A 108,870-nucleotide genomic window follows, 5' to 3' on the forward strand; every position below is an offset into this window, starting at 1 on the left:
TGACGTTGCATAACCGGGTTCGCAGCCTTTCCGTCCTTCTGGCGGCCTCGGCCGTTTTCGCCTTCTCTTCGCCGGCGTTTTCGCAGGATGTCACGGATTCGCACCTGAAGGCCGCCCGCGCGGCGGTCGCTGCGATCCACGCGACCGACCCGTTCGACAACATCCTGCCGCAGGCAGCCGCGGCGCTCGAATCGCAGCTGATCCAGAAGAACCCGGACATGCAGGAACTGATCGGCAAGACGATCAGCGAGAAGGCGCTGGCGCTGGCCTCGCGCCGCGCCGACCTCGAGAAGGAAGCAGCACTCGCCTACGCGAAAGTGTTCTCCGAAAAGGAACTGGCCGACATCGCCGCCTTCTACAATTCCGATTCGGGCAAGAAGCTGCTCGATAGCGGCCCGACGGTGACCCGCGAACTGGTCAAGGCAGCCGACATCTGGCAGAACGGCCTCGGCCGCGATCTCGCCCAGCAGGTTGGCGAAACGCTGGCCGCCGCCGCCAAGGCAAAGGCGCAGGCAGCACCTGCCGCGCCCGCCGACGGAGCCGCCGCTCCGGCCGATGGCGCAGCGCCCGCCGATGGCGCGGCCCCCGCGGACAATAACTGATCCCGCATTTCAAATGGCCTTGCGGCCTCCCGCGAAAGCCCGGCCTGTCCGGGCTTTTCTTTTGACGGTTTGCGGCCTACCTGTCTGACACATTTCTGAAGCTTGGGAGCCGCGTCATGGCCGGTTACGACTACGATCTTTTCGTCATCGGCGGCGGTTCGGGCGGGGTCAGGGCGGCGCGTGTCGCCGCGGCTCTCGGCAAGCGTGTCGGCATCGCCGAGGAATACCGCTATGGGGGCACCTGCGTCATCCGCGGCTGCGTGCCGAAAAAGCTCTATGTCTATGCCTCGCAATTTCCCGAGCACTTTGCCGACGCCGCCGGCTATGGCTGGACGGTGCCGGAAGCCAGTTTCGACTGGCAGACGCTGGTCGCCAACAAGGATCGCGAGATCAGCCGGCTGGAGGCGATCTACGTCAGGAACGTCGAGGGCGCCGGCGGCGAGACCTTCCACTCGCGCGCCATGATCGTCGATCCGCATGTCGTGCATCTCCTGGGTGAGGATCGCACCGTCACAGCAGACCAGATCCTGATTGCCACGGGCGGCCGCCCGGCGCCGCATCCGGCGCTGCCCGGCCATGAACATTGCATCTTTTCCAACGAGGCTTTCGACCTCAAGGAATTGCCCAAGGCGATCATGATCGAGGGCGGCGGCTACATCGCTGTCGAGTTCGCCAACATTTTTCACGGTCTCGGCGTCGACACCACGCTGGTCTATCGCGGCAAGGAGATCCTCAGCCGGTTCGACATGGACCTGCGGCGCATGCTGCACGAAACGATGGAAAAGAAGGGGATAAGAATCCTCTGCCATTCCGTGTCCGAATGGATCCGCAAGCGGCCGGACGGCCGGCTCGACGCGCTCGTCAGCGGCGGCGAGGTGCTGACCGTCGACCAGGTGATGCTGGCCATCGGCCGCATTCCCAACACCGAGAATATGGGCCTGGAAGGAATCGGACTGGAGATGACCAAGACCGGCGCCATCGCCGTCGACCAATATTCCCGCACCAACATCGACAGCATCTGGGCGATCGGCGACGTCACCAACCGCGTGCAACTGACGCCGGTGGCGATCCACGAGGCGATGTGTTTTATTGAAACCGCCTTCAAGGGAAATCCAACCGCGCCCGATCACGAGACGATCGCGACCGCCGTCTTTTCACAGCCGGAGATCGGCACTGTCGGCGTGTCGGAGGACGACGCCGTCAAACGCTTCCCCGACATCGAGATCTACCGCGCGACATTCCGGCCGATGCGGCACACCCTGTCCGGGCGGGATGAGAAGATGCTGATAAAGCTGGTGGTCAACGGCGCGTCGAAGAAAGTGCTTGGCGCCCACATATTGGGGCCGGACGCCGGCGAGATGGCGCAGCTTCTCGGCATCCCGGTGAAGGCAGGCCTGACCAAGGACGATTTCGACCGCACGATGGCCGTGCATCCGACAGCGGCGGAAGAACTGGTCACCATGTACAAGCCGACCTACCGCGTGAAGGACGGCGCGCGGGTGGATTGACGGCAAAGCCGGACTGCGGGACTCCGCCGCAGCAAGGTATTTGCCACGGCGGAGATAAGGAAGCGGCTACAGCAGCGTGCCGCGCAGGATCACCAGCGCCACCGAGAAGTAGATCACCAGCCCGGTGACATCGACCAGCGTGGCGACGAACGGCGCCGATGCGCTGGCAGGGTCGAAGCCGATACGTTTCAAGGCGAACGGCAGCATCGACCCCGACAGCGAACCGAAGGTGACGATGCCGACGAGGGCCGCGCCCACCGTCGTGGCGATCAGCGGCCAGTGCGGGCCATAGTCGTAGAAGCCCATATATTGCCACAGCGCAATGCGGCAGACGCCGACCACGCCGAGCATGGCGCCCAGCACGAGACCGGTGGGCAGCTCGCGCAGCGCCACCCGCCACCAGTCGCCAAGACCGATCTCGCGCAGCGCCAGCGCACGGATGACCAGCGAGGTCGCCTGCGAGCCGGAATTGCCGCCCGAGCTCATGATCAGCGGGATGAACAGCGTCAGCACGATCGCCTTCTCCAGCTCGCCCTCATAGCTCTGCATCGCGTTGGCCGTCAGCATCTCCGAGATGAACAGCGCGCACAGCCAGCCGCCACGTTTCTTGATCATGGCGAGGAAGCTCATCTTCATGTACGGCTCGTCCAGCGCCTCCATGCCGCCGAAACGGTGCACATCCTCGGTCGTCTCCGCGATCATCGTGTCGATGATGTCGTCGATGGTGACGATACCGAGGATCTTGCCATGGTCGACGACCGGAACGGCGAGCAGATCGTATTTGGAGATCGTCTGCGCCAGGGTTTCGCGATCGGTCAGCGGTCCGACCGTCACCGGAAGATGATCCGGCGCCACCGTTATGATCGAATCGCCGGGCTCCCCGGTGATCAGCCGGCGCAGACCCGTCGAGCGTACAAGCAGGTGCGTCTGCGGATCGACGATATAGATCGCATAAACGGTCTCGCGCGTCCGCTCCACCTTGCGGATGTAGTCTAGCGTTTGCCCGACGGTCCAGTCCGAGGGCACGCTGACGAACTCCGTCGTCATGATCGATGCGGCGCTGCCTTCGGGATAGCCGAGGATGGAGAGCAGCGTTGCGCGCAGCGGCGGCGCAAGCCCGCCAAGCAGCTCGGAACGGGCGGGCTCTTCCAGCTCGCGCAGGATGTCGGCGGCACGGTCGACCGACATCGCGGTGAGCAGCTTGCCCGCCTTGGCGCGCGGCAGCGCCTCCATGAGTTCGGACGCGCCGTCGAGTTCCGGCTGGTCGAAGATCTCGACCAGACGCTCGAACGTCACTTCACAAAGCAGTTCCGTCGCGGTCTCTCGAGGCTCCCTGTTCAGGGCCTCGACAATGTCGGCGACGTGATCGTTGGCTAGGATACGGGCAATCGCGACGGCCTCGTCGCTGGCTACGGCGGTAAATTCGTTCATGGCTCACTCCTTGCCGTCCGGCAGGACATGAACCATGTGAGGTCACGTCAGGGCGGACGGCTGTTGCGTTCGACTGTGACTGTCGCCAGGCATGGCGCGGTGACCTTTCCGCTTGCGGGTTCGCGTTTTTACTGTCTGCAAGCGGGCGCAACATAGGAGCGCGCCTTGCCGTGTCAATCGCGATGAGGAGGGAAAACGCCGGCGCGCGGCCAAGATCGCGAGACTGTGATCGCCGGCCGCCGTGCGACTACGCAGACCGGGGTGGAATAACCGTTATTTCTGCTTCAGCCGGCGCGAGAAGCGCAGCCACTTGTCCTCGACCGGCCTTGGGGCCGGCCTTGGCTGCACGAGAATGGTGGTGAGCTCGACGGGCAAGGTCGGAACCAGCGGCTTCTTGGTGGCGACGCCGTCGGCGATCGCGACGATGCTGTGATAGAATTCGCTGCCCGTCATCGATCTTGGCGCAACCGCCTCGTGCATGACGCTGATCACCGTGACATCGGGGCAGTTGTCCTTGATGGCCTGGTGGAAGGCTACCTTGCCGTCGGGGTCGAGCGCGCCGGTCGCCTCGTCGAGGAACAGCAGCCCCGGCTGCTGCAGCACGATGCGGGCCACCACCAGCTTCTGTTTCTGGCCGCCCGACAGCACCTGGTCCCAGCTTTTGCCTTCGCGGCTTTCGTCAGCCATGTGCTCGATAAAGTCGCCGAGCCCCGCCTTGTGCAGCGCCGACGCGACCTGCGCGTCGCCATGGTCGCGCTCGGAGCCCGGAAGGCAGACCAGTTGCTTCAGCGTCACTTGCTGCAGCTTGACCTCCTGGGCGGCATAGAAACTCTTGACGCCCTCGGGGAAGACGATGGTGCCGCGGCCATAGGGCCACAGGCCGTTGATCGCCTTGATCAGCGAAGTCTTGCCGCAGCCGGACTCGCCTTTCAGGAAAGTCCATTCGCCGCGCCGGAAGCGCAGATTGGCGGCGCTGAGGAACGGCGTCGCATCCTCGCCTTGATGCGCCAGTTCGAGCTTCTGGATGGTCAGGCCAAAAACCGGGTTCTGGCTGGTGTAGTGGAAATCGGAGCGGCCGGTCTGGCTGTAGAATTCCTGCGGATGCTGGACATTCTCGATCGCCTGCGCCAATTCGATGACGCGCTGGCTGTTGGCGCGCAACGTTGCGATGTTCGGCATGACGTGGATGAACCAGGAGCATTGACTGATCAGCGAATTGACCAGCTCGGAGCCGGTTATGTAGCCCTTGAGATCGAAACCGTTGTGGATGAACGGCACCAGGCCAGGTCCATAGGCGACAATGCGGGCGCCAATGAAATTGTAGATCAGCTCGAACGAATTGTAGCCTGTGTTGACGATATTCAGCCGCGCCCAAGTGCGGTCGATGTCGACATAAAGTCGATTGTGCATCGTCTTCTGCACATCCTCGCCTTGCGAGGCCGCGACATGGAAGCTGCGACGCAGGAAAGTGGTCAACTCGCCGCGATAGCTGCCTTCGGATTGCTGCATCCTGACGTTGAGCCGTTCCAGCAGACGACCCAGTTTGACCGCGATCCAAGTGTTCAGCGGCACGTAGGTGGCGACCGCCAGGAAAGCCAAAACCGCGCTGCCGTAGCTGCCGAGAAATTCCAGCCCTTTCACTTCCGCTGAGTTTTCAAGCAATTTCTGGCCGACGAAATAAAGCGATGTGGCAACACCCAGGACGCCCATGGCGAGGCCGATGGCTCCGCCGGTCATGTCCTTGATCGATTCCTGGACGCGCTGATCGATGTTGTCGGGAGCGGCATTGCCGGACGAACCATGCTGGGCGTGGAAATGCGTATGATTGGTGTCGAGCAGCGCTTCGTTGAAGCGGCTGTCCAGCCAGCCGCGCCATTTGCGGTGCAATGTCGCTGACACGAGGCTGCGGATGCCGGTGAAGCCGGCGTCCTTGAGCACGACCAGCAGCACCAGGACGCCGGCATTGACCAGCAGCGAGCGAAGCGGCGTGGTGTTGGCGGCGTCATGGAAGAAGGCGATCGAGTTGACCAGTTCGCCGGAGGCTTCGGCGAACCAAACACCGGCCTTGCTGGACAGCGCCGTGAGCAGTGCGATCACCAGCGTCAGCGTCCAGGCTTCCTTCCAGCGGTCGGAAACCCAGTAGGCCCGCATCAGGCCCCAGAAGCTGCGCATCGACGACACCGGCGTCAGAAGCGATCGCCCTGCGGCATCGCGAGGTGTTTTTTCCGGTACTGACTCTTGCGATGGTCTACCGACCCGAATCACGATCCCGCCCAAACCTTTTTTCTTTTGTTACGGATGGTAACACCAATTGATCATTTTCCATTAATTTAAAACCCGGCCGACCGGATTGCCCCGGCAGCCGTTGCCGTGAGGCAACAGATTACATGCTGTAATATAGCGACAACGGTCGACAAAAATCACGATATCGCTTTTGATTTCAAATGTTTGAGTTGGAGAAACGCAACGTTGGAACGGCTTCCCTTAGGGAAGTGTTTCACACGGTTTTGTGAACTCAAAATCGTCCAGACCGAGCGCTTTTCTCAAAGCGGGTTGACCCGAACACCCGAGAATTGCCGTTCGCGATCTCGCCGGGTTTGCCGTTGTCGTCCTTGCCGGAGGCAGGACGTGACCGGAGAATCGGCCGAGCGGCGCTTCCTTGTCGGATCGGCTGATGAACTGCGTTTGACAATTCATCCGCTTGGGATTGAACCTTGCCTGGCATCGTCGACACTCATGCATGTTCGGTTCTCCAACAAGGAAGCTCCCAATGCTTGCACGCGCGGCCGCAATCCTGTCCCTCTTCGCCTGGCTGCCCCTCGTACCTTTGGCGCATGCCGGCGAACAGAGCATCCCGGCCAGCGCCGAAGGCCAGATCGAGTTCAACACGCCGTCCGGCAACATCGGCTGCATCTACACGCCCAAAGGCGGCACCGGCACCTATGAACCAAGGGATGGTGGCCCGGAGCTGAGCTGCTCGCGCGTCGAGCCAAGCTACGTCACGATTATCCTGGGTCCGAAGGGGCCAGCCACGCTGATCAAGAACCCAGGCGAGCAGGGCTGCTGCAGCGATGTCGACAAGCTTGGCTACGGCAACAGCTGGAGCGCCGGGCCGTTCTCGTGCCAGTCGTCAAGCAAGGGACTGACCTGCACGGCCACGAACGGCCATGGATTTTTCATCAGCAAGGCCAAGGCGACGGTGAAGTAACGCTTGCTGTTGTCGTGGAGAGGAGAGGGCGTCGGCCTCAGCCGGCCTTTTCCAGTTCGCCACGCGCCTTGGCGGCCGCCACCTGGCGAATGGCATCGGCCAGCGTATCGGCATCCTGTGCGCCCATGACCGCGTATTTTTCCTCGAGCAGGAAGCACGGTACGCCAGAAATGCCCATGCGCGACGCGGTGGCGATCTCGGTGCGCACCGCCTCGACATCGGCCTCGGTTGGCAAAAGCGTGGCGACCACGGATGCATCCATGCCGGCCTCGCGTGCCGCCTCGACCAGGACGGCATGATCGCCAATGTTGGCGCCTTCCTCGAAATTCAGTTGGAACAGCCGGCGTACAAGCCTGTTCTGAATGGCTTCGCCGGCGGCACCTGCCCAGCGGATCAGCCGGTGCGCATCCAGCGTGTTCGGCGCCACCTTGATGGCGTCGAAGGCGAACGAGATGCCTTCGACTTCGCCCAGCGGCTCGATGCGGGCGTGAATCTCGCGGATGCGCTCGTCGCTGCCGAATTTTGCCAGCATGTATTCGCGGCGGTCCTTGCCTTCAGGCGGAATGGTCGGATCGAGCTGGAACGGCCGCCAGCGGACATGCACGTCGACATCGCTGACGGCGGCGATTGCCCTGTCGAGCCGCTTCTGGCCGATGAAGCACCAGGGGCAGACGACATCGGATACCACATCGACGGTGATGGCGTTCAATTCGCTCATCTCGATCTCCCTGATCCCTCAGTTGGGTTTGCGCCACCATGTTGGCAGTTGATACCCGAATATGGGCGTCTTTTGCGGATGTTCCAGGTAGTTCCAGTAGGCGATCCATTGCTGCGTGTTGTGCTGCATCGGCACCATGTAGTTGCCGGAGATCAGCAGCCGGTCGAGAACGCGAACGGCGGCAACATAATCCTCCTTGGAGCGGGCGCGCAGCATCGCCTCGATCGCCGCGTCCACAGCCGGATCGGCGACGCCGGCGAGATTGAACGAGCCTTCCGTCCTGGCCGCGGCGGAACTCCAGCGCCCGCTCTGCTCGATGCCGGGCGACAACGAATTGTTGAAGCCGCTCGATCCGACCAGGACCTCGAAGTCGAAGCGCTGCTTGCGCGACTGGATCTGATCGCCGTCGAGGCTGCGAATGGTGAGATCGATGCCGATCTTCTCCAGCGTGCGCTGGTAGATGCCGGCAAGGCGCTCCTCGTCCTGCGACGCGGTCAGGATTTCGAAGCTGAAGGGTTTGCCTTCGGGATCGAGCATCGTTCCATTCTGCACGTGGTAGCCGACACTTTTCAAAAGATCGAAGGCTGCCTTCAGCACGCGGCGGTCCTGGCCCGATCCGTCGGTCACCGGCGGCCGCCATGTACCGTCCATGACATCGGCCGGCACGCGGCCGGGGTAGGGCGCCAGAAGCGCTTTCTCCTTGTCGTCCGCTGGATGGCCGAGCGCGGAAAGCTCGGAGTTTTGCCAATAGCTCATTGTCCGCGCGTACTTGCCGCCGAACAGGTTCTTGTTGGCCCATTCGAAGTCATAAAGCATACCGAGCGCGCGCCGCACGACCGGGTTGGCGAATTTCGGCAACCGCGTGTTGAACAGGAAACCAGTCACCACGGGCGGAATGCCGGTGTCGAAGGTCTGCGCGACCACATCGCCCTTGTGGAAGGCCGGAAAATCGAGATCGCGCTCGCGCTTCACCGGATCGCTATCGTCGTCGATGGCGCAAAGGCCTTTCTTGAACGCTTCGAGCTTGGCGTTAGCGTTGAGGAAATACTCGATGGTGATCTGGTCGTAATTGTCGAAACCGCGCTTGGCCGGGACGTCCTTGCCCCAGTAGTCCGGGTTGCGCTTGAACACGATGCGCTGGCCGGGCTGCACCTGCGCGATCGTATAGGGGCCGCTGCCGATCACCGGCTTGAGCGTCGTCCTGTCGAAAGTCTCCTTGTCGAAGGCATGCTTCGGGATGATCGGGGTCAGCGCGATGATCAGCGGGAATTCGCGATCGGCCTTGTCGTTGAAGGTGAAGCGCACGCTGTGATCGCCGGTCTTTTCGAGCTTGGCGACCCTGGCCATGCGGTCGCTGTAGGGCGGTCGCCCTTTCTCGGTGTAGACATCGTAGCTGAACAGCACATCTTCCGGCGTCACTGGCTGGCCGTCCGACCATTTGGCCTTCGGGTTGAGATGGAATTCGATGCTCTTGCGCTCCGGGTCCATGTCGGCGCTGTCGGCCAACAAACCGTAAAGCGTGAAAGCCTCGTCGGCATTGCGCTGCATCAACGGCTCGAAGACCAGATTGCCGAAGATCGTATCCATCATGCCGCGCGCCGTCGTGCGCAGGCTCTTGAGGATGAAAGGGTTGAGGTTGTCGAAGCTGCCGACGACGCAATATGTGATCGAGCCACCCTTCGGCGCATCGGGATTGACGTAATCGAAATGCGTATAGCCGGGCGGCAGCGCGGGTTCGCCCTGCATGGCGATCGCGTGCTTCGGCTCCGATGCGGCCGGCTGATGCGAAAGTGCGAGAAACGACATCGCGGTGATCAGCCAAACAACAACGCGGCCCATGACCGTCTCCTTAACAGGTCGGCTTGATGATTCGGTGCGCACCCTAGCATGAGGCGGCTGCGCGCCGGCCAACCGCGCGCTCAACAATTGCTGACGCCGGGCTGGATTCGGCCTCGCTTGCAGTGTAACACGCCCTCCGAAGTCATTCTGTTGCCTCATTTCGGCAACAGGTAGCTGGACCACACGGCACGAAGAAGCCGGTCCTGGGATCATTTGAGAGGAAGTGCACCACATGACGAGCCTGAACAGCAACGCGTACCGCCTGTCGGTCATGGCCGCTGGCGTGGTCGGCTTTCTCGGCGCAGGACTTCCCGCTGCTTCCGCACAGCAGCAACAGCAGATTCCGCAAGGCTGGTTCAAGGCCTGCACCAAGCAGGAAGACGTCGACATCTGCAACGTCCAGAACATCACCACCGCCGGCAACGGCCAGCTGGTCACCGGCGTCAGCCTGATCGAGCTGAAGGGCAAGGTGAACCGCAAGGTGTTCCAGGTGACGGTGCCGACCGGCCGTCTGGTGCCTCCCGGAATCGGCCTGCAGATCGACACCGGCAAGGCGCAGAAGCTCGATTATGTGATCTGCTTCCCGGATCGTTGCGTGGCCGAAGTGCCGCTGACCGATCAACTCGTCGCGGCATTCAAGAAAGGCCAGGCGATCACGCTGACTTCCGTCAATTTCCAGAACCAGCCCAATCCGATCAAGATCGCCCTGCAGGGCTTCAGCGGCGCCTATGACGGCCCGGCGCTGCAGCAGTCGGACATCGAGGACCGGCAGAAGAAGCTTCAGGACTTCGTCGCCAAGAACAACCAGGATTTCGCCAAGAAGCTCAAGGAAGAGCAGGACAAGGCGAAGACCGCCAACTGATCGGCCGATATCGTCCGGCCAACAAAGAAGCGGGGTCATGCCCCGCTTTTTTTGTGCCCGTCTCTCCGCGGGTTAGTGCCTTGACTGCCGTTTCGGCTGGTAGCCGCCGTCCGGCCTCTTGTCGAACATCTCCTTGATCTGCGGATGCCGGACCGGCTCACCCGACTGATCCTCAAGCAGATTCTGCTCGGAGACGTAGGCGATGTATTCGGTCTCCGAATTCTCGGCGAGCAGATGATAGAAAGGCTGATCCTTGCGCGGCCGAACGTCGGCGGGGATGGCTTCGTACCATTCGTCGGTGTTGGCGAATTGCGGGTCGACGTCGAAAATAATGCCCCTGAATGGAAACAGCCGGTGGCGAACCACCTGTCCGATTGCGAATTTGGCTGTTTTCATCGTACTCACCACTGAATTCCTTGGGCTTATTTGGCGCAGACCGCGCATCAATTCAATCCCGAGGCGCTTGACGCCCTATCAAGCAACGGGCTAGCCCGGCGCCAGGGTTTCGGACCAGCATAAAAATGTCTGACGTCATGGGTCTTGTTCTTCCGTTCTTCGGCTTGATTTTTGTCGGGTTTCTGGTGGCGCGCATCACCAGGCAGCCGCTGGAGGCGCTCGGCTGGATGAACACGTTCATCGTCTATGTCGCGCTGCCGGCCCTTTTCTTCCAACTGCTCGCCAAGACGCCGTTCGAAGACCTGACGGAATGGCGCTTCATCTTCGGTTCGGTCGTCTCGACCTTCATGATATTTTCCTTGATGTTCATGGGGTCGGTGCTGACCTCGCGCGGCGAGATAGCGCAATCGACCATCAAGGCGCTCGCGGCCGCCTATGGCAATATCGGCTATATGGGGCCGGGCCTGGCATTGCTGGCCTTCGGCGAGGAGGCTGCCGTGCCGGTCGCCCTGATCTTCTGTTTCGAGAACATCATGCATTTCGCCGTCGCACCCATGATGATGGCGCTGTCGGGCGACGAGAAGACCACTCCTCTCCGGCTTGCGCTGGTGTCGTGCGCAAGATCGTGCTGCACCCGTTCATCATCGCAACCGCCTTGGGTGTCGGCGCCGCCTATATCGGCTTTCGACCGCCCGTGCCGGTGGAGCGACTTCTGGAATATCTTTCCCGGGCGGCCGCACCTTGCGCGCTGTTTGCCATGGGCGTCACCCTGGCGCTCAGGCCGCTGAATCGCGTCCCGCATGAGATGGTTCCGATTGCGGCGCTGAAACTGATCCTGCACCCGTTGCTCTGCTATGTCGTGCTGAGCTGGATCGGCAATTTTTCTGAGACATGGGTCTTCTCGGCGGTGCTTCTGGCGGCATTGCCGACCGCCACCAACGTCTTCGTCATCGCCCAGCAGTATGGCGTCTGGGTACAGCGCGCGTCGGCTAGTGTGCTGATCACAACCTGCCTGTCGGTCGTGACCGTCACCGGGCTGCTCTACCTGATCCGGCACAATATCCTAGCGCCGGACCGGTTTCCCTAACCCGCCAGCAAGCGCGGCAAAACCGCTGCCGGGACGAAGTCCCTCGCGCATGAAAAAAGCCCGAAGCGGCGCGAAGCCTCCGAGCACGCCGAGCCCGGCAACGCGGGCCATCTGCGCCGGCAGCATGTCGGAAAGCAGCGACATGTTGAGCAGGTTGACCGCGCTGCTGCGCGCCAGAATATCGGGGCGGCGCTTGAAATCGTAGGCTGCAAGCGCCTTGGCTGCACCTGGGTCGGCTCGATTTTCACGAGCGATTCCAATTAGATCGTCGACGTCCCTGATGCCTAGATTGAGGCCTTGCGCACCAATCGGGGGAAACACATGGGCGGCTTCGCCGACCAGCGCCACCCGATCTCGGGCGAAACGCAGTGGCGTCACCGCCGAAAGCGGATAGATCTGCCTGCCCGGCTCGACCGTCACCCGGCCCAGCATCGACTGCATCTGCTGTTCGACCCGCTGAGAAAGCGTCGCATCGTCCAGTGCGGCGAGGTCGGTCGCGGTCTCGGGCTTGACCACCCAGACCAGGCTGGAGCGATTGCCGGGCAGGGGGACCTGCGTGAACGGACCGGTCTCGGTGTGGAATTCGGTCGAGGTGAAGGCATGGTCGCCGCTATGGCCGAAATTGAGGACGAGAGCTGCCTGCGGGTAGGACCGGGCCGAGGTCGAGATGCCGGCCGCCTGGCGCGCCGGTGACAACCGCCCATCGGCGGCGACCGCCAGCGCTGCGTCGACCGTGCTGCCGTCGGTCAGGACGGCACGGGCGTGCTCGGCATCGAGACGCCAGTTCGCCACCATCGGCATCAGCCGGTCGATGCCGGCATGCGCGGCAACGGCGCTGGCGAGTGCCGGGTTGAGCACGCTGTTGGGAAGGTTCAGCCCGAACTGGTCCTCGTCGATCTCGCTGGCACGGAAGGTGACGACCGGGCTGCGGATCAGCCGGCTGGTGGCGTCGACGATGCGCATCACTTTCAGGGCCGCCGCCTTGGATTTGACGGCTTCGAGCACGCCAAGCCGGTCGAGCACTTTCAAGGCAGGGTTCATCAGGGCCGTCGTGCGGCCATCGGGGGCGGTGGCCTCCGGCCCGACCAGTGTCACCGGGAAACCCTCGGCGGCAAAACCGAGCGCCGCGATCAGTCCTGCCGGCCCCGTGCCGGCAACCAGTATCCGCGCAGTTTGCTGATGCTCCAAGATCGGCTTCCGGCTTGCAATGCGAGGCGGTCCACCCGACCTGCCGTTCGATGAGCATATAGGTCAGATCATGCCGCTTGATCAACGCGGCGATTCGGCCCATTCGGATGTCATGACCGGCCAGCAGGACGACTTCAGGCATCTCGACCGCGCCGGCCGCGCCATGGCCGGCATCGCGCGCAGTCCTCGCGTCACGGTAAACGTCGTTGTCGGCGCTTGCATCCTGCTTGCCTGGCTGACCCTTGCCGCGATGGCAATCCGCGGCGCCGAAGGCGGGATTGCAGGCGTCAGCGCCCCCGGCGACACGATCCTGCGCAGCCTGCCGCAACTGCCGCTGCCCGATTTCCTGGAACGGTTCTTTGTGCTGTGCCTCTCACCGGTGCCTTTGGACACAAGTCTCGGCTTGCAGGCCGGCGCGCTCGTTTTCATGTGGTTCCTGATGGCGATCGCGACGATGCTGCCTTCGGCGGCGCCGATGATCCGCACCTATTGCGAAATCACTGACACGGCTCGCATCAAGGGCGAACCGGTCGTTCACCCGCTGGTGCTGGTCGCCGGCTACCTCAGCGTCTGGCTCGCCGCTTCAATGATGTTCGCGGCGCTGACCCTGGCCGCCCATGCATTCGCCTCGTCAGCCGGGATGCTGGATCCGGTCGTCGGCCTTGCCGGTGCGCTCGCTCTCCTGATCGCCGGCCTCTACCAGTTCAGCGGCCTGAAGGAAGCTTGCCTGAAGAAATGCAAGAACCCGTTCTCGATCCTTTTCGCGAACTGGAGCGCCAAGCCGGCCAGCGTCTTTCGGCTCGGTGTCGCGCAAGGTCTGTGGTGTCTCGGCTGCTGCTGGGCCTTGATGCTGGTGATGTTCGCCGTTGGCGTCATGAACATTTTCTGGATGGCGTTGATCGGGCTGTTCACCCTGATCGAAAAACAAACAGCCAGCAGGGTTCCAACCCGGCTGGCCGGTGCGATACTGCTTGTCTGGGCAGCCGCGCTGCTAGTAGTCTCGCTGTGAGTGGGGGAAATCGATGGCAGACCAGAGCTGGGCGATGAAGGGAGAGCTCGTACTCTCCTGCAATTGCACGGTTTTTTGCCCCTGCGTGCTATCGCTTGGCAATCATCCGCCGACCGAAGGCTATTGCCAGACCTGGGCAGGGTTTCGCATCGATGCCGGCCATTTCGGTGAGGTTGATCTGTCCGGCCTCAATCTCGGCCTGATCATGGAAATCCCCGGCTACATGAGCCGCGGCAACTGGACCGCGGGCCTGTTCATCGACAGCCGAGCCTCGGTCTACGCAGTCAAGGCGCTGACCAAGATCTTCACGGGCAAGGCAGGCGGAACCACATCGCTGCTCTCCATCCTGGTAGGCAAATTCCTCGGCGTCGAGCAGGTGCCGATCACCTATGAGACGCGTGACAAGACGCGTATCTTCCAGATACCCAGGATTATCGACGGAGCCGTGACACCCATCCAAGGCAAGGACCGCGACAAGGACACGGTGATCAGCAATTCGGAATACTGGATCGCGCCCGAGATCATCGTGGCAAGGTCCGACAAGAGCAAGATGCGGGCTTTCGGCCGCAACTGGAATTTCGCCGGCCGTTCGGCCGAAATCTGCAAGCTGGATTGGCGGGGCCCGTGAGCAAGAACACAATGGCCAGGAATACGGCGGCCCGAAAAGCCGCCAAAAAGATCACGGACCGGATCCCCAGGCCGAAGAAGAAGGTCACCTGGCCACAGGCGAGAGCGTTCTCCGTCCACCTCTTGACCGCCTCGGGGTCGTTCCTGGCCTTCCTGTCGCTGGTAGCAGCAAGCGAAGAGCGCTGGACGGCGATGTTCTGGTGGCTAGGGCTGGCATTGTTCGTCGACGGCATCGATGGACCGATCGCGCGGAAGCTCGAGGTCAAGGAAATCCTGCCGACCTGGTCGGGCGAACTGCTCGACAACATCATCGACTACGTGACCTACGTGCTGATCCCGGCCTTCGCGCTCTATCAACGCGGCTTCATGGGCGAGGGCCTGTCATTCCTGTCGGCGGCGATCATCGTCGTTTCCAGCGCCATCTACTATGCCGACACCGGCATGAAGACGAAGGAGAATTTCTTCAAGGGTTTCCCCGTGGTCTGGAACATGGTGGTGTTCACCCTGTTCGTCATCGAGCCCGGACAATGGGTTTCGTTCGCGGTGGTGGTGGTGGCCGGCGTCCTGACTTTCGTGCCGATCAACTTCATCCACCCGGTGCGGGTGGTGCGGCTGCGGCGCATCAACCTTGGGATGACTCTCTTGTGGTGCGCTTTCGGCGCGCTTGCCCTGGCCCAGGCGGCACTCGCTGCCTTCTACGATCAGATCGGCGTGCTGGGCGAGCAGGTCAGCACCTTCACCAAGATCGGCATCACCATCACCGGGCTTTACCTTGCCTGCATCGGTGGCATCATGCAGTTCTTTCCCAAACTCGGTGCCAAGAAGGCCTGATCAGCCACTCCCACAGGGAGCCTAGCCCCACAGGAAGCCCAGCAATGTCCAAAGCGATCCGCATTCACGCCAATGGCGGCCCGGAAGTTCTGACCTATGAGGACGCCGACCCCGGCCAGCCGGGAGCCGGGCAGATCCTGGTCCGGCACACCGCGATCGGCCTCAATTTCATCGATGTCTATCATCGCTCTGGCCTCTATCCGCCACCCGGCGGCTTCCCGCTCGTGCCAGGCAGCGAAGCCGCCGGCTTGGTGCTGGAGGTCGGCCATGGCGTCGACTCGCTCAAACCGGGCGATCGCATCGCCTATGCCGTGACGACGGGGGCTTACGCGCAACAGCGCGTCATCGATGCCAGCCGCGTCGTCAAGGTTCCGGATGGCATCAGCGACGAACAGGCCGCGGCGATGATGCTGAAGGGCATGACCGCGGAATATCTGCTGCGCCGGACGTTCAAGGTGAAGGCCGGCGACACGATCCTGTTCCATGCCGCGGCAGGCGGCGTCGGACTGATCCTCGGCCAATGGGCAAAACATCTCGGCGCCACCGTCATCGGCACCGCCAGCTCGTCCGACAAGATCGAGCTCGCCAGGGCGCATGGTTTCGATCATGTCATCAACTACAAGGAACAGGATTTCGTCGCCGGCGTCGCCGCCATCACGGGCGGCAAAAAATGCGATGTCGTCTATGATTCGGTCGGCAACGACACATTTCCGGCTTCGCTCGACTGCCTGCGGCCGCTTGGCATGTTCGTCAGCTTTGGCCAGTCCTCGGGACCCATACCGCCATTCAGCATGTCATTGCTGGCCCAGAAAGGCTCGCTGTTCGCAACAAGGCCGACACTGTTCGTCTACAACGCAAAACGCGAGGACCTCGACGCTTCTGCCGCCGCCCTGTTCGAGGTCGTGCTCAGCGGCGCGGTCGAGATCAAGATCAACCAGCGCTACGTGCTCAAGGACGCCGGCAAGGCGCATTCCGACCTCGAGGGCCGCAGGACCACAGGGACGACCATTCTCATCCCTTAGTTCGTTCTGCCTTGCTATCCCTTGAATTTCCGCTGAAATTCTTGAAGCTCTTTCAAGACGTGTGCCGCTTTCCGATGAGAGCCGGCCGCGCCTACCATGCCTGCGGGAACACAGAACATGTCTGGCTAACCAGATGGGAGGCACTGTGAGTGCAAATCAGAACGGCACGAACCTGCTTGAGGTGCGTGGCCTCACCAAGATATTCGGCACGCTGACGGCGTGCGATCACATCGATCTCGACATCGCCAGGGGTGAGATCCACGCCTTGCTCGGCGAAAACGGCGCCGGCAAGTCGACGCTGGTCAAGATGCTGTTCGGCTCGCTGGAGCCCAATTCCGGAGAGATCTTCTGGAACGGCCAGGCGGTCAGGATTTCCAGCCCCGGCGCCGCGAAAAAACTCGGCATCGGCATGGTGTTCCAGCATTTTTCGCTGTTCGAGGCGCTGACCGCGGCCGAAAACATCGCGCTGTCGCTGGACGACGGCTCGCCGATCAGCAGCATCGTTGCCAAGGCGAGGGCGCTTTCCTTCAGCTATGGCCTGCCGCTCGATCCTGACTCGCTGGTCGGCGACCTGTCGGTAGGCGAGCGCCAGCGCATCGAGATCATCCGCTGCCTGCTGCAGACGCCACAGCTCATCATCCTGGACGAACCGACCTCGGTGCTGACGCCGCAGGAAGCCGACAAGCTGTTCGAGACGCTGGAGCGCCTGCGCTCGGAAGGCAAATCCATCCTCTACATTTCGCACCGGCTCGAAGAGGTCAAACGCATCTGCGACCGCGCCACCGTGCTGCGCCACGGCAAAGTGGTCGGCCACTGCAATCCGCGTGAGGAAACTGCTTCTTCGCTGGCTCGCATGATGGTCGGCAACGAGGTGCAGGCGGTGGTGCGCGCGCCGGTCGAGGGCATCGACAAGGCGCAGCCGCTGCTCGAAATCCGCAATCTCAATCGCAAACCGGCAACGCCGTTCTCGATACCGCTCAAGGGCATCAACCTGAATGTCCGCGCCGGTGAGGTGATCGGCATCGCCGGCGTCGCCGGCAACGGCCAGGGCGAGTTCTTCGAATCCGTTTCAGGCGAAGTGCTGCAGCAGAATGCCGCCTCGGTGCGCATTCGTGGCAAGGATGCGGGAGGCCTTAGCATCACCGGACGCCGACTGCTGGGCGCCGCCTTCGTGCCGGAGGAGCGCCTCGGCCACGGTGCGGCACCGCGCATGAAGCTTTCTGAAAACCTGCTGCTGTCGCGCCATGCCACCGACGGCAAGGCGTTCGTCGGTTCCGGCGGAATGGTCAAGAGCGCCGCCATCCAGGCCGCCTCCCAGCGCATCATCGAGGCGATGGATGTGCGCAAGAGTGCGCCGGATCCGGAGGCTGCGGCCCTTTCGGGTGGCAATCTGCAGAAATTCATCGTCGGCCGTGAACTCGACCGCCGGCCAAGCGTCATGGTGGTGAACCAGCCGACCTGGGGCGTCGACGCGGGCGCTGCCGCCCACATCCGCCAGGCCTTGATCGAGCTGTCGCGCAGCGGATCGGCGGTGCTGGTGATCAGCCAGGATCTCGACGAGCTGTTCGAGATATCGGATGCGATCGCGGTCATGCACAATGGCGAGCTGTCGAAGCCGATGCCGATCGCCGAGGCAACCTTCGAAAAGGTAGGTTTGCTGATGGGCGGCGCCGAACCAGGCCACGCCGAACACTCGCTGGAGACGGCATGATGCGCCTCGAACTCGTCAAACGCCCGCAGCGTTCCATGCTGTTTTCGGCCCTGTCGCCGTTCATCGCCTTCGCGCTGACCATCATTGCCGGCGCCGTCATGTTCGCGCTGCTCGGCGTCAATCCGCTGACCGCGTTCAATATCTATTTCATCGAGCCGATCAGCCAGGTCTGGCAGTTGCATGAGCTGGCGATCAAGGCAGCGCCGCTCATCCTGATCGCTGTCGGCCTGTCGGTCTGCTACAAGGCCAACATTTGGAACATCGGCGCCGAAGGCCAGTTCATCCTCGGCGGCATTGCCGGTTCGATGATTCCGGTGCTGTTTCCGCAGTTCGAAGGTCCGCTGGTGCTGCCGCTGATGCTTTTGCTCGGCATGGTCGGCGGCGCGGCCTATGCCGCGATCCCGGCTCTGCTCAAGACGCGCTTCGGCACCAACGAGATCCTGACCAGCCTGATGCTGGTCTATGTCGCGCAGCTCTTCCTTGATTGGCTGGTGCGCGGACCCTGGCGCGATCCGCAGGGTCATGGTTTCCCGCAGACCATCCAGTTCAACGATTCGGCCGTGTTGCCGGAGCTGATGCCGGATGCCGGGCGGGCAAACTGGGGTTTTGTCTTCGCGCTGATCGCCGCGGTGCTGGTCTGGATCCTGATGAGCCGCATGCTGAAGGGTTTTGAGGTGCGCGTGCTGGGCTCAAGCCCGCGGGCAGGGCGCTTCGCCGGCTTCGGCCTCAACCGCATGGTGTTTTTCGCCTTCCTGCTGTCGGGTGCCCTGGCGGGTCTTGCCGGCATCTCCGAGGTCTCGGGCGCCATCGGGCAGTTGCAGCCTGTCATTTCGCCCGGCTATGGCTTCACCGCCATCATCGTGGCTTTCCTTGGCCGCCTCAACCCGCTCGGCATCGTTGCCGCCGGTCTGGTGCTGGCGCTGACCTATCTCGGCGGCGAAGCGGTGCAGAGCGCGCTCGGCATCTCCGACAAGGTGGCGCGGGTGTTCCAGGGCATGCTGCTGTTCTTCGTGCTCGGCTGCGACACGCTCATCCACTACCGCATTCGCCTGGTCGGCCTGGCGCTGACCAGACCGGAAGGTGCCGCGAAACGCGAAGCCGCACCGAAGCTGAAGGAAGCCCGTTGATGGACATCACCGTAAACATCCTTCTGACCATCGCCACCGCGGCGACGCCGCTGTTGATCGCGGCAATCGGCGAACTGGTGGTCGAGCGCTCCGGCGTGCTCAATCTCGGCGTCGAAGGCATGATGATCATGGGCGCCGTCGGCGGCTTCGGCGCAACCTATCTCACCGGATCACCCTGGATCGGCCTTCTGGCGGCCATCGCCATGGGCGCGGTGTTCTCGCTGCTGTTTGCCGTCATGACGCTGTCGCTGGCCACCAACCAGGTGGCGACCGGCCTGTCGCTGACGCTGCTCGGCCTCGGCCTGTCCGGCATGATGGGCACCAGCTTCGTCGGCCAGCCCGGCGAAAGGCTGCCCAACCTCTACATTCCCGGCCTGACGGAAATCCCTGTGGTCGGCAGGCTGCTGTTCGGGCAGGATCCGATCTTCTACATCTCGATTGCGCTCACCGCGGCCGTCATGTGGTTCCTGTTCAAGACAAGGACCGGACTGACGCTGCGTTCGATCGGCGACAGCCACACCTCGGCGCATGCGCTTGGCATCAAGGTGATCCGCTATCGCTACCTCGCGGTCATCTTCGGCGGCGCCTGTGCCGGTCTCGCCGGCGGCCATCTCTCACTGGTCTACACGCCGCAATGGGTGGAGAACATGAGTGCCGGCCGCGGTTGGATCGCGCTGGCGCTGGTGGTGTTCGCCTCCTGGCGGCCATGGCGGGTGCTGGCCGGCGCCTACATCTTCGGCGCGGTGTGGATCGGCCAGCTTCATGCACAGGCTTTTGGCATTCCAGTGCCCTCGCAGTTCCTTTCTTCGCTGCCCTATCTGGCAACCGTCGTGGTTCTCGTTCTAATCTCGCGCAACAAGCGTCTGACGATGATGAACACGCCGGCTTCCTTGGGGCAGCCATTCGTTCCGGATCGTTGACAATAAAAACAAACGGGAAGCTCCAAGGCTTAACTCAGAGAGGTAACACGATGAAAAAACTGCTTATTGCCCTGATGACCACGACCGCCGCCATGTCGCTGGCAGCGACGGCCGAGGCCGCGGACAAGCTGAAGGCCTGCTGGGTCTACACCGGCCCGATCGGCGACTTCGGCTACTCCTACCAGCACGACCAGGGCCGTCTCGAGGTGGAGAAGGCGCTCGGTGACAAGGTCGAGACCGCCTATCTCGAAAACGTCTCGGAAGGCCCCGATGCCGACCGTGCTTTCGAGCGCCTGGCACGCGAAGGCTGCAAGATCATCTTCGGCACCTCCTTCGGCTTCATGGACCCGGAAGTGAAGGTCGCCAAGAAATTCCCGAAAGTGATGTTCGAGCACGCCACCGGTTACAAGACCGCTGACAATCTCGGCATCTACAATGCGCGCTTCTACGAAGGCCGCTACATTCTTGGCCAGATCGCCGCCAAGGAATCGAAGGCAGGGGTCGCCGGCTATATCGTTTCCTTCCCGATCCCCGAAGTGGTGATGGGCATCAACTCCTTCATGCTCGGCGCGCAGTCGATCAACCCGAATTTCAAGGCCAAGATCGTCTGGGTGAACTCCTGGTTCGATCCGGGCAAGGAAGCCGACGCTGCCAAGGCGCTGTTCGACCAGGGCGCCGACATCATCGTCCAGCACACCGATTCCACCGCTGCCCTGCAGGTGGCCGAGGAGCGCAAGCTGAAAGGCTTCGGCCAGTCCTCCGACATGATCAAGTTCGCACCGAACGCGCAGTTGACCTCGCTCACCGACGAATGGGGTCCCTATTACATCAGCCGCGTCCAGGCCGCGCTCGACGGCACCTGGAAGCCGGACAATGTCTGGCTCGGCATCAAGGACGGCGCCGTCAAGATGTCGGCCTACACCAACATGCCCGACGACGTGAAGGCGATGGCCGAAGCCACCGAAAAGAAGATCGCCGGCGGCTGGAATCCCTTCACCGGACCGGTTGCCAAGCAGGACGGCACGCCGTGGCTGAAGGATGGTGAAGTCGCCGACGACGGCACGCTGCTCGGCATGAATTTTTATGTGAAAGGCGTCGACGACAAGCTGCCGAAATAAGCAGCGCGAGACATGAGACGGAGGGGCGCCGCGAGGCGCCCTTCTTCATTCGGCGGGCTGTGCGCCGGCAGAGGGGCGACGAAACCGCGTTCGTCCGGCATCGACCGCGCGGCCGAGCCAAAACCTGAGCAACCGCTGTACCGGTTGTTCGCAGGTGCGCCAGATCGCCCACGAAATGAAAAGCATGAGCACGACGCAACCAAGAGCGGCAATCCATTTGCCGACAAGGGGCGTTGCCGCATTGATGGCGAGATAGCCGATGTCCTGGTGCAGCAAATAGAGCGGATAGGTCAGCCCGCCCAGCGCCAGAGTGAGCCCCGATGCCCTGACACGGTCGCGCAGCAGCACCGCGCCGATCAAGGCCGCGTGCATGACGACGTTGGCGACGACGAGATTGGCCGAGGCAACGGCAATGCCGTAGTGGCCAAGCATCCAGTGCTGCGTCACCGATAGCGTTCCGCAGGAGATCAGGAACGCGGCGGCAAGCAGCAGCAGGGCCGGCACAGAACGGCCATGCGAATGGATTTGGTGGACCAGCACGCCGGCGGCGAAGAACGGGCCGAACTCGGTGAGGAACAGCAGCCTGGCTCCGCCGCTGCCGATGAAGAACTCGTTCAAGGCCGAGATCGCCAGCCAGATGAAGATCAGCTCCAGCTTGCGTTTCTGGAAGAGCCCGGTGAACAGGGCCAGCGTGATCCATCCGTAGAACACCAGTTCAAGCACGATCGACCAGTAGACGCCGTCCATGAAGGGCTGGCCGAAGGCCGGCGCGAACATCGACAGATTGGCGGCATACTGAACGAAAGAGGCCGAAAGCAGCGGCGACCCGACAAGGAAGACAATCGCGAAGGTGATCGTCATGCAGAACAGAAAACCCGGATAGAGGCGAACGAACCGCGCGATCGCAAACTGATCCCAGTTCCGGTTTTCCGCCGACCAGGCAATGACGAAACCGCTGATCAGGAAGAACAGGTTGACGCCGAGATAGCCGTAGAGGGCGAATGGTGCGGCAAGCGGATAGCCTTGCGCAAGGTAGCCTTCGGCGGCAGCGCCGCGAAAGAAATAGTGGAAGAACACGACGGCAAGTGCTGCCGCCAGCCTGAGCAGGTCCAGCGTCGCGATGTAATTTTGTTCCGCAGGTCTGGTGTTCATCCGCATTTCCCGCATCTACGGTCCACAAACCATAGAGCGGATCGCGGCTGCGCGGGTTAAGACGGCTGAATTATCGCCAGATGTAGTAAATACGGACCGTCAGACCGCCGAACCATAGAGGTCATAGGCATCGGCACGGTCGATCTTGACGGTGACGATGTCGCCTTGGCGCAGCGGGCGGCGCGACTGGATGTGCACCGAGCCGTCGATCTCGGGCGCATCGTATTTGGTGCGGCCCTTTGCCGATGTGCCGTGCGCCTCGTCGATCAGCACCGGTAGGCGCTTGCCGACCTTCCTGGCCAGCTGCGTCGCCGAAATCTTCTGTTGGCGCTGCATGAAGCGATGCCAGCGCGCCTCCTTGATTTCCTGCGGGACCTGTTCAAGGCCGAGATCGTTGGAGCGGGCGCCGCGGACCGGCTCATATTTGAAGCAGCCGGCGCGGTCGATCTTGGCTTCATCGAGCCAGTCGAGCAGCATCTCGAAATCGTCGTCCGTCTCGCCGGGGAAGCCGACGATGAAGGTGGAGCGGATGGCCAGATCAGGGCATACCTCGCGCCAGCCGCGAATGCGCTCGAGCGTCTTTTCGCCGTGTGCGGGCCGGCGCATGTTCTTCAACACCTGCGGCGAGGCATGCTGGAACGGAATATCCAGGTAAGGCAGGATCTTGCCCTCGGCCATCAGTGGGATGACGTCGGCGACATGCGGGTAGGGGTAGACATAGTGCATGCGCACCCAGATGCCGAGCTTGCCCAGTTCCTCCGAAAGGTCGAGGAATTTCGCGCGCACTTCACGGTCGCCGAACATCGACGTCTGGTACTTGATGTCGATGCCGTAGGCGCTGGTGTCCTGCGAGATGACCAGAAGTTCCTTGACGCCAGCCTTGGCCAGTTTCTCAGCCTCGCGCAGCACATCGGCCGCCGGCCGCGAGACGAGGTCGCCACGCAGTGCGGGAATGATGCAGAAGGTGCAGCGGTTGTTGCAGCCTTCGGAAATCTTGAGATAGGCGTAGTGGCGCGGCGTCAGCTTGACGCCCTGCGGTGGCAGGAGATCGATATAGGGGTCGTGCGAAGGCGGTGCGGCCTCATGGACCGCAGCCATCACGCTCTCATAGGCCTGCGGCCCGGTGATCGCCAGCACGTTAGGGTGCTTTTCACGAATGACGTCCGGCTCGGCGCCCAGGCAACCGGTGACGATCACTCGGCCATTTTCCGAAAGCGCGGAGCCGATGGCGTTGAGCGACTCGTCGCGGGCGGAATCGAGAAAGCCGCAGGTGTTGACGACGACGAGGTCGGCGCCGTCATGCTTGCGCGCGATTTCGTAACCTTCGGCGCGCAGGCGCGTGATGATGCGCTCCGAATCCACGAGGGCCTTCGGGCATCCAAGACTGACAAAACTCACGCGGGGAGCGGACATAAAGGTTTTCCGGGCTTTTCAGGATTGCCGGCGCAGTACCACACTTATTGCGGCATTGGTATGGGCAGGCCCGCGATGCGGCAAAACGCACGGCGGTCTTGCTCCCACTGAGTGAAGATGCCGATGTCCGCCAGCCTCAGCCGACCGCACCGTTTACATGCGGCCAGACCTCCACCGCGCCACGATAGACCATGTCCACAGCCACATAGAAAATGATCAGCAGGCCGACATAGGCAATCCAGCGGTGGCGATGCAGCAGCTTGGCAATGAAAGTCGCGGCCAGCCCCATCAGGGCGATCGACAACACAAGGCCGATGACCAGCACCGGAAAATGATCGCGCGCCGCTCCAGCCACCGCCAGCACGTTGTCGAGCGACATCGACACGTCGGCGACGACAATCTGCAAGGCAGCCTGGCCAAGGGTCTTGCGCTTCGTCTTGCCGGCGACCGCCTGGTCGCTGTTGAGGTCCGAATTCGACAGTGCCTCGGTCGCTTCCAACTCGTCGGCATGCGACGTGCGCAGCTCGCGATACATCTTCCAGCAGACCCACAGCAGCAGGATGCCGCCGGCCAGCAGCAGGCCGACGATCGCCAGCAGCTTGACGGTAATTGCGGCAAACCCGATGCGCAGCACCGTTGCCGCCACCACGCCGAGAAGAATCGCCTTCTTGCGTTGTTCGGCAGGCAGGCCGGCCGCGGCGAGGCCGATGACGATCGCATTGTCTCCGGCCAGCACGAGGTCGATGGCGATGACCTGCAGCAGGGCGGTCAGACTGGCAGCGCTGAAAAAAATGTCCATCGACAGGAAGCCCTTGCTGATTTTGCCGAGTGTTCGTCGATTATCCAGAGGCCCTAACTTGGTGGTCCCCTGGCGTCAAGGGATCACGCGTGGCTGCATCACCGAAGCATCGTCACGTCAAGCCGGATCCAAGGCTCGCGGCACTCGCCGACAGCCAGGCAAACCATGGCAGATCACAAATCAATCGTAGAGATTGTACTTTGCCCAGTCGGCTTCTGGAATCTCGTCCCCGATCCGGTAGCGGAGCTGCAAAACTTCCATATGGTCCGGCGCGGTCTGGCACTTGAATTTCAGCCGGTACCACTGCCCCTTGCTGCGAAACGCAGCACCTGGGCTCTTGATTGCATCGGCACCCATCTCGGGCGTGGCGAAGGCGTAGGCGACGACGCGATCGGCTTTGAACTTGCGATCGTCATGGGTGATGCGGTCGAGCACTTCGGCATCGCAACGCTGTTCAAGACGGGTTTGGGGATCGAGTTTCATCAGACCGGCGCGCAATGCATTGTCCATTGCGCTGGCTGGAAAACTCAGTGTCACTGACGCCAAGGCGGTCATGCAGAGCTTCTTCATGGGCGGGACAAGCAACATATTTTGTCGGAGAAATCAACCGAGAGGACCGCCGCGAGCGCCGCCGGAATCTTCAATCATATGGCCGGTGCGTTCAAAATTGCGTGTCGGGATTCGTCGTGCGACGCCTGCGGCCAACGGACCAAAGAGGCACGGCCGGCATCGGTGAGATCGTAAAGGCCGCGGTCGACGCGCGCGAACCAGCCATAAACATTGTGCTGCAGTATCTTGGGCGCGATCGGCGTCACCGCCTTGAGATCACGCGGTCGCCTGGGTCCGTCCACCATGGCGGCAGCGCAGGCGAGGGCGCTTTGACGATAGGCCGTCATGATCGGATTGCGCGATCCTCCTCCGGCAACGGGATCGCCGCGACGGCGCTGGTGCTCGTCAACCAGACGAGAGCGCCGGCGGGCATTCTTGCGCGGCGCCAGCGCGATCGGGCTGAGAAGCACCTCGACCCGGTCCGTCGCGGTCACACCGAGCAGGCCGAAGCCAAGACGGCGGCAGAGATTGCGAAATCTGGCGTCGCTTTCGCGGCCCTTGCCGCGGGCCGACATGCGCGCGGCCAGCCACACCTCGTCGCAGGCCGCCGCGCGATCGACACCTTGCAGCACCAGTTCAAGATTGAACTGCAGCTTCAACTCGCAGATGACGACAACCGGCGGCTCCCCCTCGCGCAATGCAACAACATCGCAGCCGTCGATCTCGCCTTTGACGACAAAGTCGAGGCTTTCGAGGAACCGCTTCACCGGCGCATAGAGAGACGTCTCGTTCATGCCGCAGGGTTTAGCCGATTCGACGCGAAAAGCCTTCCCGTGGTTCGGCGTTCTACGGCCCGAAAGCGGATCGGGGTGGATACCGCACCGTCGGGCCAGCTGTCAGGCTTCGGTGTTCGGCACCTGCCCGGTTCGGCAGCTTCCTACGGCGCAGGGGCGGATAGCCGATCTGACCGAAATAGGTGGAAGGGATCGGATCGTCGACGCCGTACTTGTCCGGCACCTTGTCACCGGTGGGATTGTAGGTGCCGAACAGCATGTCGAGGAAAGGCAACTGCCCGGCGAAGTTCTTGTCATAGGCTTCGCGCTGGTTGGCATGGCGCCAGCGATGGAACTGCGGGCTGGCGATCAGCCACTTCAAGGGGCCGAACGGAATCCGCACGTTTGAATGCACAAGCAGCGTATGTCCAAGGTAGATAGTCGAAAAGACGGCGATCGAGGCTTCCGAGAAGCCGAGGAAAAAGATCGGCGTCAGCGATATCGCCTTTGTGACGATGGCGACCGGACGTTCATCAACACCTGGGAAGACAGGAAGGTCGTGAACGCGGTCAAGGCGACCGGCCGCAGGCAGCTCATCATCGCCGGCCTGTGGACCGAGATCTGCGTCGCCATGCCGGTTATCCAGGCGTTGGGCGAAGGCTGGGACGTCACGGTCATCGCCGACGCCTCGGGCGGCACGTCGGTCGAAGCGCACGAGGTCGCCATCCAACGCATGATCGCGGCCGGCGCAAACATGATGACCTGGCTGGCGCTGGCATCGGAGTGGCAGCGCGACTGGGCGCGTACCGAGCACGTCGGCGAGCTGACGGAAGTGCTCAAGCAGCACGCCGCTGGCAGCGGCATCGCGTACCTCTGGGAGCAGCAACTGCTCAACACGCCTGTGCCGAGCACCGCCGGCTGAACTGGGCGGGGTGACGAAAGCGTTGAGCGATCCAGCGCCAACATGCTGAGCCGGGTCACCCCCGCCCACAAGACGAGCCGCCTGAATGCAGGGCGGCCGGCCGTCATCAACGATCACTTCCTCCATCCATTGGCCGCGACTACAGTCGGCGCAGCCTGGCTATCTATCGCCTCATTGAAAGGACCATGGAGATGTTCGGCGGAGCGCTTCCGAGAGGAAATGGACGTCATCTATCCGAACTTCAAAGTCAGCCTGACGCAACAGGGCGCTCGTGATCGATGACCTCGCAGTTCGGATATATCGACTTGGAACAGAGGACCTTGCAACCAATCGACAACCCGCTGGGCACGAGGTTGTCATCATGTCTTAGGTACAAACCGCTACCCATGTCTCCGGGCTGGACAATTCGACGTCTGGCGGAGGAAGTGGGATTCGATTCTTGCCTCCGATCCAAGCAAATCAAGAAATCTAAGAATCGATTGTTACACAGCATGTTACGCGCCAGTCAGACGGTGCGGACACGAGCGCGGCCCTTCCCGAAAATGCTAGTGGTGAATCTGTCTAGCGAGGCAACGGAGCAGTGCACGGTGCCGTTTGCGAAGGCCCTGAGGGAATGATCGTGGAGAAAGGCCGCCTTCAGGATCAGCTAGACGCGCTCAAGGCTCCGCTTCTCGGCAAGCGATATGGATGAGCAACGAACGAGTGCCGGTTCCAGCACCTAAGCTGATTTGCGGCTATTGGCCCTTGGCCGATCTTGGCCGAGCCCTTCCTTGGCGAGGCTCTTTCGAAGAACTGAGGCCAAGTCGACCACGTTCTCCTTGGGTTTCGGTACCGGTTTCGGGGGTTTTTTGCCCTTGCGCTTGGCGTCAATCATGGCAATCAACGCGTCCTCGTAGGTGTCCTCGAATTTCGAAGGATCGAACTTTGTCACCTTGTTGTCGATGAGAAGCCCCGCGATTTCGAGCAAATCCGAATCATATTTTGCGCTCTTCACATCGTCGAAGACGGTGTCTTCCGATGTCATCTCATTGTGGGTCCGTAGCTCGGTCAGCAACATGCCTTTTCCAAGGGGCTGTATCAACACTTCGCGCCCGCGCTGATAGAGTACGACGCAGGAGCGTGCCGCAACGCGTTTCTTGGCCATCGCATCGCGCAGGACGGCAAAGGCCTCCAGGGAGGCGCCGTCTGCCGGGATCAAGTAGTATGGTTTCTCGAGATAACGTGTGTCGATCTCGGCAACCGGAACGAAGGAATCGACGTCAAGTGTATGCTGTGACGTCAGCTTCAGTTTCTTTAACTCGTCCGGCTCGACGTGGATGAAATCATCCTTGTCCGCCTCATACCCTTTGATCTGATCCTCGGCTTTGACAACGTCGCCAGTCTCTTCATCGACATAGGCGCTTTTAACGGGTAAACCGTCCTTGCGGTTCAAAATCTTGAAGTCGATCTTGGTTGCCTCGCTTGTGGCACCCACTATCTTTACCCCGCATGACACGGAACCGACCCTCAGAAAGCCCTTCCAGACCGCGCGTGGCGCCACCATGCCGTTTCTCCTAGACGTCGATCCGGCACAACGTCAGGCACACGGTTCTGTTCCTCAACGTTGGCAGTACCCTCGCCAATGTTAGTTATTCTTCACGGTAGTCCAGCAGCTTTGCATGGCGCAGTTTTTCTTCGCCCTTCAGAAAAACTTGACCCGGCCGACCAAGCCTGGCTTGATTCTCTCGGCCTTGTCTTTCTTTAAGCCCTTCGGCACGGGACGCCGATCTTGCCCTGCACGCGCTCCGAAAGGCTGTTGAATATGCCCAGCAGCAGGTTGATAGGCCGGCTCGATGTAGGTCCAGTTTTGGGCTTATGCGAATGTCCGCAAAGCGCCCTCATTCCTGTCGTTTGGGTTGTGTGTTTGCCGGCCTGGAAGCGGACATCGATTTTGTCAGAAATGGCGGACGCGCCGAACCGCAAAGCAGGTCTTCTTTTGGTTGGCTCAAGCTACGTGGAAGGGGCGCCTTGTCGGCCTTGTGCCTGTCTCAAGATCCAATTCACTGGATTACAGTGGCCTCCATGCCGATGAAATGAAACGCCAACCCCAAAGTTCCATAAGGCGTTACTAATTTAAATTGTTGTTGTGGGCGGGTGGCGAGCTGTTCGTTCTGAACGGCTTCGGTCTGATTTGGGATGAGATATCGTTTCGCGCGCCGGCGGAGCAATGCGCTGTTTTTGTCATTTCGCAATCCATGTCGGGCAAGTGGCCGCCTTACCGGCTCTTGTCAGTGCGTAGGCGCGCGATAGTTTTTGTGGGGAAGGGACTTCGATCAAAAGGAGCCGACGATGGAACACCAAACTCTAAGTCAATTGCAGACAATTGCAGAAGTAGAACCCCTCTCGACATACCCGATCATGACCCGGCAACAGCGTATTGAGCGCTGGGCAGAGTTGCTGGCACAACATCCCGAGCGACGCCTGAGAGCCCTTACCGGCACTGAGTATCTGAAGCGGGAAGCCCGCGACGCAGCACGCGGTGAGGGCTCGCCAATTACAGTGGCCTTCGAGGACCCGCTACTGCGTGCGTTAGGCCTGAAGGATGACACCTATGGGGAAGCAAAGCGCTTCTTCGAACTGTCTGACGGTGAGTTGCATGACATCGTCTGCAGTTGCCATGTCGGAACCACGTTCAGAGGGCAGTGGGCTGCCGCTAGAGTCCGCCGGTCGATTGGAGGGAACAGGTTTCTTAAGTGGCTTAGAGAGAGAATGTGGCACTGAGATCGCCAAGGACGGCGATTGAAGCTCGTTTCAAGCGAGGTGGATGAACGATTGGGCGCCAGTGGCGCGCCGCCGGGGTGACGACGGGGGTCGGCGCCTGTCCCAAAGGTTGTGACGGCTGTGCAGACGGGTGGGGCGCTCCTCGGTCCGGTTTACTCGCGGTGCGTTCCAGGCAAGGCTGCAATACCCCAGGGGCAGGATTTCTGGATTCCTGTTTGCGGCTAGCATCACCACGTAAAGACGTCGATCGTTCGACCATCTGCTGCGCTAACCTCGGCGGCGCCGCCTGGCCTGTATGGCAGCAAAAGTGACTGGGCGAAAATCCCAGGCGTCTACGCCGACGTCGTGCTGGCGCGTCATCGGCTTCAGCCGGCCATGAGAATGGCCGTGCAGGTTTATCGATTTCTTGCCGATCTGGTTCCAGGTGCGGAACGGGTAGTGGCAAAGAACCAAGAAACGGCCCTCGACAGTCAGCTCCTTGTAGTGTTGCACGCTAGCCCAAGCCGAAGCGCGGAGCGTTACCACGCCGTCGTTGTTGCCGATGATGAGGTGCTTGGTGCCGTGGAGGCAGGACAGCAGCGAAGACACTGTCTCGGCCGATCCCCTGGCAAAGTCGCCGAGGTGCCAAACCTCGTCGTTTGGAGCAACAGTCTCGTTCCAAAGTTCAGTCAGTGCCTGGTCATGCGCCGCCAATGAACTGAAGGGGCGGGGGTCGAGCCGCAAAATGCGGGGATCGTTGAAATGCGTGTCGGAGGTGAAGAAGATCATGCGCCGCCGCTGGCTGAGACGAGCGCTCGACGAACGCTTCTAAGTTCGCTTGCCGGAGTGCCTTTTGGGTCCATCATCGATCCTGATTTGGGCTTCCCTGAACATCTTGAGTGCCTCTTCCTTGGTGAGGCCGCACTTGCGCGCAAAGTAGAGCGCTTCGATCGCTTTTTCACGATCCGCCGTGGCTTCTGTGTGCTGTTTGGGCTTTTTACCCATCGTTCTCTATCACCTTTGATGCCACCGAACCATCACCGTGCCGGGTTGTTCCCTCCATCGGATCTGCTGACCTGCCGAGCGCGGCAGCCTGATGTCGCCGATAAAACGAGATCCCGAGACCTTAGCAGGCATCAGCTTGGTCGTTTCTATATGGCTCTATATGGCCCATCTGGGAGGCACAGTCGGAGCTCTAAAGTTGCCGAACGCCTTGCAGACGGTTGCTTTTGGCTAGAGCGGGACGCGGCTGGCATCTTCTGCCGAAGGCGGCTCGCGCTCGCGGAGGAACCATGTAACGCGCTTGTTGAATCGTAGTCTGAAGACCAAACCTCGATCACCTCGTGCACCCGACGGTAGTGCCATGGCGATCCGGAACCTCGAGGCATGTGGAGAGTTGTCCAGCAGCCCAGCGGAGATCCAAGCCATGGCGCCACCAGATGCCAATCCCGGCGCCGCCGCGCAGCCAAAACGCTCTGGCAAGCGACAACCCCATCACCGGCACGGCACAAGGCCTCCGGAGCAGGATTATCTATCGACGGGCTTCCAACGATATGAAGGACATGGCCCATGAACGTCGCCAACCTGCAATTGGAAGGTTTGCTCATGGCGGTCGCGGCCGTCAATAACGCCTTGGTCCGCAGAGGCCTTCTCTCGGTCGATGATATCGACACGGCGTTGAAAAACGCCGAAGCCTCGTTCACGGTTGATGAGCGCCTCTTCGAGGATATGTCGCCTGCTAACCGCGACGCAGTGTGTTTCCCTTTGCGTCTTTTGCGGCTGGCTAACACCAAGCAGTTCGAAGCGAGTGTGCCACCGTTTTCCGAGCTGGCCAGGCAGGTGGGGATCACCAAGCAGCCTAACAACGACCAGATGTGAGGGAGGAAGGTCGACCTGCGCGGGTGGCCTCAAAAGACTTGATGAACGATGACCCTGTAGATTCGCTCGCCAACGCAATTCGCCATCGCAGCGCAATTCTGTTTGTTGGGGCAGGGGTGTCGATCAGTGTTGGACTACCCTCCTGGGAGAAGCTGATAGAGCGAATGGCAAAGGAGCTCGGCGTCGACGACGAATTTTCCACGCGACGCGATCGTTTTCAAACCCTGGCCGAGTACTATCGGATCAAGCATGGCAGCATCGGGCCACTTCGCAGTTGGATGGACAGAAACTGGTCCGTCCCCAAGGACCGGATCGAGAAATCCGAGTTGCATCGTCTCATCGTGAGGCTCGACTTCCCTGTCATCTACACAACTAATTATGACCGGAACCTAGAACTGGCTTATGAGATATACGGCCGGGACTACGTGAAAGTGGCCAATGCACGCGATGTAGCGCAGGCCCGCCAAGGCGTTACCCACATCGTCAAGTTCCATGGTGATTTCGACGAGGATTCGTCCCTCGTCCTCACCGAAACGGACTACCTCGATCGCCTCTCCTTCAATTCTCCGCTGGACGTGCGTTTTCGCTCGGATGCACTCGGCAGCACGATCCTCTTCATTGGCTATAGCCTTTCCGACCCAAATATTCGGTTGCTGTTGCACCGTCTCTGGCAGACGTGGCATCGGTCCGGCTATGAGAAAGATCGCCCGCCCTCGTTCATCCTCATGACCAGCCGAAACCCTGTGGAGGAGGCCGTTCTTGGGCGTTGGGGCATTTCGGTCGTCGTCGGCGAAATCGACGAGCCGCAAGCTGCTTTGGTGGACTTCCTCAGCCGGCTGGCGGAGATGGTTGGGGATGGGGAACTGTCGCCAAAAAGTGGGCGATAGCAACATCCGTATGATGGGCAGTTCGGCGGGCTCTCAAGGAGCGGCACATGGCAGAGAATTCCGTCCGGAATTTCAAGTTCAATTGGCGTCAAGGATACTATCGCGGCACGGAGAGCTAATCGGAAAACTTACTCACGCGCTGCCTACTTTGAAGTGCCTTTCACAGCGGTAACGGCTCAACCTCGATGCGCCTTGCGCCGAGCTTCAGCGCAAGGCGCGAGCTTGTTTAGCAATGACGCTACCGGCTGATCAACGCTTGGCGTTCTCACTCTCCGAGTCGGCCCGCGCCAGGAACTGCTCGGTTGTCGCTGGAATATGGCTTTTCAACCAGTCCGCCATTGCGACTTCCTCACGCAGGTTCTCTTCGCAGACCTGGGCGACCTCTGCTTCACCCAGAGATTTGGCAGCGGCGATAAGGATTGTGTAGGAGGCGATTTCCATGTGCTCGAACGTGTAGCTTGCAAGCGATCCTTTCATCACTTCGTCACCGGCGAAGACCCCGCTGAGCGACTGCGCCATCGCCGTCAGCTTGCCGCCGGCATCCTTCAGTGTGGAAGATCCTTGTCCGATGCGGTCGAGACAGGTTTCCAGCCGAGCAGCCTGCTGCCTGGTCTCCTGGACGTGCTGGCGAATCCGTTCGCTGAGCTCAGGATAGTTCTCAATTCGGTTCAACTGCCCATTCAACATGGTCTCGGCCTGCTCTTCCATGGCGTGAGCATCCCTGAGCCATTGGACAAGCCATTCGCGCGATTCTGACATTTCATATCTCCTTCATGGGTCGGCCAGAACTTTCAAAGGGAGATATTGTTCCTCATCGGTTGAACTGCGGCCTCGGCCTGTATCGCGAGCTTTTTGCTGGTCGGCGCTGGATTCAGGCTCCTGGACCTCGGGCGATGGGCATTGCCGCGGCGCTGGAAACGCATTCTGCAGAATGACCGAAGCTGCTGCCGTCACCGCGTTCGGCGATGGGTATCTCTACGAGTTTCGTGTTGGCTCGTATTCTGCTGCCACGCTGCCATGTGTCAGGCTAAGCTCTGTCTTGCCCGAGCTGGCCGGCATTTACCGTTTGTCTTGCGAAAACAGCCCGTCGGCTCAGCGAGGCCCCGGGTTCACCAGCGGAGTTCTTGTTTTCACGAACGAATTGCAATGGAACGTCACGGCGTTTCGCAGGTTGGTAATGGAATTTCGCAACCAAGGAAACGAGCCATGACTTCTTCAGACAATTCTTCAGTTGGCATATCACCCCGTCCCGAAAAATCGGGTGGCAGGAGCCCGCCAAAGCAGGCGACACCTTCACCGGCCGCAGAGAAAACCTCTGGAGCAGGTCCTGCGATGGCCGAGCATTCGAAAGACGCCAAGGCGCCCAAAGGCGGTCGTCAGCCTGGGGCTTATGTCAAGGATTAGACGGCCGAGCTGCGTTGAGTTTCGGCTGGCCGCCATAGTCGAAGCACGAGGAGGTTCTTATGCAGATGATGGAAATTGTCGTCAGCCGAGACCAGGCTCCGGTCGTGGAATTCCGCGGGGAGGGCGGCGAGTGGATTACAGTCACCCTGCAGGCCGGGCATAGTCTTCCCGACGACGAACTCATCGCAAAGGCCAAGGCTATGATGATTCAAGTCGCTCAGTTCGGGATGGACCAGACCAACAGTGCAGCGATGTCTGACCGGTTGTCGGCTGATGAGGTGATACAATCCGGAATGTCGGGATAGAATAGCGGGAAGGCGAACAACGACCGCCGGGGCAGCCTTGCGCAACGGAGCGGGCAATAGTTCCATGCAGACCGATCGAAGATGGGAGCATGCGGATCGACGAGCGCTCGGTGGGCGCAAACTGGCATCCGGCGGCCTTGCTCCGATACGCAGATGGGGATGGCTGGAGCCATTATCGCGATCATCAGCCAAGCCCACCATGAGCATATCCCCTTGCTGATTGGGAAAGTGACGACATTGCGGAACTTCGGATCGCCGCCGCGCTTAATCCGGCGGAGGAGTTATCCGATGAACGCGACCAAAGTGTTTTTTGAAACCTGGCTGCAGGAGAATGTCGGCACTCTTGCTGGCAAAGAGGAAGTGAGCTTCGCCGTGCTTGTCCAGCAATTCGAGCAGGATGCCGAAGCGGCCGGTTATGGTCGCGAGGTGCGTGAGGACGAGCTCGGTAACATTGAAGATGCGATCGAACAAGCGCTAAAGAACGCCCGAACTAGGGTGCATGGTGACGCCGATGGCGAACCCACCGATGTGGCAGCCCTCATGGATGCGCTGGAGGTCGAAGATGCCAAAAGCGGGCCGTAGGCCTTACCAGATTAGCTCTATTCGTTTGTCGAAGTTGCCGGGGTAGCCCTATGGAGCAGTTTCGCAAGGACATGGCCGCCTTGGCAGAGCCGGCTTTCTGGGTGACGATTGGTTTGCTTCTGGTCCCGTATGCGCTTGGAACGGTGCTGCTCGTTTGGACCTGCGGCTGCCTGTAGTTTGCTACTGACACACCCGTAGCGGTTCAATGGCTCTAACGCCCGAATTCCCTACAATACCGAGCTGATGCGCTTGCGGGGGCCCTGTGCTGCAGCAAAGTCTGAACGATCTCGTCGCGAGAAAAGTTCTCGTCGACACTAGGCTCCTTTGCTCCCGGTAACAATATCGCGTTGACAGCTTTTTGCGAGAGGGGGGAAGGCCGCCGTTCAGTTCAGGCGCCGACGCTATCTGCGCTCTCATAGTTCCAGCTACGGCCCCCAACACCATGCTCCGATCACGCGCCTGAGCATCCGCGCGTGTCCCTACATCGAAAATAGCCCTGCAGCTTGCGAGTTGCCTTGGAACACTTGTGTCATAGGAGAACCAAGATGGCCATCGCACAAGCCGCCAACGACAACCACCAGCCGGGCGAGAAACCGGAACATGCAACCGAAATCTCACTCAAAGCGGCGATAGACCAGTTTAGGGCGGGACGCAGGTGCAAAATGGCACCACGGGCAACGAGAATCGGGGCGAGGCACTGAGATGCCGCGGATCAATGATGACGGTCGCAACGAGAATACCACATCGGCTGCAGCACTCATTGTCGACAAGGAACGTGCTGAGCGCGCCGCCAAGACGGCGCGGTTGAAGGAGCCTCGCCTCGCACAAGCCATCACGCCCGGTCCCAGCCAACGCAAGCCGCGTGTCACCAAAAGGTTCGCAGGATTTTTGTTGCTGGCTAGGAGGTGTCCGTGACTCGCAATCACGACAAGGAAAGATACGACCGCGCCAAACGTATCAGCCAAGAGATGCTGGACGCTGAACGAGCGGAACGAGCCGAGAAGACGGCGCGGCTGAGACAAGCAAGGCTTGCACAGCATCTGGTGGAGACGTCGCCGGCGCAACCGCAAATTCATCGCAAATCCATCCAGGCTCTCAAAAAGAGAAGCCGTAAAGTGATTGAAGTATTTTAGGCTCTCCACATCCGTGCAGAACCACGGCGCGGCGTTTAAATTCGACCAAGAGCGTCTATCAATACCAATGGCGAGCAATCGCGGGGACTTTGCATCTCCGCACCTCGCCATTAAAGCTGCGAGCGAAGCCTGCTCGCAAAGTAGTCGGTGACCTTTTCGCTTAGCGGACGAGCTTGCCATTCTTCCACACTGACCTGCCTTGATCGTTTCAAGTCCTCGTTGAAAACGTCTATTTGCGTCCGCGCGAATTCCATGCCGTAGACATTCAGAGTGGCCTCATCGTTGAGGCGCAAGGAACGCTCATCCAAATTAGCCGAGCCAAAGCTCACCCAGACATCGTCGACGATCAAAAGCTTCGGATGGTACATTGTGGGTTGGAACTCAAAGATGCGCACACCGGCCTTGAGCAATTCGCCCCAGAAGTAACGTGAACCCTTTCGCACTATAGGCACGTCCGTCAGCCAATTGGGAACGATGACATCGACCGAGACGCCTCGCCTCCTTGCATCAAGAATCTGCTGCAGGGCTATGTCGTCCGGCACGAAGTAGGCCATGCCGATGCGCAGATGATCCTTGGCCGCGGCTATTGCCGCCAACATCATCAACTCCATGTTCTCCGAGCCGTTTGGCTGCGAAGAAAGTATTAGCTGGGCATCGAGCCCACCAGCGGGCGCAACTGCAGGGTAGAACTTCGCGCCCTGCAATGTCTCGCCGGTCGTCTCAAGCCAGTTTTCGGCGAACGCCGCCTGGAATGCGGCCACGGCGGGTCCTTCGATCCGGTAATGCGTGTCGCGCCATTCATTAGAGTTGCGTGCGTTCCCGCGCCAATTATCGGCAATGCCGACCCCGCCAGTGAAAGCGACCCGGCCATCGACGATCAGCAGCTTGCGATGAGTTCGGTTGTTTACACGGCCCAACGTATACCAGCGTAGCGGCCGATAGCGTTCGAACCTCACACCGGCCGTGGTCATGATGTGGATCAAGTCCTCGTCGAAGGGAAGGCTGCCAACCCCGTCGACGTTCACGCGGACTTCGACGCCTTCGCTGGCCTTGGTTGCCAATGCGATCGCGAACTCGTAGCCGATGGCTCCCGACCAATAAATATATGTCTCGATGTCGACGCTGGATCGAGCCGCCCCGATTGCTTGCAGCATTGACGGAAATATTTCGTCCCCGTTGATGAGAGTTTGGACCGCATTGGAACCGAACATCTGCCCTTGCGAATAGCTGCTCATCGTCTTGGAAAATTGGGGATCCGTAGCGTCAAACCGGTGGGGAACGATTGATCGTAAAACGCGCGACTCTGGAGTGAGATTTATGATCAACACCGTGAGCAGGCTGGCGATAGCGGCAATGGCCAGATAGATGAGCACCTTTCGCCAGAACTCAATGCCGGAGGTCTTCTTGCGGGCGCCTGACGCAACGGAACCGAAAGGCTGCACGTCAATCGCCCCGCTGCTGGCGATGGCGATGTTTCTCGATCTCCTCGGGCTCTTCATCGTCGATCCGCGTGATGTTTGAAGCCGCGTGATCTGACCGCAGAATCTCGTCAAGCTTGGCGTGGATCGCTTGAGTGTCGCGGTGCTCCGCGCGCTGGATGAACAGCGTCATCGCCCAAGTAAACAATGTAGCGGCTCCATGCCAATCTAAGCTCTGTCGCTCGAAAATCATCCAAAGGATTGCATAGGCCAGCAACACCAGGAACGCTGCGGGACGGGAAGTCAATGTGCCGATTGAGGTAAGGGCGCTCGTGACCGGATGATTTGCCATTCCACAGAACTCGGGGCAGTGCCCCTGGTTCCCGCGGGGCATTATATCGCCCCGCCATGAATCAACAAAAGGTACAGTTGGAGCAGCGCGCGCTTTCCAGGTGTCCTGCGTCGGCCTCCACATGCCATAGTCCGGCATCGAGAACGGTCTGGATTTGGATAGTCTCGCCAAGCGTTCGGGTTCAGCAATTCGCTCATGTCGGCGACGAGGCGATTTGGATTCAGCCGCTTCGGCACCCGCGGTTGCGCCTGGTAAATTCTGCTGCACGTTGTGCCCCATCAATCGCGCCGCGAAGAGTTATAGTCGCTGGAGTATAGGGCTTCGCCGTCTACACCTGCGCGAAGGTTAAGCGATGAATGGGCCGTGGAGCATCTTCACGCATGAACAACGGCCGACTGCGTCATAGTTTAATGACAGCTGGTGGGCTGTCCCGCATAAAGCCGTGGTCAGCGGCTGTGTAACGGGTTTCGCTGCTTGGGAGCGACTATCCCACTCTCGCCCATTTGGAGGAGCCTGATGCTTAACCGACCCATCCGCATGCACACAGAAGCTCTCTACCCCAGTGACCTGAACATCCTTCGCGCGGCATTTGACGCGCTGTGCCAGGAATTTGCTATTTTGCCTGACACGGCGGCGGCCTATGCCGTCGCAAGAGAGCTGATCAGGCTGTTCCAAACAGGAATGACGGAAGCGGCCACGCTGATGATTGCCGTGCGCGCACGTTGGCGGGACGATTGGGAGATGGGACGCAGCAACGCTGCCTGACGTTGGATGGTCATGCGAACACCACCCGCTGCATCCTTTTCGACACCGCCGCGTTGACCGTCAAACCTGCCAGAAATGGCCGATCCGCTGGCACACCGACTGGAGCAACCGATGCCGAAATTTCGCTTCGAGTTTATCGAAGGCATGTCGCAGCCTGCAATCTTCGCCGATATGGCTGATCGAGATGAGGCTGTCAGGGAGGCGAAGCGCGCTGCCAAAGAGGCCATGCTCGACGGAATTGTCGACGGCGTGGACCCGACCAGTTGGGTGACGAAGGTTTACGATGAGGCAGGCTATCTCGTCGCCACTCTCGGATTCCAGGATCTGGTCGCCGCGCCCAAGGATACGGAAGAGTTCAAGGAAACAGAGGAGCCTGGCGTCTTACGGTCGGGTTGAAGCCTGGTGTCTCTACGCTGTCGCCATCGAGCCAGATGTCCCGAAGACCGCCCTTGGAACATCGTACGAGCCAAATCGTTGGCCGGTGATGCGCCGAACCATGCACGATAGCCACGTCAGTCGACCGGCCGCCGAGACCGAAGATGTCCTGATCGTCGGAGGCGGGCCGGCAGGACTGACCGCCGCTCAATATCTTGCCCGTTTTCGCCATCGCGTGCTGGTGATCGATGCCGGCGATCCTCGTGCCGCTTTGATTCCAACGAGCCATAACTGTCCTGGCTTTCCCGAAGGGATAAGTGGAGCCGATATTCTGGATCGCCTTCGACGTCACGCCACCTTGTATGGAGCCACTCTGGTTGGAGGGCAGGTCTATTCCCTCGCCCCTGCCCATGGGGGGTTCGTCACTGAGACCTCGATTGGCGCAATCCGGACACGCAAGGTGTTTTTGGCGACAGGGATCACCGACACGACACCCGTCATTCCGCGTCTACGCGAGGCAATTGCCGCAGGTGTCGTTCGACTCTGCCCGGTATGCGACGGGTATGAGGCGATCGACCAGAAGATTGCGGTCGTCGGGCACGACGTGAGAGCCTTGAAAGAAGCCATTTTCCTCAGTCGGTTTACACCGCTCATAACGATGCTTGGGAGCGACGCATCCGACTTTTCGCCCAGCACTCGTCGTGCGGCGAGGGCAAGAGGCATAGTCATCAGTGACGCTCTCGACACGCTCTGCCCGGCAGCAGACGGCTGCGAGGCGATTTTGAAAGATGGGACGTCAGACCGCTTCGATGCCATTTATCTGGCACTGGGGTGCAAGGTACGTTCTCAACTCGCCGAGGCCGTTGGCGCAAGATGTTGTGAAGACGGCTATGTCACAGTCGACGAGCATCAGCAGACTTCCATCCACGGCATGTACGCCATCGGCGACGTTGTCAAAGCGTTGAACCAGATAGCCGTCGCTTTTGGACAGGCTGCCATTGCCGCGTCGCATGCCCATAAAGAGCTTGAGAGCGCCGAGCGGACTGGATTTGCAGATCAGCCTTCTCAACGAACATGAAACCACGCGGCTGATCGAGATGTCGGCCGCTTGACAGCGCGTCGGAACGTCTCGACCCCGGCCGACAAGAAGTTGCCGCGCCCTGCAATCGCAGCAGATGATCCCGCCAACAGTTACAGCCGCGGAACATCACTGCGGCACGAGGTTTTGGCTGCAGGCCTACAATCCTCCCTCAGTGTCTGGGCCTTGAGGCTGCCGAAGCAGCTTCGGCCCGTCTCGGCTTTGTCCGGGGCGGGCTTTCCATCTAAGAAAACACGTGGAACATTCTTTCTCGTCCAGCGTTAGCGCGCGCCGGACGACCTGTTCTGCGATCTCTTGCTGGCCGGCATCAGAGGTTGCAACCACAGCTTCAGCCCGCCTCGGCCCCTCTCGAGACGGGCGGCGCGCGGAGTTGAGATGCGATGCATAGAGACGCCTTCACGCCATCAGAACTTGCCCTACTCAGTCGCGTCTTCGCACGCAGCAAAATCAAAAACGAAACCGCAACCGAGAGGGAACGCCGGGCATCACGTATTCTGGCCTACTACCAGGCGGGGATCACGGACGAGGATGAGTTAGAACAGCTTTCTCGCCAACCGCTGGGAAGGTGACGATTAGTCTTCCTTCTTCAGAGCTTCCGCCTCGTCTTTGAGCTTCGGCCAATCGGCGCCGTGCTTGCGAAGCAGCGTTCGGGCCTGCTTGGGGTCAATGTCCGTGAGCTCGACCAGATGTTCGAACTCAAGTTCCTGGCCTTTCGCTACCCGGCTTGCCTCGTTCGCTTTTCGTTGCACTTCGACACCCACTGCTGAGACAACATGAACGAGCGCCGAGAGTGCGCGTTCCAGAACTTTATACAAAAAATACGCGACACCGGTTGGGCCGTATGGGACGGGCTATGCCCTTCTGGCTGTGCCTTGCCGATTTCTTCCATGTGGGCCCGCCCCGACTTGTCGTCGGTCGCAAATCGCGGCGGCATCTTCGTCCGACTGTCCGACCACGCGGCGTGTGCCGGCGCTCGGCAGCTTTTCGACGCAGCAAGTCCGGTGCGCACGTCACCTCATCAACTTGATCTGAAGCGAGATGCTCAGCCTCAGAATCCTGTCGCCGTTTTCGTTCCGCACTTCAACAAACACTTGCTGCCCGTCCACCTCAGTGAGTGCATCTCTCGTAAGGTCGATAAGGCCCTCGAAGCCCACGCGGCGCACCTCCTCCAAACCGGCACATTCGATGCCGATTTGGTCCTCGAAGACCAGATCGTGATCGCCACTATCAAAGAAAAATCGTGCCATGCGAGAGCATCCGTCACCACTAAACTGCAGGGTTTCTTTGGTGCAGGTAGGTCGTGTCGAAATCACCTGCATGAGTGAGGCCAAGCCAATCCAGAACATGCACTCTTGATCCTGTGGTGGCGATGAGGCCTCTACGTCGAAGTTCCTGAAGCATTCGGTTGACGTGGACTGTGGACAAGCCCAATGCATCGCCAAGGGCTGCCTGGGTAATGGGAAGATCCGCGACGTGATCCTGGATGCGTCCAACCGAGCGCAAGCGAAAAATCAATTCGCACAATATGTGAGCCATGCGCGTGTATGCCTCGCGTCTTCCCACATTAGTGACCCATTCCCTGTAAATCGCTGCATCGATCAGGGTCGACCGCCAAAAAGCCGTCGCGATTCGAGGATGCTGTTCGCAAACGGCGCGAAGAGCGTCATGTCGTATGAAGCCCAGTCTAGCTGCTGTGAGGGTCGTAAAATTGCAATCCATGACCGACAGATGCAGTCCGTGCAGATCCGGAATATCCCCAGCCACAAAGAAGGATGTAATCTGCCGTTTGCCGTCGCCGGTAAGTTTGGTGGAACCGAGCAGGCCATCCAAAACGACAAACGAACTGACAGGACGGTCCCCCTCACGCACCAGGTCGTAGTTGGGCAAAAAATCCTTCTCCTGGATCGGGATGCTCTTCAAAACGTCGATGTCGGTCTGTCGTACTTGCGAGATGATCAGGAGTTTGCGGATAAGTACATCCGAGGATGAGGTGGGAGACAAATTGGCTACCTAGCTTATGTTATTTATCGAACTTGCAATCGCGCTGAAAGTTCCGTGACATTACAGAGCGGCGGCGGAGAACGGGCCCGGTTCGGCGGGTGATTGGACCGCCGCACAATCGAGCCCGCAGTTATGCCGCCCATAGGGGAGCCTGCGGAGCCACGCATTAACCTATGACATGGGCTGTGTTCGAAATTGTCGCTGAGATAACCATTGGCGCCAATTCGGCAAGGCTTTGACGTCCGCAACGGAACATATGCCCCAACTGGCGCTACGAGGTTGTTCCGCCGAGACAATCTGCAAGCACCTTGGAGCGGCAATACAGCTCCTGGCGCTCCGCTAAGCTCCGCTATTTGAAACAGTGGCTGGCTCACGCACGAACTTCATCCGCGGCGGCACGGCGAATGCCGTGAACCGCTCAGCCAGTCTGTCGAGGGCTTGGCGCATGCCAACTCCCGCAGCTGGCGCTCCGTGTCCGCTGATCACCATCTGCGGCTTCAGCGCAGCCAGTTGTTTCACGGATTTTTCCGCCGCATCCCAATCCGGTGTGAAGTAGCGCGGTGGACCATGCATCTCCAAGTCCTGAACGGCGACTTCATAGACCGACTCCTGACCCGTGGTGATGAAGGCGTCCCCAGCGATCAGCGAGCGGTCTTCTTCGCGCCAGAGAGAGACATGCCCCGGCGCATGCCCGGGCGTGTGCAGCCAGCGCCATCCGGGCATGCCGGGGACCGATCCGTCGGCCGGCAAGAGTTGCAGGCGATCTCCGAGATCGATTGGGCCACGAGGAAAGAGTGGCGAAAGCAGCGCTATCAGGCCGCCCCCCACCCAAGGATCAGGCGGTGGATAGGACCCAGTTCCGTCCAAATAAGGACGCTCGAGCGGGTGCGCAAAAACGGGCGCATCCCATGTGCCGGCCAGATCCACAACCGCTCCCACATGGTCGAAATGGCCATGGGTCAAGATGATCGCGGCGGGCCGCGCGCCGGCTCCAAAGCGCTTTTCAGCGACCGCCAGGATGCTGCTTCGCGACGTCGGCAAACCCGTATCGATCAGGACCCAGTTTCGATCTCCGCTGCCGGGAGCGCCGAAGAACACGACATTCACGATTGTCAGCCGCAAATAGGCCAAATCCGGCGCGATGCTCCAGACGCCGTCGCCACGATCCTCGCGCCTGGCATGGTCGATGTCGGAAAGTCGAATCTGAACGGTCATGCTGTTCCCTGCCTCCGTTGTAACCGCTGGACAATCGATGACGGCTCGGTCCCGAACTTGCCTCGGCGCACCTTGTTCCCTGGCTCCTGTCTGCTCCACCGGCTCGGTGGGCTCGATCGGGGAACAAAGGCTCGACCATCCGGGTTTGGCCCTGAGTAATACACTGGACGATGGTGCAGCATGGCAAATGAGAAGGGGTTGCCGCATGAGCGAAGCAGCACAAAGCGATAGCGATGGCTTGACTTCGATTGCGGGCACGTCGGCGTTCGCCAGTTTTTTCATGGCTGGCTTTGAGTGCTCGTCGCACCGGCGCAAGGACGGCGTTCGCCTCGATCTTATCCGCGCGACGTCGCATTATTTGCATGCCCTGGGCGACTACCGCGGTTGCGCCGAACTCGGTCTTCGTACCATCCGCGACGGTTTGCGCTGGCACCTCATCGAAACCGCTCCTGGGACCTATGACTGGTCAAGCTGGACGCCGATGGTCGAAGCAGCGCAATCGGCAGGTGTCCAGGTCATCTGGGACATTTTCCACTACGGATCTCCAGACCACGTTGATCAGGGGTCGATGCATTTCATCGATGCCTATGCCTCGTTCGCCGCGGAAGCTGTGAGGGTTCATCGTTCAATCGCCGGTACAGCACCTCTGTTGTGCCCAATCAACGAAATTTCGTTTTTCGCCTGGGCTGTTGAGGTCGGGTATTTCCCGCGCGTCGGTCCGAAGAAGCGGGGATGGTTCAAGCGGCACCTCGTGAAAGCTGCAATAGCTGGCGTTCGCGCGATGCGGGAGGTCGATCCCGCTTGCAGATTTGTCTGGGCCGAGCCGCTTATCCACATTGCTCCTCGCGACCGAACGCGGACCGAACGGCGCCGGGCCGAAAATGCCCATCTCGGACAGTTCGAAGCTTACGACATGCTGCTGGGCCGGGCAGAACCTGAGTTGGGGGGCAGCGAAGATGTTGTCGATGTCGTTGGCCTGAATTTCTACCCACACAATCAGTGGTACCTAAACGGGCCGACGATTCCGATGGGGCATCACGAGTACCGTGCCCTTTCGGAGATGCTGATTGAGGTCGCGCATCGATACGGCAAGCCGATGTTCATCGCCGAGACCGGCTCCGAAGGATCGGGCGGGGCGGCTTGGCTCCATTATGTCTGCGACGAGGTGCGTGCCGCAATCGGTCTCGAAGCGCCAATCGAAGGTATTTGCCTATACCCGATAACCGCCTATCCGGGCTGGGACAATTCGCGGCATGCGGAAGTGGGATTGTTTTCGGTCATCCAGGCGGACGGCAGCCGACACGTCCGCACGCCCATCGCGGATGAATTGGCCCGCCAGCAAACTTTGTTCGCGGCGAACCCGACGCGTTAGATACATGAGCGGCACGAGGACTGTTGCGAGCGCCTGTTGACGCCGCTTTGCCACGTCCGATGCTCCCAAGTACGTCTAGGTGGGGAGCTACAGCGCCCCTTCGGCCAACGACGCCTTCCCCGCGCTCGCCCATTCCGGGACGCTCTTTTGGATGCGGGCGAAGGTTGCCAGGGCCTGCCCGACCACCTGATCCATGTTGTAGTAGCGGTAGGTTGCCAGGCGGCCGACAAACCACACGTCGGGACAGGTTGCGCCGAGCGCTTCGTAACGCTTGTAGAGCTCTTCGTTTTCGGCCCGCGGCACCGGATAGTACGGGTCCCCGATATCGGTGGGATATTCGTAGGTCAGGCTGGTCCGCGCGTTCTGCTGGCCGGTCAGATGTTTGTACTCGGTGATGCGGGTGTAATTTTCCGTCTGGGGGTAGTTGACGACGGCAACCGGCTGAAACTGCTCTTGGTCGAGGGTGACGTGCTCGAAACGGAGCGAGCGATAAGGAAGACGCCCGAGCTGCCAGCCGAAGTATTCGTCGATCGGGCCGGTATAGATCAGGTGGTTGAATGGTATCTCGTCACGAATTTCGCGGAAGTCGGTCTGCAACATGACCTTGATGTTCGGATGGTCGAGCATGCGTTCGAACATTCTCGTGTACCCGCCGGCCGGCATCTTCTGGAAGCTGTCGCTAAAATAGCGGTCATCGCGGTTGGTTCTGGTCGGCACTCGTGCCGTCACTGATTTGCTCAGTTGGCTAGGATCGACGCCCCATTGCTTCCTGGTGTAGCCACGGAAGAATTTCTCATAGAGTTCGCGTCCCACCGTGCTGACGACGACGTCCTCGGCCGTTCGTACGTCCTCTACGGTTTCGCGCCGCGACGCGAAGAACTCCTCCAACTGTGTGGAATTCAGGTCGAGGCCGTAAAGGCGATTTACCGTGTCGAGATTGATCGGGATGGGAAGCAGTTTCTCATCCACGGCCGCCAGCACCCTATGCTCGTATGTGCGCCATTCCGTGAACTGCGAGAGGTAGTCCACGATCGACTGGCTGTTGGTGTGAAAAATATGTGGCCCATAACGATGGATGAGGATGCCGGCTTCATTATAGCAATCATAGGCGTTGCCGCCGACATGGCTGCGGCGGTCGACCAGGAGAACACTTTCGTGGCGCTGGGAGGCTATCCTTTCAGCAAGCACGCTGCCGGCAAATCCCGCGCCGACGATCAGCCAATCGAACATGGCTATGCACTCCTGCGGAGAGGGATGACCTTCTTACCTCGATAGGCACGCTCGATGTGAGCGGTCATGCCACTCCATGTCTTTTGCCAAGACATGTCCGCAAGATAGGCGTCGACTTGCGGCAGGAACGTCTCACGAGGTCGCAATAGAATGGAGCGCAGCTTGATTTCCAGATCGTCACTGTCGGCGATTTCCACCAGTCCAGCAGCGCCGTAGCTGCGCACAACGTCAACGATTGCCGTCGAGATCACCGGGAGACCGGCCGCTAGGAACTCTGGCGTCTTGGTCGGACTGATGAAGCGGGTCGCTTCGTTGAGTGCAAACGGCATCCAACCGGCATCCCAATGGCGCATATAGTGGGGCAGGTCGCAGTAGGCCTTCGCGCCCAACCAATGCAGGTTTTCGGCTCTGGGCAGGGTTGCGGGGTCGATCTTGACGACCGGGCCAAGCATCACGAAATGCACGTCCGACATAGTCTCCGCCGCCTGCGCTACGAGCTCGACGTCCAGCCGCTCGTCGATAACTCCGAAATATCCGACCCTCGGATGAGGAATGCCGGCCTGGTCGGTTGGCTCCTTTCCTGGGCGTCTCGCAGTGTGAAAGTGCTTCACATCGATGCTGCTAGGAAAAGGGAAGATCGCGTGATGCAGGTGACGCTTGGTCTCGAACAGGCTTAGGCCTCCGGTGAAAACGAGATCGGCGCGGCGCAGCAGGGCCTTTTCCATCTGCCCCAGCTCGGGCGGCGCATTCTTGAATGCGGAGAGTTCGTCCATGCAGTCATAGATGCATATGTCCGGGTCGAGGTGCTCGGTGAAGCGCAGAGCCATCGGCGTGTAGTACCAAGCGATCAACCGGCTGTGCGGCATTGAAGCTATGATCTGCTGGACAAATCTCCGCTGGACGGCATCTGCTTTCGCGGCCGACATGCCGAGCGGAAGCACTGGCGTCACAATTAGAATGCTTGGCGCTGCCTCGCTCGTCCGCATCAGCGGCTGTGGCAGGTCTTCGAAAACAGGCTCTTCGAAGTAGACCACTCTCTGCTGCATGGAGGCGAGACTGAGGATATGTTGCGGGCGTTGATGAACGAAATTCCACCGCAAATGGGAGAAGCAAACCAGTAGATTTTCCCTGCCAGCGCGGTTACTGGCGACTGCCCCACCCAAGGCTGCTTCCATTGAAGATTTCCTTCCTTTAGTCTGTCGTTTATGTTCCGACTAACATTTGTTAGTCGCGGACGGGAGAGAACTAAACTTCGTTCCCGTCTCCTAACTTTCAACGAGGTGAGTTGTTCCAAGGTGAAATGGAGCGCCTTCAGTCGCCGCTCGATAGACGAAAACGAGATCCGCTCGCTGAGTCGAGAACGGCTATCGTGTGTCGGCGGGCTTTGAGGCGCGGGGCGACTGGGGAATGCTGGTGGAGAACGGCATTGCCGTATTTGCGTTGAACTTGTCGGCTATAAAATGTGCAGAACATCACGTTGATTCGCCTGCACGACTGGCGATTCGGTTTTGGCAGGGCAAGATTCCGGGGCTGATATGAAGATCGACTTTGCGACCAATGTTTTTCCGCTGTTTCATCCGCAAAGCGTCGATGATCTCAAAGACCCGTGCCCTGTCTTCGATGGCAGTCTGTGGCACGTCTTCGGCTCAAGTGGCACGGTGACCACCGAGACGTGGAGGATCCTTCATGCCACGGCGCCCGATCTCTATGGACCGTGGACCGAGCATCCGCCGATCGAACTTCCTATCAACGGGAGTGGTGTTGCGGCTCCCGGCGTCATCCACGAAAGCGGCGTCTTTCATATGTTCATCCAGACCGAGTTCATGAAGTCTGGCGGCCGGTGCGAGCACGCGGTTTCCAATGACGGATTCCAGTGGGTGGTTCTCAGCCCGGCGATCCTTGCCATCCCGGACACCGAGGAGGACGGCATTTACGATCCGCATCCCGCAGTTATTGGCGGCAAGCGCTACCTCGTCTATTCCGCGATGCCAAAATTCACCAAGGTGCCGCAACCCGACATCTACCTCGCACGGAGCCAATCCGACTCGTGGTTCGGTCCCTGGAAGCGGATCGGCAAGATCCTCGACCATAATGATGTCCCTCACCATAATACGAGAGAGGATCCCGACTATGAATGGGGCATAGAAGGCGCACAGCTGGTCGAGTTGCCGGACGGTCGGGTGCTTCTCAATGCCACTTGTTTTCTGCCGAATGGACTTCGGGGGAACCGGCAACGCGTGTTCTTCGCTATCGCTGATGACGTTGCTGGACCTTACGTATCGATCGGCCCGGTGCTGGAGCCAGGCCAGCCGGGAGAGAACGGCCACTCGACGGTGATGATCGAAGGCAGCCAACTATCGTTGTTTTACCAAAGCCGGGTCGCCACGACCGATCATCGGTGGCGCTACGGCCTGGCCAGATGCGACGTCGCCCTGTTTTCCAAGGTCGCATGATCCCCGGTGCCAATGGGCACCCACGGCGTAGACCGACTGGATGGCTCGCATTGCGCAATGAGCTTCCGTAGCTCGAGACGTTCCGTCGGGAAGCCTGCCGGAATTAAACGTTCCTCCTACGGAACAATGCGTCCGAGCTGAGGTTCGGCTGACTTCAAACCAGGAGTCAGCCATGTATTACACCGACAAGAAATTGCAGTACCCGGTTCGTGTGGAAACGCCGAATCCAGTCTTTGCCCGCGCGTTGCAGCAGGCCATAGGTGGAGTAGAAGGCGAGATCCGCGTCGCCTTGCAGTATTTCTTCCAGGCATGGGGATGCCGCGGACCGGCCAAATACCGCGACCTGTTGTTAAACACGGCGACCGAGGAACTCGGCCATATCGAAATGCTGGCGACTGCGGTCGCCCTCAATCTAGAGGGTGCACCACTTTCGCTGCAGGAGGACATCTCGTCGGACACGGTCGGCGGCTCGGTCCTCAACGGGATGAACTTCCGCCATATCTTGTCGACCGGCCTGGCCGCACTGCCTGAAAACGCCAACGGCGTTCCCTTCAATGCTTCGCATGTCTATGCCAGCGGCAATCTTGCCGCGGATATGGTCGCAAACGTCACCGCGGAAGGAAGCGGCCGCGTACTGGCTACCCGCCTGTACAACATGACCAACGATCCCGGCATGAAGGACATGCTGTCCTTCCTTATTGCGCGCGACACCATGCACCAACAGCAGTGGCTCGCGGCCATCGAAGACATGGGCGGACTGAACGCGTCTCTGCCGGTCCCCAACTCCTTCCCGCAGGAGAAGGAGCATCAGGACGTATCCTATGCCTTCATCAATTGCTTCGTCGAAGGTGTCGAACCAGCGCGGGGACGTTGGAGCGATGGACCCTCGATGGACGGCAAGGGAGAGTTCTCCCTGGTCGCCGGTGCACCAATGGGCGAGGAGCCCATGCTTTCGCCGCCACGGCCAAGTTCCGGCGCCCAGAGCGAGCAGATGATCGACAGGCGGGCCGCCGAATAGGCTGTCATAGCAATACCGAAGGCAGCCGGCACTGGCTGTCTCCCCCTTGGAGCTTCTCGCTGACTCGGCCGCACCCGGTTATATCGGCCAATTGACGCTGTGTACGAGCGACAGCGCAGCTCATTGGTGATTGGTGTGTGCCTGACGAGCTCTCCATTTTCAGCCTAGCTATAAATGCTTCACCTAATGGAACATCGGAGGTTCCACGAAGTTGGGAAGCCACGGAGGACGTGCACATGAACAGTGTCATCTATCTTATCGGCCTTGTCGTTGTCGTGCTCGCGGTCCTCTCCTTCCTCGGTCTTCACTAGGTGGCCCATGCAGCGTGAGAACGATCAGGGCGGACAGCCCACCGATTTTGACAAGGCGAAAAGCGACGTTTCCGACAGGCTTCGCCTGGAACAAGAACGTGCCAGCGAGTTGCTCCACGACGCGCGTGACACGGTGACCCGTAAGGCTGGCGACTATGCATCTGAAGCCAGGGATGTCATTTCCGACAAGGCGGAGGAAGCTCAGCGCGACATCGGATCGAGTTTGGCGGCGCTGGGCGGCGCACTGCGCGCGGCCAGTGACCATCTGGCCAACAACGATGAAAGGAACGCATCGAAGTTCGCATTGGATGCCGCCGGTGGCTTGGAGCGGCTTTCATCGTCATTGAAACAGAAGCCGTTCGGCCAGGTCCTGGAGGACGTGCAGTCCTTTGGCCGGCAAAATCCCGGTGTCTTGCTTGCCGGATCGGTATTGGCCGGATTGGCTCTCGGGCGGTTCATCAAGGCTTCTCCGCCGGCGGGTCCTGAAGCAGCTCAGGGAGCGTCGGGAGACATCACGTCCAGCCAGGCCGCCGATTGGTCCGCCGACAGTTCCCAGAATTTCGACCTTCTCGGCGAGGATCCGGCCACTCAGAATGCGGAGCAAGACAGATGAGCACACAGGACAATACCAGCCTTGCCGGGCTGGTGACGGACCTGGCCCAGAACGTCACCACGCTTGTGCAAACCGAAGCCAGGCTGTTTCGGGCAGAGCTCTCTGAAAAGCTTACCAAAGCCGGAGCAGGTGCCGCGGAAGTACTGGGCGGCGCGATCTGCCTGCTCGCCGCGCTATTGGTGTTGCTGCAGGCACTCGTTATCGCACTGACGCGGGCAGGGCTTGGCGCGGGGTGGTCTTCCCTGCTGGTCGGTGTGGTCGTGGCGGTCCTCGGCGTCATCCTGCTGCGGACCGGGATGGCCAGCATGGCGCCTTCGGAACTTACCCCCGACCGGACCCAGGAACAGCTCAAGCGCGATGCGAGCGTGATCAAGGAACAGGTGAGATGAAAGAGAAATCCGCAGCCGAACTTGAACGCGAGGCAGAGGCAGCCCGCGCCCGGGTGATGGAGACCGCCGAATCTATTCGAGGCAAGATGACGCCCGGACAATTGCTGGATGAGTTCACCGGGCTGTTCTCGGGAGGGGAGAGCTCGGCCATACTCAGCAATCTCAGGACGCAGGTCCGAGACAATCCTTTGCCGGTCACCATGGTGGGCGCGGGTCTGGCTTGGCTAATGTTCGGCAGCGGTACCTCAAACATGGCCCACGGTTCGGCTGGCTACCCATTGCCTCCAGCGCCGGGACGACATGATGAAGGGGAGCGCGGCGGCTTCGGCGGCACGCTCTCCGATGCCGCGGATTCGCTCTCATCGAGCGCTACCAGCGTCGGCGATACCATATCGGGCACCGCAAGGGCCGCTGCGGCGGGTCTGACGGGAAGCGCTGCCAATGCAAGCTCGATGACTGGTGACATGGCGGCGAAAGCCAGCCGCTCCGCGCAAGATCTGTTGGAAGACCAACCCTTGGCCGTAGCGGCCGTCGGTCTCGCCATCGGCGCCGCTATCGGTGCAATGCTGCCGCATACCACAACGGAGGATGAGCAACTAGGCGCCTTTGGTGACAAGCTTCGCGATACTGCCGGAACCATGCTGGACAGGGGTCTCGATGAGGCCAAGCAGGCCGCCGCCGACGCCTATGAAACCATCAAGCAGGAAGCTGGCCGGCAACATATGGAAGCAGGCACGATGGCCGATCAGCTCGGCGAGATTGTGAAGTCCACAGCAGACAAGACCGAGCGTGCCGTTCGGGAACGGATTTCCGATCCGTCTCAGCGCCAAACCTAGCTTGGTAATCATAGATCAACGATAGTCGGTCTCTTCCAGAAAGGGGTCGGCGTTGTCCGTCGAACGGTGAACCGCTCGAGTCATTTCAGAGCGTAGAGGTAGGCCGCGATATCGCGCGCCTGCTGCTCCGTAATCCGTGTCGATGGCATGGCCGTGTGCGGATTGACTTCCCTTGCCGATCGTATCCAGCGGATCAGGTTCTCTGGATTGTTGGCTAGCCCGCCGCCGATAAAAACACGGTCAGCAAGACTGGCATCCAGGCGAGGGCCGACCTGCCCTTGCGCGCCCGGCACGCCCGCAATCGTATGGCAGCCGGAACAGCCGTTCGCCGTCATGATCGGCAAGGCCCTCGCAGTGTCACCGCCCGTGGCCGCCTCCGCCTCGTGGCGGACGCGTGCGGCCCGATCGGACCACCAGGTCATTCCGGCCACGGCCGCGACGAGCAGCACCAGCGCGGCGCTGACGGCGGCAAGCAGTTTAGACAAGCTCGTACGCATGCGCCGCCTCCCTGCTTCCGCTCGCCTTGATCCACAGCGCGGCCAGCAGCAGCGCTACGCCGCCATAGATCAGTCCAGCTGGAACCCACATGACCAGCCCGGCAAGCTGCTGGTCTTCCAGGGGACTCAAATTCCACAGTGCCGCTCCCTCGGCGTTCTCCGGGTACCAGAGCCGTGGCGAGAGCAACAGGAGAACGCCGAGCAGACCCGTATGCAGCGAGGTGACGAAGAGGTGCATCACTGCGCTCCCATAGGCATGCTGGCGGCCGGGACGCGGCAAGAGCACCCACCAGAACAGCAGCCCTGTTCCGAAGAAGCTCGCGTGCTGTGCATAGTGCAGCACGCCGCGTTCGAGCGCGGCTTCGAATAACACCGGAATGTGCCAGATCCATATGGCTATGCCGTGGATAATGGTCGCGCTGATCGGCCGCGTTGCGTAAGCCCAGACTGCCTTCAGCCAATTGGCGTGCCCGGCAATTCCCAGAATGCGCCGGAACCGGGTGGGCAGGCCCCACATCAAAGCCGCAGCCGGGCAGGCAGAGACCAACAGCGGCGCCGCCACGGCCATCAGAAGTTCATGCTCGATCATATGCGCCGCAAATACCTGCTCGCCGAGCGCATGAATCGGGCTGACCAATGCGGCTGTCAACACGCCCCATCCGGCCGTGAACAGCAGAGCCTGGCGCAGCCGCAAAGTCCTGCCGCGGCCGCTGCGCCGCCAAAGCCGGCTCGCGCCCACGACATAGGCGAGTCCGAGGACGGCAAGCGGCAGCGTAATGGGCAGCGCGAGCGTCCACCCGGCCTCGGGTGCGCCGGCGCCGTAGCAGATGGAAGTAGAGAACAGCGCGTCCAGGTTCATCGCAGGCACTCATCCAGGATCAGCGCCGCGCTGCCTTGCATGAGGATCACAAGCGCAAACAGCAACGCCGACAACATTCCGAGGTTGGCGACGAAGCGCTCTGTGCCGCGCGTACGCTCCGGCTTGAATGCGGCACCGCCTCGCCGCTTCGCCCGCCACGACAGCGCCCCGCCGAGCAGCGACAATAAGACGAGCAGCAGCGCCACGGGAAGCACGACCGGCACCTGGCGATTGCATTGCCAAGGCACCAGCGCATAATTCAGCTGTGTCGAGACCGCCCAGGCCAGCGGACCTGACAGAAGACCACCCCAAGACGTTCCAAACCGCAACGCTCGCATGTCAGCCTAGCCTCGGCGCCCAATAGATGAGCACATAGATCGGGATCCAGGTCAGGACCACGAAATCCCAGTAGAAGACATTGTCGCCGACATCGCCGAAGCGCCGGCCGCTATAGCCGTGGCGCGTGAACATCAGCACCATCAGCACGATGGTGTCGCCGACATCGGTTATGAGGTGCGTGGTGTGCAGGCCAAGCAGCACCCAGAGCATCGATCCATAGGCGTTGGTGTCCCAATAGATGTTGAGGGCGGGGAATTCGAACCAGCGCACGACGAGCGGAGCGATGCCGAGCAGCGACATGACCACCAGGCCGATCCGCACCGGAATCATGGAGCATTGCTTGGCGTGGCGGTGGAGGACGTGGTTGGGCACAAGGCTGACGACAAACAAAATCATCACGATCGTTCCGGGCCAATGGTTAGGTTGCGGTGCGCTAAGCCGCCACGCTGGCCACGACAACGCAAGATAGAGATATGCGCCCGCTGCCAGCGCGAAACCGGTGCCTTCGAGCGCCATGAAGCCCAGCGTGCCCCACCAGGTCGGGCTGTGCGGACCATGCCCGAAGGTCGGCAGTCCTGAAAGATCGGCGGCAACTCGATGCTTCATTCCTGGTCCTCCGGATCGCCCTTCGGCCAGAACCAACCGATCAACGTGATGGCGATCGGCGCGGCGCCCCAGACGATGGCCCAAGGCGTAAAAATCGAATAGAGAAACGTACCACCGACGGCGAGCGCCGCGAAAAGAGGCCAGATCGACGGTGTGGCCGATTTCTCACGAATGTCGGGATGAGCTTCCGCCACGGTGGAGATGAGGAGCTCGCGCGCATCGACGCGGAGCCCGGTCGCTACAGGGAGCGTCTCGCGCTCGGCCCAGAGCGGCTCGATATGGGTGACGATGGGAATGCGTGCGAAATTATAGCTCGGCGGCGGCGAGGATGTTGCCCACTCCAAGGTTCCTGCGTCCCACGGATTGTTGCCGGCCGAGGTGCCTTTCAACGCGCCATGCACAAGATTGAAAGTAAACAGGACAAAGCTCAGGAAGAAGAGTAGCGCCCCTGCCGAGATGAAAAGGTTGATGTTGCCCCAGCCAAGCTCGGCCGGATAGGTGTAGACCCGTCGTGGCATGCCCCATAGGCCGACGAGATGCATCGGGAAAAAGGCCGCATTGAACCCGATGAAGGCCAGCCAGAAATGCCACCGCCCAAGGCGTTCGCTCATCATGCGGCCGGTGATCTTCGGGAACCAGAAATAAGCCGCGCCAAGCAGCGGGAACACCGAGCCGCCGATCAGCACGTAATGGAAATGCGCGACGACGAAATAGGTGTCGTGCACCTGAAGATCCAGTGGCACCGAGGCGAGCATGACGCCGGTTAGCCCGCCGATGACGAAGATGAAGAAGAAGCCGAAGACAAACAGCAACGGGGTCCGGATTACCGGTCTGCCATCCCATAATGTTGCCAGCCAGCAGAAGATCTGCACGCCGTTCGGAATGGCGATCATCATGCTGGACGCGGTGAAGAAGCTTGCGCCGAGCTTCGGCAATCCGGTGGCGAACATGTGATGGACCCAGAGCCCGAACGACAGGAGGCCGACAGCGAAGAGTGACAGGACAAGCCCGAGATGGCCGAATGTCGGTCGCCTGGCGAAAGCCGGGATGATCGAAGAGACCATGCCCGTCGCCGGCAGGAAGATGATGTAAACCTCCGGATGGCCGAAGAACCAGAAGAGGTGTTGGAACAGCAGAGCATCCCCACCCTCCGCCGGGTTGAAGATGTGCGTGCCGACCAGCCGGTCAAGGATCAGGAAAGTCGAGGTGATCATCACCGCCGGCATCGCGAAGACGACGACGAAAGAAGTGACCAGCATCGCCCAGACATAGAGCGGGATCTTGTCCAGCGACATGCCGGGGGCCCGCTGCTTGAACACCGTGACGATGGTTGCCACCGCGACGGCCAGTGACGACACTTCGGTATAAGTGATCATCTGCGCCCAGACATCGGCGCGCTTGCCCGGTGCGAATTCGGGGCCGGACAGCGGCACGTAAGCGAACCAGCCCACATCAGGAGCCATGTTGAGGGCAAAGGACACCCAGGCGAAAGCGCCGCCCGAGACGTAGATCCAATAGCTGAACGCGTTCAGGCGCGGAAACGCGATGTTGCGGGTGCCCACCATCAGCGGCACCAGGTAGATCCCGGTCGCCTGCACGATGGGCACGGCGAACAGAAACATCATCGTAACGCCATGCATGGTGAACAGCTGGTTGTAGAGGTCGGGCCCGATCAGGCCGCGTTGCGGTCCCGAAAGCTGGATACGCATGGCGACAGCGTTGAGACCGCCAAGACCAAGGAAGACGAAAGCGGTGATCAAATAGCGTCGTGCGATTACCTTGTGATCGACGCTCGAGAGCGCTCCGACGATGCCGGACGGCGTCCGCCAGGTGCGCTCGAGCCAGCGATGCAGGCTGGCATCATCCATGCCCGTATCGCGGGGGCCGTCACGTTCGGGAGCAAGGTCGCCCTTGGCGGGGTCTGGTTCCGGGATGTGGCGGTCGCCTGTGACATCGGCGCTGCTCATTTCAGCCCCTCGAGATAAGCGACGATTGCGTTGAGCTCGTCGCCGTTGAGATCTGCCACTGGCATGTGGGAACCCGGCTTGATGCCTTGCGGGTCGGCTATCCAGGCGGCGAGATTGCCGCGGCTCATCGTCAGCGTTCCGGCCGCCAATGTTTTCCGGCTTGCTATGTGGGTGAGATCGGGAGCCACCGTTCCGCCGGCCGGCGTCCCCCCGATCCTATGGCACATCACGCAGGGGCGCTTGAGGAACAGGTCCGCGCCGGCCTTGGCCTCGCCACTCGCCGGCGCGCCGGCCGGCTGCAACTGGTCGTTCAGCCAGGCATCGAATTTCGGACGCGGCTCAGCGATGATGAAGGTGCCCATATTGGCATGCTGCGCACCGCAGAATTCAGCGCATTGACCACGGTAGACGCCCGGCTTGTCCGCCTTGATATCCAGCACGTTCATGTGGCCGGGGATAAGATCGAGTTTGCCGGCCAAGCTTGGGATCCAGAAGGAATGGATCACATCGGTCGAGGTCAATAGCAGCCGCACCGGCTCGCCGGCAGGGATATGGATCTCGTTTGACGTCGTCAGGATGCGGCTCGGCGTAGCATCCTCGTAGCGCACCTCCCACCACCACTGATGCCCGGTTACCCTGATTGTCAGCGCGGCGTCCGAGCCAATGGCGGCAAGCGTCCTGTTGGCGAAAAAGCTCAGCAGCGTAAGTCCGATCAGGATTATGGCGGTCAGCCCGACAGCGGTGACAACCACGCGCATCTTGCGGCGTTCGGCCCCTGCGTCGAGTAAGAGGGGCTCATCGCCGGGACGCGATCGCATGACCAGCGGTGCTGCGAGCGCGATCATCACCAGCACCCACACAACCGCGCAAAGCGCGGTGAAGAACCAGATCAGCCAGGCCAACTCGTCGGCTGCGGGGCCTTTCGGGTCCAGCGCCGACTGCCAGCCTGCGCATCCCTGCAGAAGCAGGACACAGAAGGGGGCAAGCGCCATGAAGGCGAGCCGTCTCACGGCGACTTTCCCAGCGTCGCGGCATCCGGCAGGCGGTTTTCAGACGGGTGCACCATCATATCGTCGTTGCGCTGCGGCGCGGCGGAGGAGGGCGCGTTGCCGCTCAGTGCGCGTACGAAGGCCGCAAGTTCCCAGATTTGGTCGTCGGGTATCTTCTGGCGGAAGCTCGGCATCCCGTTTGGTCGCCCGTCGCGGATCGTGGCATGGATGCTTTCGATCGAGCTGCCATAGAGCCACTTTTCGTCCATCAGCGCCGGGCCCATGCCGCCACCGCCATTGGCGTGACAGCCCGAGCAGTTGAACCAGCCGAACAGGCGCTTGCCCTCGCTAAGGTGAAAGGCGTTCGCCTCGAAGCTCGCCGCCTTGTTGTCACTGGCGGAAGGCCGCTGGCCGCCGGGCTCAAGCGCGGTCACCGGTGTCGGCTGTTCGCCTGAGCCGAGCGCCGATTGTAGCCGGGTATCGCGCTCCTCACGCTGGCAGGCGACCAGGACCAGCGTCAAGGGCAGCAACATCGCCAGAGCCTGCCTCATCGCGCCGGATTCCCGGCCATGTCCAGACGCGGTACGCCGTATTGCGCCAGAACCGCGTCGATCTCGGCCTTGTGTCTGGCAAGCGCGCTATTCACATCGCCACGCAGCGCATCGTCCTCGCGCCGAACACCCATTGAGATGTCGTACATTAGCGGCAGTTGCGGTCCGTCGATGCGAGGCGTGACCGGCGTGATCCGGAGCGACACCTTTTGCCTCTGGGCGAAATAGCCGGCGAGCGGACCCCAGACCACGGCAAGATCGATCTCGCCGTTCGCGACAGCTTCGACGATGCGCGCCGGAGGGTTGGGAGAGGAGTAGTCGCCATAGACGGGGTAGCCGATGAGGTGCCAGACGATGCCGCGGCGGCCAAGCGCCTGGACAGGCGGCGAGTTGGCGCCATCGTCGCCGATGAGCTGAACACCGATACGCAATTCTTGCAACCGCGGGTCGTTGAAGGAGGCCACGTCCGGGCCGTCCTGGCGGGTCACGAAGACATAGGACGAACGGTAGTAAGGCGTGGTCGTGCGCAGCATTTCGAGATTGGCAGGCGTGCCGGGCACGAGATCGCAAAGGCCTGCCTTCAGCGTGTTACGGATGAAGCCACGGCGCTGCGCCCACCAAGTATACGTCAGCTTGGCGCCGAGATCAGTGGCGATAATTTCCGCGATCCTGTTCTCGAAGCCTTGACCGGCCGCGTTGGAAAACGGCATGTTGTTCGGGTCGGCGCACACTCTCAACTCACGTGGATTGGCAATAGCCGGCAAGAGCAACAAGGCGAGCCCGGCCATGCCGATCGCCACCCGTTGGAACGCCTTTCGCGCCGGACGTACGGTCAAGTCCAATCCATCAAGGCAGCCGGAACACATAAAGCGTGCCTCCCGCCGTGGTAGCGTTCTTTAGATCCTTCATCGCGTTGACGAAGCCAAGTGCCGCGGTGGCATCGCGTGGGTCGAGGTCGCCGGAAACGATGGCACCGGCCCAGCCACCGACGCCTGACAGAATTGCGACATATTGGTGCCCATCGGGGCCGCGATAGGTTATCGGCTGGCCGATGATGCCGGACGATGTCTTGAATTGCCAAAGGAGATCGCCAGTCCTGGCGCTGATCGCCTTGAACCAGCCTTCCATGGTGCCGTAAAAGACGACATCGCCGGCAGTGACGACGGTGCCGCTCCACACCGGAAAGTTCTCCTTCAGGACCCAGGCCGGCTTGGCGGCGGCAACATCCCAAGCGGTGAAGGCACCACGATTGCCGCCCGGCCCGGGGATCATGCGTACGTTCATGCCGACATAGGGCGTGCCTGCGATGTAGTTTACCTCGACGCCTTCTTCGTCCATGCAGAGATTGTTGTGGGGGATGTAGAGCAGGCCGGTCCTCGGCGAAAAGGCCGATGGTTGCCAGTCCTTGAGGCCCGACGCTGTCGGGCAAATGTCTCGCACCACCTTGCCGGTGCCGGTTCTCTTGTCGGGGTTTGCAATCAGGCGGCCGGTCTTCAGGTCGACGCCCTTGCTGGAATTGACCGGGCCATAGGCTGTGGCCGACAGCACCTCGCCAGTGGTCCGATCGAGGATATAGAGGTAGCCGTTGCGTTCCGGTCGGACGAGGACCTTGCGCGGCTTGCCTTGCCAGGTCACGTCCAGAAGGATCTGCTCGTTGATCCCGTCATAGTCATGGAGGTCATGCGGGCTCCACTGATAGAACCACTTCGCCGCTCCGGTATCGGGATCACGCGCGAAAATACCGGACGTCCATTTGTTGTCGCCGGGCCGCAAATCCGGATTCCACGGTCCTGGATTGCCTGTGCCGTGGAAGATCAAGTTCAAGTCCGGATCGTAGGAGATCCAGCCCCACATATTGCCGCCGCCGATCTTCCAGGCTTCCGGCGGCCATGTCGTCACGCCAAGGTCTGTGCCCTTGTCCATGTCATAGTGGGGCTTGAAGTCCGGGCCGATCAGCACATCCTTGTCGGGTCCAGTGCCATAAGCCGTCCAGACAACATGCCCGTTTCCGGCATCCAGCGCCTTCACCCAGCCGCGGACGCCCATTTCGCCGCCGGAATTGCCGACCAGAACTTTTCCCTTCACCACCAGCGGCGCCATGGTGATTGTCTCGCCGATGTTGATGTTGCCGATATGAGCGTTCCAGATCGGCTTGCCCGTACCGGCATCGAGCGCGATCGTGTGGCCGTCCAGCGTGTTGAAGAAGATACGCCCGTCGGCGAAGGCCGCGCCGCGGTTGACGACATCGCAACAGGCCACCCCTTGTGCCGCCGGCTCGGGGTTGGGCTCGTACTTCCACTTCATCGGCGCGCCGGGCCTGGAAAGGTCGAGCGCGTAGACGATGTTGGGAAAGGGCGTGACGATGTACATGATGTTGCCGACAACCAGCGGCGCTGCTTCCTGACCCTTGTTCACGCCGGTCGAGAAGGTGAAGGCGACCTGCAGGTGCTTGACGTTGCCTTCGTTGATCTCGGTCAGGTCGCTGAAGCGGGTCGACGCGTAGTTCTTGGCCGGCATTGTCCATTGCCCGTCATCGGGTGGCGCGGCGGCGGCGGGCGGCGCAATAGCCGCCGCCGATGGCGGCCCCGAGGCACCGCTCAGGAATGGGCCGCATGCCAGCAGCATCACCGAGAGTATGCAGGTGCGAAAAGAATTCCAGATCGCCAATGCGCGGGCGCCTTGTCCTGCGTCAACGCGCGCTGGTGCCGGGTGCAGCATGCCTTTCATTTGTGGATCGAGCCTCCCACGCCGGCGCCGAGCTCCGCCGCGATGTCAGCCTCGGTGCCGGCACAAAGCGGATGACCCCAGCCCGAGGCGCTTTTGCCGCCGGGATCGAGATCGTAGACGATGGCGTCCTTGCGATTGGGATTGACCCCGGCGGGAACCTTGTCGAAGCCGAGCGCCGCGCGAACACGCCAGGCGACATTGTGATCGGCGCATGAGGAATCTCCGGAAACCCCGATCCCTCCGACGATGCTCTTGCCGTCATAGAGGGCAAGTCCGCCGCCAAACACAACGACGCCTCCAATCGGCTTGCCGACGAGGGGATCGCTGGCGCTTCCGAACGTTATGGGATCGCCCGCATAGGCCGCGGCCTGGTTGACCGGATTGGTCTCCTGCAAGCCGAAAAGCGGCCCGCCCGGCTGCGCCCCCGCGTAGAGATTGGCCGTCGATAGGGCCATCTGCGCCAGGCTGAGTCCATTGGCCGTGTTGGCCTTCTCTGCCGCGACGAGGCGACTGCCTGGCCATTGCGAATCGGCGGTGGGACCGCTGAAAGCGATCGCGCATACGGCGCCGTCGCGGGCGACGATAGCGGCCCATTCGTTGGTCTCAAAGCCACCGTTGGCAGGTCCGCCGCTTGCTTTCACATTGGCCTTGAGGACAGCGAGCAGCTTATCGTGGTCGGCCGGGCAGGGCGCCTGTGCCATGGCTTGGCCCTGTGGGAACAGGCCACCCGTCAACAACACCAGACCAAAGGCTGATAGCAAAAGCTGACAGCGATACATTGTCCTGCCCATTCGTTCGAGCATCAAAGAATCCCGGAGCACTCTGGCAGACTGGAAATGCGAGAATGAAGCCGTGATCCAATGCCGTCGGTATTTAACTTGGGCGATGCAGCTATGTTCCTGCTTCTGCAAAAAATTGCGCAGCCCCCTCGTACGCCGATGCAAGTTGCCGTCTGTCCGTGTCGCCGGCGGAATATCCGCGGCGAGATTGTGCTGCCTGCTGTGATACAAACAACACCCCGCAGGAAGGAAAAACGTGACAAAAACAGTTGGTTGATGGGCGAACTGATCCCAACCAACGGTACCACCGGCTTTCCTCATAAAGCATTGGATTTAGTGGAAATGATCGCCCCTCCGTTGCAGGAAGCGGTCGGGATCATGCTGCCCAGAGAGGTCAGGGATCACGGAAGGCGTGTGGTTCTCCGTATACCAGCCGTGACGGAGGAGAACGAACGGCAGACCCGGGTCCGCAACGCAGCTTGACCTTTTGCAACGCTGCGCTGAAGCGCTTGAGGGGTTTTGAGCTATGGCGTTCCGGATGGGTGTCGCATCGGCCCGAACTGCGAGGTCGATCCTGGCTGCGTAAATTAAACTCGTTGACGATGTCCGCTTCTGGCTGTTGGGACGCTTGGTCTTATCGTCCAACTGGGGATCGTATGGAGAACGGCAGCTATCTCAAATGCCTGCCGAGACCTGACAGTCGGTTACAGCCCGTTGCCGCCGGACTGCTTGCGCCCGCTTTTGGTCAGGCGAAATGCGTCAAAAGATGTTCGATGACGCGCTGTGTAGCATCGATGTCTGCCATGCTCAGCCCTCGGCGATGATCGCTAGTGCCTTTGCAAAGCTAGCATCAAGGGAGGTCAGCGCCTCAATCGCTCCGTCATATACGCTGTCGAGTGTCGCTCCCCAGCCGTCTGCTGCGCCACGAGTATCGATGCCAAAGCGGGCGAGCGCCTCCTCGATGCCGGCGTCGATGCGCCCAGCCAATTTTACGCCAGATTCGTTCCAACTTTGTGCGGCGTCTCAGTTGGGCGAACGCCGATAGATACTCGTTTGACAGGAAGAACAATGACCGTTCTCACTTGGTCACGAGCGTCTGTTGGTAGAAGGATCGTTGACAGAGGCGCTCTGGGGCCATAGCGTATTGGTATAACAGGTATGCCAATGATCGGAGTTCTGATCAAGCCGCGGAAGCTTTCGGACGAGGTTGCAGCGCACCTTGAGCGGATGATCCGCGAGGGAGAGCTGGCCGAAGCCGACCGGCTCCCATCCGAACGGGAACTCATGCGGCAGTTTGGGGTCGGGCGCCCTTCAATCCGCGAAGCCCTGCTGCATCTGAGCAAGATGGGCCTTGTCGAGGTGAAATCCGGCGAGCGCGCCCGCGTCACTCGGCCAACGCCCCAATTCGTGATCGACGCCCTCTCGGGGCCGGCGCGTCACATGATTTCGGCCCCCGGCGGGGTTCATGACTTCCAGAGCGCGCGTTTGTTTTTCGAAGTCGGTCTTGCCCGCAACGCCGCCATCAATGCCACCCCAGAAGATATTGAAAGTCTCAAAGAGGCGCTTGAAATCAACCGACAGTCGATCGGGGACCTGACGCGCTTCGAGCGCACCGACGTGGACTTCCACTACGTGCTGGCGGTGATCACCCGCAATCGAATCTTCACAGCTATCCACGCGGCGTTGGCCGAATGGCTGCTCGAACAGCGGCGCACGACTTTGGCCAAAGGTGAAGACCGCAAGGCCTATGAGGCTCATCGCGAAATCTTTGATGCCGTCGCCGCGCGCGATCCAGACGCCTCCGAAGCGGCTATGCGCAGGCATCTGGAATATGTGTCCAGGCGCTATCTGGAAATTGCAGGTGCCAAGTGATGAGGGGCTTCGTGGTCTGGGTCGATTTCCGCCTCAAGCCGGGTGCCCGGGGCAGATTCCGCGAACTTGTGGACGCCAATGCAACCGCGTCGATGCGCAGCGAGGCCGGCTGCCGCCGCTTTGACGTGACGGAGGCGCGCGGCGAACCGGACCGGGTCCTGCTCTATGAGATTTACGATAGCGAGGCCGCATTCGAGGAGCACTGCCGCACCGCTCACTTCGACGAATTCAATACGCAGAGCGCGCCGCTCGTCGTGACCAAGTTGGTGATGACCTGCGACCTCGTTCTTGAGGCCACGCATTGACGAGAACTAGGCGGATTGGCCCTTTTGGGCGAACGGGAGGAAGTGCATGTCAGAGCCAAGTCTCAGGGCGTTAACTTCTCACAGGCGGGTCAAACTTGGTACGCTCGTCGCCGAGTTCGCGACGCCGGGTATAGGTCACATCCTGAAGTCCGCTGGCTGTGACTTCGTCTTTTTCGATATGGAGCATTCGGGCTTCAGCCTGGAAACGGTGAAGAGTGCGATCCGCTATTTCGAAGCGGCCGACCTGCCGGTTATGGTGCGTGTGCCATCGCAGGACTACCATTTCCTTGCCCGCGCCATGGACATGGGGGCCGAAGGCCTGATCGCCCCGATGGTGAGTACCGTCGAGCAGGCGCAGCACATCATCAATTCCATGAAATATCACCCTGCCGGCGTCCGCGGCGTGGCGCTGCAGATCGCTCATGACCGCTACCGTCCGGGCTCGGTCGCTGATAAATTCTCAGCCGCCAACAAGCGCTCGACATTCATCTGCCTGATCGAGACCGCCGACGGCGTCAAGAACATTGACGGCATCGCGGGACTGGACGGGGTCGATTGTCTGTGGGTCGGACATTTCGACCTGTCCGTCTCGCTCGGCATTCCTGGCGACTTCGCCCACCCCACTTTCTCTGCTGCAATGGCCAAAATCGTTGCCGCCGCCAAGAAGCACAACAAATCGCTTGGACGCTTGGTTCCCAACGTCGCGCAGGGACACGACTTCTACGCACAAGGCTTTGATTTTATTTGTTATTCAGGCGACGTTTGGATTCTGCACGACGCGATCGCCGACGCGGTTTCCAAGATCCGCGCCGGGTGCGAATAGGAGCGGAGGAGACGATGGACAGCGTAAAATTCAGGGTGGCGCTTTCCGGTGATTTCCGCAAGCCGGACGGCTCGCCGACCTACCCAGATTTCGATCTGGTGCCACTGCGCAATGCGACGGGCGTCGAGATGGTGTTCCTGGAGTCAAACAGTCCGCTTCGCGCCGACCAACTTGAGGATTTCGATGCGCTGATCCTCCTCGCCCATCGCTTCGATGCCACGAGTGTCCCCAGGAGCGGACGCCTGGCCGTCGTTGCCCGCTTCGGGGTCGGCTACGACACTGTCGACGTTGAGGCCTGCACCGCAGCCGGCATTGCCTTGGTCATCACGCCCGATGGCGTGCGACGCCCCGTCGCCGTATCCGTCATCACCTTCATGCTGGCACTGACCGGCAAACTGCTGACAAAGGACGCGCTCACCCGCAAAGGGTCTGTTGGTTTCGAGAAGCGCTCCGATCACATGGGGGTCGGCCTCGTCGGGCGTTCGCTTGGGTCACTGGGCATCGGCAACATCGGTGCCGAGGTCTTCCGCTTGGCGAAGCCCTTTGACATGCAATTCATTGCCCATGACCCGTTTGCCGACAAGAGGGTTGCTGCCGACCTGGGCGTCGAGCTGGTCGGGCTGGAGGATCTGTTTCGCCGCGCCGACGTGCTGTCGGTCAGTTGCCCCCTGTCGCCTCAGACCCACCACATAGTCAACGCTGAGCGGATCGCCCTGATGAAGCCGACAGCTTACCTGATCAACACCGCGCGCGGCCCGATCGTCGACCAGAAAGCGCTGACGCAAGCGCTGCAGGAGCGCCGCATCGCCGGCGCCGGTCTCGACGTGCTGGAACAAGAGCCTCCCGACGCAGACGATGCGATCCTCAAACTCGACAATGTGATCCTGGCGCCGCACGCACTTTGCTGGACCGACCAGTGCTTTGCCGGCAACGGTGCCGCCGACGTCAAAGCGGTAATGGAGGTGCAGCGCGGTCGGGAGCCGCGCGGCGTGGTCAATCGCGAGGTTCTTTCGAGCGAGCTGTGGAAGACCAGGCTGTCGGGGCTCGCCGCCCGCTTCGGAACCTAGGAGGACACTGATTTTTGGGCGCGCCGCCGCGGCCCCTTTGCGGCGACCTTACGGGAGGAAATGCTTGACCGCAGCGCCGGCGGACGAGTGAAGCAAATGGAAATGGGAGGACCAAGCACTATGAACGATCGTGAAAAACGTGACTTTCAGGCAGGTCTCGAAGCAGAGGTCGACGCCTTCATGAGCGGCGAAACCACCCGCCGAACTTTCATCACCCGCTTCGGTCAGATGACCGGCATGTTGGCCGTGTCCGGCCCGATGCTGGGGATGATGACGGATTGGGCGATGGCGCAGCAAACATTGGAATTGGCGGACGCCACGTCGCCGCTCGGCCAGGCGCAGGCCGCAGCCCTAAAAGCATCGAAGGAAGGGCCGGCGGACGGTTCCGCCTTTCGCGCGGCGGAGGCGGCCAAGGCGCATTCGGGCGTCACCCTCAACATGACCTACGAGGCTGGCCTGCAGGCACTCGATCCGCGCAATTTCAGTGGGCCGATGTGGGAGCAGCTTACCGGGATGAAGTCGAATGTCGTCGAACTGTCGAACCCTGACCAGTACTCCAAGGCAGTCGCCGAGCACATCGCCGGCTCGGGTGCCTATGACGTTCTCGACATCTCGCCGGCCTGGACACCGTCGCTTGCCGATGGCGGCGTCATTGCCCCTCTAGACGACTACATCGCCAAATACATGAACCCGGCAGACCTCGAGGACTATCATCCCCTGTACAAGGCGCTGCCGACCTACAAGGGAAAGATCTGGGGGTTCTTCGACGACGGCGACATGTTCGCTCTCTACTACCGCAAGGACATCTTCGAGGATCCGAAAATGGTGGAGGCTTACCAGGCGAAGTTCAACGCCAAGCTTGGACCGCCGAAGACCTGGGAAGAATATGCCCAGATCGCCCAGTTCATTACCGACCAGATGGCGCCAAAGGTTTATGGCGCGGGACATTTCCGCAAGGCGGGCAGCCCTGGCAATCAGTTCGACTTTCTGCAGCAGTACCGCGCCAACGGCGGAAAACTGTTCGGAGACGACATGAAGGCCGGCTTGGTGTCGGATGCCGGCGTCAAGACGCTGACAAACATGCTCGCCGCAAACAAGGCCTCGATCCCCGGCAACAACGAGCTCGACGCCGTTTCCTTGTGGGCGGCTTTCCTGACCGGCAAAGTCGCGATGATCTATTCCTGGCCTCCTAGCGGCCGTATGGCGGCGAACTATTCGCAGTCCGCCACGGCAATCAACTTCATTCCGCAGTCGCAGATCGCTGGCAAGGTCGGCTATGCCGTCGTTCCGGGAAATCCGGAACATGCGACCGGCTACAACAAGGCACTGTCCGCGGATTCGCCCAACCCAGAGGCGGCATATCTGTTCATGCAATGGGTATGCTCGCCACCCGTCTCGCTGGCACGTTGCATGCTGCCCTATGCGCTACGCGACCCATACCGCATCTCGCACTTCAAGTCCGAGCTCTACGGCGCGCTCTTCCCCAGTGCCAAGGAGTACCTTGCCAACCTCAACAACTCGGCAAATGTCGGTCTGCTCGATCCGATCATGCCAGGCGCGCAGGACTACTTCTTGAGCATCGACCGCATGTGCACCGCGGTGTGGGCTGGGGCGGATGCGAAGGCGTCGCTTGAAACGGCCGCCGCCGAGTGGAACGAGACGACCGACCGACTGGGTGTGGATTCGCAGAAAGGCTTCTACACCGAGTTCTTGAAACTGCCTGGCGCCACTGCCGACAACACGGTGGAAAAACTTGGCATGGCGGTCACCCTCTGAGGGGAGGCATGCTGTCTGGAGCAATTGGTGTTGCGGGCGCTTGGCTCGCAACACCTCCCCGCTAAGCGGCGATTTTTGGATACGCCTATGCAGCCCACCGCCACGATCCGTCGCTTGAAGGCCGCCGGCGCACCGCCCCGGCTGTCTGCCTTTGCCCAATGGGCAGACCGTCACTTCAAGTGGCTGCTGGTGGCGCCCGCGGTGCTGCTGATATTGGCGCTCTCGATCTATCCGCTTCTGTTCTCGCTGGTGGTATCTTTCATCAACTACGACTTCCAGGTGCCGGGCCACGCCTTTGTCGGATTGAAGAACTTTGAGCGGGTCGTGTTCGATCCAGTAGCACGTTGGTCGCTGTTGCTGACAGCATGGCTGTCGGGCATCAGCGTCGCTATCGAATTCGTGCTCGGTCTCCTGGTGGCGCTGACAATGGTGCGCAGCTTTCCGGGCCGCGGTGTGATCATGTCGATCCTGATCGTGCCGCTGTTCATCAGCCCGGTCATCGTCGGCCAGGCCTGGACGCTGCTTTTACAGCGGCCTTTCGGACCGACCAACTATATCCTGACGCAACTATTGGGGCAGGAGGTTACGATAGGATGGATGACGGAGCGCCCGTGGCTCTATATCTCGCTGATCATCGCCGATGTCTGGCAGTGGACGCCGTTCATGTTCGTCATCCTGCTCGCTGGGCTGACCGCAATCCCACCCAATCTCTATGAGGCGGCAGAACTTGACGGCGTCAACGCCTGGCAGGCTTTTTGGGCGATCACGCTCCCGCATCTCGGGCCGATGATGCTGCTGGCCCTGACCTTCCGTCTGCTCGACGCAATCCGTATGTTCGATACCATTTTCATCATGACAGGCGGTGGCCCGGGAACACAAACTTACACGGCCTCCTATTATCTCTATACCGTCGGCTTCACGCAGTTTCATCTATCGCAAGCAACAGCAGGAAGTTGGCTGTTCCTGATCTTTACGGCGCTCATCGTGACGTTGCTGGTGCGTCGGCTCTTGAAGGTAGAACCGGTCTAATGGCCGCCGTCGCGCCCGCCCGCCGCAGGAAACGCCGGTCGTTGCCGATCGGCCGAATTCTGCTGCTGGGGTTCTTCCTGGTGTTTGTGCTGTGGCCGCTCTACTGGATGTTCAACACCTCCATCAAGCCCAGCGACGACTACCTCACCGTACCGCCTGTCTGGTTCCCTGCCGCACCGACGCTTGTCCACTACGAAGCTGCGCTGTTCACCTATCGCGGTCTCGACGGGCTTATCAACAGCCTGATTATTTCGCTTTCGGCGACGGTGCTTTCGGCACTGATCGGCACGCTGATGGCTTATAGTCTGGCGCGCTACAACACGGGCGGCCGGCATCTGTCCTTCTGGGTCCTGTCGCAGCGCTTCCTGCCACCGATAGGCATCGTCCTGCCGGTATTCCTTATCTATCGTGGCGTCGGGCTGTACGACACCCATATCGGGCTGATCCTAGCTTACACGGTCTTCACGCTACCGGTGTCGGTTTGGATGATGTTTGCCTATTTCCGCGGCATGCCGAAGTCGATGGAGGAGGCGGCCCTCGTCGATGGCTGCACGAGATGGGAGGCGTTCTGGCGCGTTGCCGTGCCGCTCGCAGCACCAGGCATCGTCGCGGCGGCTGTCTTCGCCTTCATTGCCTGCTGGACGGAGTTCTTCTTCGCTCTGATTTTGACCAGCCGAACTGCCTTTACGCTGCCAACGGTCTTCCGAGCCTTCATCGGCTTCCAGGGCGCACAATATGGTGAAGCCGCAGCCCTTGCCATTGTCTCCCTTGTGCCATCGATCGCCCTTGGAGTGCTTGCTCAACGACATCTCGTGCGCGGGCTGACGCTCGGCGCCGTTCGCGGATAGGAAGGGAAGGCATGGCCGAAGTCAGAATCACCGGCTTGCACAAGCGCTACGGCGCCTTCCATGCGGTGCGCGGCATTGACCTCCACATCCCCGACGGCGAGTTCACTGTCCTGGTTGGACCCTCCGGATGCGGCAAGAGCACTCTGCTGAGGACCATCGCAGGACTGGAGGAGAGCTCACAAGGCACGATCGAGATTGGCGGCGAAGTGGTCAATGATTTCCGGCCGCGCGATCGCGACGTGGCAATGGTGTTTCAAGATTATGCGCTCTATCCGCATATGAGCGTGGCCAAGAACATTGGCTTCGGCCTCAAGGCTCGCAAGATGCCGAAGCCAGAGGTCGAGGTGCGCGTGGCCGAGGCGGCACGCATGCTTGGCATCACTCCCTTGCTGGGGCGTTTTCCGCGTCAGCTGTCCGGTGGCCAGCGTCAGCGCGTCGCCATCGGCCGCGCCATAGTCCGCAACCCCCTCATCTTTTTGTTCGACGAGCCACTGTCCAATCTCGACGCACAGCTTCGCGACGAAATGCGCGGCGAAATCAAACGCCTTCACCAGGACATTGCCACAACGATGATCTACGTCACCCATGACCAGATCGAAGCGATGACGTTGGCTGACCGCATCGTGCTGATGCGCGACGGGTTGATAGAGCAGCAGGGCGCGCCACTCGAGTTGTTCGAGCACCCGGCCTCAACCTTCGTCGCTGGGTTTCTGGGTTCGCCGCGGATGAGCTTCCTGCCAGGCAACCTTGCCTTGGACGGAAGCGCCGCCGCCATCCGGCTCGCGGACGCGCTGCTGCCCTTAGCGCCGGGCAGGGGGCTGAAGGGCGTCGCAGACGGACAGCAGGTGCTGCTCGGGTTGAGGCCAGAACATCTCACTCGGGCGCACACTGCCACACCGGAGCAGGGCACGTTTCGCTATGAGGCAACGATCGACCTGCTGCAGCCGACCGGCTCGCGCAGCTACGCGACATTCCGACTGGCTGGCGCGCCGGTGATGGCTGAGCTGCAGGCGCACGACGTCAGCCGTCCGGGCGAGAAGCTTGCGATCGACATCAACATGAACCGGGCCTCGATCTTCGACGCCACGACGGAGCGGGCAATTTGACCTCGACAGCTTCCCTGGCAGTCCGCTTATGTGGCACCGAACAGCACGAGGCACCGCTGCGCACACTGCGCGCCGGATCCTTGTCGGTCGCGTTCGACAATGGGGCGTTGCGCTACATCCGCATCGGGACGATCGAGATCTTGCGCGGAATCTCGTTTCTTGTACGGGACGAAAACTGGGGAACATGTACCCCCGTTCTCGATGATCTGCGGATCGACGAGAGGCCGGATGCGTTCGCCATTGAATACCGTGCAACATGTGCCGCAACATCCGGCCGCCTGGTTTACCGGGCACGCGTCTCGGGCAGTAGCGATGGTGCGCTGTCGTTTGTGACAGAAGCAGAGCCTGAGACCGACCTTTTGACCAACCGGACCGGCTTCGTCGTGCTGCATCCCATAGCAGATTTGGCCGGCAAGCCGGTGCGGGTCCTGCATCAAGATGGTCTCGAAAGGCTTTCGCATTTTCCGGACTTTATTGATCCGGAATGTCCGTTCACCGACGTGCGCGCGTTGTCACATGAGATCGCGCCTGGGATCTGGGCCACCTGCACCATGGATGGTGATGCCTTTGAGATGGAGGATCAACGCAATTGGTCTGACGCATCCTATAAAACCTATGTTCGTCCCTTGCGTCGCCCGTGGCCCTACAGACTGCCCAAGGGCCAGAAATTCACCCAGGCCGTCCGGCTGCATATGTCGGGGACGCTTCTTGCGCCGATGTCTGAAAATCCTGACCCGCCGATCAAAGTGACGATTGGCGGACCGGCCGGCCGAGTGCCTCGCATTGGCGTCGGCGTCGCCGCCGACGAGGCCAGGCACGCCCTTGGAAACTCCGATCTAATTCGGCAATTGGCTCCGCAGTGGATAGCCTGCCAGGTCGATCTCCGTCTCGGGCACGGCCACGATGAACTTGAACGGTACGCAGCGCTGACCCGGTTGATTGGTGCAAGCGTCGTGCTGGAGATCATAACCAGGGGAACGCTGGATCCCTTCGGCGAGTTGAAGCCGGTCGCGGATGCTGTCCGTCGCCTCGGCCTCAATCTAGAAGCTATCTGCGTCTTTCCGGCGCAGGACATGAAATCGGTACAGCCGGGAGCAGCATGGCCGGCCATGCCGAGCTTCCAGGAAAGCTACTCGGCAGCGCGCCGGGCTTTCCCGGGTGTACCGGTCGGCGGCGGCATGGCCGCGTACTTCACCGAGCTCAATCGCAAGCGCCCGCCAAGCGAGGCGCTCGACTACGCGACCTTTACCACCTGTCCAAGCGTGCACGCTGCCGACGATGTGTCAGTGATGGAGACGCTTGAGGCCATTCCCCACCTGATCCGCTCTGCCCGTTCCTTCATGGGCGGGTTGCCGCTGCGTGTGGGTCCCAGTCAGCTCGGCTGCCGCGAGAACCCTTACGGTGCCTCCACGGCGCAGAACGAAGCGAATGGTCGCGTCTGCCTATCGCGCATCGATCCTCGTCAGCGCGGGCTGTTCAATGCGGCCTGGATCGTCGGCTATTTCGCCGCATGCGCTCGCGAGGGCATCGAGGCCGTCGTCTTCGGTGACTTCACCGGTCCATTTGGCCAAATCCATAGGAAGGCTGACTTCGTGCAGCCATGGTTTGACCAGCAGGATTCCCGAACGGTCTATCCCGCTTTCCATGTCTTGGCTGGTCTCTCAAAGCTCGGCGGAGCCACCTTGCTGTCCGTAGGAACTTTCGGCGCTGACGGCGTTGTGACGATCGCAGCTGAAAACGATCGGGGCGTGACCCTGTGGGTCGCTAACCTCACCGCCAAGACGCAATCTGTGCGGCTTTCGGATGCGCCGAGCAGCGCCCGTATTGCTCTTCTCGGCGCCGAGCAGTTCGAGCAGGCGGCAACCGATCCCAACTTCATGGAAATTTCCGCAAGACCGCTGGATGACCAATTCATCTCGCTTGACGCCTACGCCGTCGCGCGAGTCGACCTCGATCGGCCGTCTTCGGCCTAGCCCGATCTTCGCTTAGTTGGCCAAAACCCCAACAAAGATGAGGGTGATAGTTCTATGAGGCCCTAAGGCCGCGCTTGGGATCAATCTCGCTTTGACCCCCAACCCCATCGTTGGTCAATTCAAAGGCATAGCGCGCGAAAGCAGCAGATGATTGAGACCTGGTCTGCCGTGCAAAACGTCCGTGAGCCTGGTTTGCCCTGGCTGCGCCGGGCAAGCCTCACGCGCCTCAATGCCCCCTGGCCACTACGTGCGCTTCAGCATGTGCCTGGAAACCCGTTCACCGAAACGATTTTCAGGTCAACAAAAGTCAACATAATCGTAACACCCCATGGAGTGGCACCGTTTGCATCTTGATTCATTCAAGCGGATTGTTGACCCATTCAAACCCGTCCGAATATGTCCGTTGAGGAGTCAAGTCATTCGTTGAGCGCCGACGATTGCCAAGCCAATTTGCTAGGAATCAGCCGCAGCTCTCCACCTCTCCCAACGATACCGCTGCGCTTCGGCTATCCTATCCTTTCCTCCTTGGGATGTGGGGCCTGTACTCAGCCCACCATGAAACCGACATCTGAGCTTTCCAGGCACAGCTGCGTTTCTGCATTCCGTCCCCCTCCTAGTTTTAGCTTCGCATGTCTCGGTGTAGTCTTGGGCCAACTGGTTCTGTCCTCCATGTTCGATCCTTCGCTCCAACGCGGAACAGGGTAGCTTCGCCGCTCGCGGCAAACATTTTTCAAAATGGTTTAGGTAAGATTTTTTGTTTCGTTGGATTTCCGTCTTGTATGGTCTCTATCTCTGTCTCTGTGTCGATAGGGTATCGATAGGGTATCGATGGGGTATGGATAAGGTATCGATAGGGTAGGGCAGCGACAGGGTCTCGATAGGATGGCTCACTGAGAGCGTTTCAAAGACCCAGCATTTCGGACGATTGCGGTATTATGAATACCCGATTTGAATGGGAGTACCTCTGATTCATCTTTTAGCTTTACTGGGCAAAGCCGCTCAAGCTCGGATAGCGCCGCTCCACGAACTCGCTTGCTTACAATCTTGTCGATTTGCATTATCACGCCAAGCCGATGTTTTTCACGGCGGGTTATCTTTGAACCAGTCGATAATGAAATATTCTTCAGTCTTTGGATCGTAGATGACAAAACGATCTTCGATAAGGACAGTTCGAGCCAATGACAGCTGTTTTTCATTTAGGCGGCTCTCTGCAATGGCATGAGCATCGGGGAGCTGACAGCAGCCCCCACTGGTCTGGTACGGAGACGTAAGCAGGTAAACGTAAAAATGGTGGCTCTCCAGAGCTGGCAAAAGCACGGGCCGCTTCGATCCCGTCCAGCGTCGTAGAAATCTTAGCCGAGGCTCGGCATCGGTGAGAAACAGCGCCTGCAGGCGGTGGAACGCCTCGTGGTAGGCCGCATTGGGCCGGCCGCTGTCCAGCGCGGTACGATTGCGTCTCTAGGCGTGTAGTAGCCGCCGGCGGTGTCCGTCCGGTCGCTCCAAACTCAGGCGCGTCTGCTCGGTGTCACCGTCGACGGCACCCCAGCCGCATAGGCCGATTTCGCTGCCTTGGGGCGTAGACCCTCGAAGGCTTTTCGCGCGAAGTCGCCCGTCTCTTTCGACTGTTGCCGAAGCAAGTCGAGCTCAGAGGGCGTCAGCATCACGGAAGTCGAGGATGTACTCAGCTTCGGAGCGGATGAGGGCCGAAGGCTGGAGATTGAGTTCTTCCCTAACGACATCGCCATACATCCTTCGGCCTCTCGGATTTGTTCTCGGCTCACGGCCATTAATCGGAGAGCACCGCATATACAAGCGTGACTGTACCCCTGAGAGCGCATACGTGCCGTTGTTCGAGCATCTGGAGCGCGCCGTCGAGCTCAAGCGCGCCACGATGATAACGCGGCGGTCCTCACCGCAATGATGCGCGGGAGGTCAAAGATGCGCCGGCGGTTTGAACGCGATCTTCTTCAGCCAGAACTGCTTTTGCTCGAGCGTCGGGCCAGAACCGTATTTTGGCCGATGCCATTTGTGGCCCATCAGCATGGCCACGACCTTTTCGGGCGCCTCCACGGCCGTCAGCCGATCCTCGTATGTGTGCCGCAGGCTGTAGAGAGAGTGGTCATCAGTCGGCAGGAGATTCGCATTGTCAAGAAACTTGTTGACCAAGGCAGAGAGCGAGTCGGCCTTGTCGAGATAGCGCGGAAACCCTTTGGGGTGGAGCTTCATTACGGCGAGCGCGCAACCCACGAGCGGAATGTCGCGCAGGGAGTGGTCTGTCTTCAACACGCGTCCATCGGGCCTCACCTGCACATGTGGCACCGCGTGATCTAGCAAGATGCGGTGCGGCAGAAGGTTCGCCGCCTCCGACAAACGCATGCCGGTGTCCGCTATCAGCAGCACAAGGTGACGGGCCTCCTCGTTGAGTTCCGCCAGCGCGCGGTCGGCAAGGATCTTGTCTTGGACGAAAGCCGCTTCGAAAGCCGCTCGTTGGACCGCGACCTGTCCCGATAGCCGCAATTTCTTGAACACCGGCGGCAAATTCAGCTGATGTGCCATGTCGACAGTGGTCAGCATCTTCGACACGTGGCCAATGTCCTTGTTTGCGGTGCCGATGTCGAGACTTTCCACGCGTATGCGTTTCTGCCACCACTCGCGAAATTGTATGGCGTGGCTCCGGGTGAGGGCGGCTATGTTCATGTCGCCCACAACCTCGATAAGGTTGCCAACGGCGCGCTTTTTCGGATTGCGCCACTTTCGGAGCTGGTTCGGGGACATGGCATTGAGGCTTTGGGCCTCGATCTTCTCGAATTCTGCAACCAGCCCCGTGAGGCGGATCGCCGGCCGCTCCTCACCACCCAGGGCGGCCGCCACCTCCCGCTCGTCCTCAATGACGTTCCTGTCGAGGAGCAGTCTAATGCGGTCGACAATATCATCGCGCGCGCCTTCAGCGAGCTCGGCATTCGTCTGATAGACCAGCCTCAGGGCTTTCGCCCGCTGCTGGGCCGCCTCGAAACGCAAGCGAGCTTCGCCAGATTGACCGTCGCGAAGCCCTCCCCAATACGCATCGAGCTCGACGTGGAGGCGCTGCACTACTTCCTTGGCACGAATGCCACGGGGATCGTTTACGATCGGAATGTCGGTGCTGATGCGGACCAGGACGCGGCGATCGAGCTCGGCGAATTCCTTCGGAACACGGCGAACGAGGTACCAGGTGCCGTCGCGCTTATGCGCCTTTGGCGGATCTTGCAGGGGCGCCAGTTGGCGGAGGAAGTGGGATTCGAACCCACGGTGAGCTTGCACCCACGCCGGTTTTCAAGACCGGTGCCTTAAACCGCTCGGCCATTCCTCCATCGTGATTTTTCAACCACTTGGGTAGCGCGGGGGCCAACCCGTTTGGCCTGTTGGCACCGGATTGGCACCGAAGGCGCTCCCGGCTGGTTCACGCCTCATTCCTGTAAAGCGGCATTGAGGGCTGCGTCAACCACCGCTGCGTCGCTTCCTGCTGTCCTGGGCAGACTCTGAGCTTGTCGGGATCGAGCACCGGGACCATCGCGGTCCAATGGTGCATGAAGAAGAAGCCCGCCGCGGGCGTTGCCCGAGATTGTGAGGCGCTGCAGTGCTTCCATGCAGCGCCCCAGGCAAGGGCGCAGTCCAGCTATCGCCAGAACCATCCTTGCAACCGGGCGGGGCGGGTTAATCCCTATAGGTCAACCTCTTGGGAGAGCTGCGGCATTTCCCCAAAAAATTCAGTTCGCCAAGGGAACAGCTGCTCGTGAGGAAGGCCGAAGCTGCAAATCGGCTCCGGCCTGCGTGTTCCTCAGTCTTTGCAGCTTTCGTCCGCCTTTGCCGCCGCGGCCTTATCACCATGCTGCTGCGCCTCAATGTCCTGCTGCGAGGTTGCAAGATTCTTGTCGCCGCCGCCTTCGGCGCCCGCCAACGGCATCGTGGCGCCATCCTTGGCGGCTGGCTTGCCCGTGCTGTCCGACGCTTTTGGGGTCTCTAAAGGCGCATGAGTTCCATCTTTCGAAATACCGGCGGTCTGTTCGGAATCCGTCCCTGCGTTGGAAGCCGACTTGTCCGGGCATGCGGCGATCGCAGACCCGGCAGAAAGTGACATTGCGATCGCGATTGTCAATGAAGCCATTTTCATCATGCTCGTCCTTCTGTTCGAGTGCCCTGCGGAAGAAACTAGCGGCGCATTTCTTTGTTCCGACGGTCGGTCCGCTGCCCGTCAAAGCTTGGTCAACGGCAGGCATGGGCGGCAGGAGCGAAGCCAGGCTCTTTGTGGCAGAGGGCATCACATCTCTCGCGTGGAAGCACGAAAACCGTTACTTTTCAGAAGGCTTTCACGGTGGAGACGCCACAATCTTGCCCGGTTGCAGCCACAATCGGTTAATACCGTGATAAGCAATTCCTGCGCACAAAGGATCGGGGTTCAAAGGCGTCGTTGTATTGGTCGGGTGAGTGTTTCGGCTTCTTCGACGGTTGGACACGACGTCTAGGTCAAGACTGAAGGGGACATCAGGAAAATGCAGGCTGTGACGCAACCGCGTCTTCGTCGCGCTGCTGCAGTCGCGTTGTTCGCCATGTCGGCCGCCTTGCTGGCGGCTTGTGCGTCGCAGCCCGAGCCGAAAGCGATGGTCTACAAGAAGACCCGCTCCAAAGAATATTTCGCCGAATCCGAATATGGCGTGAAGGCAAGCCCGCGTGTGATCTCCCAGAATGGGCGCATCCAACGTGGCGGCGGCAGGGATCAGCTCGGCAAACCCTATCAGGTCCGCGGCAAGTGGTATTACCCCCGGGAAGACAAGCGCTACGCCAAGGTCGGCCTGGCCTCCTGGTATGGCGACGCCTTCCATGGCCGGCTTACCGCCAATGGCGAAGTCTACGACATGACCCATCTAACGGCGGCGCACCCGACCATGCCGCTGCCGAGCTATGCCCGCGTCACCAATCTCAAGACCGGCAGTTCGGTCATCGTTCGCGTCAACGATCGCGGCCCATATCACGAAGGCCGCATCATCGATGTCTCGGAGCGCGCTGCCCAGATGCTTGACTATGCCAACACCGGCACCGCTCAGGTGAAGGTCGAATATGTCGGCCGCGCGCCGCTCGACGGCGATGACGACCAGTATCTGATGGCTTCCTACCATCCCGGCAACAGGGCGCCAGACCCGTCGGATGGACTGCCGACCGGCGTCATGGTCGCCATGAACGGGCCGTCGCCAAGCCTGCCTGCGGGCGCCGCCGCCGTGCCGTTTCCGGGCCAGTTGACCGATTCCGGCGCTGTCCAGCCGGTCATGTCGACGCAGTCCTCGGCCTATGGCGATCTGGCGCTTCCGGATTTCGGCCCGATCGTGCCGGAGCGCCCGCAGATCAATCTGCCGCCGCAATCACCGTTTGCCGTGGCCTCGCTGTCCTATGCCGACGAGCGGGTCGAACGCGCCTCAAATGCCTTCGCCGCAATGGGTAGCGACGGCATGTCGCCGGCCGACGTGCTCCAATCGTGGAAGCGGCAGCCGCCACCGGCCGGTCCGTCCACCGACTACGTTGCTGCCGGTTCGTTCGAGGATGCCGGAGAAGCCAAGCGTATTGCCGCTCAGCTTGCCGCCTTCGGCAAGATCGAGATCCAGCGTTCGGAACTCGACGGCGAGGATTGGTATTCGGTCAATCTCTATCCCGATGGCCATCACAACCTGGATGATTTGCTGCAGGCTGCCTGGTCGCATGGCGCTCCCGATGCGCTGGCTGTGCGCAACTGAGCACAAGCCAGGCTGGATTTCCGCTACGCGGTTGATCCGCCGTGCAAAAAGCCCGATACTTTTTGCGGGCTTGCCGGCGGTGCCGGCCAACGGGTCGAACATCATGCAATTGCGCTTGCTCCCGCTCGCCGGGCTTCTGGTTTTTGGCCTGCTGCTGTTTTTCCAGGCTCCGGCCGGTGCGCAGCTGTTCGAGACCAAGGCCGCACAGGCCTTCATGATCGACGCCGAGACCGGGACGGTGCTGTTTTCCAAGGATGCCGACAAGCCGATACCGCCGGCCTCGATGGCCAAGCTGATGACCATGGAAGTGGTTTTCAACGCCATCAAGTCCGGTCGCCTGAAGCTCGACGATACGTTCGTTGTCAGCGAAAACGCCTGGCGCAAGGGTGGCGCGCCTTCGGGAACATCGACAATGTTCGCCAAGCTCAAGTCGTCGATCCGGCTCGAAGACCTGATTCAGGGCGTGACCGTGCAGGCGGCCAATGACGGCTGCATCGTCATCGCCGAAGGCATGTCGGGATCCGAGGACAATTTTGCCGCGCAGATGACCGAACGGGCCCGCCAGATCGGCCTCAAGACGTCGACTTTCGTCAATTCGACCGGCCTGCCGGCGGATGGCCAACAGACGACCATGCGCGAGCTGGCGCAGCTCGCCCTGCACCTGTGGCGCGATTATCCGGATCTCTATCGCTATTACAGCCAGAAGGATTTCACCTGGAACAAGATCTCACAGAGGAACCGCAATCCGCTGCTGGCGATGGACATCGGCGCCGACGGCCTGGCGGTCGGTGCGAGCGAGGCAGCCGGTTTCGGCATCGTCGGTTCGCTCAGCCACAATGGTACCCGCGTGATCGCGGCGATGAGCGGGCTGGCCTCGGACAAGGAGCGCGCCGAGGAAGCGCGAAAGCTGCTCGACTGGGGTGTCCGCTCGTTCGAGAAGACTGAAATTTTCGCCAAGGACGAGGTGGTTGGAGAAGCCCAGGTTTTCGGCGGAGCGAAATCCGGGGTGACGCTGAAGGCCAAGGGTCCGATCGACATTTTCCTGCCGATCACCAACCGCGACAAGCTGACGGCCAGGATCGTCTACAACGGCCCGGTTGCTGCACCGGTGGAGGAGGGGCAGCCGGTGGGTGCGCTGCGCGTCTGGATCGGCGATACGCTCAGCCAGGAGACACCGCTTTTCGCCGCCGAATCGATCGGCGTCGGCACGCTGCCGCAGCGCGCACTCGATGCCGTCAAGGAACTGGCGGTCGGCTGGCTGCGATAACGCATATCACTCAAAACCAGCCATGGTTTTGGGGGCGACTGCACAAGGGCAAAAATTGACGGCATGGACGTTTGGCCGAACGCGGACTATCTAGAGCGCTACAATCCCATTCAGCCATGGACAAGAAGGCCTCTCGGTTGGCACGCGGTTTTTTCATCACCTTCGAAGGCGGCGAGGGGGCAGGCAAGTCGACGCAGATCGAGCGGCTGGCCAGGAAGATGCGCGCCAAGAAATACGATGTGCTGCTTACCCGCGAACCCGGCGGCTCGCCGGGCGCCGAAGCCGTCAGGCATGTGCTGCTTTCGGGCGCGGCCGAACCGTTCGGACCGAAGATGGAAGCGCTGCTTTTCGCCGCCGCGCGATCCGATCATGTCGAGCAGCTCATCCGGCCGGCGGTCGAGCGTGGTTCCATCGTGCTTTGCGACCGCTTCCTCGATTCCTCGCGCGTCTACCAGGGCGTCACCGGCGGCATCGATTCGGCGTTCATGGATGCGCTGGAGCAGGTCGCCATCAACGGCATGATGCCGGACATGACGCTGATCTTCGACATCGATCCGGCGGAAGGCCTGAGGCGCGCAACGCTGCGGCGCGGCACCGAGGCAGTCGCCGACCGCTTCGAAAAGGAGACGCTGGCGATCCATCAGGCCCGCCGCGAGGCGTTTCTGGCGATCGCCAAGGCCGAGCCGGAGCGCTGCATCGTCGTCGACGCAGCCGCCGAGCCCGACGCGGTCGAGAACGTCGTCACCGCGGCGGTGTTCGCGGCACTGGCGGCGAGAACGCCGGCACGCGACAGGCAGGCAACGCCGGCATGATCTTCGAACGCATCGCACCCGAGCAGCACGACACGCTCGACGGCGTGCCGGAGCCCTCCGAAACGCCCGTTCTGGTCGGGCATAGCCAAGCTGCAGGCGTGCTCACCGCCGCTTATCGTGCGGGCAAGCTGCCGCATGCGCTGATCTTCTCCGGGCCAGTCGGCATCGGCAAGGCGACGCTCGCCTTCCACCTTGCGCATCATCTGCTGAAGCACCCGGATTTTGCGCAGGCGCCGGAAAGCCTTGCCACTGCCGATCCGGCTTCGTCGCTGTTTCGCCAGATCGCCACCGGGGCGCATCCTTCCGTGCTGCATCTGACCCGGCCGCTGAACGACAAGACCAAGAGTTTCAAGACAGTCGTCACCGTCGATGAGATACGCAAGGTCAGCCGCTTCCTGTCGCTGACCTCGCACGACGGCAGCTATCGGGTCGTCATCGTCGACCCCGCCGATGACATGAACACCAATGCGGCCAATGCGTTGCTGAAAAATCTTGAAGAGCCGCCGGCACGGACTCTGTTCATCCTGATTGTCCACGCGCCGGGCAGCCTGCTGCCGACGATCCGGTCGCGCTGTCAGGTGGTGCGATTGAACCCGCTCGACGCCAACGACCTGATGACGGTGCTGGAAACGACCGAGCCCGCGCCGCCTGACGATCCGGCGGCTCGCGCGGCACTGGTCGGGCGGGCAGGGGGCAGCGCCCGGAACGCGATCCTGTTGACGCAGTATGGCGGGCTGGAGATCGCCTCCACGCTCGACGCTCTGGTCACCGGCAGAAAGAGCGATGTCGGCGGCGCGTTTCGCCTCGCCGAAGCCGTGGCTGGCCGCGATCAGGCGATCCAGTTCGATATCTTCAACCGCCGGGCGCTGGACCTGTTGTCGGACGCGGCAAGTCAGGCAGCACTGGCGGGCGATCTCGCACGGGCCAAAACGTTGTCCGACACTTGGCATGAGGCGCTGGACGCTATATCTGAGACCGATACCTACAATCTCGACAAGAAGCAGCACGCCCTGATCATGATCGACCGCCTGAATTCTGCAATGCGAATGTGACTGGGTTTCCTGGATCGGGATGGCAAATGCTGCCTCGATACGATATCCACCGCCACGCCTTTCCATTCAGACATTCATGACGGTTCCTTCATGTCACGCGACAAGTTCTACATCACCACCCCGATCTTTTATCCGAACGGCAAGCCGCATATCGGCCACGCCTATACGGTCATTGCAACCGACGCCCTGGCACGCTTCCAGCGCCTGGACGGCAAGGACGTCTTCTTCCTGACCGGTACCGACGAACACGGCCTGAAGATGCAGCAAACGGCCGAGAAGGAAGGCATAACGCCGCTGGCGCTGGCCGACCGCAATTCGGCGATTTTCCGCGCGATGACCGAGGCGATGGGTGGCTCGAACGACGACTACATCCGCACGACGGAACCGCGCCACTACGAATCCTGTCAGGCGATCTGGAAGGCGATGGCCGCCAATGGCGACATCTATCTCGACCGTTATAGCGGTTGGTATTCGGTGCGCCAGGAAGCCTATTTCGACGAGAGCGAGACGACGCTCGGCGAGGATGGCGTGCGTCGCGAACCGCTCGGCTCGCCCGTCGAATGGAACGAGGAAGAAAGCTATTTCTTTCGGCTTTCCGCCTATCAGGAAAAATTGCTGGCCCTTTATGAGAGCCAGCCAGACTTTATCGGTCCCACCGAGCGCCGCAACGAGGTGCTCAGCTTCGTCAAGTCCGGGCTGAAGGATCTGTCGATCTCGCGCACCACCTTCAAATGGGGCGTGCCGGTGCCCGGCGACGACAAACATGTGATGTATGTCTGGGTCGACGCGTTGACCAACTACATCACCGCCGCCGGCTATCCCGACACAAAGGCCGAGCAATGGCGCTATTGGCCGGCCACGCACATCATCGGCAAGGACATTGTCCGCTTCCATGCGGTCTATTGGCCGGCATTTCTGATGTCGGCGGGCATTGAGTTGCCGAGCCGCGTTTTCGCGCATGGCTTCCTGTTCAACCGCGGCGAGAAGATGTCGAAATCGGTTGGCAACGTCGTGGATCCATTCGCGATGGTCGAGCACTACGGCCTCGACCAGGTGCGCTACTTCTTCCTGCGCGAGGTGCCCTTCGGCAACGACGGCAGCTACAGCCATGACGCGATCGTCAACCGCACCAATGCCGATCTTGCCAACGGCCTCGGCAACCTTGCGCAACGCTCGCTGTCGATGATCGCCAAGAACTGCGGCGGCGTGGTGCCGCAGCGCGGCGACCTGACGGATGCAGACAGAGCAATCCTGGATCAGGCCGTCGCCGCTCTCGACATCGCGCGCAAGGCGATGGCCGAGCAGGGCATCCATCTGGCGCTGGCGGCGATCTTCGGCGTGGTGGCGGAAGCCGATCGCTACTTTGCCGGCGAGGCACCATGGGCGTTGAAAAAGACCAACCCTGCGCGCATGGAAACGGTGCTGTGGACGACCGCCGAAGTCGTGCGCCGCGTGGCGGTGCTGTGTCAGCCCTTCACTCCGGGATCGGCCGCGAAACTGCTCGACCTGTTGGCGGTGCCGGCGGAGAGCCGCGCTTTCGCGCATGTCCATGCTGACCATGCGCTGGTGCCCGGCACTGCGTTGCCCGTACCGGAAGGGGTGTTTCCACGTTATGTCGAACAGCCGGACGCGAACGTCTGATGCTCGTCGACAGTCACTGCCATCTCGACTTTCCCGACTTCGCCGAGGAGCGGGCGGCCATCGTCGCCCGCGCGTTAGCCGCCGGAATCGACCGTATGGTGACGATCTCGACACGCGTGAGGCGGTTTCCGCAAGTACTTGAGATCGCTGAAACTTTCGACGAAGTCTATTGCTCTGTCGGCACTCATCCGCACAATGCGGCCGAAGAGCTGGATATCACGGTCGAGGAGCTTGTGCGGCTATCCGCGCACCCGAAAGTGGTGGCCATCGGCGAGGCCGGGCTGGACTACTTCTACGACAAAGCGCCCCGCGATGCGCAGGCGCAAGGCTTTCGCACCCACATATCAGCCGCGCGCGAGACCGGCCTACCGCTGGTCATCCATTCGCGCGACGCCGACGACGACATGGCAGCGATCCTCAAGGCCGAAACGGGGAAGGGCGCCTTCCCCTTCATCCTGCATTGCTTTTCTTCCGGACATCGGCTCGCCGAAATTGGCGTCGCTCTCGGCGGCTACATGTCGTTCTCGGGTATCCTCACCTTCAAGAATTCAGCTGAGTTGCGCGCCATTGCCGCCGATGTGCCGCATGACCGGCTGCTGGTCGAAACCGACGCGCCCTATCTGGCGCCCGTGCCGTTTCGCGGCAAACGCAACGAGCCCGCCTATGTCGCGCACACGGCCAAGGTGCTGGCCGAAACCATCGGCGTCAGCGAAGCTGAAATCGCTGATTTGACGACGGATAATTTCTTCCGGCTGTTCGGCAAGATGCCGCGGCCTGTAGAGCAAAGTGCCTGAACGATGACCGACCGGCTGCGCCTCACCATTCTCGGCTGCGGCTCGTCCCCAGGTACGCCGCGCATCACCGGCGACTGGGGCAATTGCGACCCCGACAACCCCAAGAACCGGCGCACGCGTGCCGCCGCACTCGTCGAGCGGATCGCGGCGAACGGCAGCCGCACGACTGTCGTCATCGACACGGGGCCGGATTTTCGGCAGCAGATGCTGCTGGCCGGCGTTAAACGTGTCGATGCGGTCGTCTATACCCACCCGCATGCCGACCACATCCATGGCATCGACGATCTGCGCGGTTTCGTTCTCGATCAGCGCCAACTGATCGACGTCCATGCCGACAGGGCGACGATGCTTCGGTTGCGGGAAGCGTTCGGATACTGTTTCGAGACGCCGCAAGGCAGTTCCTATCCGCCGATCGTCAGGCCGCATCTCATCGACCACACCAGGCCGGTGGTCATCGAAGGAGAGGGGGGTACCCTCACCCTTGAGCCGCTGCCGCAGATCCACGGCGACATCGTATCGCTCGGTTTCCGCATTGGCGGTCTCGCCTATTGTCCCGACATCAGCGACTTTCCGGAACCCACCGCCGAACGGCTGCGCGACCTCGACGTGCTGATCATCGACGCGCTGCAGTACCGGACGCATCCCAGTCACCTGTCCCTTGGCGAAGCGCTTGAATGGATCGAGCGGCTGGCGCCGATACATGCGGTGTTGACACATATGCACGTGCCGCTCGACTACGCCACGGTGATGGCCGAGACACCCGCCAACGTCGAGCCGGCCTATGATGGGATGGCGATTGAAATCCCTTACGAATCAGCGTGATGCGAATAGACTTTCATACAGGCTTTCGGTTCATTGGTGCGAATATCAGCAGCGTTCCGATCCGTTCGTAGCCCATCCGGGGATAAAGCAGAGCCCCGGCGTGGGTTGCAGCCAGCACCGAGCACCTCGACCCACGCGCCCGATCGTCGTGCAACATTTTCGACATCAAAGCCTGGCCAATGCCGCGACGCCGGTGCGAAGGCTCGACATACATGCTCGAACACCACGTGGCTTCCACGGCATCCAAGCTGCGCACGCGCCCAACGATATCGGCGCCATCGACTGCCACATACTGGCGCAACGGCGCGCTGTCGCCGAGCAAATGATCCGGGATCGGCTGTCTGCGGATGATCTTTCCCAACTGCGCCGCCGCCCGTTCGGCTGTCTGCACGCGTTCGACCGAAGCAACCGCAACCGCTGGCGGGCTCGGAATCCGGCGCAACCGGTGGACGAAAAAACCTTCGGTCCGAAGCAGCCGGTAGCCGAGAGCTTTGTAGGCGGTTCGTGTCGGCCCGTCCGGATCCTCGTTCGCGATCACAACGGAAATGGCAAAGCCCGGCCGTGCATGCTGCCGCACGACGGCATCGGCTTCTTGAGCGGCGACGTCATGGACGACCCATTCTTCGCCGCGGTAGTCACGAAGATTCTTGCGCTCGGCATCGCGCATCAGCCACAAGCGTCCAACGCGGCTGGCCTCGTAAGGAAAGGTGCGGCTTCCAGTTCTTGACCGATGCGTTAGTTCCATAATCTATCTTATGCGACTTTTGGATGCGGCGGCAATAGCAATAGAGTGTATGCGTCGTGACGGCTTTGCTTCGTGGGAGCCAAAATGAATTGGTGGTTCCAACGCGCGGCTGTCGGCGGCGTGCTCGACCCCATGTCAGTTGGGGCGATCAGGCTCCCTATTCCAGAATAACGGTGGCTTCCACCTCGAAAAGCATGGGGTCGATTGCAAGCTTGGGAACGGGAACCAGTGTCTGCGCCGGCAACGCCTCGCCGAACATGTCCTTGACGTTCCTGGTTAACACATCGAGCTTGGACATGTCGTGGTCGACCACGAAGACCGTGAGCTTCGCCACCTGATCCGGCTTGGCGCCGATGCCCCCGAGCGCCGCATGCAAATTTGCGTAGGCCTGCTTAACCTGGACGGCGAAATCGGGTGACAAGGCTCCTGTGCTGTCTTGGCCGCCCTGCCCGGAAATGTAGGCAATCCGAGCTCCGCGCGGTGCGATCACGGCGGTGCTGTAGCCATTCGGCGACGGGTCGTAGAGCGTCTGTGGATTGATGATGGTCAGCTTGAACTCGTTCGCCGGCGACGCAGTGGGAACTGCAATGGTCATGATGATTAGCCCTCCGATAAGCAGATGCTTGATTGCGCGTGACATGATTTCTCCTGGCTCTGCTGACTGCGAACAACGCACTCGCCGCCGGCATGAACTTTAAACCAGATCGCTCATACGATGAATCGTGCGATGTACGAGTCATCGTATGGTACATCGTACTAGTCAAGCGATCAGCGTCGACATTCCTGACGGTGCCTGCCAAAATCGACGTTCGGCCAGCAAGGAAGACAGATGGCAGCCAAACCCCGCAGTGCCAGCAAACGATCGCAACGGACAAAGCTTCAACCCATCCAGGAGGCGAGCAGCGAGCCGCCGCTGTCTCGAGAGCGTATCGTGGCGATCGCCGTGGAACTGCTGGACGCCCAGGGCATAGACGGATTGACAATGCGTCGGCTGGCCGATCGCCTCGGCTCGGGTGTGATGAGCCTGTATTGGCACGTTGACAACAAGGAGGATGTCTTTGATCTAGCACTCGATTCGGTGCTCGAACATCGCGGATCGCCTGAAACAGGTGAGTCTCCGGACTGGCGTGGAGACGTCGTTCATATGCTCGAAGACTGGCGCGCCAGAATGTTGCGCCATCCTTGGTCGGCATCGCTGTTGCCGCGCCGGGCGCTCGGCCCGAACATTCTCAGCCGCCTGGAAATGTTGAGCAAGACCTTGTCCAGAGCCGGTGTTGCCGACGCGAATCTGAACGCCGCGATATGGTCGCTCTGGAATTATGTGATGGGCGCCACCCTCACCCGGGCAAGCTTCGACCTCTCGGAAGAAGACAGGGCAGCCGCACAGCAGCGTCTTACACACCTCAGCGAACACTACCCGACAATCGAACGCTCTCGTCTGCTGTTGGACAACGATTGGGATGGCGCCTTCCGAAAAGGCCTCGACTTCCTGCTCGATGGGCTGTCGCCAAGATAGAATTCCGGCGGCTACGCCCGGAGTAGACCGGATGGCGCTGCTTTGCCAGTTTGACGCAATAGCTTCCCAATCCACATCATCACGTTTGGCTCGCCGCCAAGGCGGCGCAGGCAGCGGGCAAGCCCCGGTGCTCGATCCCATCGCGGCGGTGGCTGGCGCGGCTGCATTGCAGCTGAATTGGTGCAGCTGGCGATGTCGTCGTTACGCGTTGCCAAACGCTGGCCGGAATCCTCTCGGCAAGTCGATCTTTTGCGCAAACCTTTTTGCCTGACATGCGTTGTTTCCTCTCCAAGCCAAGGAGACGATCATGCAGATGAAGTCGGAAATAGCCGGTGAAGCGGCCAAGCAGCGCCATATCCAACGTGGCGTCGATGCCAAGGACAAATCGAAAGGCGGTGGGAAGCAGCAAGGCGCCATGCAGGCTGGCGCCCGTGAATATCCCGAGCCCCCCTTCCCCGAGCAACATCAGCCCAAACCGGGGCACGAATGGGCGCTAGAGCCGGAGCCGCTGTACGATGCGCCGTACTATCTCGGATCGAAAAAACTCGACCAAAAGGTAGCACTCATCACGGGCGGCGATTCCGGCATCGGCCGCTCGGTGGCGGTGTTGTTCGCCCGCGAGGGCGCCGACGTCGCGATCGTCTATCTGGCCGAGGACAAGGATGCTGAAGAGACCAAATCAGCGGTGGAAAAGGAGGGACGACGCTGCATCCTGGTCAAGGCCGATGTCAGCGAACGCAGCCACTGCCACAAGGCGGTCATGGAGACCGTTGAAAAATTCGGTCGCATCGACGTGCTGGTCAACAACGCTGCGTTCCAGATCCATTCCAGCGATTTCGGCGAGCTGACCGAAGAACATTTCGACACGACGCTGAAGACCAATCTTTACGGCTATTTTCATATGGCGCAGGAAGCGGTGCCGCACATGAAGCCAGGTTCGGCGATCATCAACACCGGTTCGGTAACCGGTATCGACGGTTCAAAACAACTGGTCGACTATTCGATGACCAAGGGCGGCATCCATGCCTTCACGCGGGCCCTGTCGGGCAATCTCATCGGCAAGGGCATAAGGGTGAATGCGGTCGCACCGGGTCCGGTGTGGACGCCGCTCAATCCGTCGGACAAGGAAGCCGACGACGTCTCGAAATTCGGCGCGGACACGCCAATGAAACGACCCGCGCAACCGGAAGAACTCGCGCCGGCCTATGTGTTCCTCGCTTCGCCGCATTGCTCGAGCTACATCACCGGCGAAATCTTGCCGGTCGTCGGAGGGTACTGAGGATGGCCGGAATGAAATCCATGAGCAAGGAGTAGGATGGATGGGCCGTCTGCTTTTCATGGTGGCGCTCACTTGTGTAGCGTACCGCATCTACACGGAAATCGCAGGATCTGCTCGGCATGCGCCGCAGGATGACGATGAGGCGCTGCGCAAGCAATCAACGGCCTTGGGCGTCGACCCGTCTCGCTGACGGAGTGGAAACCTGCCAGCAATCCGGCCGGCCGAGTTACCAGCCGGCCGGATTGCAGCCCTATTCGGCTGCCTGCAGGTTGATCTTGCTTTCCGCCATTTCGGTGAGCTTGCGATCGGTCGCCTGTTCTTCCCTCAGGTTCTTGGCCAGCACATTGGCGCAGTCGGTGCGGCCGAGTTGCTTGGCCCAGGCGATGAGCGTCCCGTAGCGGGTCATCTCATAGTGTTCGACGGCCTGCGCCGAAGCAATCAGCGCCGCGTCGAGAACCTCCTTGTCATCGACGTCACCGCTCACATCGTCGGCCTCCTCGAGAATACCGTCGATTGCCGGACAGTTGACCTCCTTGGCCTTGACGCCATGCAACTCAAACACCTGTTCGACGCGCTCGATATGGCCTCTCGTCTGGTCGAGGTGTTTTTCAAATCCGGCTTTCAATTGCGGGTCGGTTGCCTTGTCGATCATCTTCGGCAGCGCCTTCTCGATCTGCTTTTCGGCGTAATAGATGTCGCGCAGCGTGTGCACGAAGAGATCGTCGAGTGTCTTGATGTCCTTCGAAAAGAAGCCCATGGCCTTACCTTTCATTGCGCTTGGTGTGGATTTCGGCGACGGGGTTTGCACGCCGCCAGCAAAGACCGGGACGGTTCCCGGCTTGTCTGGTCAACGTACCGGCACCGAAGGAGTTCCTGATTTCCGAGGGCGAACCGCCCCTCCTCCACCTACGATCCGGTCGGTGGGGAGCCTTTGTCTCGATCACACGTTCTAGCCACAGGGCAACCGGAACGAGAAGGGTCGGCGGAATGTATTTCATTGCATTGGCGGCAGACTATGACGGCACGCTGGCTCATGATGGGATCGTCCCCAAGAAGACGCTCGCCGCGCTTGAGCGGTTCAAGAAAAGCGGCCGCAAGCTGGTTCTCGTCACCGGGCGTGAACTGCCCGATCTCAAGCGCGTCTTTCCCGAGCTTAGCCTCTTCGACAAGGTCGTCGCTGAGAATGGCGCGATGATCTACACGCCGGCCAGCGAGGAAGAGCGGGTGATCGCCCCATCGCCCGAGCCCAAATTCGTCGCCAGATTGAAGCGGCAGGGCGTCAAGCCGCTTTCGGTCGGGCGATCGATCGTCGCGACCTGGGAACCCCATCAGGCGACCGTGCTCGATATCATCAAGAAGATGGGTCTCGAACTGGAAATCATCTTCAACAAGGGCGCGGTGATGATCCTGCCGAGCGGCATCAACAAAGCCACCGGGCTCGCTGCGGCCCTTCAGGACCTTCGACTTTCGCCGCACAACGTCGTCGGCGTCGGCGACGCCGAGAACGACCACGCGTTCCTGCAAGCCTGTGGCTGCAGCGCCGCCGTCGACAATGCAATTCCGGCGGTCAAGGATACAGCCAACCTGGTCATGCGTGGCGCCCGCGGCAAGGGCGTGGAGCAATTGATCGCAAAGCTGATAAAGCGTGATCACGCGATAGTGCCGAAGCGCCATGACGGCATCGTTCTTGGGTCGTCTGGCGGCGATGATGTCTACCTGTCGCCGAGCGACACGATCCTCATTGCCGGGAGTTCCGGCATTGGTAAATCCACCTTGGCCACCGCGCTGACGGAACGCTTCGTCGAAAGTGGTTTTCAGTTCTGCGTCTTCGATCCCGAAGGCGACTATGACGGCCTCGAAGGCGCCGTTCGCCTGGGAGACGGCTCAAGCGCGCCGACAAAGGCGCAGGTGCTGGATCTGATCGCCAAGGCCGACAGCAACATTGTCGTCAACGGATTGGCCCTGCGCGTCGACGAGAGGCCGGATTTCTTTGCCGACCTGCTGCCTGGCCTGAGCAGTTTCCGCCGGCGCACCGCGAGACCGCACTGGCTCGTCATCGATGAAGCGCACCATCTTCTGCCCAAGCGGCGCGACGATACGCGGGCGGTCCTTTCATTGGAATTGCCGGGCACAATCTTGATCACCGTTCACCCCGAGGCGATCTCGACAGACGCCTTGCGCCTTGTGACAGCCATCATTGCGCTTGGCCCCAAGGCGAAGGACGTGGTGAAGGTCTTCTGCAAGGAGACTGGCATTGAGCCGCCAAAGGACATCCCCAGCCCCAAGGGCGCGCGCGTGCTGTTCTGGCGGCCGCAGGCGGGCAAGAAAGTCAAGACGGTCAAGGTGGTGGAACCACGTCAGTCACTCAAGCGGCACAGCCGGAAATATGCCGAAGGCCAGCTCGACGAAGCCGGCAGCTTCTATTTCCATGGCCCTGACAATGCGATGAACCTCAGGGCTCACAATCTGATGATCTTCGCTCAGATCGCCGAGGGCATAGACGACAAGACTTGGGAGTTTCACTTGCGCACCGGCGACTATTCCAAATGGTTTCGACATCAGATCAGGGACAAGGACCTGGCGCGCGAAACCGCCGAGGCGGAAGAGGACAAGACCCTGTCGGCGCAGGAGAGCCGCAAGCGGGTGCTTGACGCTGTGCGCCGACGTTACACGGCTCCGGCCACAGCCCCGGAGTGACACTCGAGAGCCAAGGCAACTAAGCTATCGCTGCACGCGAAAACTTTTTCAGTCAGGCAACGCCGCCACCGCGACAATCGATGTCGGCTTGCGCAAGCGCTGCAATCCCGATCACCTCGGAGGGCGGCGGGTTGTTATAGCTGCAGTGCTTCGCGCAATGCTCGGCAAAGAACTCGTCCCGTACGTCGAGACGAAAATTGGGTGAACTTAGAACGCCGCCATCGGGAAATGGCCCCTTGATGAAGAAGGTCAGCCGGATGAGATAGTCGAGCGCGCTGCCGAGTTCTTCCAGATCTGATTTGATGTTCGCCAAAATTGCGCGCCACTGTGCCGCCGCATCGCCAGGGAAGCCCCCTCCTCTCTTTCCGGCAGGATCGTAATTTTCGGCGGTTGCCGTATTGCCGCAGAGGTAGACAAATCCCTTTGCTCCGGTGATGACCGTGCCTTTTCCCCACGGCATCAACCTGCCGTTTTTGAATTTCCTATGGGTTACGAGTTCCATGCTCCGTCCAGAGCTCTTGATCGTCAGCCTATCAAATCATCTATTCTGATCGGCAGATCGCGAATGCGCTTGCCGGTGGCATGATAGACGGCACTCGCCACGGCAGCAGCCGTTCCGACATTGCCGAGTTCGCCCAAGCCCTTGACGCCGGCAGGATTGACCTGGTGGTCGATTTCGGGGACCAGGATAACGTCGACCTGTTTGATGTCGGCGTTGACCGGCACGAGATAGTCCTGCAGGTCGCGATTCACGTAGCGCGCGTGTCGCTGATCGATTTCGGTGGCCTCGTGCAACGCTTGGCCAATGCCCCAGATCATGCCACCCATCAGCTGGCTGCGCGCGGTGCGCGTGTTCATGATGCGCCCGGCAGCGAAGGCTCCGACCATGCGCGGCACCCGGATTTCGCGTGTATAGCTGTTGATGCGCACTTCGACGAACTCGGCGCCAAACGCATATTTGACCGAATCTTCGTCGTTCTCTCCACCATGAAACTCCGATTGTCCGGCATAGAGTTTCCTCAGGGCTTCAGGCGAAGAACCCTTCGGCGCAAACTCGGCATATTCTTCGATGGCGCCGACTTGCATGGCCTTGAAGACATCGGCCAGCTTGGCGGACTTGCCGGTCTCGGTGACGACCTCTTCGTCCTTCAAATCCAGCTTCGCATTGGCCGAACCTGCCAGCGGAGCCCCCTTGCCCGCAGCGGCGGCAAACAGTTTTTCGCGTATCGCGTCGCAGGCTTTCATGACCGCGGAGCAGACGCTGGCGGTCGAGATCGATCCGCCCGACACGGGAGCCGGCGGCAAGGCACTGTCGCCCATCTCCACGCTGATCTTGTCCATGCCGACCCCCAGCCTTTCGGCCGCCATTTGGCCGGCGATGGTGCGAACGCCGGTGCCAATTTCATGGGAGCCGCACTGGACCCGAACCTCGCCATCCGCGGTGAGACGAACCCGGGCCGCGCAAGGTGCGGCGGCAGTCGGATAGATTGCCGTCGCACAGCCCATTCCGACCAGCCAATCGCCGTCGCGCATCGAGCCGACCCTGGGATCGCGCTTCGACCAGCCAAAGGCCTCGGACGCCTGGTCGTAGCACTTGATGAGTGAGCGGCTGGAAAATGGCTTGCCTCCGATCGGCTCCTTCTCCGGTTCATTGATGCGACGAAACTCGACAGGATCCATACCGACGGCCACGGCCATTTCGTCCATGGCGTTTTCCAGCGCGTAGACATAAGGCGTCTCCGGCGGCGATCGCATGTAGCCAGGCGTGTTGCGGTCGGCATGAACCAGCGAAACATGCGTCAGAACGGAGCCGTAATCGTACATGCGCGCGGTGGCGGACGTGCCGCCGACGACATAAGGGTCCGGGCGTGACGTCACCTCCCAGGCCTCATGTCCGAACGCCGTGATGCGGCCGTCCTTGCCGGCGCCCATGCGGATCCGATGCCGCGTTTCGGCGCGATAGGTCTGCGTACCGAAGGCTTGCATGCGATTGACGACGCAGCGAACCGGCCGGCCGATGCGCCGCGCCGCGACGGCAACGATAGCAGTGCGTGCCGTCATCGGCCCCTTGGAGCCGAAGGCGCCGCCGATATAGGGACTGACGATCCGCACATTGGCCGGATCGAGCTTCAGTTGGCGTGCCAGTTCCACCTTCCAGCCCGTAACGTTTTGACTGGGTTCGTGTATCGTCAACTGGTCGCCCTGCCATATGGCGGTGGTCGAAAACAGCTCGATCGGATTATGATGCTGGGTCGGCGTCGAATATTTTTCGTCGATCTTCACCGTCGCATCCGCCCAAGCGGCGTCGAAGTCACCGGCCTTCGCATCCTCCTTGAACATCGGGCTTTTGCCGGCAGCCGGTTCCATCTTCACGCCCTTGGAATCAAAGCTGGCGCTGGGCCGTTCGTCCTCATAGTCGGCGCGGACCAACATCGCTGCCTCCTCCGCCGCCTCGAAGGTTTCAGCGACCACCAGAGCGATGATCTGACCATCGTGAAAAACCGTCTTGTCGTGCAAGGGCCCAATCGAACTTGCACCGGTGTTGCCGAATTTCGGCATGTCGGTCTTGTCCAGATCGCCATAGGTGACGATGTCCAGCACACCGGGTACGGCATTGGCGTCTTTCGTGTGAAGTTCGGAAACCTTGCCCCGGGCAATGCTGCTGGTGGCAAGGGCACCGTAGGCGACGTTGGCCGTAACGATGTCGGCGGGATAGCCGGCCTGTCCGGTAACTTTTAGCCGGGCGTCAATGCGAACAACGGGATCGCCCTGGTTTTCCCTTGGAGCGGGTGCAGCTTGGTTCATGGCTCAGCCCTTCATATCCCGGGTTTCGAGCAGCGCCCGCACCAGCGTGCGCTTGCCGAGCGGTATCTTGAATGCGTTATGCTCGCGCGGTCTGGCATCGGCGAAAGCAGCCTCGGCGGCCTCCTGCGCCGTGGCTTCGTCAAGCACTTTGCCCTGTAGCGCGTCCTCTGCTTCGCGCGCACGCCACGGCACCGTCGCCACTCCGCCAAGCGCAATGCGCGCACTCCTTACCGTCTCGCCATCCATGTCGAGCGCGACAGCCGCGGACGCCAGCGCAAACGCGTAGGATTCGCGATCGCGTATCTTCAGATAGCGCGACCGGCTGCTCCACTGTGCCAGCGGCACTTCGATGGCGGTAATGAGCTCGTCGGCGGCCAGATCCGTCTCGATGTCGGGCGTTTCGCCCGGCCGTTTATGCAGCTTGGCAAAAGTGAGCGTGCGCCTTCCCCGCGGACCTTCGACATCGACGGTGGCGTCCAGCGCAACCAGCGCCTGCGCGAAATCGCCGTGATACGTGGCAATACAGGCATCGCTCGTACCCAGCACGGCATGCTGGCGATTGGACCCTTCCATCGCAGCGCAGCCGGAGCCCGGTTCGCGCTTGTTGCACGGCCAAGATATCTCTCGAAAATACTCGCAGCGCGTACGTTGCAGCACATTGCCGCCCAGGCTCGCCATGTTGCGAAGCTGACCGCTGGCAGCGAATTTCAAGCTGTCGGCGAGGACCGGGCAACGGCGCCTGACATCATTGTTGTCGGCTGCTTCACCCATACGGACCAGCGCACCAAACCGGATCTTATCATCGTCTATCCTGATCTGCCGCAAGGCCGGCTCGGCAAGAGTGTTGAGGTCGAGCAGTCGCTCCGGCCGCGCGACACCGAGCTTCATGTAGTCGGCCAGATTGGTGCCGCCGACGATGAACTGCGTGTCGGCGCCGGTTGGCGGAACATGCACGGCATCGGGACGGGACGCCATGGCGATTGCCGTGGAGACGCTGGTTGGTCTTTCATATACGAACGGGCGCATCCTAAGCCCTCCTGGTCTCGTCGCGTGCCTGAACGATCGCCGCAACGATGTTGGGATAGGCCGCGCAGCGACATAGATTGCCGCTCATATATTCGCGAATATCATCTTCCGATCCAGCATGGCCTTCGTTGATGCAACCGATGGCGGACATGATCTGACCCGGTGTGCAATAGCCGCATTGAAAGGCATCGTGGTCGACGAAGGCCTGCTGGACCGGATGCAGTTCCCCGTCCGCCGAAGCCAGGCCTTCCACCGTTGTGATCTCCCGGCCCTGGTTCATGACGGCAAAGCTCAAGCACGACAGTACCCGCTTTCCGTCGATCAGCACCGTGCAGGCACCACACTGACCGTGATCGCAACCTTTCTTGGTGCCGGTCAGGCCGACATGGTCGCGCAGCGCGTCAAGCAGGCTGGTTCGATTGTCGAGCGCGAGGTTGTAGGTCTGCTTGTTGATACGCATCGAAACCGCCGACAAATCGCGCGGTTCGGCCGGTTTTGCGGACGCGGGCTGGGCAGCTCTCGTTGGGGAATTCACAAGCGGCATCACCGCCGCCGCCGAAACAGAGGCCGTCATGAACATGCGTCTGCTCAAGCCGCTGGAAATTTTGGCATCGGACATGGCTGGCTCCGGGCTGGCTGGGTCTCAAGCGGCCCAAACCACTCGCGGAGGGCAAAGTTCCCTCCTCACGAGCCTGTGATCCTTTTTCTGCTGGCCGGATCGATGCAATCGGAACCTCCCCGGTCAAGCGATGGTTGTGTGCCAAGAGCCGGAAGGAGGCGATCATGAGCGATGGTCGGCATGGCAAGGACGGCGACAATGGACCTGTATTCTCTGCGGAGCAGGCGAGACAAGGCGAGATCATCCTGCGAACGCGCACCCGTCGGGTCATCTTCATAGCCGGCTTGGTCGGTGTCGTGATCCTGGCCCTCGTCGTGAGGTTGGCAATCGGCTGAACCAATTCCCCTCGCCTGCTGCTGCGCTCTCCCCGGCCCGAAAAGCGTTAGCCTGCGCGCGGCGGTGTTTGGCCATGCCGGGCGATGGCATTGGCTACGCGAACTTCTGTTGGAACCAGCGCGTCAAATCGACGTTCAGCCCTTATTCAATAGGAGCAGGCCATGCCACGAGGCGACAAATCGAAATACACTGACAAGCAGGAGCGTAAGGCCGACCACATTGCCGAAGGCTACGAGAAGCGCGGGGTTTCGGACAAGGAAGCAGAGCGGCGTGCATGGGCTACTGTCAACAAGGACGATGGCGGTGGCAAGAAGGAAGGCGGTTCGGGCCGCGGCAAACACACGGGCCATCTCGCGGCGCACAAAGGCGGTAAAAGCGGCGGCAAGGCATCGGCATCACGGTCTGCCGCAAGCCGATCCGAATCGGCAAAGAAAGCTGCAGCGACCCGCAAGCGCAATGCGGAACACCGCGCCCATTGATCTTGGCGACGGCCTTGGGCCGAACGATGGAAGCACAGGGATGAAATCTCAGCTCGTCAATGAGATCGGCGGACAACGGACATTCGTCGTGGTGCTCGACCCAGGCGAAGAAGCGTTCGCGGCACTGACCGCCTTCGCGGTCGACCAGGAGATCGGCAGTGCGTCCTTGACCGCCATAGGGGCTTTCGAAAAAGCCACCGTGGGCTGGTTTGATCCGACCGCGAAGACCTACCGCAAAATCCCCATCGGCGAACAGTGCGAGGTTCTGAGCGCGATCGGCGATGTTGCACTGGGTGATGATGACAAGCCCAGCCTGCACGTCCATGCGGTGCTTGGATTGAGCGACGGCACCACCCGGGGTGGACATCTGCTTGACGGCATGGTTCGACCAACGCTCGAAATCACCCTGGTGGAAGCGCCCGGTCATCTGCGCCGCAGCAAGCGTCCGGACCTCGGTGTCGCGCTGATCGATCTGGCCGACTGATCTACAGCCCTCTGTCTCGTTCTCACGCTTTCTTGCTCCGCTCAGCAGGTGCTGTGTCCGGCGCAGCTTCCCACCCGAACACGCTGCGCCCGCCAAGCAGATGCGATTGGTCGAATTCTCCCGCGACAATTTCCTTCAGGCTGGGGCCGGTCACGTATCGCTCGACTTGCCGCGACTGATCGTCGAGCCGCCTCAAGGCGCCGATTTCTTCATCGCGACCGAGCTTTGCCTTCTGCACGGCCGACTTCAGAACCCCGATCGTCTCGTCATAGACCTTCAGCGGTACCGGAAATGGATGCCTGTCCTTGCCGCCATGCGCCAGCGAGAAGCGGCCGGGATCGGAAAAACGGCAAGGAGCGCCATGCACCACCTCGGCAACGAGGGCCAGCGCGCGCACTGTGCGTGCGCCGACGCCGGGGACCAGAAGGAGCTCGGCGAAATCGGTGGGACCGCGGTCCGCGGCGGCTGCGATATTGCCGTGTAGGCGATGCATGACGACATCGCTTTCGCGAACGTCATGGTGGGCCGGCATGACCAAATGCGGCAGCAGCGGTTGTTCCGGTTCCTGCCGGCGCGTCGGCTCCGCGCCACGCTCCAATGCCGCCAGCTCGCCCAGGATGCGATCCGGTCCGAGATCCTGCAAAAGGTCAAGTTGCCCTTGGCGGGACGCCTCGGCACGCCGGTCGGTCAGGTTGACGATCTCGCCTTGATTGGCCCCTTCGATGGCGGCATGCGGCTGGTCGACAAAACTCTTCAGGCCTTCGGAAAGCCAATGGTAGCGGCGCGCCACCTTGCTGTCGCCGTTCATACCTTGCTGCACCACAACCCAGTGACCGTCATCGGCGACGATAAAGCCATGCAGATAGAGATCGAAACCGTCCTGGACGGCGGCGCTGTCGACCTTGGCGACCAGCCGGCTGGCGGTTGCCAGGCCCGCTCCGTCGAAGCCGACGCGTTGGCCGATGGCTTCCAGCTCATGCGGGGTTTTGCGCGAATGCGCGCCGCGACCACCGCAGACATGAATGCCGAGCTCGCCGGAAAGCGGCGTGAGGCCACGCTTCAAAGCGCCCACGACGCTGGTCGTGATTCCTGACGAGTGCCAATCCATGCCCATGACAGCACCAAAGGACTGGAACCAGAATGGATGCGCCAGCCGCCGCAGCAGCTCGTCTCGACCATAGTGATGAATGATCGCCTCGCACATCACAGCGCCAAGACGCGTCATGCGGTCGCCGAGCCATTTTGGCACGCGCCCGCCATGGAGTGGAAGATCAGCACTTCCCGATCGTTGCGTCACGTCCTGCTACCTGTTCTGGTGTCCGTCATTCTCTTAACAGATAGGCAGCCCAACCGCGCAAGGAAGCATGGACACTCCCACCCGGGCCGGGTTAGCGGACGTCAAGTCCAGTTCGAGAGAACCGTTTCCATCTCAACCGTCTCGACCTGCTGCGCGAAACGTTGGTGGTAAACGGTCAGCAGTGCGTCATGGGTTGCGTCGGAAGAACTGCACAGCGCGTCCGTGACGAGAACCACGCGATAGCCGAAATCGATGGCCCCGAGCACCGTGGCCAGAACGCAAACATCCGTTTCGCCGCCGGTGATGACCAGCGTATCGATGCCGCGCTCCACCAGGAGCGCTCTGAGACGCCCTTCGAACCAGGGCGAGTAGATGTGCTTGTCGACGATCGCCGCTGGCGGACAGTAGCCGGCTAAAGACGGCAACAGTTCGGTCATTTCGGGCCCGATCGTCTCGATCGTCAGGGAAGCCCAGCGCTCATAATAGCGCTTCCATGTGCCGACGCCCTGCCCCGGCTTCCCGGCGGGCAGGAAGCGTGTAAAGATCGTCTGTGGCGCGCGTCTTTCGACCAGCCTCTCGATCTGCGGGAGAACCCGGGTGATCCAGGGTGTTGCCCATTCGGACGGCTCTGCAAACAGCCGCTGCATATCCACGCAGATATGCATGCATCGATCGCCGAGAGGACCGTATGCCAGCCCCGGCATCGACATCAGCGCTTCTCCGACCGACGATGCATTTTCCCTGTTTCCTCCCGTTGTCGGCAAAGACACGCAACGCCGCGCGCAAGCACTGGTTCCTGAGATAGCCACAGGAACCGACGTAAATGGCTGGCGTTTCCGCTGAGATGAATGGAGGTGCTCGCATGAGACCGCGCGAGAGGCGTTGGAGCGGCAAGTCAGCCGGGGCGCCAAAATGGAACTGAGCGGAGGATGTCTCTGCGGCACGATCCGCTTCCGCGTTGGAAGCGAACCGAGAGTGCATTACTGCCATTGTGATATGTGCCGGCGAGCGACCGGCAGTGCGTTCGCGGTTCTGGCCTGGGTGCCTTCCCAAAGCGTGAACTGGACCAATGCGACGCCGACCTATCGCAGGTCTTCGCCGATTGCCTGCAGGGGGTTCTGCTCCGCCTGCGGATCGCCCCTCAGCCTTGCCTATGACGCATCGCCCGGAGAGATCGCGCTGCATATCGGAACGTTCGACGATCCGGCTCGGCTGGAACCGCGCTACAATTATGGATCGAGGCAGCGACTTGGCTGGGTTTGCTGCGGAATAGACCTGCCGCACCACGATACTGAGGAGCGATGGTGAAACCATGTCTGAAGGACAAGCCAGATGAGCATGTTTTACCGGGCGGCCAAGATTGCCGAAGAGGTCCACGCAGCACAGCGCGACAAGACCGGGCGACCGTATATCGAGCACTGCCGCCGTATCGTTGACGCGGTCGAAACCAAGGACCAGAAGGTCGTCGCCTATCTCCATGACGTCCTCGAAAAGGGCGAAGGCTGGGACCGGACCAAGTTGGAAGAGGCCGGTTTTGGCCCGACGATCGCTTCGGCCGTCGACGCCATGTCGCGCAGGTCCGGTGAGGATTACTTCGCGTTTGTACGACGAGCGGCATCGAATCCATTGGCGCTGCGGGTGAAGCGCGCGGATCTGGCGGACAATATCTGGCAGGCACGACAGGTCGGGGCATCGACTGTCAAATATGAGGAGGCACTATGCATCCTTGATGACGAGTTTCCGCGCCGTCAGCACCAGCCTTGAATTCAGATCGCCCCGCTGCGAACGGGCAATCTACTCCGGGACGTGGGGCGTGTGCCGTCTGTCCTCCGCGGGCTCGGCATCGATGCGCGCCTTTTCCGGATCGAATGCACCATGACGCGCAATGGGCCGCGCCGCGGTTTCAGGCGTCTCGTATGCCCACATGACATCGTCAGCCGAGCTGCCCACCGCATGGACGCGCCAGTAGCTTGCGGTGCCTTTCAAAGGGGAGCGGCTGGTGGTGTTCGTCTTTTCGAAAAGGTCGAAATAGATGTCTTCGAAAGGGATGTAGAACACGGGCTCATGTCCTTCTTCCTGAAGCACTTTCGCCCGTTCCGTGGCAGCGACTATGGCGTCGGAAAATCGTACCGTCACCGTGCCGGCAAACGGTTCTATGGCCAGTTGGCCAGCATGGTGTGTTGAGATTGCGCCTGAAGCTTGCATTCAAATTCTCCCTGGCTGCCGATTGATTGCGAGACCGCATTTCGGTTCGTCATGCATGGAGACGAAATGCACGGCGATGCGTCAGGTTCCGGTCTGTACTATGAGGTCGAATGACGACCCCACTTCAGCGCTTGCCATGGCTATCGAGAAACGCAGCCAACAATCGCGAAACCTGATCAGAAGCCTCACGCGTCGGGAAGTGTCCGATGCCATCCAGCACCACCCGCCTGTAGAACGCGGTGAAATGCTTTTCGAGCCCCTCTGAGGACTGGGCAAACACAACGCGGTCGTCGCCACCATGAAGCGTCAGGATTGGCACCGTGATGATCTTGACCGCTGCTTGCCGGCGGGCGAGTTCGGCATAGCGTGGATCGGGCTCGGCCTCTTCCCATCTGACCCGATAGGAATGCAACGTCACATCCGCCCAGTCAGGATTTTCGAACGAGCTCGCGACACCATCGAAAATAGCGTCGTCGAACCAGCCTAATGGGCCCCAGCTATCCCACTGGTATCTGGCGAATTTCTTGCCATTGTTTCGTACGAACTCAGCGCCCCGGGCCGTCGCCATGAACCATTGATACCAAAATGCTTTCGCTTGTCCGGGCGCCGGCGTTGCTGGTTGCCTGGTTGCCAGCCGAGCGACAGCGCAGCACAGCACTTGATGCGGTCCGGGAAAACCGACGCGAGCAGATAGGATATCCGGGCGCCCCAATCGTGTCCGACAACCGCAAAGCGGCTGAGGCCAAGCGCATCGGCAAAATCCAAGGCGAAAACGTCCGAAAGCCAGCTTCATGAAGGGCTGGCGAAATGCGAGCGTATGTCGTCGCGTCGTCGGGCCAGCCATGCAGCAGGATAACCGGGGCGCCGTCTCGCGGTCCACCATCGAGATAGGCGACGCGCAGCAGAGGTGTGTCGCAATGTGAGACCGAGTTCATTTGCCCTGAGGCACAGTGGCTGGCTGATCACCACCAGTCGTGGACTCTGGTCTGGCGGCCTGGTCAATCTGTGGGTTCTTGTTGATGGTGCCGGTGTTGGCTTTCATCGGCTCGATATTGTTGTCGCAGGCGCCGAGCGCAAGGACGGCGGCCAGGACCAGGAGTAAAAAGAACCTCTTCATCGAAACCTCCTCTGGTTGCTGTCCGGCAAACGAGGTTCCACCAATTTGGTTGCCTGATCGTACTCTCAAGACGCCATGGATTTGACGATCAACGCTTTGAGCTATTGGAATCGGCTGCAACTGTCGGATCAGGCAAAACCGGGCCACGTTCAGTCTCCGAACCCTCAGCCTCGATCTCCTGCACGGCCTGGTCCCAGTGCTCCTGCTCGCGGCCAGCCGGCCGGCCCTCTTGCTCCCAGATTTCATGGGCTCGCCGTTTGATCTTTTCTTCCCTGCTGTCCATGGCTAGATCCTCCAATTCGTCAGTCTCAATTCCGGGCCATATTTTTTGTTCCTCCCCATATTTTTCCTCCTCTGTCGGGAACAGCGCTGCCGGAGTCGCGATTTCGGGGAAGGCGCTTGTGGATTGCGTGGGATGAGCCGCTTGGTAATTTTCGTACCGATATTTTTTCGTGACACACCGATGCCCGCAGCTTTATGAATCTGGCTATCGGCCAGCGCCGAGCACGTCCCTCTCCGATCCCATTGCCCGGCGCTCAACGCCTGATCGCCCGTCGCATCGACATGACGGGCTATTGCTTCGAGAGGAGGTGACGCCCATGCGGGAATTGCCGAAAGACATCGACGCCGATGTGGTCATCGAAATCAGCAAGCTGCTGGACGACAGCCCGCTTTTCGTCCCGGTGCGGGTTCATGAACTTGCGGCCAAGGTGAGGCAGAGGGTGAAGACCGGCCTGCCGGATTTTTCGATCGAAGAACTGATCGTGGAGATGGCCTCCGTACGTCAACTGGCCATGGCCTTTGATCTGCCTGGATCGGAGAACGTCGTGCAAATCCCGGTGCGGTATCGCCGCTAGCACTGCGGCATCACACGCTCCATCCGGAGGTCAGAACAAGCGACGCCTCAAACATCTGCGCACCGATCTCATCGCGTACTTTGACGGTTACCTTGACGAAATCGCAGTCGGGCATTTCGTCTTGGGCAACATCCTGCAAAATACGAATTGCTTCCGCTCTGGCTTGTTCCCGGGATTCGAACAGCTGCCCGTCATCGTCGGGTACCGCGCCGTCACCGTTTTGAAGATCGAAATAGTACCGCTTCATTTTCGGGCCACGCTGGAAACATCGGGCGGGTCAGTGATTTCGCTTCATTGGGGTTCCTGCCCGCTCGGCGGCCGTGCTGGTGAAGACGTGGTCGTTCAACGCACCGCAGCGCGAAGCGCCGATAGGAAAAGCACAAGCAACGCCAAGGCATTGAGGCCGGCGGCGATGGCATGTGAATACTCCCATTGGCGCCGCAGCAGCTCCCAGTTTTCAGGCAGGACAGTCCAGTTCCGGGTCGCCTGATTGATTGGGTAGGTCAGCGTCCAGAAGGCAAATTGCGTGGCGCCGATGCTGAGAAAGGCGACGACAACCAAGCCGAAAGATGCACTCGCTCGGTAGAGCAGGATCGCCAGGGCGGCCGTAGAGAGCAATGCTCCCAGCACCACGATTCCGAACAGGCTCCATCCATCATAGGCGCGCTGCGCAGCCAGATAGTTTGGCCCGTCAAGCTTCATCTTGTTGAATATCGCGAAGAAATGCGCGGCGGCCGGAACGAAAGCCAGTGCCACGAAAATGAAGCTGACCACCCTCAGACTATAAATTGCCATATCCGGCCTCCTCTCAGGAGAGAGCTAGGGCAATCGGCAAGGTTGAAAAGGTCCGCGATCATGTGGTCTCGAGTGAGGTCGTTTTTTTAGACCTCACTCAACTATCTCGGAACATTTTTTTTGGGTTCTGGTTCTACGCACTGAAGGGACGAACCTTACCCAGGGAGATTTCCCCATGAAACATGTTCTCATTACCAGCATGCTGGCGATCGGGCTCGGCTGTGGAACGGCAATGGCTCAGACACAACAGCTCGAAAGCCAATCTGGCGCAGACGCCAATTGCGCTTCCGGGCAGGCTGACTGCCAGGGCGGTTCCAAGATGGGCGAGCAGGCCCAGGGCAAAGCCAAGCTGAAGACCGACGAGCAGGCGCAGGGCAAGGCCGGCACCTCCACCGACCAACAGGCTCAGGACAAGACCAAGCTGAAGACCGACGAGCAGGCGCAGGGCAAAGCCGGCACCACCGACCAGCAGGCTCAGGACAAGACCAAGCTGAAGACCGACGAGCAGGCGCAGGGCAAGGCCGGCACCACCACCGACCAGCAGGCTCAGGACAAGACCAAGATGCAGACCGACGAGCAGGCTCAGGGCAAGGCTGGCACCACCACCGACCAGCAGGCTCGGGAGAAGACCAAGATGCAGACCGACGAGCAGGCTCAGGGCAAGGCCTCGACACAGGATACGACGTCGACCGGTTCCATCAACAACGTGACGGTGGAGCAGAAAACCCAGGTCACTCAGATCATCCGGGAGACGAAGGTCGAGCCTGTGTCCAATATCGATTTTGACATCACCGTCGGCGTCGAAGTCCCACGGCAGAAGGTCAGGCTGCATCGTTTGCCGGCTCGTATCGTCAAGATCGTTCCCGCTTACGAAAGTTACGAGTATTTCGTGCTTGCGGACGGCCGGATCGTCATCGTTGATCCGGATACGTTCAAGATCGTCCTGATTTTGACCTAACATCTCCAACGAGTGGTCCGCCCTCTAGAGGGCGGACCGTCATTGCTGGACTGCTATGGATTCAAAGCAACCCAGAAGGACCGCAAGCGGCAGGTGATACATTCTGCCACCCGCATCGCGGACTCGGCTAGAGACGCCCGAGCACGACTAAGATAATGACTACAAGCAGCAGCAGACCGAGACCGCCGCCGCCATAGTAACCGGTGCCGTAGAAAGGCCCGCCGCCAAGACCACTAAAACCGCCAAGCAATGCAATGACCAGAATAATGATAAGAATCGTGCCGAGACCCATGACTTGCTCTCCTGTTTGCGGCTTCGCGCCGTATAGACGGAGCGGCGATCGCCGGCTGATGAGAATATGAACTCGCTACAAGCCTTCCTGTTCCCGACTGAGACCTCATCGACGCTGCTAAGGTAGTGTTTAGGCGAACAAAGGTCACCCCGAGACGCCCGAGTAGTCCCGCTCTTTCAGCAATCCAGCGAGATGGGCGGCGTTTGAGGCTGCCATTTCGATCGCACCCGAGACTTTTTCCGGAGTTGCCGGCAGGTCGACGTAGTTGACCTCCTGCATGGCCTCGCCAACCCAATAGACCCCGCCATTGGCCGGGATGGTGAAGCCAACATCGTTCAGTGACTGAAAGCATTCCGCGTGGCAGTGATGCGCACCGTCCTCATTGCCGACGATGGCTACCAAGGCCGCCTTTCCTGCTGCCGGCATGCGCCCTCTGTCATCGGTCTCATCGAGAAACGCATCCATCCGCTCCAGGACGCGCTTGGCCACACTCGAGGGCTGGCCAAGCCAGATCGGGAGCCCGAGCACGAAAATGTCGGCCGCCAGTATTTTCTTCCTGAGTTTCGGCCAATCGTCGCCCTCGCCCATGTCGGAGAGCACGCCGGGCTTGATATCGTGGCTGAGCGCACGCACGATCTCGCCCTTCACCTCGTATTGCATCAGCGCCGCCAGGACATCGGCGAGCAACCGATCGGTGGAGGATTTTTCCCTGTCGTTCGAAGCTTTGAGCGAGCAATTGAGTGCGAAGGCCGTAAGCGGCATCTGGATCTCCCTGCATTGTCCTAATTGCAAATCGCCGCGACGACTTCGCGACAGCCCATTCGCCCGTTGCGGGACCGCTCGGCATTTTAACGTCAGGATTAAATGCTTGTTCCGCCAAGCGGACCAACAGGCCGGTGGCGAGAGTGGCCCCCTCCTCCCGCCGGGTGACGGTCCAGCCGGCTGAGCGAGCAGGCTGGGTTCTTTGAGCACTGGCCACTGCTGGAGAACGGGCGGCGGTGAGCAGCGACGCCGGCGGAACCGGTCGGGCAACCTATTCGTTCGCTCATCGTTTTCTCCTGAGTTCCCGAGAATGGATAGACGATGCTCGTCCGGACCCTCGAAGCAGGCAATATGCGGCTGGCGGTATCCATGGCCGGCGATCCGGGCCGACCGGCCTTGATCCTTCTGCACGGCTGGCCCCATTCCCGGAAAATCTATGAGGGTGTGATCGATGAACTCGGCGCACGATACTTTACGCTGGCTTTCGATCTTCCGGAGATCGGTGAATCGCGTGGCACGCCGCCGTCGGCGGAAAAGAAGGTTCTTGCCGATATCGTGATTTCAGCCGCCGAGACGCTTGGGGCCAAATCCATCGTCGTTGCAGGCTTTGATGTGGGCGGCATGATTGCCTTCGCCGCTGCTCGCCATCATGGCGATCGCATCGTTGGTGCGGTGCCGATGAATACGGTTATCCCCGGCCTTCATCCCTGGACGAAGATAGTGGCAAACCCGGACATCTGGCATTTTGCGTTCCATGCGGTGCCCGAACTGCCGGAGTTGCTGGTGACAGGCCACCAGCGCGCCTACTTCGATTTCTTCTTCGATCTGCTCGCCGGACATCCCGATGCGTTGACCAATGAAATGCGGGAGACTTTTGCGGAGGCCTATTCGAGGCCGGAGGCACTTAAGGCCGGCTTTGATTGGTATCGCGCGTTCAAGGAGGATGCCAAGGTCAATGCAGTACCCGCGCGCATCGAAATTCCGATCCTCTATATCCGCGGCGACGCGGATTTCGGATCGATCGACGACTACCTCGAAGGTTTGAGGCTGTCTGGAGCAAAGGACCTGCAAGGTCGCGTGATCGTCAACTGCGGCGAATTCCTGCCGATCGAGGCACCGGCAGAATTCGTCAAGGCGCTGGTGGAATTTGCACCGAGATAGGTGAAGCGATCCGCGTTTATGCAGGTGCCTACTGACTCGCGGAAGTTACGCGCCAGACCGTGTTTCCGACATCGTCGGCGATCAGCAACGCGCCCGATTTGTCGACGGCAACGCCGACGGGCCGCCCGTGTGCCTTGTTGTCCTTATCGAGGAAACCGGTGACGACATCCTGCGGCTTGCCATCTGGATGACCGTCCTTGAACGGCACGAACACGACCTTGTAACCGTTGAAGGTCTTGCGGTTCCAGCTGCCATGCTCGCCAACAAAGGCGCCATTGCGATACGGGTCCGGCAGGTTGGTTCCAGTGTAGAACGCTAAGCCCAGCGGTGCGACGTGGGAACTCAAGGCATAGTCGGGAGGGATCGTCTTGGCGACAAGGTCCGGCCGCTGCGGCATCACGCGCGGGTCGACATGCTGACCATAGTAGCTGTACGGCCAACCATAGAACGCGCCGTCCTTGACCGAGGTCATATAGTCGGGAACCAGGTTAGGCCCGAGCTCGTCGCGCTCGTTGATCACAGCCCACAGCGCGCCGCTCTGCGGTTCCCAGCTCAGCCCGTTGGGATTGCGCAGGCCGCTCGCGAAAATACGATATCGGCCAGTGGCCCTGTCGACTTCCCATATCGCGGCCCGGTCCTTTTCTGCCTGGATGCCGTTCTCGGTGATGTTGCTGTTGGATCCGATGCCGACATAAAGCAGAGACCCGTCGGGGCTGACCACGAGAGACTTTGTCCAGTGATGATCGATGGGCCCGCCGGGCAACGGCGTCAGCACTGTGCCCGGGGCGGTGATCTTGGTGTCGCCCGACATGTAGGGGTAACGCACGATGGCGTCGGTGTTGGCGACGTAGAGATCGTTGCCGACCAGGGCCACGCCAAAGGGCGAATTGAGATGATCGAGGAAGACCTCCTGGACATCGGGCACACCATCGCCGTTGGTATCGCGCAGCAGGGTGATACGGTTGCTTCCTTCGGTGCCGCCGCCTGACGTCGCCATGGACTCGATCCAGCCCATGACCAGGTCTTTCGGCCGCTTGATCGCCGCACCGGGCGGCGCCACGGACTCGACCACCAGAACGTCACCATTCGGCAATTTGTAAAGCGAGCGCGGATGCTTTAAGCCCTTGGCGAAGGCCTGGATTTGCAAACCCTTGGCGACCGTCGGCCTTTCCTCCTGTTTCCAACCGATGACGGACGCGACATGCATCGGCGGCACCAGATACTGGATCGGTTCAGGCAGCGTCGGGTTCGCTCCGACCTGATCGGTGGGATCCGGTTCGCTATCGCTGCATGCGGGCAGCGCCAAAATCGATCCACACAGCAGACCGAGGCTCGCGATACGCCTGATATGCCTGGCCGAGACATTCATTCGACCACCTCCACCTGAGTGCGGCCGGAACTCCATCCCAGCAGGCCCACCAAGAGAACAACGATCACGGCGACGGCGGACAGGATGAGCCCCGTCGGCACGACCGAGGTCCAGGCATCCCGGCTGTGCACCAGTGCGTTGAAGAGCGATACGACGAGCACGACGAGGCTGCCGAGGAGATATGGCCATACACGCCCGGCTTCACCGGAAAGCCGGCCGGTAAACAAATCCACCAGTGCTGCAAGAACCGCGAGCACGCCCACAACCAGGCCAGCAAGGAGCAGCCAAGCGGAAAAATCGGCCCACATCATTTCAGCGCTTCGCCAATAGGCAACGTCGGTCAGCAATGTGCTGACGAAACATGCATTTGCGACTGCCATCGGCGTTTTATGGAACGGACGCCTGGCGGCCACCAACACGGATCGGGCACGGGCCATGGGCATTCTCCACCTTTGAAGCTGTACCTGTCCTCCAAACCAACTTGTGGTTGGGAGGTTCCCGGAACCGTTTGCGTTCAAGAACTCGTGATGGCGCTGGCGATGCCTCAGAACGGCTCGGCACGCGATGCTCATGCGGAATTGGCGCGCAATGTCCGCAAGGTGATCGAGTATCGATGCAGGTCAACTGGGGGAATGCTATGCTCCCATTCCGTGCGCGATGGTCCGGTCATGAGATACGCCGACCTTGGTTCGACGACGATGGTGCGGCGATCCCACTTGGTGCCATTCTTCCGCCGGAGCCGGAAGCTGCAAGGCGCCAGCAACGAAACACCCGCAACGTCTTCGAAATGAGGCTTGTCTCGATGCCAGCCAATGCCGGCGCCGGGCCGGTATTCATTGATCAACACTTGCGCGAAGGCCTCGGCGGGCCTGCCTGCCAACGCCGCGATCTTGTCGCGTAGGGCCAACAGGAAGTCAGGGATCGGCGGCGCCTCGACGACCTGGCGCCTGTCGTAGTCGTAGCGCAGGCCAAAACCGACGACGCGCCGGTTTGCCAGATGGCCATGGAAATCGAACGCCTCGAAAGGCAGGCCTTCGAGATGCCGGGCGAGTTCGGTTTCTTCTTGCGCCGTGATCAGTTCGGGCTGGTAAAGGAAACCTTCCGGCAGGTCGTCGGCGGCACCAAAGAGATCGTGCTGGAGCCCGGATGAGCCGGAGCCGAGTGTTTTCGATGTGGGTGTCGCCATCCCAGCTAGATGGTGAAGGCCAGCCCGCCTGGCAATATCGGAACCTGGCCAGCAAATCTGCACCCCACCCAGCGACATCACCGCATCTGACAACGCCTGCCAATCCGGAGTTTATCGGGTGCTGTATTCAACTCAGGATTCGCGAGCATGCCTTGAATGCAACCGAGGGAGGTTGCGTGCATGTACGTACGGTTCTTACCAAACCGTGAGCCTTCGTTGCCAGTTGCTTGTCAGCAACTAGATTGGCACCGCGGCATCCCCAAAAAATGCCGCGGTGGCCGGCGCGGGCTTAGGCAACGGTGTCTCACCGGCATCATCGCGTCGGCCACTCGAAAATGTCTTCCTGGCGGTTCAGTGGTGGAGAAGCCTCTGTTGGCCCCGGCGCTCAAGCGAGAGGCCGCTCCTGCCTCGCGGCATGCTTCGAGCCCAAATCTCCGATCAGTCGGCGGTACTGGGTTTCAGGTGGACCGTAAGAGCCTCGCGCCAACTTCACGAGACCGTCTCGATCGCGGATCGTGATCTCTCCGCGGCGCGCTCGGATATAACCATAACTCTCGATCATCTGCAGACCCACGGTAACCCCCGGACGCCTGACACCAAGCATGATGGACAGAAATTCATGGGTTATCATAAGCCTGTCTCCGACAGTGCGGTCGCTGCACATCAAAAGCCATCTCGCCAGCCGGACTTCCAGGCTCTGCCGTGCGTTGATCGATGCCGTGTAGCTTGTCTGAACGTGGAAATATTGGACATAGCGCAACAGGAACGACCGCAACGTAGGGCTGTTCTCCAGGGCTTCGACGAATGGGGCAGCCTCTACCCGGAGGGCCTCGCATGTCGACTGGACGTAGCAATCAAAGTTCGCCTGGTCGTCCCCCATGATCAGGGCCGAACCGGTCATTCCTTCGAACCCGATGATTCCGACTTCCGCTTCGGTCGCCGCCGAAGTCCTGGCCACCACCGATGCCAGTCCGCTTTCCAGAAAATAGACGGCTTCGATCTTCTGCCCCGCAGTCTCCAGTGGCGCGCGCAAGTCCAGGAAAACGCTCGCCAGATGCGGCCTTAACCGCGCGAAGTCGTCCGCGCTCATGCGGCGAAGCAATTCGCTCTTGGCTTGCAGTATCTGGTAATCCACGAGACTCTTTTCCCTTGGGCAAGAGCACTGGGATCTCTTAGCCGGTTGCGCCCGTCTAACGAGCGGACGGTAACGAACCATAGACCTCGTCTCGCGCAGCACTAGACGGGCCGGCGTGTTGGTATGAAACCGACAGTTACTGCTGAAGACTCGAAGGCCTTGCTGGCTGACCATCTTTCGCCAGCAAACGAGCCTCCCGCAGGATAGAGGCGCGATCGAACCCGAGGAGCGATATGATTTCACGTATCTGCTGTTCAATGGCGCCTGTATCCCGCGCCAGCGCGGTTATCGCGTCCAGTG

The 108,870-nt window shown here is 60.7% G+C and carries 119 protein-coding genes, 1 tRNA gene and 2 pseudogenes (2 of these 122 running past the window's edge); 61 read left to right on the forward strand and 61 right to left on the reverse strand.

Going from position 1 to position 108,870, the window contains the following annotated elements:
* Positions 1 to 13: the final stretch of a ribose-5-phosphate isomerase RpiA gene (gene rpiA / locus NKI66_RS03725; RefSeq protein ID WP_023813970.1), read on the forward strand. It extends 719 nt beyond the left edge of the window; only the last 13 of its 732 coding nucleotides appear in the window; the start codon falls outside the window, past its left edge; it ends in the stop codon at positions 11 to 13.
* Positions 1 to 602, forward strand: partial view of a DUF2059 domain-containing protein gene (locus NKI66_RS03730; RefSeq protein WP_352442439.1) — the 3' portion only. The gene continues 1 nt to the left of window position 1, outside the view; only the last 602 of its 603 coding nucleotides appear in the window; only part of the start codon is in view: it crosses the left edge, with 2 bases visible at positions 1 to 2; its stop codon occupies positions 600 to 602. The genes rpiA and NKI66_RS03730 overlap by 14 nt, the downstream gene beginning before the upstream one ends.
* Before the next feature lie 116 nt (positions 603 to 718).
* Entirely contained in the window at positions 719 to 2,110 is a 1,392-nt protein-coding gene (gor, locus tag NKI66_RS03735) for a glutathione-disulfide reductase (RefSeq protein WP_023811873.1), read from the forward strand.
* Between the two features lie 66 nt (positions 2,111 to 2,176).
* Here the strand turns inward: gor and mgtE are convergent, their stop codons facing one another.
* Positions 2,177 to 3,541: a magnesium transporter gene (gene mgtE, locus NKI66_RS03740; protein WP_023811874.1), complete on the reverse strand. Its 1,365-nt coding sequence runs from the start codon at positions 3,539 to 3,541 to the stop codon at positions 2,177 to 2,179.
* 273 nt (positions 3,542 to 3,814) lie between these two features.
* A complete protein-coding gene (locus NKI66_RS03745) occupies positions 3,815 to 5,713 on the reverse strand; it encodes an ABC transporter ATP-binding protein/permease (RefSeq protein ID WP_352677249.1) in 1,899 nt (632 codons plus the stop codon).
* 598 nt (positions 5,714 to 6,311) lie between these two features.
* On the opposite strand from NKI66_RS03745, the gene NKI66_RS03750 reads away from it, so the two are divergent.
* The gene (locus NKI66_RS03750; protein ID WP_352612226.1) at positions 6,312 to 6,749 is read left to right on the forward strand and encodes a hypothetical protein; all 438 of its coding nucleotides are present in this window, start codon (positions 6,312 to 6,314) and stop codon (positions 6,747 to 6,749) included.
* Between the two features lie 37 nt (positions 6,750 to 6,786).
* Here the strand turns inward: NKI66_RS03750 and NKI66_RS03755 are convergent, their stop codons facing one another.
* Together NKI66_RS03755 and NKI66_RS03760 are read right to left on the reverse strand one after the other, a co-directional pair.
* Positions 6,787 to 7,467 (reverse strand): DsbA family oxidoreductase, encoded by a 681-nt coding sequence (locus tag NKI66_RS03755; protein ID WP_352677250.1) that lies wholly within the window; start codon positions 7,465 to 7,467, stop codon positions 6,787 to 6,789.
* 18 nt (positions 7,468 to 7,485) lie between these two features.
* Complete coding sequence (locus NKI66_RS03760) at positions 7,486 to 9,306, reverse strand: extracellular solute-binding protein (RefSeq protein WP_352750961.1); 1,821 nt, start codon at positions 9,304 to 9,306, stop codon at positions 7,486 to 7,488.
* Positions 9,307 to 9,538: 232 nt separating this feature from the next.
* Here NKI66_RS03760 and NKI66_RS03765 point away from each other — a divergent pair, with 232 nt between their 5' ends.
* A complete protein-coding gene (locus NKI66_RS03765; RefSeq protein ID WP_013531658.1) occupies positions 9,539 to 10,168 on the forward strand; it encodes an invasion associated locus B family protein in 630 nt (209 codons plus the stop codon).
* 72 nt (positions 10,169 to 10,240) lie between these two features.
* On the opposite strand, the gene hspQ is transcribed toward NKI66_RS03765, so the two are convergent.
* A complete protein-coding gene (gene hspQ / locus NKI66_RS03770) occupies positions 10,241 to 10,564 on the reverse strand; it encodes a heat shock protein HspQ (RefSeq protein WP_023811879.1) in 324 nt (107 codons plus the stop codon).
* Positions 10,565 to 10,689: 125 nt separating this feature from the next.
* Between hspQ and NKI66_RS03775 the strand changes: the two are divergent.
* Positions 10,690 to 11,651: pseudogene (locus NKI66_RS03775) on the forward strand (AEC family transporter).
* Here the strand turns inward: NKI66_RS03775 and NKI66_RS03780 are convergent.
* Positions 11,628 to 12,839 carry a UbiH/UbiF family hydroxylase gene (locus NKI66_RS03780; protein WP_352750964.1) on the reverse strand — a complete coding sequence of 404 codons (1,212 nt, stop codon included), beginning with the start codon at positions 12,837 to 12,839 and terminating at the stop codon, positions 11,628 to 11,630. The pseudogene NKI66_RS03775 and the gene NKI66_RS03780 sit on opposite strands and share 24 nt — an antisense overlap.
* Before the next feature lie 70 nt (positions 12,840 to 12,909).
* On the opposite strand from NKI66_RS03780, the gene NKI66_RS03785 reads away from it, so the two are divergent.
* From NKI66_RS03785 to NKI66_RS03820, 8 genes are all read left to right on the forward strand, one after another.
* A complete protein-coding gene (locus NKI66_RS03785) occupies positions 12,910 to 13,848 on the forward strand; it encodes a DUF2182 domain-containing protein (protein WP_352677253.1) in 939 nt (312 codons plus the stop codon).
* 13 nt (positions 13,849 to 13,861) lie between these two features.
* Positions 13,862 to 14,476: a DUF1326 domain-containing protein gene (locus NKI66_RS03790; protein ID WP_013531653.1), complete on the forward strand. Its 615-nt coding sequence runs from the start codon at positions 13,862 to 13,864 to the stop codon at positions 14,474 to 14,476.
* An 11-nt stretch (positions 14,477 to 14,487) separates the two neighbouring features.
* On the forward strand, positions 14,488 to 15,306 hold the full coding sequence (gene pcsA, locus NKI66_RS03795; RefSeq protein WP_164761907.1) for a phosphatidylcholine synthase: 819 nt from the start codon (positions 14,488 to 14,490) through the stop codon (positions 15,304 to 15,306).
* Positions 15,307 to 15,350: 44 nt separating this feature from the next.
* The gene (locus tag NKI66_RS03800) at positions 15,351 to 16,328 is read left to right on the forward strand and encodes a quinone oxidoreductase family protein (RefSeq protein WP_352677254.1); all 978 of its coding nucleotides are present in this window, start codon (positions 15,351 to 15,353) and stop codon (positions 16,326 to 16,328) included.
* Between the two features lie 133 nt (positions 16,329 to 16,461).
* The gene (locus NKI66_RS03805; RefSeq protein WP_352750966.1) at positions 16,462 to 18,039 is read left to right on the forward strand and encodes an ABC transporter ATP-binding protein; all 1,578 of its coding nucleotides are present in this window, start codon (positions 16,462 to 16,464) and stop codon (positions 18,037 to 18,039) included.
* Positions 18,036 to 19,166, forward strand: a complete 1,131-nt coding sequence (locus tag NKI66_RS03810) for an ABC transporter permease (protein WP_352630733.1) — start codon at positions 18,036 to 18,038, stop codon at positions 19,164 to 19,166. The genes NKI66_RS03805 and NKI66_RS03810 overlap by 4 nt, the downstream gene beginning before the upstream one ends.
* Complete coding sequence (locus NKI66_RS03815; RefSeq protein ID WP_031213469.1) at positions 19,166 to 20,086, forward strand: ABC transporter permease; 921 nt, start codon at positions 19,166 to 19,168, stop codon at positions 20,084 to 20,086. The genes NKI66_RS03810 and NKI66_RS03815 overlap by 1 nt, the downstream gene beginning before the upstream one ends.
* Positions 20,087 to 20,136: 50 nt before the next feature.
* A complete protein-coding gene (locus NKI66_RS03820; protein ID WP_023811889.1) occupies positions 20,137 to 21,204 on the forward strand; it encodes a BMP family ABC transporter substrate-binding protein in 1,068 nt (355 codons plus the stop codon).
* 45 nt (positions 21,205 to 21,249) lie between these two features.
* On the opposite strand, the gene NKI66_RS03825 is transcribed toward NKI66_RS03820, so the two are convergent.
* The 6 genes from NKI66_RS03825 to NKI66_RS03850 form a co-directional block, all read right to left on the reverse strand.
* Positions 21,250 to 22,356, reverse strand: coding sequence for an acyltransferase family protein (locus NKI66_RS03825; protein WP_352443143.1), 1,107 nt, complete (start codon positions 22,354 to 22,356; stop codon positions 21,250 to 21,252).
* A 99-nt stretch (positions 22,357 to 22,455) separates the two neighbouring features.
* Complete coding sequence (gene rimO, locus NKI66_RS03830) at positions 22,456 to 23,769, reverse strand: 30S ribosomal protein S12 methylthiotransferase RimO (protein WP_013531645.1); 1,314 nt, start codon at positions 23,767 to 23,769, stop codon at positions 22,456 to 22,458.
* A gap of 136 nt (positions 23,770 to 23,905) precedes the next feature.
* Positions 23,906 to 24,568: a TerC family protein gene (locus NKI66_RS03835; RefSeq protein WP_023811892.1), complete on the reverse strand. Its 663-nt coding sequence runs from the start codon at positions 24,566 to 24,568 to the stop codon at positions 23,906 to 23,908.
* Positions 24,569 to 24,748: 180 nt separating this feature from the next.
* Positions 24,749 to 25,156: a DUF930 domain-containing protein gene (locus NKI66_RS03840; RefSeq protein ID WP_032909322.1), complete on the reverse strand. Its 408-nt coding sequence runs from the start codon at positions 25,154 to 25,156 to the stop codon at positions 24,749 to 24,751.
* Positions 25,157 to 25,212: 56 nt separating this feature from the next.
* Complete coding sequence (locus tag NKI66_RS03845; protein WP_352750969.1) at positions 25,213 to 25,911, reverse strand: DUF2161 domain-containing phosphodiesterase; 699 nt, start codon at positions 25,909 to 25,911, stop codon at positions 25,213 to 25,215.
* A 52-nt stretch (positions 25,912 to 25,963) separates the two neighbouring features.
* Positions 25,964 to 26,482 carry a sterol desaturase family protein gene (locus tag NKI66_RS03850; protein WP_502900923.1) on the reverse strand — a complete coding sequence of 173 codons (519 nt, stop codon included), beginning with the start codon at positions 26,480 to 26,482 and terminating at the stop codon, positions 25,964 to 25,966.
* Between NKI66_RS03850 and NKI66_RS03855 the strand changes: the two are divergent.
* Positions 26,411 to 26,812: pseudogene (locus NKI66_RS03855) on the forward strand (isochorismatase family protein); the annotation flags it as partial. The gene NKI66_RS03850 and the pseudogene NKI66_RS03855 overlap by 72 nt on opposite strands.
* 718 nt (positions 26,813 to 27,530) lie before the next feature.
* Here the strand turns inward: NKI66_RS03855 and ku are convergent.
* Positions 27,531 to 28,355, reverse strand: a complete 825-nt coding sequence (gene ku, locus NKI66_RS03860; protein ID WP_352750971.1) for a non-homologous end joining protein Ku — start codon at positions 28,353 to 28,355, stop codon at positions 27,531 to 27,533.
* A 785-nt stretch (positions 28,356 to 29,140) separates the two neighbouring features.
* On the opposite strand from ku, the gene NKI66_RS03865 reads away from it, so the two are divergent.
* Positions 29,141 to 29,572, forward strand: a complete 432-nt coding sequence (locus NKI66_RS03865; RefSeq protein ID WP_023811898.1) for a hypothetical protein — start codon at positions 29,141 to 29,143, stop codon at positions 29,570 to 29,572.
* Positions 29,573 to 29,839: 267 nt separating this feature from the next.
* Here NKI66_RS03865 and NKI66_RS03870 read toward each other — a convergent pair whose 3' ends face one another.
* Both NKI66_RS03870 and NKI66_RS03875 read right to left on the reverse strand, forming a co-directional pair.
* Complete coding sequence (locus tag NKI66_RS03870; RefSeq protein ID WP_352442910.1) at positions 29,840 to 30,340, reverse strand: metallophosphoesterase family protein; 501 nt, start codon at positions 30,338 to 30,340, stop codon at positions 29,840 to 29,842.
* A gap of 39 nt (positions 30,341 to 30,379) precedes the next feature.
* Entirely contained in the window at positions 30,380 to 30,556 is a 177-nt protein-coding gene (locus tag NKI66_RS03875) for a hypothetical protein (RefSeq protein ID WP_352442909.1), read from the reverse strand.
* A gap of 564 nt (positions 30,557 to 31,120) precedes the next feature.
* On the opposite strand from NKI66_RS03875, the gene NKI66_RS03880 reads away from it, so the two are divergent.
* Both NKI66_RS03880 and NKI66_RS03885 read left to right on the forward strand, forming a co-directional pair.
* The gene (locus tag NKI66_RS03880; protein ID WP_023811900.1) at positions 31,121 to 31,429 is read left to right on the forward strand and encodes a hypothetical protein; all 309 of its coding nucleotides are present in this window, start codon (positions 31,121 to 31,123) and stop codon (positions 31,427 to 31,429) included.
* A gap of 41 nt (positions 31,430 to 31,470) precedes the next feature.
* The gene (locus tag NKI66_RS03885; RefSeq protein ID WP_352442908.1) at positions 31,471 to 32,316 is read left to right on the forward strand and encodes an SIR2 family NAD-dependent protein deacylase; all 846 of its coding nucleotides are present in this window, start codon (positions 31,471 to 31,473) and stop codon (positions 32,314 to 32,316) included.
* 249 nt (positions 32,317 to 32,565) lie between these two features.
* On the opposite strand, the gene NKI66_RS03890 is transcribed toward NKI66_RS03885, so the two are convergent.
* A complete protein-coding gene (locus NKI66_RS03890) occupies positions 32,566 to 33,075 on the reverse strand; it encodes a ferritin-like domain-containing protein (RefSeq protein WP_128305833.1) in 510 nt (169 codons plus the stop codon).
* Between the two features lie 172 nt (positions 33,076 to 33,247).
* Between NKI66_RS03890 and NKI66_RS03895 the strand changes: the two genes are divergently transcribed.
* From NKI66_RS03895 to NKI66_RS03915, 5 genes are all read left to right on the forward strand, one after another.
* Entirely contained in the window at positions 33,248 to 33,526 is a 279-nt protein-coding gene (locus tag NKI66_RS03895; RefSeq protein WP_352750974.1) for a hypothetical protein, read from the forward strand.
* Positions 33,527 to 33,779: 253 nt separating this feature from the next.
* The gene (locus tag NKI66_RS03900; protein ID WP_023811904.1) at positions 33,780 to 34,025 is read left to right on the forward strand and encodes a hypothetical protein; all 246 of its coding nucleotides are present in this window, start codon (positions 33,780 to 33,782) and stop codon (positions 34,023 to 34,025) included.
* Between the two features lie 288 nt (positions 34,026 to 34,313).
* Positions 34,314 to 34,607, forward strand: coding sequence for a hypothetical protein (locus NKI66_RS03905; RefSeq protein WP_023811905.1), 294 nt, complete (start codon positions 34,314 to 34,316; stop codon positions 34,605 to 34,607).
* Positions 34,608 to 34,657: 50 nt separating this feature from the next.
* A complete protein-coding gene (locus NKI66_RS03910; RefSeq protein ID WP_023811906.1) occupies positions 34,658 to 34,783 on the forward strand; it encodes a hypothetical protein in 126 nt (41 codons plus the stop codon).
* Between the two features lie 735 nt (positions 34,784 to 35,518).
* Positions 35,519 to 35,740, forward strand: a complete 222-nt coding sequence (locus tag NKI66_RS03915) for a hypothetical protein (RefSeq protein WP_081734899.1) — start codon at positions 35,519 to 35,521, stop codon at positions 35,738 to 35,740.
* A gap of 110 nt (positions 35,741 to 35,850) precedes the next feature.
* On the opposite strand, the gene NKI66_RS03920 is transcribed toward NKI66_RS03915, so the two are convergent.
* A complete protein-coding gene (locus tag NKI66_RS03920; RefSeq protein ID WP_352750976.1) occupies positions 35,851 to 37,239 on the reverse strand; it encodes a phospholipase D-like domain-containing protein in 1,389 nt (462 codons plus the stop codon).
* Positions 37,184 to 37,510 carry a low affinity iron permease family protein gene (locus tag NKI66_RS03925; RefSeq protein WP_023811908.1) on the reverse strand — a complete coding sequence of 109 codons (327 nt, stop codon included), beginning with the start codon at positions 37,508 to 37,510 and terminating at the stop codon, positions 37,184 to 37,186. The genes NKI66_RS03920 and NKI66_RS03925 overlap by 56 nt, the downstream gene beginning before the upstream one ends.
* A 516-nt stretch (positions 37,511 to 38,026) precedes the next feature.
* Here NKI66_RS03925 and NKI66_RS03930 point away from each other — a divergent pair.
* From NKI66_RS03930 to NKI66_RS03940, 3 genes are all read left to right on the forward strand, one after another.
* A complete protein-coding gene (locus NKI66_RS03930; protein WP_352728439.1) occupies positions 38,027 to 38,275 on the forward strand; it encodes a hypothetical protein in 249 nt (82 codons plus the stop codon).
* A gap of 111 nt (positions 38,276 to 38,386) precedes the next feature.
* The gene (locus tag NKI66_RS03935) at positions 38,387 to 38,671 is read left to right on the forward strand and encodes a DUF6894 family protein (RefSeq protein ID WP_127258401.1); all 285 of its coding nucleotides are present in this window, start codon (positions 38,387 to 38,389) and stop codon (positions 38,669 to 38,671) included.
* A 100-nt stretch (positions 38,672 to 38,771) separates the two neighbouring features.
* Complete coding sequence (locus NKI66_RS03940; RefSeq protein ID WP_352750978.1) at positions 38,772 to 39,728, forward strand: NAD(P)/FAD-dependent oxidoreductase; 957 nt, start codon at positions 38,772 to 38,774, stop codon at positions 39,726 to 39,728.
* A 593-nt stretch (positions 39,729 to 40,321) separates the two neighbouring features.
* Here the strand turns inward: NKI66_RS03940 and NKI66_RS03945 are convergent.
* The 4 genes from NKI66_RS03945 to NKI66_RS03960 all read right to left on the reverse strand — a co-directional run bounded on the left by NKI66_RS03945 (position 40,322) and on the right by NKI66_RS03960 (position 42,965).
* Complete coding sequence (locus tag NKI66_RS03945) at positions 40,322 to 40,564, reverse strand: hypothetical protein (RefSeq protein ID WP_352721456.1); 243 nt, start codon at positions 40,562 to 40,564, stop codon at positions 40,322 to 40,324.
* Positions 40,565 to 40,759: 195 nt separating this feature from the next.
* The gene (locus NKI66_RS03950; RefSeq protein ID WP_127296098.1) at positions 40,760 to 40,996 is read right to left on the reverse strand and encodes a DUF6894 family protein; all 237 of its coding nucleotides are present in this window, start codon (positions 40,994 to 40,996) and stop codon (positions 40,760 to 40,762) included.
* 19 nt (positions 40,997 to 41,015) lie between these two features.
* Positions 41,016 to 41,750 carry a Crp/Fnr family transcriptional regulator gene (locus NKI66_RS03955; RefSeq protein WP_352750980.1) on the reverse strand — a complete coding sequence of 245 codons (735 nt, stop codon included), beginning with the start codon at positions 41,748 to 41,750 and terminating at the stop codon, positions 41,016 to 41,018.
* A 339-nt stretch (positions 41,751 to 42,089) separates the two neighbouring features.
* A complete protein-coding gene (locus tag NKI66_RS03960) occupies positions 42,090 to 42,965 on the reverse strand; it encodes an MBL fold metallo-hydrolase (protein WP_128305823.1) in 876 nt (291 codons plus the stop codon).
* 205 nt (positions 42,966 to 43,170) lie between these two features.
* On the opposite strand from NKI66_RS03960, the gene NKI66_RS03965 reads away from it, so the two are divergent.
* Positions 43,171 to 44,337, forward strand: a complete 1,167-nt coding sequence (locus NKI66_RS03965) for a glycoside hydrolase family 26 protein (protein WP_352552157.1) — start codon at positions 43,171 to 43,173, stop codon at positions 44,335 to 44,337.
* Positions 44,338 to 44,424: 87 nt separating this feature from the next.
* Here the strand turns inward: NKI66_RS03965 and glf are convergent, their stop codons facing one another.
* Positions 44,425 to 45,567 (reverse strand): UDP-galactopyranose mutase, encoded by a 1,143-nt coding sequence (gene glf / locus NKI66_RS03970; RefSeq protein ID WP_352552155.1) that lies wholly within the window; start codon positions 45,565 to 45,567, stop codon positions 44,425 to 44,427.
* A 2-nt stretch (positions 45,568 to 45,569) separates the two neighbouring features.
* Entirely contained in the window at positions 45,570 to 46,742 is a 1,173-nt protein-coding gene (locus tag NKI66_RS03975) for a glycosyltransferase family protein (protein ID WP_023811918.1), read from the reverse strand.
* A gap of 360 nt (positions 46,743 to 47,102) precedes the next feature.
* On the opposite strand from NKI66_RS03975, the gene NKI66_RS03980 reads away from it, so the two are divergent.
* From NKI66_RS03980 to NKI66_RS04000, 5 genes are all read left to right on the forward strand, one after another.
* Positions 47,103 to 48,020 carry a glycoside hydrolase family protein gene (locus NKI66_RS03980; protein WP_352750982.1) on the forward strand — a complete coding sequence of 306 codons (918 nt, stop codon included), beginning with the start codon at positions 47,103 to 47,105 and terminating at the stop codon, positions 48,018 to 48,020.
* Positions 48,021 to 48,192: 172 nt separating this feature from the next.
* Complete coding sequence (locus NKI66_RS03985) at positions 48,193 to 49,038, forward strand: manganese catalase family protein (RefSeq protein WP_352552153.1); 846 nt, start codon at positions 48,193 to 48,195, stop codon at positions 49,036 to 49,038.
* 318 nt (positions 49,039 to 49,356) lie between these two features.
* Positions 49,357 to 49,962: a hypothetical protein gene (locus tag NKI66_RS03990; RefSeq protein ID WP_352442895.1), complete on the forward strand. Its 606-nt coding sequence runs from the start codon at positions 49,357 to 49,359 to the stop codon at positions 49,960 to 49,962.
* The gene (locus tag NKI66_RS03995; RefSeq protein ID WP_352442894.1) at positions 49,959 to 50,351 is read left to right on the forward strand and encodes a phage holin family protein; all 393 of its coding nucleotides are present in this window, start codon (positions 49,959 to 49,961) and stop codon (positions 50,349 to 50,351) included. Before NKI66_RS03990 ends, NKI66_RS03995 begins: the two co-directional genes overlap by 4 nt.
* Positions 50,348 to 51,187: a hypothetical protein gene (locus tag NKI66_RS04000; RefSeq protein ID WP_352750985.1), complete on the forward strand. Its 840-nt coding sequence runs from the start codon at positions 50,348 to 50,350 to the stop codon at positions 51,185 to 51,187. Before NKI66_RS03995 ends, NKI66_RS04000 begins: the two co-directional genes overlap by 4 nt.
* Before the next feature lie 80 nt (positions 51,188 to 51,267).
* Here NKI66_RS04000 and NKI66_RS04005 read toward each other — a convergent pair whose 3' ends face one another.
* The 10 genes from NKI66_RS04005 to NKI66_RS04050 form a co-directional block, all read right to left on the reverse strand.
* Positions 51,268 to 51,684 carry a c-type cytochrome gene (locus tag NKI66_RS04005; RefSeq protein WP_352552145.1) on the reverse strand — a complete coding sequence of 139 codons (417 nt, stop codon included), beginning with the start codon at positions 51,682 to 51,684 and terminating at the stop codon, positions 51,268 to 51,270.
* Positions 51,665 to 52,543 (reverse strand): cytochrome c oxidase assembly protein, encoded by an 879-nt coding sequence (locus tag NKI66_RS04010; RefSeq protein ID WP_352750987.1) that lies wholly within the window; start codon positions 52,541 to 52,543, stop codon positions 51,665 to 51,667. Before NKI66_RS04010 ends, NKI66_RS04005 begins: the two co-directional genes overlap by 20 nt.
* Positions 52,540 to 52,749 (reverse strand): hypothetical protein, encoded by a 210-nt coding sequence (locus tag NKI66_RS04015; RefSeq protein ID WP_352677669.1) that lies wholly within the window; start codon positions 52,747 to 52,749, stop codon positions 52,540 to 52,542. Before NKI66_RS04015 ends, NKI66_RS04010 begins: the two co-directional genes overlap by 4 nt.
* Before the next feature lie 133 nt (positions 52,750 to 52,882).
* Positions 52,883 to 53,488 carry a cytochrome c oxidase subunit 3 gene (locus NKI66_RS04020; protein WP_023811928.1) on the reverse strand — a complete coding sequence of 202 codons (606 nt, stop codon included), beginning with the start codon at positions 53,486 to 53,488 and terminating at the stop codon, positions 52,883 to 52,885.
* The gene (gene ctaD / locus NKI66_RS04025) at positions 53,485 to 55,455 is read right to left on the reverse strand and encodes a cytochrome c oxidase subunit I (RefSeq protein WP_023811929.1); all 1,971 of its coding nucleotides are present in this window, start codon (positions 55,453 to 55,455) and stop codon (positions 53,485 to 53,487) included. The genes NKI66_RS04020 and ctaD overlap by 4 nt, the downstream gene beginning before the upstream one ends.
* The gene (gene coxB / locus NKI66_RS04030; RefSeq protein WP_352751106.1) at positions 55,452 to 56,447 is read right to left on the reverse strand and encodes a cytochrome c oxidase subunit II; all 996 of its coding nucleotides are present in this window, start codon (positions 56,445 to 56,447) and stop codon (positions 55,452 to 55,454) included. The genes ctaD and coxB overlap by 4 nt, the downstream gene beginning before the upstream one ends.
* Positions 56,448 to 56,461: 14 nt before the next feature.
* Positions 56,462 to 56,995: a c-type cytochrome gene (locus tag NKI66_RS04035; RefSeq protein ID WP_352750990.1), complete on the reverse strand. Its 534-nt coding sequence runs from the start codon at positions 56,993 to 56,995 to the stop codon at positions 56,462 to 56,464.
* Complete coding sequence (locus NKI66_RS04040; RefSeq protein ID WP_352750992.1) at positions 56,992 to 57,861, reverse strand: substrate-binding domain-containing protein; 870 nt, start codon at positions 57,859 to 57,861, stop codon at positions 56,992 to 56,994. Before NKI66_RS04040 ends, NKI66_RS04035 begins: the two co-directional genes overlap by 4 nt.
* On the reverse strand, positions 57,842 to 59,722 hold the full coding sequence (locus NKI66_RS04045) for a methanol/ethanol family PQQ-dependent dehydrogenase (RefSeq protein ID WP_352750994.1): 1,881 nt from the start codon (positions 59,720 to 59,722) through the stop codon (positions 57,842 to 57,844). Before NKI66_RS04045 ends, NKI66_RS04040 begins: the two co-directional genes overlap by 20 nt.
* Complete coding sequence (locus NKI66_RS04050; RefSeq protein WP_352750996.1) at positions 59,719 to 60,423, reverse strand: heme-binding protein; 705 nt, start codon at positions 60,421 to 60,423, stop codon at positions 59,719 to 59,721. The genes NKI66_RS04045 and NKI66_RS04050 overlap by 4 nt, the downstream gene beginning before the upstream one ends.
* A gap of 192 nt (positions 60,424 to 60,615) precedes the next feature.
* Between NKI66_RS04050 and NKI66_RS04055 the strand changes: the two genes are divergently transcribed.
* Positions 60,616 to 60,984 (forward strand): hypothetical protein, encoded by a 369-nt coding sequence (locus NKI66_RS04055; RefSeq protein WP_352750998.1) that lies wholly within the window; start codon positions 60,616 to 60,618, stop codon positions 60,982 to 60,984.
* A gap of 324 nt (positions 60,985 to 61,308) precedes the next feature.
* Here the strand turns inward: NKI66_RS04055 and NKI66_RS04060 are convergent, their stop codons facing one another.
* Positions 61,309 to 61,488 carry a hypothetical protein gene (locus NKI66_RS04060; protein WP_128304509.1) on the reverse strand — a complete coding sequence of 60 codons (180 nt, stop codon included), beginning with the start codon at positions 61,486 to 61,488 and terminating at the stop codon, positions 61,309 to 61,311.
* A gap of 177 nt (positions 61,489 to 61,665) precedes the next feature.
* Between NKI66_RS04060 and nanR the strand changes: the two genes are divergently transcribed.
* The 9 genes from nanR (at position 61,666) to NKI66_RS04105 (ending at position 71,300) form a co-directional block, all read left to right on the forward strand.
* The gene (gene nanR, locus NKI66_RS04065; RefSeq protein WP_023811936.1) at positions 61,666 to 62,373 is read left to right on the forward strand and encodes a transcriptional regulator NanR; all 708 of its coding nucleotides are present in this window, start codon (positions 61,666 to 61,668) and stop codon (positions 62,371 to 62,373) included.
* Positions 62,373 to 62,678, forward strand: a complete 306-nt coding sequence (locus NKI66_RS04070) for a putative quinol monooxygenase (protein ID WP_023811937.1) — start codon at positions 62,373 to 62,375, stop codon at positions 62,676 to 62,678. Before nanR ends, NKI66_RS04070 begins: the two co-directional genes overlap by 1 nt.
* A gap of 46 nt (positions 62,679 to 62,724) precedes the next feature.
* Positions 62,725 to 63,501: an HpcH/HpaI aldolase family protein gene (locus NKI66_RS04075; protein WP_352613355.1), complete on the forward strand. Its 777-nt coding sequence runs from the start codon at positions 62,725 to 62,727 to the stop codon at positions 63,499 to 63,501.
* Positions 63,502 to 63,515: 14 nt separating this feature from the next.
* The gene (locus tag NKI66_RS04080; RefSeq protein ID WP_128304507.1) at positions 63,516 to 64,568 is read left to right on the forward strand and encodes an NAD(P)-dependent oxidoreductase; all 1,053 of its coding nucleotides are present in this window, start codon (positions 63,516 to 63,518) and stop codon (positions 64,566 to 64,568) included.
* Between the two features lie 120 nt (positions 64,569 to 64,688).
* Positions 64,689 to 66,344 (forward strand): extracellular solute-binding protein, encoded by a 1,656-nt coding sequence (locus NKI66_RS04085; RefSeq protein WP_127296120.1) that lies wholly within the window; start codon positions 64,689 to 64,691, stop codon positions 66,342 to 66,344.
* A gap of 27 nt (positions 66,345 to 66,371) precedes the next feature.
* Positions 66,372 to 67,373, forward strand: a complete 1,002-nt coding sequence (locus NKI66_RS04090; protein ID WP_245273236.1) for a carbohydrate ABC transporter permease — start codon at positions 66,372 to 66,374, stop codon at positions 67,371 to 67,373.
* On the forward strand, positions 67,373 to 68,221 hold the full coding sequence (locus tag NKI66_RS04095) for a carbohydrate ABC transporter permease (protein WP_031213481.1): 849 nt from the start codon (positions 67,373 to 67,375) through the stop codon (positions 68,219 to 68,221). The genes NKI66_RS04090 and NKI66_RS04095 overlap by 1 nt, the downstream gene beginning before the upstream one ends.
* Positions 68,222 to 68,232: 11 nt before the next feature.
* Positions 68,233 to 69,327 carry an ABC transporter ATP-binding protein gene (locus NKI66_RS04100; RefSeq protein WP_023811943.1) on the forward strand — a complete coding sequence of 365 codons (1,095 nt, stop codon included), beginning with the start codon at positions 68,233 to 68,235 and terminating at the stop codon, positions 69,325 to 69,327.
* A complete protein-coding gene (locus tag NKI66_RS04105; protein WP_352630691.1) occupies positions 69,324 to 71,300 on the forward strand; it encodes a D-apionate lactonase family protein in 1,977 nt (658 codons plus the stop codon). Before NKI66_RS04100 ends, NKI66_RS04105 begins: the two co-directional genes overlap by 4 nt.
* 453 nt (positions 71,301 to 71,753) lie before the next feature.
* Here the strand turns inward: NKI66_RS04105 and NKI66_RS04110 are convergent, their stop codons facing one another.
* The 4 genes from NKI66_RS04110 to NKI66_RS04125 all read right to left on the reverse strand — a co-directional run bounded on the left by NKI66_RS04110 (position 71,754) and on the right by NKI66_RS04125 (position 75,453).
* The gene (locus NKI66_RS04110) at positions 71,754 to 72,023 is read right to left on the reverse strand and encodes an HGGxSTG domain-containing protein (RefSeq protein WP_352441490.1); all 270 of its coding nucleotides are present in this window, start codon (positions 72,021 to 72,023) and stop codon (positions 71,754 to 71,756) included.
* A gap of 1,209 nt (positions 72,024 to 73,232) precedes the next feature.
* On the reverse strand, positions 73,233 to 74,600 hold the full coding sequence (locus tag NKI66_RS04115) for an integrase (protein WP_352611758.1): 1,368 nt from the start codon (positions 74,598 to 74,600) through the stop codon (positions 73,233 to 73,235).
* Positions 74,560 to 74,649 (reverse strand) — tRNA-Ser (locus tag NKI66_RS04120). Before NKI66_RS04120 ends, NKI66_RS04115 begins: the two co-directional genes overlap by 41 nt.
* Positions 74,650 to 75,117: 468 nt before the next feature.
* Positions 75,118 to 75,453, reverse strand: coding sequence for a hypothetical protein (locus tag NKI66_RS04125; RefSeq protein WP_128304492.1), 336 nt, complete (start codon positions 75,451 to 75,453; stop codon positions 75,118 to 75,120).
* Between the two features lie 376 nt (positions 75,454 to 75,829).
* On the opposite strand from NKI66_RS04125, the gene NKI66_RS04130 reads away from it, so the two are divergent.
* The 7 genes from NKI66_RS04130 to NKI66_RS04160 all read left to right on the forward strand — a co-directional run bounded on the left by NKI66_RS04130 (position 75,830) and on the right by NKI66_RS04160 (position 83,450).
* Positions 75,830 to 77,062 (forward strand): septal ring lytic transglycosylase RlpA family protein, encoded by a 1,233-nt coding sequence (locus tag NKI66_RS04130; protein WP_023811949.1) that lies wholly within the window; start codon positions 75,830 to 75,832, stop codon positions 77,060 to 77,062.
* Positions 77,063 to 77,165: 103 nt separating this feature from the next.
* Positions 77,166 to 78,329, forward strand: a complete 1,164-nt coding sequence (locus NKI66_RS04135) for a D-alanyl-D-alanine carboxypeptidase family protein (RefSeq protein WP_164892962.1) — start codon at positions 77,166 to 77,168, stop codon at positions 78,327 to 78,329.
* Positions 78,330 to 78,466: 137 nt separating this feature from the next.
* Complete coding sequence (gene tmk, locus NKI66_RS04140) at positions 78,467 to 79,141, forward strand: dTMP kinase (RefSeq protein WP_023811951.1); 675 nt, start codon at positions 78,467 to 78,469, stop codon at positions 79,139 to 79,141.
* A complete protein-coding gene (locus tag NKI66_RS04145) occupies positions 79,138 to 80,193 on the forward strand; it encodes a DNA polymerase III subunit delta' (RefSeq protein ID WP_023811952.1) in 1,056 nt (351 codons plus the stop codon). Before tmk ends, NKI66_RS04145 begins: the two co-directional genes overlap by 4 nt.
* A 90-nt stretch (positions 80,194 to 80,283) precedes the next feature.
* Positions 80,284 to 81,834: a methionine--tRNA ligase gene (gene metG, locus NKI66_RS04150; protein ID WP_023811953.1), complete on the forward strand. Its 1,551-nt coding sequence runs from the start codon at positions 80,284 to 80,286 to the stop codon at positions 81,832 to 81,834.
* On the forward strand, positions 81,834 to 82,628 hold the full coding sequence (locus tag NKI66_RS04155) for a TatD family hydrolase (protein WP_352630687.1): 795 nt from the start codon (positions 81,834 to 81,836) through the stop codon (positions 82,626 to 82,628). The genes metG and NKI66_RS04155 overlap by 1 nt, the downstream gene beginning before the upstream one ends.
* Before the next feature lie 3 nt (positions 82,629 to 82,631).
* Positions 82,632 to 83,450, forward strand: coding sequence for an MBL fold metallo-hydrolase (locus tag NKI66_RS04160; protein ID WP_023811955.1), 819 nt, complete (start codon positions 82,632 to 82,634; stop codon positions 83,448 to 83,450).
* A gap of 13 nt (positions 83,451 to 83,463) precedes the next feature.
* Here the strand turns inward: NKI66_RS04160 and NKI66_RS04165 are convergent, their stop codons facing one another.
* Complete coding sequence (locus NKI66_RS04165) at positions 83,464 to 84,117, reverse strand: GNAT family N-acetyltransferase (protein WP_352630685.1); 654 nt, start codon at positions 84,115 to 84,117, stop codon at positions 83,464 to 83,466.
* 235 nt (positions 84,118 to 84,352) lie between these two features.
* The gene (locus NKI66_RS04170) at positions 84,353 to 84,835 is read right to left on the reverse strand and encodes a RidA family protein (RefSeq protein WP_023811957.1); all 483 of its coding nucleotides are present in this window, start codon (positions 84,833 to 84,835) and stop codon (positions 84,353 to 84,355) included.
* 189 nt (positions 84,836 to 85,024) lie between these two features.
* Between NKI66_RS04170 and NKI66_RS04175 the strand changes: the two genes are divergently transcribed.
* From NKI66_RS04175 to NKI66_RS04185, 3 genes are all read left to right on the forward strand, one after another.
* Positions 85,025 to 85,711, forward strand: a complete 687-nt coding sequence (locus NKI66_RS04175) for a TetR/AcrR family transcriptional regulator C-terminal domain-containing protein (RefSeq protein WP_023811958.1) — start codon at positions 85,025 to 85,027, stop codon at positions 85,709 to 85,711.
* 307 nt (positions 85,712 to 86,018) lie between these two features.
* On the forward strand, positions 86,019 to 86,990 hold the full coding sequence (locus NKI66_RS04180) for an SDR family oxidoreductase (protein WP_023811959.1): 972 nt from the start codon (positions 86,019 to 86,021) through the stop codon (positions 86,988 to 86,990).
* A gap of 40 nt (positions 86,991 to 87,030) precedes the next feature.
* Complete coding sequence (locus tag NKI66_RS04185) at positions 87,031 to 87,180, forward strand: hypothetical protein (protein ID WP_023811960.1); 150 nt, start codon at positions 87,031 to 87,033, stop codon at positions 87,178 to 87,180.
* Between the two features lie 60 nt (positions 87,181 to 87,240).
* On the opposite strand, the gene NKI66_RS04190 is transcribed toward NKI66_RS04185, so the two are convergent.
* Positions 87,241 to 87,747, reverse strand: a complete 507-nt coding sequence (locus tag NKI66_RS04190) for a YciE/YciF ferroxidase family protein (protein ID WP_023811961.1) — start codon at positions 87,745 to 87,747, stop codon at positions 87,241 to 87,243.
* Between the two features lie 230 nt (positions 87,748 to 87,977).
* Between NKI66_RS04190 and NKI66_RS04195 the strand changes: the two genes are divergently transcribed.
* The gene (locus NKI66_RS04195) at positions 87,978 to 89,687 is read left to right on the forward strand and encodes an HAD family hydrolase (protein WP_352751003.1); all 1,710 of its coding nucleotides are present in this window, start codon (positions 87,978 to 87,980) and stop codon (positions 89,685 to 89,687) included.
* Between the two features lie 52 nt (positions 89,688 to 89,739).
* Here NKI66_RS04195 and NKI66_RS04200 read toward each other — a convergent pair whose 3' ends face one another.
* Genes NKI66_RS04200 through NKI66_RS04215 form a run of 4 tightly spaced genes read right to left on the reverse strand, consistent with a single transcriptional unit; the run spans position 89,740 to position 94,092 of the window.
* On the reverse strand, positions 89,740 to 90,189 hold the full coding sequence (locus tag NKI66_RS04200) for a RidA family protein (protein ID WP_352751005.1): 450 nt from the start codon (positions 90,187 to 90,189) through the stop codon (positions 89,740 to 89,742).
* A 23-nt stretch (positions 90,190 to 90,212) separates the two neighbouring features.
* Entirely contained in the window at positions 90,213 to 92,492 is a 2,280-nt protein-coding gene (locus tag NKI66_RS04205) for a xanthine dehydrogenase family protein molybdopterin-binding subunit (RefSeq protein WP_352751007.1), read from the reverse strand.
* Between the two features lie 3 nt (positions 92,493 to 92,495).
* A complete protein-coding gene (locus NKI66_RS04210) occupies positions 92,496 to 93,518 on the reverse strand; it encodes an FAD binding domain-containing protein (RefSeq protein ID WP_352441507.1) in 1,023 nt (340 codons plus the stop codon).
* Position 93,519: 1 nt separating this feature from the next.
* Positions 93,520 to 94,092 (reverse strand): (2Fe-2S)-binding protein, encoded by a 573-nt coding sequence (locus tag NKI66_RS04215; RefSeq protein WP_352441559.1) that lies wholly within the window; start codon positions 94,090 to 94,092, stop codon positions 93,520 to 93,522.
* A 209-nt stretch (positions 94,093 to 94,301) separates the two neighbouring features.
* On the opposite strand from NKI66_RS04215, the gene NKI66_RS04220 reads away from it, so the two are divergent.
* From NKI66_RS04220 to NKI66_RS04230, 3 genes are all read left to right on the forward strand, one after another.
* Entirely contained in the window at positions 94,302 to 94,472 is a 171-nt protein-coding gene (locus NKI66_RS04220; RefSeq protein ID WP_023811966.1) for a hypothetical protein, read from the forward strand.
* Between the two features lie 162 nt (positions 94,473 to 94,634).
* Positions 94,635 to 94,952, forward strand: coding sequence for a hypothetical protein (locus NKI66_RS04225; RefSeq protein ID WP_023811967.1), 318 nt, complete (start codon positions 94,635 to 94,637; stop codon positions 94,950 to 94,952).
* 40 nt (positions 94,953 to 94,992) lie between these two features.
* Positions 94,993 to 95,436 (forward strand): PPC domain-containing DNA-binding protein, encoded by a 444-nt coding sequence (locus tag NKI66_RS04230; protein WP_352751010.1) that lies wholly within the window; start codon positions 94,993 to 94,995, stop codon positions 95,434 to 95,436.
* 22 nt (positions 95,437 to 95,458) lie between these two features.
* On the opposite strand, the gene NKI66_RS04235 is transcribed toward NKI66_RS04230, so the two are convergent.
* Both NKI66_RS04235 and NKI66_RS04240 read right to left on the reverse strand, forming a co-directional pair.
* A complete protein-coding gene (locus NKI66_RS04235) occupies positions 95,459 to 96,733 on the reverse strand; it encodes a DUF763 domain-containing protein (protein ID WP_352721427.1) in 1,275 nt (424 codons plus the stop codon).
* 101 nt (positions 96,734 to 96,834) lie between these two features.
* The gene (locus NKI66_RS04240) at positions 96,835 to 97,443 is read right to left on the reverse strand and encodes a cysteine hydrolase family protein (RefSeq protein WP_352751012.1); all 609 of its coding nucleotides are present in this window, start codon (positions 97,441 to 97,443) and stop codon (positions 96,835 to 96,837) included.
* 202 nt (positions 97,444 to 97,645) lie between these two features.
* Between NKI66_RS04240 and NKI66_RS04245 the strand changes: the two genes are divergently transcribed.
* Both NKI66_RS04245 and NKI66_RS04250 read left to right on the forward strand, forming a co-directional pair.
* Positions 97,646 to 98,041 (forward strand): GFA family protein, encoded by a 396-nt coding sequence (locus tag NKI66_RS04245; protein WP_352441508.1) that lies wholly within the window; start codon positions 97,646 to 97,648, stop codon positions 98,039 to 98,041.
* Between the two features lie 24 nt (positions 98,042 to 98,065).
* Positions 98,066 to 98,497, forward strand: a complete 432-nt coding sequence (locus NKI66_RS04250; RefSeq protein WP_352751015.1) for an HD domain-containing protein — start codon at positions 98,066 to 98,068, stop codon at positions 98,495 to 98,497.
* A 30-nt stretch (positions 98,498 to 98,527) separates the two neighbouring features.
* Here the strand turns inward: NKI66_RS04250 and NKI66_RS04255 are convergent, their stop codons facing one another.
* The 5 genes from NKI66_RS04255 to NKI66_RS04275 form a co-directional block, all read right to left on the reverse strand.
* The gene (locus NKI66_RS04255; RefSeq protein WP_023811973.1) at positions 98,528 to 98,938 is read right to left on the reverse strand and encodes a DUF427 domain-containing protein; all 411 of its coding nucleotides are present in this window, start codon (positions 98,936 to 98,938) and stop codon (positions 98,528 to 98,530) included.
* Between the two features lie 124 nt (positions 98,939 to 99,062).
* The gene (locus NKI66_RS04260) at positions 99,063 to 99,506 is read right to left on the reverse strand and encodes an alpha/beta fold hydrolase (protein ID WP_352751120.1); all 444 of its coding nucleotides are present in this window, start codon (positions 99,504 to 99,506) and stop codon (positions 99,063 to 99,065) included.
* Positions 99,422 to 99,703 (reverse strand): alpha/beta fold hydrolase, encoded by a 282-nt coding sequence (locus tag NKI66_RS04265; RefSeq protein ID WP_245273243.1) that lies wholly within the window; start codon positions 99,701 to 99,703, stop codon positions 99,422 to 99,424. Before NKI66_RS04265 ends, NKI66_RS04260 begins: the two co-directional genes overlap by 85 nt.
* A 166-nt stretch (positions 99,704 to 99,869) precedes the next feature.
* On the reverse strand, positions 99,870 to 100,055 hold the full coding sequence (locus NKI66_RS04270; protein ID WP_023811976.1) for a hypothetical protein: 186 nt from the start codon (positions 100,053 to 100,055) through the stop codon (positions 99,870 to 99,872).
* A gap of 88 nt (positions 100,056 to 100,143) precedes the next feature.
* Positions 100,144 to 100,338, reverse strand: coding sequence for a DUF2934 domain-containing protein (locus NKI66_RS04275; RefSeq protein WP_023811977.1), 195 nt, complete (start codon positions 100,336 to 100,338; stop codon positions 100,144 to 100,146).
* Positions 100,339 to 100,654: 316 nt separating this feature from the next.
* On the opposite strand from NKI66_RS04275, the gene NKI66_RS04280 reads away from it, so the two are divergent.
* The gene (locus NKI66_RS04280; RefSeq protein WP_023811978.1) at positions 100,655 to 100,912 is read left to right on the forward strand and encodes a hypothetical protein; all 258 of its coding nucleotides are present in this window, start codon (positions 100,655 to 100,657) and stop codon (positions 100,910 to 100,912) included.
* A 10-nt stretch (positions 100,913 to 100,922) separates the two neighbouring features.
* On the opposite strand, the gene NKI66_RS04285 is transcribed toward NKI66_RS04280, so the two are convergent.
* Both NKI66_RS04285 and NKI66_RS04290 read right to left on the reverse strand, forming a co-directional pair.
* The gene (locus tag NKI66_RS04285; RefSeq protein ID WP_023811979.1) at positions 100,923 to 101,159 is read right to left on the reverse strand and encodes a DUF6894 family protein; all 237 of its coding nucleotides are present in this window, start codon (positions 101,157 to 101,159) and stop codon (positions 100,923 to 100,925) included.
* Between the two features lie 95 nt (positions 101,160 to 101,254).
* Positions 101,255 to 101,668 (reverse strand): hypothetical protein, encoded by a 414-nt coding sequence (locus NKI66_RS04290; protein WP_245273244.1) that lies wholly within the window; start codon positions 101,666 to 101,668, stop codon positions 101,255 to 101,257.
* A 214-nt stretch (positions 101,669 to 101,882) separates the two neighbouring features.
* On the opposite strand from NKI66_RS04290, the gene NKI66_RS04295 reads away from it, so the two are divergent.
* The gene (locus NKI66_RS04295) at positions 101,883 to 102,665 is read left to right on the forward strand and encodes a DUF1236 domain-containing protein (protein ID WP_352751019.1); all 783 of its coding nucleotides are present in this window, start codon (positions 101,883 to 101,885) and stop codon (positions 102,663 to 102,665) included.
* 127 nt (positions 102,666 to 102,792) lie between these two features.
* On the opposite strand, the gene NKI66_RS04300 is transcribed toward NKI66_RS04295, so the two are convergent.
* Both NKI66_RS04300 and NKI66_RS04305 read right to left on the reverse strand, forming a co-directional pair.
* The gene (locus NKI66_RS04300; protein WP_023811982.1) at positions 102,793 to 102,957 is read right to left on the reverse strand and encodes a DUF3309 family protein; all 165 of its coding nucleotides are present in this window, start codon (positions 102,955 to 102,957) and stop codon (positions 102,793 to 102,795) included.
* A 144-nt stretch (positions 102,958 to 103,101) separates the two neighbouring features.
* The gene (locus NKI66_RS04305; RefSeq protein ID WP_352751022.1) at positions 103,102 to 103,719 is read right to left on the reverse strand and encodes a flavodoxin family protein; all 618 of its coding nucleotides are present in this window, start codon (positions 103,717 to 103,719) and stop codon (positions 103,102 to 103,104) included.
* A 321-nt stretch (positions 103,720 to 104,040) separates the two neighbouring features.
* On the opposite strand from NKI66_RS04305, the gene NKI66_RS04310 reads away from it, so the two are divergent.
* The gene (locus tag NKI66_RS04310; protein ID WP_352611749.1) at positions 104,041 to 104,880 is read left to right on the forward strand and encodes an alpha/beta fold hydrolase; all 840 of its coding nucleotides are present in this window, start codon (positions 104,041 to 104,043) and stop codon (positions 104,878 to 104,880) included.
* Between the two features lie 28 nt (positions 104,881 to 104,908).
* On the opposite strand, the gene NKI66_RS04315 is transcribed toward NKI66_RS04310, so the two are convergent.
* The 4 genes from NKI66_RS04315 to NKI66_RS04330 form a co-directional block, all read right to left on the reverse strand.
* Entirely contained in the window at positions 104,909 to 106,249 is a 1,341-nt protein-coding gene (locus NKI66_RS04315; RefSeq protein ID WP_352751109.1) for a PQQ-dependent sugar dehydrogenase, read from the reverse strand.
* Positions 106,246 to 106,686, reverse strand: coding sequence for a DUF2231 domain-containing protein (locus tag NKI66_RS04320; protein ID WP_352552084.1), 441 nt, complete (start codon positions 106,684 to 106,686; stop codon positions 106,246 to 106,248). The genes NKI66_RS04315 and NKI66_RS04320 overlap by 4 nt, the downstream gene beginning before the upstream one ends.
* A gap of 131 nt (positions 106,687 to 106,817) precedes the next feature.
* Positions 106,818 to 107,435 carry an alpha-ketoglutarate-dependent dioxygenase AlkB gene (locus tag NKI66_RS04325; protein WP_352751025.1) on the reverse strand — a complete coding sequence of 206 codons (618 nt, stop codon included), beginning with the start codon at positions 107,433 to 107,435 and terminating at the stop codon, positions 106,818 to 106,820.
* Between the two features lie 385 nt (positions 107,436 to 107,820).
* Positions 107,821 to 108,570, reverse strand: coding sequence for a Crp/Fnr family transcriptional regulator (locus NKI66_RS04330; RefSeq protein ID WP_352751028.1), 750 nt, complete (start codon positions 108,568 to 108,570; stop codon positions 107,821 to 107,823).
* Positions 108,571 to 108,870 lie beyond the last annotated feature (300 nt).

Source organism: Mesorhizobium sp. M0518, assembly GCF_040321125.1.
GTDB lineage: Bacteria > Pseudomonadota > Alphaproteobacteria > Rhizobiales > Rhizobiaceae > Mesorhizobium.

Coding starts and splice junctions, on each gene's coding strand:
- NKI66_RS03880 (WP_023811900.1), top strand. CDS start 31,121: ATGAACGTCGCCAACCTGCAATTGGAAGGTTTGCTCATGGCGGTCGCG.
- NKI66_RS03980 (WP_352750982.1), top strand. CDS start 47,103: ATGAAGATCGACTTTGCGACCAATGTTTTTCCGCTGTTTCATCCGCAA.
- NKI66_RS03990 (WP_352442895.1), top strand. CDS start 49,357: ATGCAGCGTGAGAACGATCAGGGCGGACAGCCCACCGATTTTGACAAG.
- rimO (WP_013531645.1), bottom strand. CDS start 23,769: ATGTCCGCTCCCCGCGTGAGTTTTGTCAGTCTTGGATGCCCGAAGGCC.
- NKI66_RS04100 (WP_023811943.1), top strand. CDS start 68,233: ATGGCCGAAGTCAGAATCACCGGCTTGCACAAGCGCTACGGCGCCTTC.
- NKI66_RS03835 (WP_023811892.1), bottom strand. CDS start 24,568: ATGGACATTTTTTTCAGCGCTGCCAGTCTGACCGCCCTGCTGCAGGTC.
- NKI66_RS04010 (WP_352750987.1), bottom strand. CDS start 52,543: ATGAACCTGGACGCGCTGTTCTCTACTTCCATCTGCTACGGCGCCGGC.
- NKI66_RS03935 (WP_127258401.1), top strand. CDS start 38,387: ATGCCGAAATTTCGCTTCGAGTTTATCGAAGGCATGTCGCAGCCTGCA.
- NKI66_RS04190 (WP_023811961.1), bottom strand. CDS start 87,747: ATGGGCTTCTTTTCGAAGGACATCAAGACACTCGACGATCTCTTCGTG.
- NKI66_RS04020 (WP_023811928.1), bottom strand. CDS start 53,488: ATGAAGCATCGAGTTGCCGCCGATCTTTCAGGACTGCCGACCTTCGGG.
- NKI66_RS04125 (WP_128304492.1), bottom strand. CDS start 75,453: ATGATGAAAATGGCTTCATTGACAATCGCGATCGCAATGTCACTTTCT.
- NKI66_RS04250 (WP_352751015.1), top strand. CDS start 98,066: ATGAGCATGTTTTACCGGGCGGCCAAGATTGCCGAAGAGGTCCACGCA.
- metG (WP_023811953.1), top strand. CDS start 80,284: ATGTCACGCGACAAGTTCTACATCACCACCCCGATCTTTTATCCGAAC.
- NKI66_RS03870 (WP_352442910.1), bottom strand. CDS start 30,340: ATGATCTTCTTCACCTCCGACACGCATTTCAACGATCCCCGCATTTTG.
- NKI66_RS04005 (WP_352552145.1), bottom strand. CDS start 51,684: ATGCGTACGAGCTTGTCTAAACTGCTTGCCGCCGTCAGCGCCGCGCTG.
- NKI66_RS03760 (WP_352750961.1), bottom strand. CDS start 9,306: ATGGGCCGCGTTGTTGTTTGGCTGATCACCGCGATGTCGTTTCTCGCA.
- NKI66_RS04315 (WP_352751109.1), bottom strand. CDS start 106,249: ATGAATGTCTCGGCCAGGCATATCAGGCGTATCGCGAGCCTCGGTCTG.
- NKI66_RS04260 (WP_352751120.1), bottom strand. CDS start 99,506: ATGGCGACGGCCCGGGGCGCTGAGTTCGTACGAAACAATGGCAAGAAA.
- NKI66_RS04175 (WP_023811958.1), top strand. CDS start 85,025: ATGGCAGCCAAACCCCGCAGTGCCAGCAAACGATCGCAACGGACAAAG.
- NKI66_RS04055 (WP_352750998.1), top strand. CDS start 60,616: ATGTTCCTGCTTCTGCAAAAAATTGCGCAGCCCCCTCGTACGCCGATG.
- NKI66_RS03975 (WP_023811918.1), bottom strand. CDS start 46,742: ATGGAAGCAGCCTTGGGTGGGGCAGTCGCCAGTAACCGCGCTGGCAGG.
- NKI66_RS04300 (WP_023811982.1), bottom strand. CDS start 102,957: ATGGGTCTCGGCACGATTCTTATCATTATTCTGGTCATTGCATTGCTT.
- NKI66_RS04170 (WP_023811957.1), bottom strand. CDS start 84,835: ATGTCACGCGCAATCAAGCATCTGCTTATCGGAGGGCTAATCATCATG.
- NKI66_RS04275 (WP_023811977.1), bottom strand. CDS start 100,338: ATGGACAGCAGGGAAGAAAAGATCAAACGGCGAGCCCATGAAATCTGG.
- NKI66_RS04295 (WP_352751019.1), top strand. CDS start 101,883: ATGAAACATGTTCTCATTACCAGCATGCTGGCGATCGGGCTCGGCTGT.
- NKI66_RS03825 (WP_352443143.1), bottom strand. CDS start 22,356: ATGAACACCAGACCTGCGGAACAAAATTACATCGCGACGCTGGACCTG.
- mgtE (WP_023811874.1), bottom strand. CDS start 3,541: ATGAACGAATTTACCGCCGTAGCCAGCGACGAGGCCGTCGCGATTGCC.
- nanR (WP_023811936.1), top strand. CDS start 61,666: ATGATCGGAGTTCTGATCAAGCCGCGGAAGCTTTCGGACGAGGTTGCA.
- NKI66_RS03920 (WP_352750976.1), bottom strand. CDS start 37,239: ATGAAGAGCCCGAGGAGATCGAGAAACATCGCCATCGCCAGCAGCGGG.
- NKI66_RS04075 (WP_352613355.1), top strand. CDS start 62,725: ATGTCAGAGCCAAGTCTCAGGGCGTTAACTTCTCACAGGCGGGTCAAA.
- NKI66_RS03910 (WP_023811906.1), top strand. CDS start 34,658: ATGGAGCAGTTTCGCAAGGACATGGCCGCCTTGGCAGAGCCGGCTTTC.
- NKI66_RS03930 (WP_352728439.1), top strand. CDS start 38,027: ATGCTTAACCGACCCATCCGCATGCACACAGAAGCTCTCTACCCCAGT.
- NKI66_RS04245 (WP_352441508.1), top strand. CDS start 97,646: ATGGAACTGAGCGGAGGATGTCTCTGCGGCACGATCCGCTTCCGCGTT.
- NKI66_RS04240 (WP_352751012.1), bottom strand. CDS start 97,443: ATGTCGATGCCGGGGCTGGCATACGGTCCTCTCGGCGATCGATGCATG.
- NKI66_RS03875 (WP_352442909.1), bottom strand. CDS start 30,556: ATGGGTAAAAAGCCCAAACAGCACACAGAAGCCACGGCGGATCGTGAA.
- NKI66_RS04305 (WP_352751022.1), bottom strand. CDS start 103,719: ATGCCGCTTACGGCCTTCGCACTCAATTGCTCGCTCAAAGCTTCGAAC.
- NKI66_RS04205 (WP_352751007.1), bottom strand. CDS start 92,492: ATGAACCAAGCTGCACCCGCTCCAAGGGAAAACCAGGGCGATCCCGTT.
- NKI66_RS03985 (WP_352552153.1), top strand. CDS start 48,193: ATGTATTACACCGACAAGAAATTGCAGTACCCGGTTCGTGTGGAAACG.
- NKI66_RS04000 (WP_352750985.1), top strand. CDS start 50,348: ATGAAAGAGAAATCCGCAGCCGAACTTGAACGCGAGGCAGAGGCAGCC.
- NKI66_RS03745 (WP_352677249.1), bottom strand. CDS start 5,713: ATGCGCAGCTTCTGGGGCCTGATGCGGGCCTACTGGGTTTCCGACCGC.
- NKI66_RS03805 (WP_352750966.1), top strand. CDS start 16,462: ATGGGAGGCACTGTGAGTGCAAATCAGAACGGCACGAACCTGCTTGAG.
- NKI66_RS04135 (WP_164892962.1), top strand. CDS start 77,166: ATGCAATTGCGCTTGCTCCCGCTCGCCGGGCTTCTGGTTTTTGGCCTG.
- gor (WP_023811873.1), top strand. CDS start 719: ATGGCCGGTTACGACTACGATCTTTTCGTCATCGGCGGCGGTTCGGGC.
- NKI66_RS04040 (WP_352750992.1), bottom strand. CDS start 57,861: ATGTGTTCCGGCTGCCTTGATGGATTGGACTTGACCGTACGTCCGGCG.
- NKI66_RS03925 (WP_023811908.1), bottom strand. CDS start 37,510: ATGGCAAATCATCCGGTCACGAGCGCCCTTACCTCAATCGGCACATTG.
- ctaD (WP_023811929.1), bottom strand. CDS start 55,455: ATGAGCAGCGCCGATGTCACAGGCGACCGCCACATCCCGGAACCAGAC.
- NKI66_RS03845 (WP_352750969.1), bottom strand. CDS start 25,911: ATGAACGAGACGTCTCTCTATGCGCCGGTGAAGCGGTTCCTCGAAAGC.
- NKI66_RS04145 (WP_023811952.1), top strand. CDS start 79,138: ATGATCTTCGAACGCATCGCACCCGAGCAGCACGACACGCTCGACGGC.
- NKI66_RS04155 (WP_352630687.1), top strand. CDS start 81,834: ATGCTCGTCGACAGTCACTGCCATCTCGACTTTCCCGACTTCGCCGAG.
- NKI66_RS04050 (WP_352750996.1), bottom strand. CDS start 60,423: ATGGCACAGGCGCCCTGCCCGGCCGACCACGATAAGCTGCTCGCTGTC.
- NKI66_RS04230 (WP_352751010.1), top strand. CDS start 94,993: ATGAAATCTCAGCTCGTCAATGAGATCGGCGGACAACGGACATTCGTC.
- NKI66_RS04080 (WP_128304507.1), top strand. CDS start 63,516: ATGGACAGCGTAAAATTCAGGGTGGCGCTTTCCGGTGATTTCCGCAAG.
- NKI66_RS04045 (WP_352750994.1), bottom strand. CDS start 59,722: ATGAAAGGCATGCTGCACCCGGCACCAGCGCGCGTTGACGCAGGACAA.
- NKI66_RS04130 (WP_023811949.1), top strand. CDS start 75,830: ATGCAGGCTGTGACGCAACCGCGTCTTCGTCGCGCTGCTGCAGTCGCG.
- NKI66_RS03790 (WP_013531653.1), top strand. CDS start 13,862: ATGGCAGACCAGAGCTGGGCGATGAAGGGAGAGCTCGTACTCTCCTGC.
- NKI66_RS04200 (WP_352751005.1), bottom strand. CDS start 90,189: ATGGAACTCGTAACCCATAGGAAATTCAAAAACGGCAGGTTGATGCCG.
- NKI66_RS03965 (WP_352552157.1), top strand. CDS start 43,171: ATGAGCGAAGCAGCACAAAGCGATAGCGATGGCTTGACTTCGATTGCG.
- NKI66_RS03865 (WP_023811898.1), top strand. CDS start 29,141: ATGGAACACCAAACTCTAAGTCAATTGCAGACAATTGCAGAAGTAGAA.
- pcsA (WP_164761907.1), top strand. CDS start 14,488: ATGGCCAGGAATACGGCGGCCCGAAAAGCCGCCAAAAAGATCACGGAC.
- NKI66_RS03905 (WP_023811905.1), top strand. CDS start 34,314: ATGAACGCGACCAAAGTGTTTTTTGAAACCTGGCTGCAGGAGAATGTC.
- NKI66_RS04325 (WP_352751025.1), bottom strand. CDS start 107,435: ATGGCGACACCCACATCGAAAACACTCGGCTCCGGCTCATCCGGGCTC.
- NKI66_RS04095 (WP_031213481.1), top strand. CDS start 67,373: ATGGCCGCCGTCGCGCCCGCCCGCCGCAGGAAACGCCGGTCGTTGCCG.
- hspQ (WP_023811879.1), bottom strand. CDS start 10,564: ATGAAAACAGCCAAATTCGCAATCGGACAGGTGGTTCGCCACCGGCTG.
- NKI66_RS03890 (WP_128305833.1), bottom strand. CDS start 33,075: ATGTCAGAATCGCGCGAATGGCTTGTCCAATGGCTCAGGGATGCTCAC.
- NKI66_RS04070 (WP_023811937.1), top strand. CDS start 62,373: ATGAGGGGCTTCGTGGTCTGGGTCGATTTCCGCCTCAAGCCGGGTGCC.
- NKI66_RS03815 (WP_031213469.1), top strand. CDS start 19,166: ATGGACATCACCGTAAACATCCTTCTGACCATCGCCACCGCGGCGACG.
- glf (WP_352552155.1), bottom strand. CDS start 45,567: ATGTTCGATTGGCTGATCGTCGGCGCGGGATTTGCCGGCAGCGTGCTT.
- NKI66_RS04310 (WP_352611749.1), top strand. CDS start 104,041: ATGCTCGTCCGGACCCTCGAAGCAGGCAATATGCGGCTGGCGGTATCC.
- NKI66_RS04035 (WP_352750990.1), bottom strand. CDS start 56,995: ATGAGGCAGGCTCTGGCGATGTTGCTGCCCTTGACGCTGGTCCTGGTC.
- NKI66_RS03995 (WP_352442894.1), top strand. CDS start 49,959: ATGAGCACACAGGACAATACCAGCCTTGCCGGGCTGGTGACGGACCTG.
- NKI66_RS04085 (WP_127296120.1), top strand. CDS start 64,689: ATGAACGATCGTGAAAAACGTGACTTTCAGGCAGGTCTCGAAGCAGAG.
- NKI66_RS04160 (WP_023811955.1), top strand. CDS start 82,632: ATGACCGACCGGCTGCGCCTCACCATTCTCGGCTGCGGCTCGTCCCCA.
- NKI66_RS03750 (WP_352612226.1), top strand. CDS start 6,312: ATGCTTGCACGCGCGGCCGCAATCCTGTCCCTCTTCGCCTGGCTGCCC.
- NKI66_RS03785 (WP_352677253.1), top strand. CDS start 12,910: ATGCCGCTTGATCAACGCGGCGATTCGGCCCATTCGGATGTCATGACC.
- NKI66_RS04225 (WP_023811967.1), top strand. CDS start 94,635: ATGCCACGAGGCGACAAATCGAAATACACTGACAAGCAGGAGCGTAAG.
- NKI66_RS04220 (WP_023811966.1), top strand. CDS start 94,302: ATGAGCGATGGTCGGCATGGCAAGGACGGCGACAATGGACCTGTATTC.
- NKI66_RS04195 (WP_352751003.1), top strand. CDS start 87,978: ATGTATTTCATTGCATTGGCGGCAGACTATGACGGCACGCTGGCTCAT.
- NKI66_RS04180 (WP_023811959.1), top strand. CDS start 86,019: ATGCAGATGAAGTCGGAAATAGCCGGTGAAGCGGCCAAGCAGCGCCAT.
- NKI66_RS03895 (WP_352750974.1), top strand. CDS start 33,248: ATGACCGAAGCTGCTGCCGTCACCGCGTTCGGCGATGGGTATCTCTAC.
- NKI66_RS04280 (WP_023811978.1), top strand. CDS start 100,655: ATGCGGGAATTGCCGAAAGACATCGACGCCGATGTGGTCATCGAAATC.
- NKI66_RS03840 (WP_032909322.1), bottom strand. CDS start 25,156: ATGTTGCTTGTCCCGCCCATGAAGAAGCTCTGCATGACCGCCTTGGCG.
- NKI66_RS03950 (WP_127296098.1), bottom strand. CDS start 40,996: ATGGCACGATTTTTCTTTGATAGTGGCGATCACGATCTGGTCTTCGAG.
- NKI66_RS03765 (WP_013531658.1), top strand. CDS start 9,539: ATGACGAGCCTGAACAGCAACGCGTACCGCCTGTCGGTCATGGCCGCT.
- coxB (WP_352751106.1), bottom strand. CDS start 56,447: ATGGCGCTTGCCCCCTTCTGTGTCCTGCTTCTGCAGGGATGCGCAGGC.
- NKI66_RS04255 (WP_023811973.1), bottom strand. CDS start 98,938: ATGCAAGCTTCAGGCGCAATCTCAACACACCATGCTGGCCAACTGGCC.
- NKI66_RS03940 (WP_352750978.1), top strand. CDS start 38,772: ATGCACGATAGCCACGTCAGTCGACCGGCCGCCGAGACCGAAGATGTC.
- NKI66_RS03800 (WP_352677254.1), top strand. CDS start 15,351: ATGTCCAAAGCGATCCGCATTCACGCCAATGGCGGCCCGGAAGTTCTG.
- NKI66_RS04285 (WP_023811979.1), bottom strand. CDS start 101,159: ATGAAGCGGTACTATTTCGATCTTCAAAACGGTGACGGCGCGGTACCC.
- NKI66_RS03810 (WP_352630733.1), top strand. CDS start 18,036: ATGATGCGCCTCGAACTCGTCAAACGCCCGCAGCGTTCCATGCTGTTT.
- NKI66_RS04185 (WP_023811960.1), top strand. CDS start 87,031: ATGGGCCGTCTGCTTTTCATGGTGGCGCTCACTTGTGTAGCGTACCGC.
- ku (WP_352750971.1), bottom strand. CDS start 28,355: ATGGTGGCGCCACGCGCGGTCTGGAAGGGCTTTCTGAGGGTCGGTTCC.
- NKI66_RS04270 (WP_023811976.1), bottom strand. CDS start 100,055: ATGAAGAGGTTCTTTTTACTCCTGGTCCTGGCCGCCGTCCTTGCGCTC.
- NKI66_RS04210 (WP_352441507.1), bottom strand. CDS start 93,518: ATGCGCCCGTTCGTATATGAAAGACCAACCAGCGTCTCCACGGCAATC.
- NKI66_RS03820 (WP_023811889.1), top strand. CDS start 20,137: ATGAAAAAACTGCTTATTGCCCTGATGACCACGACCGCCGCCATGTCG.
- NKI66_RS03900 (WP_023811904.1), top strand. CDS start 33,780: ATGCAGATGATGGAAATTGTCGTCAGCCGAGACCAGGCTCCGGTCGTG.
- NKI66_RS04320 (WP_352552084.1), bottom strand. CDS start 106,686: ATGGCCCGTGCCCGATCCGTGTTGGTGGCCGCCAGGCGTCCGTTCCAT.
- NKI66_RS03960 (WP_128305823.1), bottom strand. CDS start 42,965: ATGACCGTTCAGATTCGACTTTCCGACATCGACCATGCCAGGCGCGAG.
- NKI66_RS04215 (WP_352441559.1), bottom strand. CDS start 94,092: ATGACGGCCTCTGTTTCGGCGGCGGCGGTGATGCCGCTTGTGAATTCC.
- NKI66_RS03755 (WP_352677250.1), bottom strand. CDS start 7,467: ATGAGCGAATTGAACGCCATCACCGTCGATGTGGTATCCGATGTCGTC.
- NKI66_RS04165 (WP_352630685.1), bottom strand. CDS start 84,117: ATGCGCGATGCCGAGCGCAAGAATCTTCGTGACTACCGCGGCGAAGAA.
- NKI66_RS03885 (WP_352442908.1), top strand. CDS start 31,471: ATGAACGATGACCCTGTAGATTCGCTCGCCAACGCAATTCGCCATCGC.